The 115,343-nt window shown below is 60.1% G+C and carries 96 protein-coding genes and 1 pseudogene (1 of these 97 running past the window's edge); 50 read left to right on the top strand and 47 right to left on the bottom strand.

The genetic code is table 11. From position 1 onward, the window contains the following. The 4 genes in view from BMZ91_RS05050 to BMZ91_RS05035 are tightly spaced (at most 1 nt apart) and all read right to left on the bottom strand, a layout consistent with a single transcriptional unit that may run on beyond the window. Positions 1–1,157: the 5' portion of a hypothetical protein gene (locus tag BMZ91_RS05050; RefSeq protein ID WP_092835398.1), read on the bottom strand. The gene continues 898 nt to the left of window position 1, outside the view; the window shows 1,157 of its 2,055 coding nt (coding positions 1–1,157); its start codon is at positions 1,155–1,157; the stop codon falls past the left edge of the window. Then, complete coding sequence (locus BMZ91_RS05045) at positions 1,154–3,913, bottom strand: DUF4159 domain-containing protein (RefSeq protein WP_092835396.1); 2,760 nt, start codon at positions 3,911–3,913, stop codon at positions 1,154–1,156. The genes BMZ91_RS05050 and BMZ91_RS05045 overlap by 4 nt, the downstream gene beginning before the upstream one ends. Next, positions 3,910–4,791 carry a DUF58 domain-containing protein gene (locus BMZ91_RS05040; RefSeq protein WP_092835394.1) on the bottom strand — a complete coding sequence of 294 codons (882 nt, stop codon included), beginning with the start codon at positions 4,789–4,791 and terminating at the stop codon, positions 3,910–3,912. Before BMZ91_RS05040 ends, BMZ91_RS05045 begins: the two co-directional genes overlap by 4 nt. A 1-nt stretch (position 4,792) precedes the next feature. After that, positions 4,793–5,800: an AAA family ATPase gene (locus tag BMZ91_RS05035; protein WP_092835392.1), complete on the bottom strand. Its 1,008-nt coding sequence runs from the start codon at positions 5,798–5,800 to the stop codon at positions 4,793–4,795. 69 nt (positions 5,801–5,869) lie between these two features. On the opposite strand from BMZ91_RS05035, the gene BMZ91_RS05030 reads away from it, so the two are divergent. The 3 genes from BMZ91_RS05030 (at position 5,870) to BMZ91_RS05020 (ending at position 7,935) form a co-directional block, all read left to right on the top strand. Beyond that, on the top strand, positions 5,870–6,457 hold the full coding sequence (locus tag BMZ91_RS05030; protein ID WP_092835539.1) for a DUF1285 domain-containing protein: 588 nt from the start codon (positions 5,870–5,872) through the stop codon (positions 6,455–6,457). Between the two features lie 150 nt (positions 6,458–6,607). Next, positions 6,608–7,021, top strand: a complete 414-nt coding sequence (gene mscL / locus BMZ91_RS05025; protein WP_092835389.1) for a large conductance mechanosensitive channel protein MscL — start codon at positions 6,608–6,610, stop codon at positions 7,019–7,021. A gap of 107 nt (positions 7,022–7,128) precedes the next feature. Continuing rightward, positions 7,129–7,935 (top strand): mechanosensitive ion channel family protein, encoded by an 807-nt coding sequence (locus tag BMZ91_RS05020; RefSeq protein ID WP_092835387.1) that lies wholly within the window; start codon positions 7,129–7,131, stop codon positions 7,933–7,935. A gap of 24 nt (positions 7,936–7,959) precedes the next feature. Here the strand turns inward: BMZ91_RS05020 and rlmH are convergent, their stop codons facing one another. The 3 genes from rlmH to BMZ91_RS05005 form a co-directional block, all read right to left on the bottom strand. Further along, entirely contained in the window at positions 7,960–8,430 is a 471-nt protein-coding gene (rlmH, locus tag BMZ91_RS05015; protein ID WP_092835385.1) for a 23S rRNA (pseudouridine(1915)-N(3))-methyltransferase RlmH, read from the bottom strand. Continuing rightward, positions 8,431–8,808 (bottom strand): ribosome silencing factor, encoded by a 378-nt coding sequence (rsfS, locus tag BMZ91_RS05010; protein WP_092835537.1) that lies wholly within the window; start codon positions 8,806–8,808, stop codon positions 8,431–8,433. 183 nt (positions 8,809–8,991) lie between these two features. Continuing rightward, the gene (locus tag BMZ91_RS05005; RefSeq protein WP_092835383.1) at positions 8,992–10,317 is read right to left on the bottom strand and encodes a mechanosensitive ion channel family protein; all 1,326 of its coding nucleotides are present in this window, start codon (positions 10,315–10,317) and stop codon (positions 8,992–8,994) included. Between the two features lie 97 nt (positions 10,318–10,414). Between BMZ91_RS05005 and BMZ91_RS05000 the strand changes: the two genes are divergently transcribed. The 3 genes from BMZ91_RS05000 (at position 10,415) to BMZ91_RS04990 (ending at position 13,639) form a co-directional block, all read left to right on the top strand. Continuing rightward, entirely contained in the window at positions 10,415–11,344 is a 930-nt protein-coding gene (locus BMZ91_RS05000; protein WP_092835381.1) for a histone deacetylase family protein, read from the top strand. 25 nt (positions 11,345–11,369) lie between these two features. Continuing rightward, positions 11,370–12,542: an MFS transporter gene (locus BMZ91_RS04995; RefSeq protein WP_092835536.1), complete on the top strand. Its 1,173-nt coding sequence runs from the start codon at positions 11,370–11,372 to the stop codon at positions 12,540–12,542. Between the two features lie 74 nt (positions 12,543–12,616). Then, positions 12,617–13,639 carry an aspartate-semialdehyde dehydrogenase gene (locus tag BMZ91_RS04990; RefSeq protein ID WP_092835379.1) on the top strand — a complete coding sequence of 341 codons (1,023 nt, stop codon included), beginning with the start codon at positions 12,617–12,619 and terminating at the stop codon, positions 13,637–13,639. On the opposite strand, the gene BMZ91_RS04985 is transcribed toward BMZ91_RS04990, so the two are convergent. Continuing rightward, positions 13,636–14,118 (bottom strand): hypothetical protein, encoded by a 483-nt coding sequence (locus BMZ91_RS04985; RefSeq protein ID WP_245736210.1) that lies wholly within the window; start codon positions 14,116–14,118, stop codon positions 13,636–13,638. The two genes, BMZ91_RS04990 and BMZ91_RS04985, sit on opposite strands and share 4 nt — an antisense overlap. A gap of 134 nt (positions 14,119–14,252) precedes the next feature. Between BMZ91_RS04985 and BMZ91_RS04980 the strand changes: the two genes are divergently transcribed. Together BMZ91_RS04980 and BMZ91_RS04975 are read left to right on the top strand one after the other, a co-directional pair. After that, complete coding sequence (locus tag BMZ91_RS04980) at positions 14,253–15,890, top strand: DUF4139 domain-containing protein (RefSeq protein WP_092835377.1); 1,638 nt, start codon at positions 14,253–14,255, stop codon at positions 15,888–15,890. 86 nt (positions 15,891–15,976) lie between these two features. Beyond that, entirely contained in the window at positions 15,977–17,875 is a 1,899-nt protein-coding gene (locus BMZ91_RS04975) for a cadherin-like domain-containing protein (RefSeq protein WP_245736209.1), read from the top strand. 31 nt (positions 17,876–17,906) lie between these two features. Here the strand turns inward: BMZ91_RS04975 and BMZ91_RS04970 are convergent, their stop codons facing one another. Then, entirely contained in the window at positions 17,907–18,434 is a 528-nt protein-coding gene (locus tag BMZ91_RS04970; RefSeq protein WP_177193791.1) for an invasion associated locus B family protein, read from the bottom strand. Positions 18,435–18,623: 189 nt separating this feature from the next. Here BMZ91_RS04970 and BMZ91_RS04965 point away from each other — a divergent pair, with 189 nt between their 5' ends. Continuing rightward, entirely contained in the window at positions 18,624–19,619 is a 996-nt protein-coding gene (locus tag BMZ91_RS04965; protein WP_092835373.1) for an asparaginase, read from the top strand. Positions 19,620–19,691: 72 nt separating this feature from the next. Here BMZ91_RS04965 and serB read toward each other — a convergent pair whose 3' ends face one another. The 7 genes from serB to BMZ91_RS04930 all read right to left on the bottom strand — a co-directional run bounded on the left by serB (position 19,692) and on the right by BMZ91_RS04930 (position 39,316). Then, positions 19,692–20,576, bottom strand: coding sequence for a phosphoserine phosphatase SerB (gene serB, locus BMZ91_RS04960; RefSeq protein ID WP_092835371.1), 885 nt, complete (start codon positions 20,574–20,576; stop codon positions 19,692–19,694). Positions 20,577–20,815: 239 nt separating this feature from the next. Next, a complete protein-coding gene (locus tag BMZ91_RS04955) occupies positions 20,816–32,728 on the bottom strand; it encodes a hypothetical protein (protein ID WP_092835369.1) in 11,913 nt (3,970 codons plus the stop codon). 1 nt (position 32,729) lies between these two features. Next, positions 32,730–36,509 (bottom strand): hypothetical protein, encoded by a 3,780-nt coding sequence (locus tag BMZ91_RS04950; protein ID WP_092835367.1) that lies wholly within the window; start codon positions 36,507–36,509, stop codon positions 32,730–32,732. A 147-nt stretch (positions 36,510–36,656) separates the two neighbouring features. Then, complete coding sequence (locus BMZ91_RS04945) at positions 36,657–37,316, bottom strand: hypothetical protein (RefSeq protein ID WP_092835365.1); 660 nt, start codon at positions 37,314–37,316, stop codon at positions 36,657–36,659. Between the two features lie 450 nt (positions 37,317–37,766). Continuing rightward, a complete protein-coding gene (locus BMZ91_RS04940) occupies positions 37,767–38,483 on the bottom strand; it encodes a hypothetical protein (RefSeq protein WP_092835363.1) in 717 nt (238 codons plus the stop codon). Between the two features lie 86 nt (positions 38,484–38,569). Further along, positions 38,570–38,839, bottom strand: coding sequence for a hypothetical protein (locus BMZ91_RS04935; protein ID WP_092835361.1), 270 nt, complete (start codon positions 38,837–38,839; stop codon positions 38,570–38,572). 3 nt (positions 38,840–38,842) lie between these two features. Then, entirely contained in the window at positions 38,843–39,316 is a 474-nt protein-coding gene (locus BMZ91_RS04930) for a hypothetical protein (protein WP_143076301.1), read from the bottom strand. 490 nt (positions 39,317–39,806) lie between these two features. On the opposite strand from BMZ91_RS04930, the gene BMZ91_RS04925 reads away from it, so the two are divergent. The 5 genes from BMZ91_RS04925 (at position 39,807) to BMZ91_RS04905 (ending at position 47,140) form a co-directional block, all read left to right on the top strand. Then, positions 39,807–40,961, top strand: coding sequence for a phosphoserine transaminase (locus BMZ91_RS04925; RefSeq protein ID WP_092835357.1), 1,155 nt, complete (start codon positions 39,807–39,809; stop codon positions 40,959–40,961). Between the two features lie 88 nt (positions 40,962–41,049). Next, positions 41,050–42,648 (top strand): phosphoglycerate dehydrogenase, encoded by a 1,599-nt coding sequence (serA, locus tag BMZ91_RS04920; RefSeq protein WP_092835355.1) that lies wholly within the window; start codon positions 41,050–41,052, stop codon positions 42,646–42,648. A gap of 160 nt (positions 42,649–42,808) precedes the next feature. Next, a complete protein-coding gene (locus BMZ91_RS04915) occupies positions 42,809–43,534 on the top strand; it encodes a metallophosphoesterase family protein (protein ID WP_092835353.1) in 726 nt (241 codons plus the stop codon). Between the two features lie 118 nt (positions 43,535–43,652). Next, positions 43,653–44,828 carry an acetyl-CoA C-acyltransferase family protein gene (locus tag BMZ91_RS04910; RefSeq protein WP_092835351.1) on the top strand — a complete coding sequence of 392 codons (1,176 nt, stop codon included), beginning with the start codon at positions 43,653–43,655 and terminating at the stop codon, positions 44,826–44,828. A 110-nt stretch (positions 44,829–44,938) separates the two neighbouring features. Further along, positions 44,939–47,140 carry a response regulator gene (locus tag BMZ91_RS04905; protein WP_092835349.1) on the top strand — a complete coding sequence of 734 codons (2,202 nt, stop codon included), beginning with the start codon at positions 44,939–44,941 and terminating at the stop codon, positions 47,138–47,140. Here the strand turns inward: BMZ91_RS04905 and yaaA are convergent. The 3 genes from yaaA to BMZ91_RS04890 form a co-directional block, all read right to left on the bottom strand. Next, on the bottom strand, positions 47,125–47,889 hold the full coding sequence (gene yaaA / locus BMZ91_RS04900; protein WP_092835347.1) for a peroxide stress protein YaaA: 765 nt from the start codon (positions 47,887–47,889) through the stop codon (positions 47,125–47,127). The two genes, BMZ91_RS04905 and yaaA, sit on opposite strands and share 16 nt — an antisense overlap. A 33-nt stretch (positions 47,890–47,922) precedes the next feature. After that, positions 47,923–49,962 (bottom strand): DNA helicase RecQ, encoded by a 2,040-nt coding sequence (recQ, locus tag BMZ91_RS04895; protein ID WP_092835345.1) that lies wholly within the window; start codon positions 49,960–49,962, stop codon positions 47,923–47,925. A gap of 75 nt (positions 49,963–50,037) precedes the next feature. Further along, positions 50,038–50,325 (bottom strand): YggT family protein, encoded by a 288-nt coding sequence (locus tag BMZ91_RS04890; protein WP_092835343.1) that lies wholly within the window; start codon positions 50,323–50,325, stop codon positions 50,038–50,040. 129 nt (positions 50,326–50,454) lie between these two features. Between BMZ91_RS04890 and BMZ91_RS04885 the strand changes: the two genes are divergently transcribed. From BMZ91_RS04885 to BMZ91_RS04865, 5 genes are all read left to right on the top strand, one after another. Then, positions 50,455–51,015: an acyl-CoA thioesterase gene (locus tag BMZ91_RS04885; protein ID WP_092835341.1), complete on the top strand. Its 561-nt coding sequence runs from the start codon at positions 50,455–50,457 to the stop codon at positions 51,013–51,015. 54 nt (positions 51,016–51,069) lie between these two features. Further along, positions 51,070–52,449 (top strand): MFS transporter, encoded by a 1,380-nt coding sequence (locus BMZ91_RS04880; RefSeq protein WP_092835339.1) that lies wholly within the window; start codon positions 51,070–51,072, stop codon positions 52,447–52,449. Beyond that, positions 52,434–53,357 (top strand): penicillin-insensitive murein endopeptidase, encoded by a 924-nt coding sequence (gene mepA / locus BMZ91_RS04875; RefSeq protein WP_092835337.1) that lies wholly within the window; start codon positions 52,434–52,436, stop codon positions 53,355–53,357. Before BMZ91_RS04880 ends, mepA begins: the two co-directional genes overlap by 16 nt. 317 nt (positions 53,358–53,674) lie before the next feature. After that, a complete protein-coding gene (arfB, locus tag BMZ91_RS04870) occupies positions 53,675–54,097 on the top strand; it encodes an alternative ribosome rescue aminoacyl-tRNA hydrolase ArfB (protein ID WP_092835335.1) in 423 nt (140 codons plus the stop codon). Between the two features lie 111 nt (positions 54,098–54,208). Further along, a complete protein-coding gene (locus BMZ91_RS04865) occupies positions 54,209–56,236 on the top strand; it encodes an NADPH-dependent 2,4-dienoyl-CoA reductase (protein ID WP_092835333.1) in 2,028 nt (675 codons plus the stop codon). Positions 56,237–56,279: 43 nt separating this feature from the next. On the opposite strand, the gene BMZ91_RS04860 is transcribed toward BMZ91_RS04865, so the two are convergent. Further along, positions 56,280–56,723, bottom strand: a complete 444-nt coding sequence (locus tag BMZ91_RS04860; protein ID WP_092835331.1) for a DUF4399 domain-containing protein — start codon at positions 56,721–56,723, stop codon at positions 56,280–56,282. Positions 56,724–56,916: 193 nt separating this feature from the next. On the opposite strand from BMZ91_RS04860, the gene BMZ91_RS04855 reads away from it, so the two are divergent. From BMZ91_RS04855 to BMZ91_RS04835, 5 genes are all read left to right on the top strand, one after another. Beyond that, positions 56,917–57,822: a LysR family transcriptional regulator gene (locus tag BMZ91_RS04855; protein ID WP_092835329.1), complete on the top strand. Its 906-nt coding sequence runs from the start codon at positions 56,917–56,919 to the stop codon at positions 57,820–57,822. Between the two features lie 177 nt (positions 57,823–57,999). After that, positions 58,000–58,539: an NADPH-dependent FMN reductase gene (locus BMZ91_RS04850; protein ID WP_092835327.1), complete on the top strand. Its 540-nt coding sequence runs from the start codon at positions 58,000–58,002 to the stop codon at positions 58,537–58,539. Between the two features lie 140 nt (positions 58,540–58,679). Further along, complete coding sequence (locus BMZ91_RS04845) at positions 58,680–59,132, top strand: hypothetical protein (protein WP_092835325.1); 453 nt, start codon at positions 58,680–58,682, stop codon at positions 59,130–59,132. A gap of 11 nt (positions 59,133–59,143) precedes the next feature. Beyond that, positions 59,144–59,710, top strand: coding sequence for a hypothetical protein (locus tag BMZ91_RS04840; RefSeq protein WP_092835323.1), 567 nt, complete (start codon positions 59,144–59,146; stop codon positions 59,708–59,710). Continuing rightward, positions 59,707–60,321 carry an SCO family protein gene (locus BMZ91_RS04835; protein WP_092835321.1) on the top strand — a complete coding sequence of 205 codons (615 nt, stop codon included), beginning with the start codon at positions 59,707–59,709 and terminating at the stop codon, positions 60,319–60,321. The genes BMZ91_RS04840 and BMZ91_RS04835 overlap by 4 nt, the downstream gene beginning before the upstream one ends. Before the next feature lie 73 nt (positions 60,322–60,394). Here BMZ91_RS04835 and BMZ91_RS04830 read toward each other — a convergent pair whose 3' ends face one another. Then, on the bottom strand, positions 60,395–62,038 hold the full coding sequence (locus tag BMZ91_RS04830) for an ABC transporter substrate-binding protein (RefSeq protein ID WP_092835319.1): 1,644 nt from the start codon (positions 62,036–62,038) through the stop codon (positions 60,395–60,397). A 266-nt stretch (positions 62,039–62,304) separates the two neighbouring features. Between BMZ91_RS04830 and aroC the strand changes: the two genes are divergently transcribed. After that, entirely contained in the window at positions 62,305–63,408 is a 1,104-nt protein-coding gene (gene aroC / locus BMZ91_RS04825) for a chorismate synthase (RefSeq protein ID WP_092835317.1), read from the top strand. A gap of 53 nt (positions 63,409–63,461) precedes the next feature. Here aroC and BMZ91_RS04820 read toward each other — a convergent pair whose 3' ends face one another. From BMZ91_RS04820 to BMZ91_RS04810, 3 genes are all read right to left on the bottom strand, one after another. Continuing rightward, complete coding sequence (locus BMZ91_RS04820; RefSeq protein WP_092835315.1) at positions 63,462–64,331, bottom strand: DMT family transporter; 870 nt, start codon at positions 64,329–64,331, stop codon at positions 63,462–63,464. 75 nt (positions 64,332–64,406) lie between these two features. Continuing rightward, positions 64,407–64,694 (bottom strand): HU family DNA-binding protein, encoded by a 288-nt coding sequence (locus tag BMZ91_RS04815; protein WP_092835313.1) that lies wholly within the window; start codon positions 64,692–64,694, stop codon positions 64,407–64,409. Positions 64,695–64,825: 131 nt separating this feature from the next. Then, entirely contained in the window at positions 64,826–66,310 is a 1,485-nt protein-coding gene (locus tag BMZ91_RS04810) for an AMP nucleosidase (RefSeq protein ID WP_092835311.1), read from the bottom strand. 100 nt (positions 66,311–66,410) lie between these two features. Between BMZ91_RS04810 and BMZ91_RS04805 the strand changes: the two genes are divergently transcribed. Both BMZ91_RS04805 and BMZ91_RS04800 read left to right on the top strand, forming a co-directional pair. Continuing rightward, a complete protein-coding gene (locus BMZ91_RS04805) occupies positions 66,411–66,857 on the top strand; it encodes a VOC family protein (protein WP_092835532.1) in 447 nt (148 codons plus the stop codon). Beyond that, positions 66,854–67,609, top strand: a complete 756-nt coding sequence (locus BMZ91_RS04800) for a class II aldolase and adducin N-terminal domain-containing protein (RefSeq protein ID WP_092835309.1) — start codon at positions 66,854–66,856, stop codon at positions 67,607–67,609. The genes BMZ91_RS04805 and BMZ91_RS04800 overlap by 4 nt, the downstream gene beginning before the upstream one ends. 4 nt (positions 67,610–67,613) lie before the next feature. Here the strand turns inward: BMZ91_RS04800 and BMZ91_RS04795 are convergent, their stop codons facing one another. Further along, positions 67,614–68,090, bottom strand: a complete 477-nt coding sequence (locus BMZ91_RS04795; RefSeq protein WP_092835307.1) for a lytic transglycosylase domain-containing protein — start codon at positions 68,088–68,090, stop codon at positions 67,614–67,616. A gap of 131 nt (positions 68,091–68,221) precedes the next feature. Here BMZ91_RS04795 and BMZ91_RS04790 point away from each other — a divergent pair, with 131 nt between their 5' ends. The 8 genes and pseudogenes from BMZ91_RS04790 to BMZ91_RS04755 all read left to right on the top strand — a co-directional run bounded on the left by BMZ91_RS04790 (position 68,222) and on the right by BMZ91_RS04755 (position 76,344). Next, positions 68,222–69,076, top strand: a complete 855-nt coding sequence (locus BMZ91_RS04790) for an SDR family oxidoreductase (protein ID WP_092835305.1) — start codon at positions 68,222–68,224, stop codon at positions 69,074–69,076. Between the two features lie 142 nt (positions 69,077–69,218). After that, positions 69,219–69,356, top strand: a pseudogene (locus BMZ91_RS04785) (hypothetical protein); the annotation flags it as partial. Further along, the gene (locus BMZ91_RS04780) at positions 69,353–69,829 is read left to right on the top strand and encodes a DUF1810 domain-containing protein (protein WP_245736208.1); all 477 of its coding nucleotides are present in this window, start codon (positions 69,353–69,355) and stop codon (positions 69,827–69,829) included. The pseudogene BMZ91_RS04785 and the gene BMZ91_RS04780, both read left to right, overlap by 4 nt. Positions 69,830–69,929: 100 nt before the next feature. After that, a complete protein-coding gene (locus BMZ91_RS04775; RefSeq protein ID WP_092835301.1) occupies positions 69,930–70,787 on the top strand; it encodes an FAD binding domain-containing protein in 858 nt (285 codons plus the stop codon). Next, positions 70,784–73,477 (top strand): molybdopterin-dependent oxidoreductase, encoded by a 2,694-nt coding sequence (locus BMZ91_RS04770; protein ID WP_092835299.1) that lies wholly within the window; start codon positions 70,784–70,786, stop codon positions 73,475–73,477. The genes BMZ91_RS04775 and BMZ91_RS04770 overlap by 4 nt, the downstream gene beginning before the upstream one ends. Next, positions 73,474–74,928, top strand: coding sequence for a 6-hydroxynicotinate reductase (locus BMZ91_RS04765; RefSeq protein ID WP_092835297.1), 1,455 nt, complete (start codon positions 73,474–73,476; stop codon positions 74,926–74,928). Before BMZ91_RS04770 ends, BMZ91_RS04765 begins: the two co-directional genes overlap by 4 nt. After that, on the top strand, positions 74,925–75,770 hold the full coding sequence (locus BMZ91_RS04760) for a UPF0280 family protein (protein ID WP_092835295.1): 846 nt from the start codon (positions 74,925–74,927) through the stop codon (positions 75,768–75,770). The genes BMZ91_RS04765 and BMZ91_RS04760 overlap by 4 nt, the downstream gene beginning before the upstream one ends. Continuing rightward, entirely contained in the window at positions 75,763–76,344 is a 582-nt protein-coding gene (locus tag BMZ91_RS04755; protein WP_092835293.1) for an amino acid synthesis family protein, read from the top strand. The genes BMZ91_RS04760 and BMZ91_RS04755 overlap by 8 nt, the downstream gene beginning before the upstream one ends. Here BMZ91_RS04755 and BMZ91_RS04750 read toward each other — a convergent pair. The 3 genes from BMZ91_RS04750 to BMZ91_RS04740 all read right to left on the bottom strand — a co-directional run bounded on the left by BMZ91_RS04750 (position 76,341) and on the right by BMZ91_RS04740 (position 79,967). Continuing rightward, the gene (locus tag BMZ91_RS04750; RefSeq protein ID WP_092835291.1) at positions 76,341–78,125 is read right to left on the bottom strand and encodes an ABC transporter ATP-binding protein; all 1,785 of its coding nucleotides are present in this window, start codon (positions 78,123–78,125) and stop codon (positions 76,341–76,343) included. The two genes, BMZ91_RS04755 and BMZ91_RS04750, sit on opposite strands and share 4 nt — an antisense overlap. Before the next feature lie 98 nt (positions 78,126–78,223). Continuing rightward, a complete protein-coding gene (locus tag BMZ91_RS04745) occupies positions 78,224–79,039 on the bottom strand; it encodes a CE1 family esterase (protein WP_092835528.1) in 816 nt (271 codons plus the stop codon). Between the two features lie 115 nt (positions 79,040–79,154). Next, positions 79,155–79,967, bottom strand: a complete 813-nt coding sequence (locus tag BMZ91_RS04740; RefSeq protein WP_092835526.1) for a cyclase family protein — start codon at positions 79,965–79,967, stop codon at positions 79,155–79,157. Positions 79,968–80,086: 119 nt separating this feature from the next. Here BMZ91_RS04740 and BMZ91_RS04735 point away from each other — a divergent pair, with 119 nt between their 5' ends. Together BMZ91_RS04735 and BMZ91_RS04730 are read left to right on the top strand one after the other, a co-directional pair. Next, complete coding sequence (locus BMZ91_RS04735; protein WP_092835290.1) at positions 80,087–80,353, top strand: hypothetical protein; 267 nt, start codon at positions 80,087–80,089, stop codon at positions 80,351–80,353. 10 nt (positions 80,354–80,363) lie between these two features. After that, on the top strand, positions 80,364–80,945 hold the full coding sequence (locus BMZ91_RS04730) for a DUF1523 family protein (RefSeq protein ID WP_092835289.1): 582 nt from the start codon (positions 80,364–80,366) through the stop codon (positions 80,943–80,945). Between the two features lie 46 nt (positions 80,946–80,991). Here BMZ91_RS04730 and BMZ91_RS04725 read toward each other — a convergent pair whose 3' ends face one another. The 7 genes from BMZ91_RS04725 to BMZ91_RS04695 form a co-directional block, all read right to left on the bottom strand. Next, complete coding sequence (locus BMZ91_RS04725) at positions 80,992–81,864, bottom strand: dimethyl sulfoxide reductase anchor subunit family protein (protein WP_092835287.1); 873 nt, start codon at positions 81,862–81,864, stop codon at positions 80,992–80,994. Between the two features lies 1 nt (position 81,865). Next, positions 81,866–82,648: a 4Fe-4S dicluster domain-containing protein gene (locus BMZ91_RS04720; protein ID WP_092835285.1), complete on the bottom strand. Its 783-nt coding sequence runs from the start codon at positions 82,646–82,648 to the stop codon at positions 81,866–81,868. Between the two features lie 109 nt (positions 82,649–82,757). After that, a complete protein-coding gene (locus BMZ91_RS04715) occupies positions 82,758–85,583 on the bottom strand; it encodes a molybdopterin oxidoreductase family protein (RefSeq protein WP_092835283.1) in 2,826 nt (941 codons plus the stop codon). Positions 85,584–85,711: 128 nt separating this feature from the next. Next, a complete protein-coding gene (gene pta / locus BMZ91_RS04710; RefSeq protein ID WP_092835281.1) occupies positions 85,712–86,725 on the bottom strand; it encodes a phosphate acetyltransferase in 1,014 nt (337 codons plus the stop codon). A 21-nt stretch (positions 86,726–86,746) separates the two neighbouring features. Then, a complete protein-coding gene (gene xsc, locus BMZ91_RS04705; RefSeq protein ID WP_092835279.1) occupies positions 86,747–88,522 on the bottom strand; it encodes a sulfoacetaldehyde acetyltransferase in 1,776 nt (591 codons plus the stop codon). A gap of 208 nt (positions 88,523–88,730) precedes the next feature. Beyond that, a complete protein-coding gene (gene pdxR / locus BMZ91_RS04700; RefSeq protein WP_092835277.1) occupies positions 88,731–90,239 on the bottom strand; it encodes a MocR-like pyridoxine biosynthesis transcription factor PdxR in 1,509 nt (502 codons plus the stop codon). Between the two features lie 48 nt (positions 90,240–90,287). Continuing rightward, positions 90,288–90,971, bottom strand: coding sequence for an ArsR/SmtB family transcription factor (locus BMZ91_RS04695; protein ID WP_092835524.1), 684 nt, complete (start codon positions 90,969–90,971; stop codon positions 90,288–90,290). Positions 90,972–91,049: 78 nt separating this feature from the next. Here BMZ91_RS04695 and BMZ91_RS04690 point away from each other — a divergent pair, with 78 nt between their 5' ends. The 10 genes from BMZ91_RS04690 to ade all read left to right on the top strand — a co-directional run bounded on the left by BMZ91_RS04690 (position 91,050) and on the right by ade (position 100,293). Beyond that, a complete protein-coding gene (locus BMZ91_RS04690; RefSeq protein WP_092835275.1) occupies positions 91,050–91,373 on the top strand; it encodes an NIPSNAP family protein in 324 nt (107 codons plus the stop codon). Next, positions 91,370–91,717, top strand: coding sequence for an antibiotic biosynthesis monooxygenase family protein (locus BMZ91_RS04685; protein ID WP_092835273.1), 348 nt, complete (start codon positions 91,370–91,372; stop codon positions 91,715–91,717). The genes BMZ91_RS04690 and BMZ91_RS04685 overlap by 4 nt, the downstream gene beginning before the upstream one ends. A 113-nt stretch (positions 91,718–91,830) precedes the next feature. Then, positions 91,831–92,304, top strand: a complete 474-nt coding sequence (locus BMZ91_RS04680) for a hypothetical protein (RefSeq protein WP_245736207.1) — start codon at positions 91,831–91,833, stop codon at positions 92,302–92,304. Positions 92,305–92,404: 100 nt separating this feature from the next. After that, entirely contained in the window at positions 92,405–92,755 is a 351-nt protein-coding gene (locus tag BMZ91_RS04675) for a RidA family protein (protein ID WP_092835269.1), read from the top strand. Between the two features lie 154 nt (positions 92,756–92,909). Then, the gene (gene aroA, locus BMZ91_RS04670) at positions 92,910–94,256 is read left to right on the top strand and encodes a 3-phosphoshikimate 1-carboxyvinyltransferase (RefSeq protein ID WP_092835267.1); all 1,347 of its coding nucleotides are present in this window, start codon (positions 92,910–92,912) and stop codon (positions 94,254–94,256) included. Positions 94,257–94,592: 336 nt separating this feature from the next. Then, positions 94,593–95,258 carry a hypothetical protein gene (locus BMZ91_RS04665; protein WP_245736206.1) on the top strand — a complete coding sequence of 222 codons (666 nt, stop codon included), beginning with the start codon at positions 94,593–94,595 and terminating at the stop codon, positions 95,256–95,258. A gap of 119 nt (positions 95,259–95,377) precedes the next feature. Continuing rightward, positions 95,378–97,426, top strand: coding sequence for an ASKHA domain-containing protein (locus BMZ91_RS04660; RefSeq protein ID WP_092835522.1), 2,049 nt, complete (start codon positions 95,378–95,380; stop codon positions 97,424–97,426). Between the two features lie 149 nt (positions 97,427–97,575). Beyond that, positions 97,576–97,713 carry a hypothetical protein gene (locus BMZ91_RS21370; RefSeq protein WP_177193790.1) on the top strand — a complete coding sequence of 46 codons (138 nt, stop codon included), beginning with the start codon at positions 97,576–97,578 and terminating at the stop codon, positions 97,711–97,713. Between the two features lie 127 nt (positions 97,714–97,840). Further along, a complete protein-coding gene (locus BMZ91_RS04655; RefSeq protein WP_143076300.1) occupies positions 97,841–98,494 on the top strand; it encodes a hypothetical protein in 654 nt (217 codons plus the stop codon). A 104-nt stretch (positions 98,495–98,598) separates the two neighbouring features. Then, positions 98,599–100,293, top strand: a complete 1,695-nt coding sequence (gene ade / locus BMZ91_RS04650; protein WP_092835261.1) for an adenine deaminase — start codon at positions 98,599–98,601, stop codon at positions 100,291–100,293. On the opposite strand, the gene BMZ91_RS04645 is transcribed toward ade, so the two are convergent. After that, the gene (locus BMZ91_RS04645) at positions 100,290–100,526 is read right to left on the bottom strand and encodes an Lrp/AsnC ligand binding domain-containing protein (RefSeq protein ID WP_092835258.1); all 237 of its coding nucleotides are present in this window, start codon (positions 100,524–100,526) and stop codon (positions 100,290–100,292) included. The genes ade and BMZ91_RS04645 overlap by 4 nt on opposite strands. 88 nt (positions 100,527–100,614) lie before the next feature. Then, a complete protein-coding gene (locus BMZ91_RS04640; protein WP_092835520.1) occupies positions 100,615–101,040 on the bottom strand; it encodes a tellurite resistance TerB family protein in 426 nt (141 codons plus the stop codon). 120 nt (positions 101,041–101,160) lie between these two features. Between BMZ91_RS04640 and BMZ91_RS04635 the strand changes: the two genes are divergently transcribed. Further along, positions 101,161–102,735: a lysine--tRNA ligase gene (locus BMZ91_RS04635; RefSeq protein WP_092835256.1), complete on the top strand. Its 1,575-nt coding sequence runs from the start codon at positions 101,161–101,163 to the stop codon at positions 102,733–102,735. Positions 102,736–102,856: 121 nt separating this feature from the next. Beyond that, positions 102,857–103,261 (top strand): c-type cytochrome, encoded by a 405-nt coding sequence (locus tag BMZ91_RS04630; protein ID WP_092835254.1) that lies wholly within the window; start codon positions 102,857–102,859, stop codon positions 103,259–103,261. Between the two features lie 13 nt (positions 103,262–103,274). Here the strand turns inward: BMZ91_RS04630 and BMZ91_RS04625 are convergent, their stop codons facing one another. The 9 genes from BMZ91_RS04625 to BMZ91_RS04585 form a co-directional block, all read right to left on the bottom strand. Beyond that, a complete protein-coding gene (locus tag BMZ91_RS04625) occupies positions 103,275–104,126 on the bottom strand; it encodes an ABC transporter permease (RefSeq protein WP_092835252.1) in 852 nt (283 codons plus the stop codon). Positions 104,127–104,139: 13 nt separating this feature from the next. Then, complete coding sequence (locus BMZ91_RS04620; RefSeq protein WP_425441543.1) at positions 104,140–105,000, bottom strand: ABC transporter permease; 861 nt, start codon at positions 104,998–105,000, stop codon at positions 104,140–104,142. Next, positions 104,997–106,100, bottom strand: a complete 1,104-nt coding sequence (locus BMZ91_RS04615) for an ABC transporter ATP-binding protein (protein WP_092835248.1) — start codon at positions 106,098–106,100, stop codon at positions 104,997–104,999. The genes BMZ91_RS04620 and BMZ91_RS04615 overlap by 4 nt, the downstream gene beginning before the upstream one ends. Positions 106,101–106,175: 75 nt before the next feature. Continuing rightward, positions 106,176–107,255, bottom strand: a complete 1,080-nt coding sequence (locus BMZ91_RS04610; RefSeq protein WP_092835246.1) for an extracellular solute-binding protein — start codon at positions 107,253–107,255, stop codon at positions 106,176–106,178. 383 nt (positions 107,256–107,638) lie between these two features. Continuing rightward, positions 107,639–108,568: a hypothetical protein gene (locus BMZ91_RS04605; protein WP_143076299.1), complete on the bottom strand. Its 930-nt coding sequence runs from the start codon at positions 108,566–108,568 to the stop codon at positions 107,639–107,641. Then, positions 108,561–110,519 (bottom strand): DNA gyrase/topoisomerase IV subunit B, encoded by a 1,959-nt coding sequence (locus BMZ91_RS04600; RefSeq protein WP_092835242.1) that lies wholly within the window; start codon positions 110,517–110,519, stop codon positions 108,561–108,563. The genes BMZ91_RS04605 and BMZ91_RS04600 overlap by 8 nt, the downstream gene beginning before the upstream one ends. Positions 110,520–110,622: 103 nt before the next feature. Further along, positions 110,623–111,480, bottom strand: coding sequence for a hypothetical protein (locus BMZ91_RS04595; RefSeq protein ID WP_092835240.1), 858 nt, complete (start codon positions 111,478–111,480; stop codon positions 110,623–110,625). Between the two features lie 250 nt (positions 111,481–111,730). After that, positions 111,731–112,675 (bottom strand): glucokinase, encoded by a 945-nt coding sequence (locus tag BMZ91_RS04590; RefSeq protein WP_092835238.1) that lies wholly within the window; start codon positions 112,673–112,675, stop codon positions 111,731–111,733. Beyond that, positions 112,665–113,438 carry an aldolase/citrate lyase family protein gene (locus tag BMZ91_RS04585; RefSeq protein WP_092835236.1) on the bottom strand — a complete coding sequence of 258 codons (774 nt, stop codon included), beginning with the start codon at positions 113,436–113,438 and terminating at the stop codon, positions 112,665–112,667. Before BMZ91_RS04585 ends, BMZ91_RS04590 begins: the two co-directional genes overlap by 11 nt. 105 nt (positions 113,439–113,543) lie before the next feature. Between BMZ91_RS04585 and BMZ91_RS04580 the strand changes: the two genes are divergently transcribed. Beyond that, positions 113,544–114,431: a DMT family transporter gene (locus tag BMZ91_RS04580; RefSeq protein ID WP_092835234.1), complete on the top strand. Its 888-nt coding sequence runs from the start codon at positions 113,544–113,546 to the stop codon at positions 114,429–114,431. 10 nt (positions 114,432–114,441) lie between these two features. Here BMZ91_RS04580 and BMZ91_RS04575 read toward each other — a convergent pair whose 3' ends face one another. Beyond that, on the bottom strand, positions 114,442–115,251 hold the full coding sequence (locus BMZ91_RS04575) for a division plane positioning ATPase MipZ (RefSeq protein WP_092835232.1): 810 nt from the start codon (positions 115,249–115,251) through the stop codon (positions 114,442–114,444). Positions 115,252–115,343: the final 92 nt, after the last annotated feature.

Raw genomic sequence — 115,343 nt, 5'->3', positions numbered from 1 at the left:
GCGCCGGCAAAATCCGGCCCTGCCGCAAACAGCACCGCGCCGCCGTTTTCGACATACTGGCGGATATTGTCGAGATAGATCGACGGCAGGATACCGCGCCGCCGGTAGCGATCAAAGATGATCAAATCGAAATCATCGACCTTTTCCAAAAACAATTCGCGCGTCGGAAAGGCGATAAGCGACAGTTCCCGCACCGGCACGCCGTCCTGTTTTTCCGGTGGCCGCAGGATGGTGAAATGCACAAGATCAACCGAGCTGTCGGATTTTAGAAGGTTGCGCCATGTCCGCGTGCCGGGGTGCGGCTGACCCGACACCAAAAGCACGCTCAGGCGATCGCGCACGCCATTGATCTGGACCAGCGCGGTGTTGTTGCGATCCGTAAGTTCGCCCTCGGCGGCGGGCGTGGTGAATTGCAGAACGTTGCGCCCGCCATGCGGAAGGATCAGCGGCAAATCAATTGTCTGTCCCAGGGCCACCTCAAAGCGGCGCGGTTCATCCCCATCGACCGAGATATCAAGCGGCACACTTGTTACGCCCGGCGGACCGGCCCCTTCATCGGTGATGGTCAGGGTCATGCGCACCTCTTCGCCCAGGATGGCAAAGGCGGGGGCATTCTCGATCCGCAAACGGCGATCCCAATCGCCCGCGCGCCCGGTATGCAAAAGATGCATCGGCGCAGGCAGGGGTGGCGCGCGATCAGCATCGTGCAAACGCCCATCCGACAGCAGGATCACACCGGCAATCCGGCCCTGCGGCTCTTCGGCCATGGCCTGGGCCAGTTCGGTCATCATCTGGGTGCCGCCATTGTCGGGCGCATCGGGCACACGGATGCGGCGCACCTCGGTGTTGTCGCGCGCCTCAAGCCGCGCCTCCAGTGTATCGGCCGCCGAAGCGGTCATGGCGGCGCGATCCGCCAGCCCCTGACTGGCGCTCTCATCCTCGACGATCATCACGATATCCGACAGCGGCGCGCGGTCTTCCTGTTGATAAACCGGCCCCATCAGGGCCCCGAGAATGACCAGCCCGGCAAGCGCGCGAAACGCCCAGCCCGACAAGCCGCGCCAGATGGCAAGCGCAAGCCCGGCGGCCAGAAGGCCACCAAGTACCGCAATCAGCAGCACCGGCAAAAGTGGGTCAAAAATCAACGTCGCGGTCATTGGCTCAACCTATCAAGCAAGGCAGGCACATGCACCTGATCGGATTTGTAATTGCCGGTCAGCACATGCATCACAAGGTTGACACCAAAGCGATAGGCCAGCTCGCGCTGGCGTTCACCGGCATAGCCGCGCCCCACCGGAAAAAGCGGATCACCGCGTTCATTCACCGCCCAGGCCGAGGCCCAGTCGTTGCCGCCGATCACCACCGGCGTCACCCCGTCATTGAGGTTGCGAAACGGCATGCCCTCGACGCGTTCGGCGTCGGGGGGGGCCGCCTCAACCCAGACCGGACGGCCGCCGTGGCGGCCCGGAAAATCGGTCAACAGGTAAAAGGCGCGGGTCAGGACGTGATCGTCCGGCACCTGTTCCAGCGGCGGAATATCAAGCGGCGCGGCCAGACGTTGAAGCCGCGCCCCATTCGGCGAAGAGGCGCCGAACCCCGCCACATTGGCGTCGCGCGTGTCAAACAGGATAAGCCCGCCATTGCGCAGATATTCGTTCAGCTTCACATAGGCCTCGGCCGTGGGGGTCGGCTGATCCGGGGTAATCGGCCAATAAAGGATGGGATAAAACGCCAGGTCATCGGTTTCCAGATTAACGCTGATCGGGGCCGCAGGCTCGATCGAGGTGCGAAAATTAAGCACCCGGCCAAGCCCCGCAAGACCGGCGCGCGCCGCATCGTCAAGCGCGCGGTTGCCGGTGATGACATGCGCCAGCACCACCTCGGATGTGGCAAGGATCGCGCGATCGTCATCCTGAGCCTTTGCCCCGTGGGGCGCGCCGACAAGCCCAATGGTAAGCACAAGCCCCGCCGCCGCGCGCACCGGCCAGAGCCGCCCCGAGAGGGCAAGCGAGGCAGCGATATCGCCGATCAGCAGGATCAACGCCGTGGCCAGTAGCCATCCGCCCAACGGGAGCTCTGGCGCGCGCGCCAGTCCCTCGACCGGGATGCGCGCGGGCCATGCCATGGGGGTTAGCGTAGCTTCTGCCTCTACCACATTGCGGGCAATCCGCTGGTCCGGGCCGTCATAAAGACCGGGGGCAAGGTCAGGCCCAAGCGGCGCGGCAAGGATACGTTCGCCCGCCACACCCGGCAGCGTACCCGCATCGTTGAGCGCACCAAATCCGTCAAGCACCGCGACCGGCTGCCATGTGGTGCCCGCCAGCTCCGCCGCATCGGGCGGCGCCACGGCAGAAGAGACCGCAAGCCGCTCCAGCATCTGCACGAACAGCCCCGAGAGCGGCAGGCTTGACCATTCGGCATTGGCGGTGACGTGAAACAGCACGACCTGCCCGGCGCCGATCCGCTTGCGGGTGACCAGCGGGGTGCCATCGGTCAACTGTGCGATCACCCGTTCGGCCAGCACCGGGTCGGGCTGGGCCATGACCTGCGCGCTGACGCTGACATCGGCCGGGATCGAGAGGCCGTAAAACGGCGTAGCTTCGGCAAAGGGGGCGAGCGCCTTGGGTTCGCCCCAACTCATCGCGCCGCCGACCGTCCGCCCCCCGGCGCGCAGGCGCACCGGCATCAGCGGGGACTCTTCGTTGCGCGACACATCGCTTGCGGCAAGGCGTGGCCCGGCAAAGCGCAGCAAAAGCCCGCCTTCGGTGGTCCAGTCGAGAAGCGCGGCCTGTTCGGCACCCGAAAGCATTGCCACATCGGCCAGTATGATCACATCGGGATTGGCCGGCAAGATATCCATAAGCGCGCCATCCAGCAGGTCAGCGGTGGGGATCAGCGCCTGTTCAAGGTAGTGCAGCGGCGACAACAGCTCTAGCCCCTCGCGGTCATCGCGCCCGGCGATCATCGCCACCTCGCGCCGCTTGAGGCCATCATCGCCAAGCGTGACGGCCCCGGCATGGGTCTGTCCGGCGATCTCGAACCGGGTCAAGCGCGCGCGCAACTCGGGCGGCAGCGATAGCGCGCCCTGCGCCTCTGTCTCGCCGTCCTCGAACGTCATTGGCAGGCTGGCGAGAATGCGCGGCACGCCCGCGGGATCAAGGCCATGGGCGTTGACGATGATGTCGCGCGTCGGTCCCGGTTGCGCGCGCAGCGCTTGCAGATTGACCAGGCCATCGGCCAGCGTTGCCGGCTTGAGCGCCAGGATCGGTCGCGGGCTTTCGTGCGCGGTCACCGGGCCGCGCGCCTCCAGCGCGGTGAGAAGGTCCTCGCGGCCCGCGTGCATCAACCCGTCAGAAAACCAGCGGGTTTCGAACGCCGTCTCGCCCAGCAATCCGGCGGCTTCACTTAGCATCTCAGGCGTGATCGACCACGGCGCCGGGGCAAGGCCCGGCAGGCGGCTGCGCCAGCTTTCGGCGGCCTGAAACAGCGGTGCCTGCGGATCGCTCAGCTGCATCACGGCGGCAGGACGCCCGGCGCGCCCGGCCTCGGCCAGAAGGCTGTCGATCACGGCGATCTGTGCGGTCCAGTCGCGTGCGCTTGCCCAGCTATTATCAAGCAGGATCAAAAGTGGGTCGGTGGTGCGTGCCTCGCCCTCGTCGCGCGGATTAAGGACCGGCCCCGCCAGCCCGATAATCACCGCCGCCACCGCCAGCATCCGCAGCAGCAACAGCCACCAGGGTGTGCGGTCGGTGACGCTGTCTTCGTCCTTGAGGCCGAGCAAAAGCGCCACACCCGGAAACCGCCGCCGCACCGGGGCGGGCGGCACGGCGCGCAGGATAATCCAGAGGATCGGCAAGGCGGCGAGCGCCAACAGCAACCACGGCGCGGTGAAACCAAGCGGGCCAAGCATCATGCGCCCGCCCCCCCGTCAATCGCGCGGTAGAGCCATAACAGAGCCGATTGCGCGCTGTTGCCGGTATGGTGACAGCCATAGCGCCAGCCGGTGACAGAGCAAAGCGAGGCCAGTTCTGCCTTTCGCTCGGCGAGGCGTTCAAGATAGCGGTCACGCAGGTCACCCGCCTTGAGCGTCTCATGCGCCATGGTGCCACCGATGCTTTCGAATATCGTGCGCCCGGCATAGGGAAAGGCCTCTTCTGCCGGGTCGAGCACCTGATAGAGCACGCCGCGCACACCGCGATCCGCCGCCGCCGTCAGAGCGCCGCGCAGGCCGCTGAGGTCGCCCATGAAGTCGGAGATCAGGATCGCGCGGCCATGCGGCAAAAGTCCGGCCATATCGGGGCTGGCGTAATCCTCGTCGCTGTCTTGCATCAGCGCCTCGGTCAGCCGCGCGATCTGCACCTGCCCACGTCGCGGCGGCAGGGCGCCGCCGGTCAGGCCAACACGTTCGCCGCCGCGAATAAGCAGGATCGCGCCGGCAAGCGCCAAAAGCCGCGCGCGGTCGGCCTTGTCGGGCAGGCCCGTGTCGCTGGCAAAGCGCATCGAGGCCGCCGGATCGACCCAAAGCATCACGCTTTGGGCGATCTGCCATTCCCGCTGGCGCACGAATTGCGCATCCGAGCGCCCCGAACGACGCCAGTCGATCATCCGGCGGCTATCCCCCGGCTGCACCGGGCGGTATTGCCAGAAATCATCGCCCTGACCGGCCCGGCGGCGGCCATGCTCGCCCAGCAACACGGCGCCGGCAAGATGCTCGGCCTGCGCCAAAAGTGGCGGCAGGCGGGCGGCCTCGGCCTCGGCCCGGGGGCGCAGAGAGGGGGCGGCGGCGTTCATCCTAGGCGGCAACCTTGACCTGGGCCACGTCGGCGACGGTGCGTGCGATCAGCGTGCTCAGGTTATCGCCGCGCGCCCGCGCCGCAAAGTTGAGCGCCATGCGGTGACCAAGCACCGATTGCGCCATCGCGGCCACATCGCCCGCATCCGGCGCAAGCCGTCCCTGTAGCATCGCGCGCGCCCGCACCGTCAGCATGAGCGCCTGCGCGGCACGCGGCCCCGGACCCCAGGCGACGGTCTCGCGCACGACCTCGCTTGCGCTTGGATCATCCGGGCGACAGGCGCGCACCAGATCAAGGATCACCTCCATCACAGCCTCGCCGACAGGCATCCGGCGCAGCATCTGCTGGGCGGCAATCAGATCGGCGGGCGCAAAGACGGCATGGGCCTCTTCCTCGGCGGCGCCGGTGGTGGCAAGCAAAATCGCGCGCTCTGTGTCGCGGTCGGGATAGGGCACCTCGATCTGAACCAGAAAACGATCAAGCTGGGCCTCGGGGAGAGGATAGGTGCCCTCTTGCTCAATCGGGTTCTGCGTGGCGAGCACGTGAAACGGCGGTGCGAGCGGGCGATTGGCGCCCGCGACGGTCACTTGGCGTTCCTGCATTGCCTGCAACAGGGCCGATTGGGTGCGCGGGCTGGCGCGGTTGATTTCATCGGCCATCAGAAGCTGGCAGAAAATCGGCCCTTCGATGAATTTGAACGCCCGGCTTCCGTTACTGGCGGTTTCAAGCACTTCGCTGCCGAGGATATCGGCCGGCATGAGGTCAGGGGTAAACTGCACCCGGTTGGTATTTAGCCCCATCACCGTGCCAAGGGTTTCCACAAGCCGCGTCTTGCCAAGCCCCGGCAGACCGATCAGCAAACCATGCCCGCCGCATAAAAGCGCCGACAGGGCCAGATCGACCACCTGGTCCTGACCGATAAAGCGCCGCGTAATCGAGGCCCGTGCCTGGGCAAGTTTGCCTTCAAGCGCCTCAAGACCGGCAAGCAGGTCGGTGTCATCGGTCATGGCAAAACTCCTGTCTGGACTATATCCTATGGGTAGAGTGTATCGCGCTAGAGAGAAATGGCAAAAGCAATGAGCAAAGAATCCATCACGTCCCCGTCAGCCGAAGGCATTGCCGCCTCTGCAAGGGCCGCCGGGGCCAAGGGGCGCGGACTTCCGCCTGTGCATTTGTGGAACCCGCCCTTTTCCGGCGATCTCGATATGCGAATCGCCCGCGATGGCACATGGTTTTACCTTGGCACCCCGATCACGCGGCCCGCCTTGGTGCGGCTGTTTTCCACCATCCTGCGGCGTGATGGTGACGAGTATTTTCTTGTCACACCGGTGGAAAAGGTCGGCATTACGGTCGATGACGCGCCGTTTGTCGCGATTGATTTTGAGGTCTCCGGCTATGGCGAAACCCAGAAACTACGCTTTGAAACCAATGTTGGCGATCATGTCACCGCAGGCCCAGACCACCCCATTCGCGTGACCCGCGACCCGGAAACGGGCGAGCCGTCGCCCTATGTTCTTGTGCGCGCCAATCTTGAGGCGCTGATTGATCGCAAAAGCTTTTACCGGCTGGTCGATATCGGCGCGCATCACGATGGCTGGTTCGGTGTCTGGTCTGCAGAGAGATTCTTTGGCGTGATCCCATCGGATGAATTGCCGCGTGACTAAGCCCGTTTGGAAGGTGCGTGAGGGGGACATGAGGCCGGTTTTTCCCCAAGAAACAAGACGTTTTCAGGCAATATTCTGCGCGTTCTGTGATATCGACGTCGTGCGAGCGGGCAGAATGATCCGCACCAGACAGTGTGAAAAGGGACAAACATGATTCAAGAGTTCAAAGATTTCATTGCCAAGGGCAATGTTATGGATATGGCGGTCGGTATTATCATCGGCGCGGCCTTTACCGCGATTGTCGGCTCGCTTGTGGCCGATCTTATAAACCCGATCATCAGCCTGTTCATGGGCGGGGTCGATTTCTCGGGGCTTTACGTGCTTCTGGGCTCGGGCGAATATGCCTCTATTGCCGCCGCAGAAGAGGCCGGCGCCGCCGTCTTTGCCTATGGCCGCTTTATCATGGCCGTGATCAACTTTTTGGTTATCGCATGGGTGGTGTTCATGCTGGTCAAGGCCGTCAACCGCGCCAAGCCAGAGGTCGAGGAAGCGCCCGTTGCTGATCCCGGCCCGTCCGAACTGGACATCCTGATCGAAATCCGCGATTCTCTGAAGAAGAAGTAAGCCACGGTTTATGGCGAAAGGGTCCGCGATCCAGCGGGCCCTTTTTCACGCCCGGCGTATGGCCAACGGGCCGCGCAGGTGGCCAATACCAGAAAGGAAACGCAGAAATGCAAGACATCATCGAACAACTAAGCGGATACGGTCCGATGATCATCAGCGCGGCCAAGGCCCTCGCGGTTCTCATCATCGGCTGGATGGCGGCCGGAATCATAAGCGGCATGGTGCGCCGTCGCGTCAACGCCAGTCGGCGGATCGACAATACCATCGGCAATTTCGCCGCCTCGATCGTGAAATGGGCGATTCTGGCGATGGTGCTTGTCGCGGTTCTTGGCATTTTCGGCATTCAGGCCACCAGCCTTGTGGCGGTGATGGGCGCGGCCACTCTGGCCATCGGCCTGGCGTTGCAGGGCACGCTCTCTGATCTTGCGGCGGGCTTCATGCTTGTGCTGTTTCGGCCCTACAAGTTGGGCCAATACGTTGAAATCGGCGGCACCTCCGGCACGGTGGTCGATCTTAACCTGTTTTTCACCGAGCTTTCGACGCCTGATAACGTGCAGATCATCCTGCCCAACGGTCAGGCCTGGGGCGCGGTTATCCGTAACTTTTCGCATCACGCGACGCGGCGGTGCGATCTGAGTTTCGGGATTGACTACGGCGATGATGCCGATCAGGCCATGCGGATCATCCTTGATCTGGCAAATGCCGACTCCCGCGTTCACGCCGACCCCGAGCCCTGGGTTCGGGTGGTGAACCTTGGCGATAGCAGTGTCGATCTCGGGGTGCGGCTCTGGTGTGATGCCGCTGATTACTGGGCGCTGAAATTTGACATGACCAAGGAGGTGAAAGAGGCGTTTGACAAGAATGGCGTGTCGATCCCCTATCCTCATCAGGTCGAAATTCAAAAGGCCGGTTAGGCGGCGGTCACGATCCGGGCAGCTTCAGACTCTGTGATAGGGGCTGCCCGCCAAAATTGAGGCCGCGCGATAAAGCTGTTCGCATAGCATCGCCCGTGCCAGCATATGCGGCCAGACCATGCGCCCGAACGACAGTCTGAAATCGGCGCGCTTGCGCAAATCGGGGGCGATGCCATCGGCGCCGCCGATCACAAAGGCAACGTCGCCACGCCCGCCGTCGCGCCAATCGCCAAGCAGGGTGGCAAACTCGGGCGAGCTTTGCAATTTTCCGCGCTCGTCCAGCGCCACGATTACCGATGATTTGGGAATGATCCGTTCCAGAAGGGTGGCCTCGGCCGACATACCGCCGCCCTTTTTATCCTCGACCTCATGCATCTGCGCAGGGCCAAGTCCAAGGGCGCGGCCGGTGCGATCAAACCGGACCAGATAGTCGTCGATAAGCGCGCGTTCCGGGCCGGTCCGCAACCGGCCCACCGCGCAAATGTGAACTCGCATTCAGACCTGAGAATCTGCCGTCTGCCCCGGGGTTTGTCCGGTCGGCAGCCACATCTTTTCAAGCTGATAGAATTCGCGCACTTCGGGGCGGAATACATGAACGATCACATCACCTGTGTCGATCAGCACCCAATCGCCGGTTCCCTTGCCTTCCATCCGCGACAGAATGCCGAAGTCCTGCTTCAGGCGATCCGTCAGCTTTTCAGCAATCGCAGACACCTGACGGGAGGATCGCCCCGAGCAGACGATCATGTAATCGCCAATCGCCGTTTTGCCGCGCAGGTCGATCTGCACCACATCTTCGGCCTTGTCGTCGGAAAGTGAAGAAAGAATCGCCGCAAGCTGCGTTTCGCTGTCTGCGGTCATGGCAGGCCCCATTGCAAGCGCCCCCTGTTCAGCGGCCTCGGCCGCATAGGTCGTAAAAGACAGGACATAGTCCTCCTTTGCTGCACACCGCAAAGCCCCGGTGCCGGGCTGTGATCATAAGGTAGCAAGCCAAAGATGATTTTTCAATGAACAGCAACCCCTTGATTGCCGAGCGCGCAAGAAAGTGCTGCAAATTTACCCGTCGTGTGGCATATCCCCGCCATTATCGCCAAGCATTCGCACCTCGCGCTGCGGGAAGGGAATGGAAATGTCATTTGCCTGGAACGCATCCCAGAGCGCCAGATAGACATTGCCGCGAATATTGGTCAGCCCGCCGGTCGGGTCATGAATCCAGAATCGCAGGATGTAATCGACACTGCTATCGCCAAAGCCGACGATGTGACAGACTGGCGGCTTGCTGCTTAGAACGCGATCAACGCTAGTGGCGGCCTCGATTGCGATCTTGCGCACCTTGTGGGGATCATCGCCGTAAGCCGTGCCAAAATAGATATCGAGCCGCACGAAATCGTTGGAATGCGACCAGTTCACCACCTGCCCGGTGATCAGATCCTCGTTCGGGATCAGGTACTCGCGCCCGTCGCGCGTGGTGATCGAGACATAGCGCGCGCCAAGGCTGTTGATCCAGCCAAAGGTCTCGCCAAGGCTGATGACATCACCGGGTTTGATCGACTTGTCGAGAAGGATGATGATGCCCGACACAAGGTTCGACACCACCTTTTGCAGACCAAAGCCAAGGCCCACGCCGATAGCACCCGAGAGCACGGCAAGCCCGGTCAGATCCACCCCGACAGTGCGCAGCCCGATAAAGAACGCGGCGCCATACAGTAAAACCTGCATGAACTTGACGACCAGCACCTGCATCGAAGGCGAAATATCGTCGTTCTTGCGCACCTGTGCAGAGGTGACAGTGGATATGAAACGCGCCAGCGCGAACAGGATGCCGATCACGATCACCGCCTGCACCAAAAGCCAGAGCGATAGCCGTGTCTCGCCGATCTCGAAGGCGGCGCTCTCCAGAATGGCCTGTGCCTCGTCGGTAAGGTTCAGGATACTGAGCGTGACCCATGTCCAGCTGACGTAACGCACCATCGAGCGTAGAAAGGTGTTGCGGATCAGGCGCGTGACAATCGCGATCACCAGCCAGGCAACTGCAAGGTTGCCCGCTACCGCAAGCAGATAGGATCGGCTTGGCCAGGTGGCTTCGCGCATGATCCAGACCAATGGCCAGATCATGATAATGAAAAACATAAGCCTTAGGCGCCGATGCAGCATCACCAGAATGCGCATCCGCCATATTGGCCAGCCTTCTCGTTCACGCATCCAGTCGCGGGCGAGCGGGCCGAAAATCTTCGCCATGATATGCGCGACGAGGAAGACTGAGAGCACGATCCCCACCTGATAGGCGTTCCAGGGCCGCATGAGCCCGGTCAGGAAAAGCTGCGCCTGTGCCCAGAGGCCAAGCGCGATTTCCTGTATGATGGTGATGGTGTCGCCTTCCATTATCCACCAGAGTGGCACGCGCCACGCCGCCTCACAAGCCTGCACTGGACAAGCCCGGCTTTTCAGGCTCTTTTCAGGTCCGAAACGGAGACGCACGATGACAACAGCCCTGATCACCCATCCCGATTGCCTTGGCCATGAAACGCCCGAAGGCCACCCCGAAAAGGTGGCGCGGCTTGAATATGTGCTCGCCGCGCTTGAGGGAAAGGACCTGAGCCGCGTCACCGCCCCGATGGTGGCCGAAGACGATCTGTTGCGCGTTCACCCCCATAGCCATGTCGAGGCAATCCGCGCGGCGGCGCCGATCTCTGGCATGGTACAGCTGGATGGCGACACCTATATGTCGCCCGGCTCGCTTGCGGCGGCGCATCGCGCCGCGGGCGGGGCCGTGCGGGCGGTTGATCTTGTGATGTCGGGGGAGGCGCAGAATGCCTTTGTTGCCACCCGCCCGCCGGGCCATCACGCCGAGCGCGAAACCACCATGGGGTTCTGCCTGTTCGGCAACATCGCGGTTGCGGCAAAATTTGCGCTCGATCATCACGGGCTGGACCGTGTGGCGATTGTGGATTTCGACGTGCATCACGGCAATGGCACGCAGGACCTGCTTGAGGATGATGCGCGCGCGCTGTTCGTCTCGTCGCATCAGTTTCCGCTTTGGCCCGGCACCGGCACCGCAGATGAAACCGGCCCGCATGACACGATCCTGAACCTGCCGCTTGCGCCGGGCACCGGTGGCGAGGGCTTTCGCAAGATCTATGAGGACAAGGTCTTTCCTGCCGTCGCCGCCTTCAAGCCGCAGCTTTTGCTGATCTCGGCCGGGTTTGACGCGCATCGCGATGACCCGCTTGCCGATCTGCGCCTGACCGAGGATGACTTTGCCTGGGTCACGGGGCGGCTTTGTGATCTGGCCGGTGACCTTTGCGGCGGGCGGATCGTGTCCTGTCTTGAGGGTGGCTATAACCTAATGGCGCTTGCCCAAAGCGCGGCAGCGCATGTTGATGTCCTGATTGCACGCGGCGCGGGCTGATTTTTCTCTTTTTGGGATGACGCTCATGCGCGCCGGTCTTGCCCTGCTGTGTCTGGCCTATGTGCTAAGCCAGTTCTTTCGCGCCTTTCTCGCGGTCCTGAGCGGCGTTCTTGAGCGCGATATCGGCACCACGCCGGATGATCTGGCCTTTGCCTCGGGGCTTTGGTTTCTGGCCTTTGCGGTGATGCAGATACCTGTCGGCTGGTCGCTTGACCGGTTTGGGCCACGGCGGACGGCGTCGGTGCTTTTGCTGGTGGGCGGGGCAGGGGGCGCGGCGCTTTTTGCCATGGCCACAAGCCCCCTGCACATCAGTATCGCGATGCTTTTGATCGGGGTCGGATGTGCGCCGGTTCTGATGGCGTCCTATTACATTTTTGCGCGCCAGTTCCCGCCTGCGAAATTCGCCACCCTTGCGGCGCTGATGCTTGGGGTTGGGTCGGTCGGTAATCTGGTGGCCTCTTACCCGATGGCATGGGCCGCCGAAACGCTTGGCTGGCGCGCGGCACTGTTCGCATTGGCGGGCGTGTCGGGCGTTGTGGCGTTTGGTATTCTCGCCCTGGTGCGTGACCCTGAGGCGCTGACCGGTGATACGCGCGGCTCGGTTCTTGATCTGTTGAAGCTGCCGGTGCTTTGGGCGATTGTGCCATTGATGTTCGTGGCCTATGTGCCCTCTGCCGCCCTGCGCGGGCTTTGGGCGGGGCCATATCTGCGCGATGTCTTTGGTCTGGATACCGGACAGGTGGGGCAGGCCACCCTTGTCATGGGCGTCGCGATGATCGCCGGAACGCTATGCTACGGGCCGCTTGATCGCATGTTCAACACCCGCAAATGGGTGATCTTTGGCGGCAACCTGATCAATGCGCTTGTGCTTTTGGTAATGGTTTCGATGCCCGATCACAATCTGGCGCTGTCGATTGCCATGCTGGCGGTTGTGGGCTTTTTCGGCGCCTCTTTCCCGGTGATCATTGCCCATGGCCGGGCGTTTTTCCCAGCTCACCTTGCCGGGCGCGGTGTGACCCTTTTGAACCTTTTTGGCATTGGCGGCGTGGGCGTGGCGCAATTCGCCTCTGGTCCCTTGCACAGCGCCGCCTCGGCCAGTGGCGCGCTTGCGGGCTATACCGCGATTTTCCTGCTGTTCGCGGTCGCTCTGGGGGTGGGGCTGGTGATTTACCTCTTTAGCCGCGACAGTATGAACTGATCCCGCCCCCTTTCACCTTCTGTGCGGACGCGATATGACGCCCCGGCAACCCCCGAACCTGGAGATTGATCAAAATGGGTTACAAAATCGCCGTCGTCGGCGCCACAGGCAATGTGGGCCGCGAAATGCTGAATATTCTGGCCGAGCGCCATTTTCCTGTCGATGAGATCGTGGCCCTCGCAAGCCGTCGCTCTCTCGGCTCCGAAGTCAGCTTTGGCGACCGGACCCTGACGACCAAGGATCTGGACACGTTCGATTTCACCGGCTGGGATATCGCTCTGTTTGCTGTCGGTTCTGACGCGACCAAGATCTATGCGCCCAAAGCGGCCAAGGCGGGCTGTATCGTGATCGATAACTCGTCTCTCTATCGCTATGATCCCGACGTGCCGCTGGTGGTTCCCGAAGTGAACCCCGAGGCGGTTCTGGGCTATGCCAAGAAGAATATCATTGCCAACCCCAACTGTTCGACCGCGCAGATGGTTGTGGCGCTCAAGCCATTGCATGATCGCGCGCGCATCAAGCGCGTCGTGGTCTCGACCTATCAGTCGGTCTCGGGGGCGGGCAAAGAGGGAATTGACGAGCTTTGGGATCAGACCAAGTCTATCTACAACCCGACCGACGATAAACCCGCAAAGAAATTCACCAAGCAGATCGCGTTCAACGTGATCCCGCATATTGATGTCTTCCTTGAGGACGGCCAGACTAAAGAAGAATGGAAAATGGTCGCCGAAACGAAAAAAATTGTCGATCCCTCGATCAAGGTGACCGCCACCTGCGTGCGCGTGCCGGTCTTTGTCGGTCATGCCGAGGCGATCAACATCGAGTTCGAGGATCACCTTGATGAGGCCGAGGCCCGCGATATCCTACGCGAGGCACCCGGCATCATGGTGATCGACAAGCGCGAAGACGGTGGCTATGTCACCCCGGTCGAATGTGTCGGTGATTTCGCCACTTTCATCAGCCGTATCCGTCAGGATCCGACGATTGATAACGGCATCAACCTGTGGTGCGTCAGCGACAACCTGCGCAAGGGCGCGGCGTTGAACGCGGTGCAGATCGCCGAAACACTGGGGCAGCGGGTGCTGAAAAAAGGTTAATCGTCGTTTCCAGACCCCTCTATCACACTATCATCGGGCGCATCTTCGGAGGCGCCCGTTTGCGTTTTTTCGGCCGCACTTATCCTGTCGAACAGCCACCTGTGCCCATGACCGGGGAAGGGTGTGTGAAAGCGCCGCATCAGGCGGGAATAGCTAAAGCCAAGCTCGGACGCCTTGCAGATGCGCCGATCCGCAGGCCAGTCATGCAAGGCAAGCCCCCCTCCGGCGGCGCGCAATACATAGCCCTTGCTTCTCAGGCGCGCCTGCAGATCTTGCCAATCGCCCGCCTCGGCCAGATCGCCCGCGAGGCGCGCACGTAAGGGCGCGACGAGCCGCTCATCCGCCCTGACAGGCGGCCTCGCATTTTGCGCCCTTGCGATTTCGCGCGCCAATAGATCGCGGATCATTTGCCCTAGCGTGATATCACGCTCTGACGCGATCCGCGCCGCTGCGTGTAACATTTCGTCATGCATTTTCATCTCGACGCGTTCCATGGCTCTGATGAAAGCCCATCCGGGTAAACAAGGCGTAAATCCGCACAAATCGCCAGCCCGCGCTTGCACTTGCGTCGCGCCAGCGGGATGATCCTTTCATGTTTTCAGGAGTGATCCCCATGCGTGCGCTATATTTCGCCCTTCCGTTCATGCTTTTCGCCCCGGCGCTTCATGCCGAGGAAATCGCGCTTAACAGCCGGGTCAGCGCGGTGACCCTTTACCCGCAGGGCGCGACGGTGACCCGGCAGGTGCCGTTTTCCATCCCCGCAGGCCAGCATGATCTGATCCTTGCCGACCTGCCGCAAAACACGCCGCTTGCCGCGATCCGGGTTGCGGTCACCGGGGCGCAAATGGGCGGGGTGACAACCCGTAATGATTACGTGCCGCCGCGCGATGCCAGTGAACTGCCCGCCTTGATCGCCGCCCGCGCCGAGGTCGAGCGGCTGGAAGAGGCCCTGCGCAAGGCCCGCGCCGATGTCGAGGATATCGCGCTTGAGGCCGAGGCCGCTCGCGCCCGCATCGCTTTTCTTGCCGAAATCGGACAGGGCGACGGCGTTGCCGCGCTTGGGGTTGATGCGCTGCGCGAACTTTCAACGATGATCGGGTCCGAAACTCTCGCCGCGCGGCGTGCCGCCACCGATGCCACCCGCCGCGCCGAAACCGCCGAGCGTGGACTCAAGGATAGGATCGAGGCGCTGGAGGATGCGCAAAGGGCCCTCGCGGCGCTTGTTCCCGAAGACAAGGCGCGCGCGATGCTGGCCGTGGCGGTTGCCTCGGATCAACCGGCGACAGGCACACTGAGTGTGACCTACACCATCAACGATGCCGGATGGCAGCCGCTTTACGATCTGCATCTGGCGCGCGACACTGGTGAGCTTCGGCTGGAACGCGGCGCCTTTGTCCAGCAATACACCGGCGAAAACTGGCGCGATGTGGCGCTTACCCTATCGACGCTGCGCCCCTCGGCCCAGAGCGAACCCGGCCAGATCTGGCCCTGGATTCCGCGCATCGAAGACCCGGACGACATCCGCCCCAAATCGCGCCAGCTTGAACGCGCCGATGGCGCGCTGATGCAAATGGCCGAACCGGTGATGGAGGCCGCCGCCCCCGCGCGCATCGAGGCCGATGCACAGTTTGACGGGTTGTCAGTCACCTATACCTATCCCGAACCGATCTCGGTCAGCACCGGCGCGGACCGCGTGCGCCTGTCGCTCGGCACGCTTGCCACCACTGCCGACGTGGTGGCGCAGGCCGTGCCGATGGTCGATCAGACCGCCTTTGTCATGGCGCGGCTGACCAACGATACGGGCGAATTGATCCTGCCCACGTCAGAGGCGCGGTTCTATCTCGATGGCCGCTATGTCGGGCAGCGCTGGATTGATCTTGTCCCGGCCGGGGGCAAGGTCGATTGGTCCTTTGGCGCAATCGAGGGCCTGCGGCTGACGCGGCTTGTGCGTGATCGCAACGAGGGGGATCGTGGCATTATCTCCAAATCCAACGAAATGACCGAAACGGTCGAGATCAGTGTTGAAAACCTGACCGATGCCGCCTGGCCCCTGCGGGTTCTCGATCGTGTGCCGCAATCGGATCAGGAATACCTTGAGATCACATGGTCGGCCAAGCCCCAGCCGAGCGAGCGTGATGTCGAGGGCCAGCGCGGAATTCTGGCCTGGGAATTTGCCCTGCCGCCGGGTCAGACGCAGGACATCATTCTTACCCACGCGTTGAAATGGCCCGCCGGTCAGGTTTTGCGCTAAGCTATCCATGCGCGGCGACACCTTTCCCGTCGCCGCGCCTTGCCTGTTTCCAGACGCCATTATTTCCTCAATCACCGGATTTCCCGATGCCACACATGAAAACCCCCGGCGTCTATATCGTCGAGAAAAACGCTTTTCCCAATTCCGTGGTTGAGGTTGCCACTGCCGTACCTGCCTTTATCGGGCACACCCAAACGGCGATGAATGGCACCAAGCCCTTGCAGGATACCCCGTGGCGCATTTCTTCTATGGCAGAGTTTCACCGTTTTTTCGGTTTCGCCCCGATGCCGCTTTTTGACATCAAACCAACTGCGGCCCCGCCCGATCCTTCCCCGCTTGGCGATGCGGGAAAAAACAATGCCCCCGCCTTGCCCCGCATTCCTGTCACTTCCGCCCAAGAGCTTATCCAGACCACCCCCGCCTACTGTCTTTACACCGCCATGCGGCACTTTTTTCAGAACGGCGGCGGGCCTTGTTATGTCACCTCTGTCGGGGACTACGATGATCCCTTCGACGCGGCCAAAATGATCGCCGCCATCACCAGTCTTGAAAAAGAACCCGAGCCGACGTTGCTGGTAATCCCCGAAACCACCCGTCTGCCCCGCGCCGACGCGACAAAGGTTCAGCAGGCGATGCTCGCCCATTGCGGCGAGGAAATGCGCAACCGCTTTGCCATCCTCGATATCTCTTCCGGCTACCTTCCCCGGACCAGCCCCCTTGGCGATCCGGTCGCGATGTTTCGCAAAGATATCGGCGTCAACTGGCTGGATTACGGGGCGGCTTATTATCCCTGGCTCAACACGACCATCTGGCAGGACCGCGATTTCACTTTTGACAACATCAACGCCGATAGCCACGCCGAGTTGCGCAAGCTCTTGTCGGTGGCGGTCAGCAACGACGTGGCGATCACCGCAGAAATCAACAAAATCGGCGCGCCGGACCTCTCAGGCGATTTCACAATCAACGTCCCGCTCGGCGGGCATACAATCCTGACTCCTGCGGATATCTCCGCGACCGATGACACCAGCACCGCCGCCGACCTGCGCTTTGAAATCCTTGACACCGGTCAGATGCCCGGCGCTTTGGTCACCACCGGCACCGATACCGCCCTGAGCGGTTTTACCCAACAAGAGCTGAATGACGGCGCGGTCAGCTTTGCCCATGACAAAGACGCCGCCACGACCGGCCAGTTCGAGGTGATCGTCACCGACAAGAACGGACTTGCCACCCTTTCGCGTCGGGTTCTTGTTGTAGCCGGGGATCAGGCCGTGCCAACTCCGGATATGCAGGGCAAACTGGATAGCGACGCGCATGACTCCGGGGCGCGCCGACAGACACTTGACAAAACCCTTCGCGCCCTTTGCCCGGCATACGCTGATATTACCCGCGCTATCGCCACCGGCATGAACACCCTGCCGCCCGGCGCTGCCATGGCCGGGATCTATACCATGGTCGACACTTCGCGAGGTGTCTGGAAGGCGCCTGCCAATGTCTCGCTCAGCTCTGTCACCTCACCAACCGTCGCGATCAATCACGACCAACAGGAAAACCTCAACGTTTCTACCACCGGCAAATCCATCAATGCGATCCGTCCTTTTGTCGGCGAAGGCACGCTTGTCTGGGGCGCGCGCACGCTTGACGGTAACTCGCTTGACTGGCGCTATATCCCGGTGCGCCGCACCATGATCATGATCGAGGAAAGCATCAAACTGGCCGTCAAGGCCTATGCGTTTGAACCCAACAGCGCCAACACCTGGGTCACCATCCGTGCGATGATCGAAAACTTCCTGACCGGTATCTGGAAACAGGGTGGTCTGGCCGGGGCGGTGCCCGCCGATGCCTTCAGCGTTAATGTCGGTCTTGGTGACACCATGACGCCCGAGGATGTATTGGAAGGTATCTTGCGGATCACAGTTATGGCGGCACTCACCCGCCCTGCCGAATTTATCGTAATCACGGTTTCGCAGCAGATGCAGAAATCCTGACGGCCCAGTCCCGGGGCCGCCAGCGAGCCATCTACTTACAGCGTTTTTCGGCCTCTTCGACCGCCGCCGTATACCCCGACAGAGAGAACGAGTCCTTGGTGATCGTGCCGCGCGACGAGCGTGCGGTAAGCACGGCCTCTGCGCCGCGTTTCATCGCCGCCAGAATTTTCGCGTCATCGCCGGTGCTTGCTGGCCAAGCCCATTCGCCCTCGGTGAACAATTCGAACTGGGACCCGCCGATATTCATGTTGACGGTCGAGCCGCCGGCGAAAGGATACCCGCCGGTAAAGGTGATCTGGCCCTGAACGCCCGCGCCGGGGCGAAAGAACGTCATCAACAGAATGTCGCCACGGCGCACGGCAACAACGCGGCCATCCTTGGTGTTGACCGTTTCGGTCGGTGCCGACACCGCCCAGCATTCGCGCGGATCGTTGTCTTCAAACACGCTCCATGCGGTCTTGGCCGCCACCTGATTGGTGCTTGTTTCCTGCGCTGCCGCACCTGTTGCCACCATCGCGGCCAATGCCACGGCCACGCCGCGTGCAAATCGTGATACCATCTGTCCAGCCTCCAAGCTGTCCTAAGCCTCAATTTCAGAGGTCGCCACTTTCCCTTTACGGAAATCTTTTTATATGCGACCAGTCCCGTCTCGACATTGCAACATTAGCCTGAAACAGGCGAGAAGTGAAAGACGCAATTGGCGGATTTTCGCACACGCGCCCGTCAGCCATATTTACCGGAGGCCTTGATGACCCAGCCTGTTCCCATGACCGAAATCTGGCGCGGCCCGATGGCCGAAAGCGTGCATCTTGGTCATGCGGTGATTTGTGACGCGGGCGGTGCCATTGTCGAGGCCTGGGGCGACCCGACCACGACGATTTTGCCGCGAAGTTCGGCCAAGATGATCCAGGCCCTGCCGTTGGTCACAAGCGGCGCAGCCGAAGCCCTTGGTCTTACTGCCGAGCAACTGGCACTGGCCTGTGCCTCGCATAATGGTGCGGCGATTCACACCGAGCGCGTCAACCGCTGGCTTGCCGATCTTGGGCTGAGCGATGATGATTTGCGCTGCGGGCCGCAAGACCCGGATGACAAGGCGGCCCACAAGGCGCTGTTGTGTTCTGACACGTCGCCCTGTCAGGTGCATAACAATTGCTCGGGCAAACATGCAGGTTTCCTGACGCTGAACCGTCACCTGAAAGGCAGCGCCGAGTATATTGACCCCGACCATCCGGTGCAAAAGGCGGTGCTGGATGCGTTTGAAACGGTAACTGGCGAGACCTCGCCGTTTTACGGGATTGATGGGTGTTCGGCACCCAACCATGCCGCAAGCCTGCATGGGATGGCGGGCGCGATGGCGTGGTTTGCCGGGGCTCATGAGGGCGCGGATGCCAACCAGATCGCCGCCACCCAGCTATGGCAGGCGATGGTCGCGCATCCCGAGCTTGTGGCTGGTGAGGGGCGTGCCTGTACCGAGTTGATGCGCGCCTGCAAGGAGCCGGTTGCGCTCAAGACCGGGGCCGAGGCGTTTTTCATTGCCATCCTGCCGACCCGTAAGATGGGAATCGCTCTCAAGATCACGGACGGCACCACGCGGGGCGCGGAATGTACGATTGCGGCGCTTCTGGTCAGGTTGGGGGTGCTGGATGCGGATCACCCGGCCACCCGCAAATTCATGAATGCACCGATTCTCAACCGGCGCGGGATCGAGACCGGAATGATCAGACCCACGGCGACCCTGGTTTGATCCGCTGCTCATCCGCCCTGACAGGCGGCCTCGCTTTTGACCAACGGGGCGCCTGATCAGCGAGACAGGCTGTCAGGCCTGATGAGCGCCCGCGACGAATTCATCCTGCGCATAGCCCTGTAGATAGAGCAGCGCCGTCAGGTCGCCGTGGTTGATGCGGATATCGCATTTGGCGGCGACGCTTGGCTTGGCGTGCAGCGCCACGCCGGACCCGGCCCGCCCCAGCATGCCAAGATCATTGGCCCCGTCTCCGACCGCGATCACCTCCGCCTCGGCAAGGCCAAGCCGGGTGGTGATGTCTTTCAGGGCTGCAACCTTGGCCTCGCGCCCAAGGATCGGGCGGCCCACGTCGCCGGTCAGAACGTCGCCTTCGATCAAAAGCGTGTTGGCGCGGTTTTCGTCAAAGCCAAGCGTGGCGGCGACGGCCTCGGTAAAGGCGGTGAACCCGCCCGACACAAGCGCGCAATAGGCCCCGTTTGCCTTCATCGTCGCCAAGAGGGCGGCGCCACCGGGCATATAGGTAATCCGGCTTTCCAGCACCTTGGCGATTACGCCCGCGTCAAGCCCCCTGAGAAGCGCGACCCGTTCGAGCAAAGCACCCTCAAAGTCCAAGTCGCCATTCATCGCGCGCGCCGTGATCTCTTTGACATGCGCGCCGACGCCCGCGACCTCGGCCAGTTCATCAATGCATTCCTGACAGATCATCGTGCTGTCCATATCCGCCAGCAGCATCTTCTTGCGTCGTCCCGTCGCGGGTTGCACCACAAGATCGACACGCGCCTGTTGCAGATCGCCCCACACATCCCAGCGATTGTCCGGCATCTGGTTCAGCGCAAATTCCGCCGCCTCGTCGGGCGCAAGCCAGAGAGCGTCACCGCCCCCCCAGGCATTGCGCAGGGCGTGAACAAGGGCCGGGTCCAGCACGCCCCTTGGGGCAATCAATGTGGCAATGAACATTTAATGAGGTTTCCGATCGTAGCCGCGCAGGGTGGTATTTTATTACTCAGGCTGCGTTCTAGCGTCATTTCTGTACGCGCGAAAGGCCCTGATGCGCCGCAATGCGATCAGTGGGACACCCCTCAGCGAGGGGCGGCATTCATGACAAATTTCTCACTTACGTGCAATTGGTTGCGGTGTTTTCGGTCGTGCCCTCTTTCACAGGGTCCGCAAACGTCGGCCTTGGCAATTTCCCAAAATCATAGGCCTTCAATATCTTTCACCGAAAGATAAAGATCCGTCATTCGAAGCACCGGCATCGGCTTGGCGGTAAGATCCGACATGATCGTCATGTCCATTTCAATCTGACCACCATCCAGAATTGGCTTGTTCTCGTCATACCAAAGCTGCCAGGTGGCGGCCTGTTTGGCGACGATATCGGCGATGGTTTCCCCCCCGTCCACCGCGTTTGGCGGTTCGTCGTCTGTCGGCAGGGCGGCCTTGGTGGGCGGCATCAGGAACACCGGCAACCGCACCTTGTTCAACTGTCCATTGACCGAATAGGCATAGTACAGGCCCAGCTGAATCGTAACCTCCCTGGTGCCCGCATTCTTGAACAGCATTTCGTAGAAGACTGACAGTTGGCAGGCAACACTGCGCTTGACCGGGGTGTTCTTGTCGGTCGCCCCGGCCAGCGCGATATTCACCGGTTCATTGCGGAAAATCGTCGGATGCAGCGCGCTTTCAAAGCTGACATCAGGTGTCCGGTAGACAAAGCTGCCTACAATCGTGTGATCATCAATGATGCCCGCGTTTCGCGTCAAATAGACCGAGGTCAGCGCATCCTGACGTTCAAGGATCTCCATTTCCGGCAGGATAAAGCGTCTGGCGGCGATTTTGCTTCCGACCTTGGATTCAAGATACCTTTTCTTGCCGGTAACCGGGTCGGTATAGAGGTAAAGGAACTTGGCCGTTTTTGGATCACTGCCGGGCTGGCGCTGACAGGTATATCCTGCGATCTCAACCTCGGGTGTGCCGACGCGGGGGGGTAATGCCTCAGTCAGCGCAAGGGTGATCTCCAGGGCAATCACCGTGCCGCTTTTGTCGGGTTCTTCCACTTCAACCGGGGCCTCAGAGATAACAAAGCTGACCGGGGCCACATCAATCTCCGCGCTGGCGGTGATATCCTCGGCCGCTTTCATGGCAAATTCGATGGCTGCGGTTTCGGCGACCCATTTGACCAGCGATGTTGCCGATTCAAGCGCGTATTGAGCGTTTGTAAGCTGCTCGGCGTCCTTGGTGTCTACATCAATTGGCAACAGATAGGCGTTCAGATCGTTCAGGACTTTTGGATAAACATGCACAAATTCGGCAAGGTTCTCAAACAGATCACGTGGTGCCACGTCTGACGCCATAACCGGATCGTCATCCTTGATGTTGAACGCGATTGTGCCATGCACCTCGTCTTGCGGCGCGTGGTCCTGCATTGAATACTCAAACGCATAAGCCCAGCGTGTCACCGCCTCTACCGGATTGAAATCGCCCGGTTTCGGGCAGGTTGCAGGTGCGGATGCCCGTGCGCTCACACCTGTGGCGTCGATGATGCCGGCCTCTTGCGGTGGGCATTGCGGTACATAATCGTCAAGTCCGTCCTGAGTCAGCAGCGTTGGAACTTCGGGATAGGCGCGCAGGATAATCGGCACTTCAAACGTTCCCAGGCCGCGCGTCAGGGGCAGGGGATCAGGCGTTTCTTCGGTCCCGATGTCAACAAAACTGAGCCACGTCGACGGTCGATACCCTGTAATGCCGGGCAGCGCGCCGATCTCGTGCTCAATGTATCCGCCCTGATAAGCCAGATTAAGCGTAACCTTGGCCGCATTGGTGGTGGTCGTTGTCACCAATGAACTGAGGTAGGGACTCGGTTCTTCGTCAAGTTTTGGTCTGCCCGAGAATTTCAGGTCAAGTTTGGGTGACGAGACCGTCAAATTCGGCAGCGTCTGCACCGAGGTATCGTTCAGGATGTTACCATAGATCCGCGGCACCAGTTTTGCACCGTCTTGTGGCGTGATCGCGGCATGAACATCGGCCTCGAATTGCAGACCCGCCTTGACGGCATAGAATTGGCTGACCTGTGCAAGCATCGCCTGACGGAAGCTTTCGCGGATCGCGTCGTTCTGCTTCTGGCTTGGGTGTTCGTCGGTGTAAACCGCCAGCATCGCGCCCTTTAGGGCATCGGCCAGATCCTCTTTTGCATCCAGCAGGCTTTGCAACGCATCGGGCCATGATTGGCGCCCCTCAGGCAGCGGCACACCCTGGATATTGTTCGACAGAATGTTGGCCGGCGTCACGTATTTTGGCGTCAAGAGCGCATCAACATCGCTCAGCGTTGTCCGCATCCAGCGATCAAGGTCGATGGACACAAAAGACGAAACCTGCGCCGGTGTAGTTTTGGAAAGCGGCGCACCGGTGGTATAGGGGATGATCCGCGTCTGGGCCTTGGATTTCAGGATATTCGAGATCGGGCGCGGGGCAAATATCGTTGGCGCGCCTTTGTCGGTAATCTCATAGGAAATCGCCTTTTTCGAGTTGGCTGCGCCAAACGTAGCAACCCAAAGCGGCTTTGCGCCGCCGCTATAGACGTTGTTGTCAGACCCGCTTGCGATGCGCTGACATTGTGTGGGATCACCCGCAAAGGCATCGGTAAAGTCGCGCGCAAAACTCACCAGCGTGCGTTGTTCCCTGGTCGTCTCGGTTCCAAGCGGCCCGGTCCATGCGGCAATCGAACTGGCGTTTGCCGCAACACCCGGCGACGTGCGCAGCCCACCGGCCACGCGCATCGAATCGCGCGCAAATGTCAGACTGGTTTCGAGCTTGAATATCTGACCGTCGTTAAGAGTGCCATCCAGTGGGACAGTACGGTCGTAATCCGTCCAGTCAAATTCAACGACCGGCTTGGCGGTGTCGGACAACTCATTCAGATAACTCAGGATAAGTTCGGCCCATTGGTTCAGAGCATAGCTGTCGCCGGGGGCATCCGGCTTGATATCTGCAAGCGGCAACTCGGTTCTGGGTATCGGCCAGGCACCATCGGGGATCAGCGTTGTGGTCAGCGTCGTGCTGATGCCTGCCGGGTCGTTCTGCTGCTGCTGGACAACCGTGTAACTGCGGATCGCCTGATCAAGCGTCTTGCGCCCGGCGGCGGCCGTATCGGGGTCGCTGCTGCGTGCGGCGGTTGCGGCGTTCATGTAAGCACCGTCGTCAAAGCGCAGCTTCATCGTGAGCAGCGGCTTGACGGGTGTGCCGCCATCGCCCGCAATCTGGTAAGCTGCGGCAACACCGGGCCACTGGCCGATACCAAGCAGGCGATCAGTATATCCGGTAATTTGCGGTGCCTTGTTCTGGGGGGCGCTTGCGGGCGGTGTCGGATTGCGGAATTCACTCTGGATTCGATTGCCGAAAAGATCAAGCCAGGCCATATCGAACTGAAGCAACTCACCGACACCCAGATACGGGCTGGCGTTCGGGTCGCCCCCGGCGACGATCTGCGCATAGGGCACCGACAGGGAAAAATGCCAGTTGCCATCGGGCGAGCTGGAATTTGCCGCCTGTACCTTGTCGCCCCCGGCTTCGGGGTCAGGATCAACCGGGCCTGCGGGCAAACCCCAGTCGGATTCGTGGAAAAAGCTGTTGCCCGGATTATCGGCAAGGCGGTATCCCAGCAATCCAAAGGTCTGCCGCAAATAGGCCTCACCCCAGGCTTTGTCGGGTGTTGGCGTGTCAACAACAACCGGTTCAGGACGCACCAGTGAGATCCCGGCAACGCCTTGTTGGATATCGGGTGCAAGGCTGAGCGGGCCAACCCGAACATTCAGCGCGACAGCGGTGAACAGGCTGACATCAGCATTTGCAGCGGCCAATTCCGCGAGCGGAACGCCGAAGTATGTCGACAAGTCCGCAAGCGTGCCGCCCGCATCGGTGGCCCCTATGGTCACAGTAATGCGCGGCAGTTTGATCGACGTCAGCGGCGCAAGCGTTGTCGGCAGCCCGATGCCCGCCGGGTTCACCTGTTGGATTGCCGCGATATCGGTTCCAAAGTGCTGCGCGATCAGACCTAGGTCGCCACCGGGGTTTGCCTTGTCCGGCGTGACCGGCGGAACCTTGGGAACCTGATACATGCCCCCCTCGATGACAACCGGCGTTTGATCCGCCAGGGTCTGCGTGGTGTTCAGGTCGGCCAGAACGCCAACGCCCATGTAATAGCTGTCAGCATAGGATTTAAGCGTATCCACGCCCGGTTCAAACAGACGGCTTGATGGGGGCGTGACGGGCACGGCTTCTGCAACAAGGGCCGCGTCGCTCAGATCGAACGCCTCGTTTGTCACCGCAACATTCATAAAGTTGGCAAACAGCACCCCGGTCTCGGCGCGCAGCTGATAGACTACAAAGATTGCAAGTTCCGCCTCGCCCTGATCGTTAAAGGCATGGTCCGGCAGGCCCTTCAGATCGTCGTCGGCGATGCCCGTGGTGTAATTCAGATAGAACCCGCCCGAGCGGGTGATGCTTGCCTCCCACAATAGCCGCAAGAAGCGGTTGGGCGTGCCAATCAGATTGCCGAAACGATCAGTGCCCACGGCATCCGAGGCGCTAAGACTGCCTTCGGGATGGGTATCCGTCGACAGGTTGGTCTGGGTGATGCCCATTAACGCATCGGCCGGATTATCCGACTGCCAGCCCTTGGCTTCGCTGCCCGTGGCACTTGGCCGGTAAAACAGGTTGACCTGATCAAACCCACCGGTCTGATCGGTCAACTGATCAAGAATCCGCTCCAGCAATGTAACCTCGGCTTCGGGCGCACCGATGATTTCATAGCTGCGCCTGGTCGCACTGGCGGCGTCGCCGTCGATGCGTTTTACAGTGAACGAAATCAGTGACCCAAACCCGTAGTTATTCACAGGATCGTCCTGCGTGGTGCCGCGCGCCTCGTTGGTGCGTGCGATAACCGGCGCAAAGGTTGGCAACATGCCTTGGGAATTTGGCAGGTTGATCAGGGAATTGGGCAGTGACCAAAGCCGTGGACGTGGTGTGGCGGGCTGGGTTGTCTGCATCGGCAGGTCAATCGTTACCGCAGTCTGCCAGACGATTTCATTTGCCAGCGGGAAGCGCGCAGGCTTGGCCTCGGCCACCGGCAGCGGCGTGATGGGCGACGATCCCATGCTCAGGTAGGTCGCCGACGCTTCGCGCACTGCCTTGTATTGCAGATACCGGGAATTCTGGAACTCGCCATTCAAGGTGTAAGTGAGCGTCGTCGTGCTGTTGAATTTCAACCAACTGTCGGGCGAGGTCAGCGTCAGGGCATAGTACGGCCCCTCGGGGCTTGCCGCCGGATCAGGGATATTGGGCAGCGGCACGGTTTGGCCGGTAAGCGCGAACAGCCCCAGATCATCAGGATAGCTGTCGGCATCTTTCTTCAGCGGAACCTTGTCACCGGGCGTCAGGATATCGCCGCTCGCAAATCTGGTCTTTAGGCGCAGACCGTGCAGATAATAGCGCGATACCATGCCAGCGGCGTTTTGCAGGCCCAAAGTGCGGACCATCTCATCAATAAGATCGCCCAGATTGTACTGTGCAAGATGCGGCACATTCAGGCTTGGCTCGTGCTCGGTATCCAGAAACAGATCGACAATTGCGCCGTTTGCCGAGGTTTCCAAAGCACCGATTTCAAGGGCATACCTCTCTGCGACGCTTTCGAGCGTGTCAGAAGGCGCGATTTTGTGACCAAAGGCCGGAATATCAAGGATGGATTGATCCGCAAGCAGCTTGGGGTTGGCAAGAAGTGCCGGAACATCTGTCAAAAGGTCCTCGACGGTGGCGTATTTCAGCGCATCAGCGATGCTTTTCAGGCTATCGGCCCCCTGCGTGGTATAATCGTTGCCATTGCCACTAATCTTGATGCCGGATGCAATGATGCGAGCATCCAGCTTGTTGTGCTCGGCGAGATCCCCGGCCACAATGGCGCCGTCAAAAACCGGCAGTTTGGCAATGTCTTCAAAACTCTGCCCACCAGCGGCCTGCCAGCTCATACCCGCAATCGTTATCGGCAAAGTGGCAGCGGAATTCAGCGGTTGTTTCTTGTTGGCAGTCATCAGTTCGCCAAGCGTATAAAGTTTGGCGTCGCGGTCCTTGTCCTCAGGATCAATCTGCATCTGTCTGTTTACGTAATCGACGATGCCCTTGACGCTTAGCCCCGATACATCCTCAAGCGGCAGTTTGAAATTGCTCAGGCCATCACGCAGCGCCTGAACGGTGAGGCGGCCAATCATCGTAAAGTAGTCGCCATAGACAAACTCAGCGATTGACGGCCCCCCCGGAACCGGGGCCACGGCGGCATTTGCGGTCAGATTGGATTGTGCGTCGACCTGAACCTTGAGAGCGTCAAAGTATAGGCGCAACTGTTCGATATAGCCTGACGTACTCGAATTGACCTTGCCGAACTCATAATCGTACTCGGCGCCGCCCGCGAATGCCGGAACGTTCAAATGCACGCTGGGAACAGCCGGAAAGAACACGGCGGTCGCGGGTTCTGCATTGCTGTCTTGCTCAAGTCTAAAGTCGATTTCAGTCTGCAAACCCAAGAAGGTGTCGATAGCGCTGGCCGGGATTGGAATTGGCCGGGTTTCATCCGACAAGTAGTTGAAAATACTTGTAAGATAAGTGTCGTTGACAGGCAGATTGTTCAGCTCAGAAGGCGAAATATCCGCAGGTCGGCCCGCCGCGATGATCCATTGCAATGTGCGGATCGCAAGATCTTCGAACAAGGCATCCGCCGCGCTGTTGGCCGTCAGGGCGCGCGCCCTTGCATGTGCGGTGCGCGCTACAAGGTCGGGTGCCACAACCTCTGCGGCAGGTGCATCGTTCCCGCTGGCCATCGCGCCCAAAGCGCCCGAATCCGCCTGAATCGGTTTTTGTGCCTTCAGGAAGAAATTCACCGCATAGGCCGCAGGCTGGCTTGCCGGGTCGCCGTCTGCATCGCCAACAACGGTCAGAACCGGGGCAACATAGCCCGACAAATGCAGCGTTTCGCCCTTGGTCAGACGGGTCCAGTCTGGCGCGTAAACCTCGCCGGTTGCGCCCATTGCCATTGGCATATCGGGCGCTGACCCTGCGATTTTTTTCAGGCCACGCGCGTTCAGCCGGGCAGGGGCCGACAAGGCCATTACAGCGGCGCTTGCAGTCAGGCTCTCGTCTGCCCAAGGTGCCGGTCCTTTCATCGGATTGTCCAGGATGAAGCTGGCTTTGACAGTTGCCTTAAAGCCAAGATGGATGGTGATTTTGAACAGACCCAGGTTGATCTTGACGGCAAGGCTGACATCAACCAGCGCCTGAACAAGGATCGGGATCGGCTCGTAGGAGGCAAACGTCGCTTTGATCCAGATCGCAATACGAACGTTCAGATCGGCCGAGATGATGGCAAAGTTGATCGACCCATAAAGCCGCCCCTGCACACCAAGCGTCCCGGTCAACGAGAAGTAATAACCGTCCTGTAACTGGTTCGGGGCCCCCTCAACAGTGTCGGTTGTATAAGGCAGCCAGCGCGCGATGACGCCCTCGATAATCCCAAATACGGTCAGGCTGAAGCCCGCCTTGAGAATCCCCATTTCAATCGACTTGCCAAGCCCGATTTGTGCGCCGAAACCAAACACGATGACCGGATTGAACCAACCCTTGTGCGTTATCGGCACCTTGTCGGTGGTGGCACTGGAGAGCTTGCCAAAATAGAATCCGGCCGACCCCATAAGCGGCAACGGACCAGCCTGAATTTCAATCGAGAAGGAGCGCGAAAAGTCTTCCTGCCAGGGAAAGCCGATATCAACCTGAAAATCGCCGTTGGTGTAAACTTCAATCGCAAAGGTCGGCAGCGTGATAGAGGCAACACCGATCTGGATTTTGCGCATGATGTCCGGCAGAACAATCTGGGCCGAGTATTTCCCGACATTCTTGGAAACCTGCTGGTACATGATCTGGAAATCCAGACCGGCAAAAATCTTGGCCATCGGCCCATCAAGGCTGATCCGCAGGGCATAGAGGGATGGATCATTGAAAACGATTGCGAGCGAGATGAAGTAGGTTTCGGGATCGTCGTCACCGGCCTTTGTCGGCAGCTTGGCTTCGGCGCCTTTTTCTTTGCCCTTCTCAACCTTCAGAACCCCAAAATCAAAGGCGATGAACCAAGAGCTGTCAGGCGCGAAAATGGGCTGGTTAACGCCATCGCCAATAGGCACATCCGGTGGCTGCGGAATGACAAGATTTTCGAGCGACTCAATGACTTCGGCAACGTTCTTTTTCGAGGTAAGCCCATCAACCGTAACATGCTGGCCCAGGGCAAGCAGGCGCAGGTCAAAGTACTTGTTGCCGCCGCCCGGTGGTGCCGGGGCCGCGCCCGGTTCACTGGCGTCCCAGGGTCCAAGGCTTGAGGTGTCACCATTGGCCTCTGCGCCGACGTTCCACGGGAAACTGCCGCTCAGGGTAATGTGAACGCCGTTGTCCTTCGGGTCGGCCTGACCCGAGGCATAGTTCACATCAATGCTGTCGATGGTACAGATGCCCAGGTTGATCGGGCCGATATTGACCTTGAAGACAACCTTGCCGGTGGTGAAATTGTAATCAAGCTCCAGGTTCGACAGGCTGATGTCGTTCAGCACAGACCACGGCGCTTCCAGACCGAATTTTGACCCGGTAATCCACGACACCATGGTTTCAATCAGGTTGCCAAGCGTGGTGTTCTCGGTGAACTTGAACTTGCCTGTCCATTCTTTCTTGGTTTCGTCGTAAACGGCCTCTGCTGACAGATGAAAGTCGGGCAGAACCGCGCCCCATGTGGGTTTCTTTTCCGATGCGAACTTGATCCAGGGATTGATCCGCATCCCAAGCCAGGTCATTTCAACCGCAATCGCCGAGAAGTAACCCTTGTCGTCGCCCACAACCGCCGGTGCCGTCTGCGCTGCCGAAGCCCTAAGCATTTCAGGGGTCGCCGCCGCGCGCGGTGGCAGATGCGCCAGGTCTGCTGCTCCGCCGTTCTCAACCGCTTTTTTGGTTCCGTTGTATCCCGCCTCAACCGACGCCTTGTCGATCGTAAGGTCGAGGAAATCAATCTTCCAGTTGGTAAACTCGCCCTTGAACACCCAGGAATTCGTCAGGGTTGTGATCTTCAAGGACAACAGGTCGATATTGTAATCTGCCTGTGCGCCCGCGTCGAACCCTAGCTCTTCGGACAATAGCGCGCCCAGCTTGATCACGGTGGTGGTGTGCCCGTCAAAGGTCCAGCCTTTGTCGCTGCCAAGGTATTGCGCCGTCACGCTGACGCCGACTTTGGCACTGTCGGGCAGGATGATGGTCGTGCCGGTGAACTTACCGGTAATCTCGGTCTTTTTCGACGCAGCGGATGCGGGGGCCGCATTGGCCACAACTATTCCGGTTCCGCCGTTCTTGCTTGTTGCCGGGTCGATATCGGTCGATGTGGCATCAACGGACAGGCCTAGACCGGTCACAGTGAACGCGGTTGTCCCGTCGATTTCAATGGGCCAGTCGGTGGTGGCATCCATCGCAAAGGCATACGTGCTGGTCGCCTGATCGACCGAAAAATTCATGCCGGTGATTGCAACGGTCGAAATGAACCCCGGAAGCGCCTCCTGAAAGGATTGGCCCAGATACGTGCCCACAATGTCCGCGACCTTCAGCGGTTCGGTCCCGTCAACCAGCCCGCCGTTCACCCGCAACTTGGGAAGGTGGGCCTGTATCGTCGCCTCGGATGTCTCAATCAGGAATTTGCCATCAATATCAACAGTCGTCTCGCGCACCTTTAGATCGCCGGGCGATGTAACGGTTGTCAGAATATTCAAGCTGGTGACATCAACCGCGGGGACAAGCGTCCAACTGAAATCTTCCGGTGTGCCCAACAGGAATGAGATGAAGCCGATAGAGTTGTCAGTGTAATTATAGTCCATCGCCAGCGATTTGGCGACAATCCGGGTGGTTTGTAGCTGAGCGGGCAGGATCGCGGCGATGTTGATGCCGCCAATCCATTGAAACAGCGTGTCGATGCCGGGGTAGGGGTCTTCGAATTCGGCGCGAAAGTTGAAGGTGTCCGGCTCGGACGGCAAAACAATACCGACGTCCAGGACGGCCCCGGCTGAAATCGTGGCACCCATCCGCCCCTGCACCGGCAGATCGCCATAAGGGTCGATCGAAAACCCAAGGTGCGGTTGCCCCATGCCCAGCCACGCGGCCCCCGGCAGGTTCCACGATACATTGTCGAAATTAGCGTCAAAGACAAGCGCAAGCGTGGCCTCGCCTTGCGGGTTGGAATTTTGGGTAAAGACAAACTCGACCCGGGTTTCGCCTGCGCCAAAAAGCGTTTCAAATACCGCTGTGGTGCCGGTCACAGTAACCTTGTCGGTCTCTTGTTTCGGCTCATTGGCCTGAATGGTGAACTGTTTGCCAACCACCGCACTCAGCACATCAGTGATAAAACCGGGCGCAATGGCGGTCAGCAGATTGATCTCGCCCTTGTTCTGCTTCCATTGCTGTTCAAGGTTTGCATAAAGCGGCGTCAGCAGGTCTTTTGGCTCCGGCTCAGCGTCCATCGCCCGCAGCATCTTCGGCATGCTAACGCCAACCCTGTTCACGACAATATCAAGCGCGCGCAACAGCTTGTCGTTAACCTCGTCATGGAAATGGGTGCCAAGCTTGGTGAAATAGCTTTCAAGATCGCGCTGCGGCCTGTCTTGTGGCTGTTGCCAATACGCGTTGAACAAGGGCGGCAGGACGACAGGCGGATATTGCAGGACCGAACGCTCGCGCGCGACGGCTGTGTCATTCCAGGAGGCCGGGTATGACGAGACGATACCATCATAGGCGATGGCCGAAGCCTTAAAGGCCTCTTTCCCACGTGCCGGATACCCGAAACTTGTGGCTGCGTCGTATCTGCTCATTTTCAGATAGGGCTTGCCCAGGTTCAACATCAACTCAAGCGAAGATTGACCCTCCAGCACCGGCGGCATGGTCGCAGTGGCGTACAGCAGGTCAAACACCATCGTTGGAAGTGGGCCAACATAGACAATCAGGATATCATAACTGTTTCTGGACGCGGCAATCGCTGCGGTGATCATTTTTTCCGTGGCGGGGCTGTCCGGGCTGCCGATCAGCTTGAAACGCTGCTCCACACGGCTGTCGCGTCGCCAGGTGTCAAAGTCGGTGCCGCGCTTGGGGCCCTTCGCACCGGAAATCAGGTCTGCAAGGGACTGCCATTGATCTGCCGAAACCTTCTGAATATTGGTCAGAACAGAGGGGCGCTTTGCGATGCCATCAGGGCGGCCATACATAGCTGAAAGCATGCCCGCCGCGATGTTGTACAGGTTTTTCGCGGGCATGCCGAGTGTCGCTATGCCGTAAACCGGAAGCTGATTGATCGCCCCTGCGTTTGTATTATCGACGATGACCCGCGCAACAGCGATGGCCTCGTCGATGGCCGGGTCGCCAGCATAGGCATTGTGATAGGCCGTCCAATCAGTGATTGCCGGAACCGGGCGATAAAACGCCCGATCGCCGATCCGCGAGGATGCCGCCACTTTGTCAAAAAGATAGGTTTTGGTGGCACCGCTTTTCCTAGTCTGGAACAGGTTGCGCCCCTTGATCCAGCCATAGGGCTGAAGCTGCACGTAATTCAGGACGTTCAGTTCAGGAAATTTTGTGTCACCGCCATGATAGGTGTCGTCATACCCGCCGGTGATTGCGAATTCCCCTTGCGTTGCCAGGGTTCCGATAAGACGAACGGCTTTGACGGTCACACCGTTAAGTTTGAACTCGGTGTTGCTTGATCCGGGGAAGTTCGGGATCAGCAATTTAAGCTTGGCATCAAGCGCCGCAAAGTTGCCGTCGCTGGCATAGACAACAAGCTCAAGCCCGTCTTCAACCCCCAGGGCAATCAACCGGTTAAGGATTGCGACACTCGATGCCTGGTGGCCAAAGTTGTTGCTATTGGCAACGAAAATCCGGATGCCGGGCAATCCAAGCAGGTAATTCCGAACTTTCTTTAAACGCAGGACCAACGCTTGGTCGCCCTTGGTTGTGGCGACGTTTGAGAGCATGGCGATGAGATCGTTGAAGCCGTTGGCCATTTCAAGACACCCCCTCTTTGTCTTTTGCGGCCTTGGCTTTCGCTTTGTTGTAAACAGCGAACCAGCCTAGATCGGCAGCCTTGGTGACATCCGGGTTCCCGAACAAAAGGAACGCCGTGTTGCCGCTTGGCGGAACTTTCAAAAGCCCCAGGAATTTCAGAGCGATCTGATTGAGAACCAGCATGAACCCTCCGGGATCGGTCTTGGGGTCAGCACCGGGTTCTTTGAATAGAAGCTGGATAAGCCCGATCGACAGCTTCAGGACAGTTTGCAGGCTAAACAACGACCCGCCGCTGCCTGCCCCCGGAAGTTCGATCCCGACAAAGGCATTAAAGGTCGACCCACCCGAGCCTTCACCACTGTTATCTGACCACGCCAGCATCATTGTGGAATCAAGGTTCACCTTGCCCGCAAGCGCGCCCGGCGAGCCAAGATAGACCTTGAGTTTAAGGCCGTGCCATTTTCCGCTGCCGACGCCTCTAAGCTGGTACTGCGTGATCGCCGGAAGGTATCCAACACTGGCTGGATCGGTCTTGTCGTCCCCCGCCTCCGTGCTGTTATCGCCGGACATCATCTCAACCAGTTCCAGATGAAACCCCGTGTAAAGGCTGCCCTCACGCGGTGTGCTGCTTGCAAGGTTAAAGGCAATTTCGCCCTCAATCAGCTCTAGAATGGGGTCCGGCGGATCGGCCTCGTTCACAACGTCCACGTCTGTTGTGACCCTCAGCCCAAGGTTTGAGAACGCTAGCCCCTGCCGCAACGCCGTTTCATCGCCCGGTTTCGCCCCGAACGAGAAGATATCGAAGGCCGGAAGCTCATCGCCGGTATTGGGGTCGGTCATCGCCGGGATAACCGCGAAGTTCATAAAGCCAGACATGCCGATCCACGACACGATCTTGCCGCTCTTGCTTCCGTCATCGCGGGTCGACATTTGCGCCGCGTCAATCTCAACCGAGTTGAGAATATTGTTCTTTAGCAGAAAAAGGTTCGGCCATTTCGAGCCGAGCGAATAAACCACCGCATCGCCATTACGCTGCAATCCGCCTTCCAATAGAACAGCATTATTGGGATTGGGTTGATCGCCTCCCGGCTTTATGTCGATCATCGCCTCGACATCGCTGCCATATAGCTTGTTCAACACCATCTGTGCCAAGCTTTCGAACTTTTTGATGGCCGAGTTTTCAAACAAGGCGGATAGCTTGAGCAAAGTGAAACTTTCATCCGCATCAGGGTCGCGGGGGGCAATCGTGTGGGGTTCTTCGGCATCGTCGTAAAGCGGGTCGATGTAATAGACCAAACCAAAGGTTGAGCTGGTTTCCTTCTGCTGAACCTTGTCGCGGTCAATCTGCCCGATCTCAATGCCGATATGATGCGCATAGAAATCTTTGGGGTCTTTCACACCCGCAAGGATACCCGCAAGATCGGACGGCAGCTTGGCAATCTCGGCCTTCAGGATCAACACACCGGTCCAGTTTGGGTCGGTGACGATCTGGGCAAATTTGGCAAAATAGGGGCTCTCGCGCTTAAGCCACGCCTCATGGCAATACTCCACCAACCATCCCGACAGCGGCGTAAGCTGCCCGGTATCGCCAGGAACGGTCGTTGCAAAGATATCGCGCTTGGTCCATTTGTCGGGGCTCATTGCAAGGCTGGCGTCGGTCGGGTTGTGTTTGTCATCAAGCGCCAAAATCGCGCCGTGAACGCCCTTTACGATGATGATGTTGCGATAATCGCCGTATTCATTGTCGGTTCCGGTTTCGACGGCAAAATCCCACTGACCGATGGGAATACCGTTATAAAACTGGGCCGGGCTTCGGATATCGGCCGTGGACGGTGGCATAAACACACCCTGACCCTTTAGCGCCCCAAGGTGCGCGGCATTGGCAATCACCAGAAACTGATCCGTGGTTTGAAACGCCGCCTGCAATGTATCATCAAGCTGGGTAAACCCCATTTGCGCCTGAATGACGTTATCCTTGTCCTGCACCTGTGCCAGCATAAGCTGCGCCCAATCGCCGCTTTGCCTATCGAAATTGGTAATAAACCCGGCTGGCGTGGTGGTTGCCTTGATGTCTTCGGCAGCACTGGCCATCGCCATTCCGCTTTGCGGGGCAAGGGTGGCGATCGGGCTTGCGGCTTTCTTGGTCTCGCCGGCATCAATCGCGGTCTTGCGCGACGGGCCGATGATCTGTCGTGTTAGCGTTTCAAATTCTTCCGAGGTTATGTCCTGAATGCCGTCCGACCCCTTGAACCCCGCAAGCGGCAGCATGGGAAAGCTCTTGCTGCCATCCGCAGGCAGCACAAGACCGGGATCGGTAGGGCCAAAAATACCGGCGGGCCGGGTTTGCGTGTCTTCGTATTTGCCAAACAGTTCGGCCCCTTTGGGCGCTGCGCTGTAAACTGCGGCGGTGTCCATCCTGGTGGGGGCGGGCACAAAGGTAACCCAGGATGTCTGATAGGTGCCATCAAGCAGCTTGGCCTTGGCATCAATCGGCGGTCCGACGGGCGATGCCGCTTGCAGCGGAAAATTGGGAGCATTTGCAGGCCGGTCGCGAAAGAACCGCATCGCAAAACCGTCCTGGCTTCCGTCGATCTGCGGTAAGACGCTGACGGTCTCGGTGCCCGAAAGCCCGCAAAGTATCTTGACCGGCACGCCGGGCCTGGCGCCGTCCACTTCAATCGTGAAGTCACCTTCCGGGCTAAAGCAAAACCCGGGTTGCAGCGGTGTTTGCATGTACCCCAGATTGACAACCAGGCGGGCGGGCTCTGTGCCACCGGCAACCGGGATCAGCCGGATGTCTTTGCCATAAGCCGTCCGGTAGTAACTGGGGAGTGTGGTTTTGCTGTCGGGCGAATTCGATGTGTTTGCCCCGGTAAAGAAAAATGCAGTTTCGGCGGCGGCTTCTATCTTGTTGTTCGGGTTGCCAAAATTGGCGTGTAATGTGTAGAGGAACGTGTTGCGTGATCCCGCAAGGTCAGCAAGTGGCAGATAAGCCGTCAGGTTTTTGACCGGGGTCTCGCCCTTGACCTTGTGGCCGTACATCGGGTTTGGCACGATCATCTGAAAGCCCAGGCCCAGATCCTGGCGAAGGTCATTCGCCGATATCCGCGCCTGCGCCGTCATTGCCCCCAGACCGACACCGGAAAACTGAAGCGACGCATCGGCCCCACTGATATGAATGGTGGTTTGGTAGGTGCCGGAATCAACCAGCGCATTGTACCCCGCGCCCTGATCCGGGCTAAACAGGATGACATCGCCGTCGGGTTTCTCGGGGGTGTTTGGAACGGTCAATATGCAACTGCTGGTGCGTAGGGCAAAACCGGTTTGCTGTGCCAGGGGGATCAGATCAATTTGGCTCGACCTGCCCGAAGACAACACGCCGCCATCCGGTTCCAGGCCGATATAGGTGCTGTCGGCCGCATCAAATGACGCCACATCGCCTGACGTCACAAACAAGATCATGCCGGTCGCCATCGCGGATGTGTTGACCATCATGTCTTGCAGTGTCGCGATCCAGCCCTCGGCGTCACCCGCGATGGCACCTGTGTCGACCGCAAAATAGACAAGGCAGGTGGCCCACCCTTTGAGAAGCATATCGGGTGCCATGGCAACCGCACCGCTTAACGATACAGGGCCATTTGGAAGGTCAGATTTGTCAGAGGGTTGCGTTGCATACGACCCGTCATAGGCCAGAAGCGCATAGGCCCATGTGCTGCCCGAAGCAGAGGCTGTATCGGACAGATATAACTGACCGTCTTGAATTCGGTTGAACTGAACCACGGCAATACCCCCTTCGCTCGCGCACGGCATTCCGTGGCGGCTTATCTGGTTTCGAGGCGGGTAGCGGGCGCACGAACAAATGACCGCGCGCTTGACTTAACGTCGACCTGCGGCCCGGAAAACGGTCCGGGCCACAGATGCGTAAACTCAGGTGGTAAACGTCAGCTCGGATGCCAGCGCCGACTTGCCTTCAGGGGCTTTTTGCATGAAATACCCAATCGAATAAGTCGAGTTGATCTGAAGATTGACGTTCATGATTGTCGCCTGACCATGGGTATTCGGATACTGGATCGACGCGGCACTCATTTCGCCACCCTTATAGCTGGCCTGCGGAGCCTGCCAGATTGCAATGTAGTTGTGGTTGGCGACAGGGTTATACTGCTGAAGCGTATCGTAGCTAACCTCGACATAGCCCGGACCATAAGAGCCCATGGCCATTTTCAACTGCTGACCTTGGCCGGGCTGTTCATTTGCGGGATAAAAAATCGACGAACAAATTGCAGCGGGATCATTTGCGACAGCGTAACCAATCACATAGCCGACGCCGACCTGGTAGTTGAATTTGACAAACTGCGTGAAGGTATATTGGTCCTGTCCGACCGGAACGCGCGCAATCGGGTCACGGTCCCACGGAATGTTGGGCGAATCCGATTCCCAGACGAAAAACTGGTTGGCATACTCAAGTGGTTTGTTGTTGGGGAACGTGGTATACTGGATGTTTACGCCTTCCCCCTGCTTCGTGCCGCGATTGGCGAGAATGACCGTACCGCTGGATGCAGAGCTAACTCCGATAGGTTCTTCAGACATATCTTTCTCCCATAAAAAAATTTGACCGAGCCATTCCTGCCGTCGCTCACGTCTTATGGTGAGGCATCAGAAAACGGCACTTTAAGACAAACAAAACCAGACTAAAAAGCGGGCTTAAACCCATCTAACAGGATGCCTCAGGGGGCATGAAATTCAACTAAAAGTATTTTTACCCCGTGAGGCACTCTGTTTATAGTTTCATTTGATTGACGTAGGGTCAAGCAAAATTACCGTGCAGTAGAAACCTATTGCCTAAAGTTTGATAGTTTGCGCCGCGGGCCAATCGCTACCACAGGTTGCGTCATTGGCGCATGACCCGTTCCTTTCATTCATGCATCCGACCGGGCCCTGCACCCACCATTTGTATCCTAAATTCAAGGGTTTTAGCATCACCTGGCGATCTGCTCCGGCACGTTCAGAACGGCGTTTTGCGGGGCGCCTGCGCGCCGATCAACTCGCCTCAGGAAGGGAAAAATACAATGCACCCCCGGCGGCGGGGGCCGTGGCATCTTTTGGGTTCATAAAGTACAGAATCGAGTAAACGTCGCCGTCCCGCAGATCCAGACCCTCTATCGTGACCGTCCCGGCAGATTGCTCGGTGGTGACTTCTGCAAACCCCAAGGCCGGGGGTAGAATCGAAACATTTGCCAGATCCCGCCAGATGCCGACCCAATTGCCGTAGGTCTTGGGATTATAGCCCGACAACAGCGAAAAATCGACTTCAACCGAAGTGCGCGTGGTTTTTTCAAGCCTCAGGCGCACTTTAACCGGCAGCACGGATGACGCTTCTATCGAGTTGTAGACAACAGTAAGCGCGCAGATCGTCGTTGTTGAATCATTCACCTGATAGGTTAACCCATAATCGAAGAAACTCAGGTGGTCGTATTCAAGTATCGTCGTGAACGGCAGGCTCTGGCTTTTGATCGGATAGGTCTGCGCCGGTTCGGTGCCCGGAATCGGCGATGAATTGGGCCAAAGGGCGACGCTATGATTTTGAACCTGTGGATTCGCACCAAATATCCCCCTGAGATCAACCCTGATTGTGCCATTGGCCTGCCCCAGAACCTTGATCTGATAGTAATCAAGATTGTTGCGCGGCGGCTCCTCGATCACCGGATGCAATTCTTCTTCTGCCGGGTCTTCCGTCATATTCTCAGTATCATCCATTCAGGGGCCACAACCGGAATATAGCACCACCCATAGCGACATCACGGCGCGGATTATCTCTCGTCCCCCGATTGGGGCCCTTTGCGCTAGATTTCCGGTGCATCGTCGTCGTGTACTTCTATCTTGATGGGATGCGCTTCGCGCCGAAGTTCTTCAACCAGCGGGTCGTCGTCAAAAGCGGCCTCGGGGCCATCCATCTGGTCTGCCTCAGAAGTGCGTTGCCCGGGGCGGGGGCTGCGATACGCTGAGATTGTGTCACTGGCATCGGGGTGAAGCCCGATACCGTGAATGCCGGCCTGCCCCAGAAACCGCCGACTGACCCGTTGCTTTGCATCAAGGATTGTGTCGCTACCCATCCCCTATGCACTCCCCAAAACCAGCGCGATTTCCAATTCGCTCAGCACCGATCCGATGTCATTGGCAACACCGTAAACGCCGCTTTGCGGTCCTGCAAAATAAAGGCCAACCGCGTGCGCCGTGTCCTTGCCGACAACCAGAGATCCACTGTCGCCGCTGATGGCAAAATTGTCGAACGGGGCGATGATATCCGTGGGATGGCCGTTGATGTCTTTTGGGAACAGGTTTTGTTTTGGACTTATCGACGCCGCAAGTTTCTGGGTCACGTGAATGCGTATCGCCAGAGTGTCGGTCTCTTTGCCGTCAACGATCTTGTACCCGATGCTCACCGCATGGGCATTTGCGCCCGAGTTCGCAATCGCCGCTTTGACAGTGTTCGCGGTGGCAAATCCGCTTGGCCCATGCAGCAGTCCTGCCCGCAAAATGTGATCGCCAAAATCCCGTTTGACACTCTTCATTTCAGCGAAGTCTACCATGGTAACCTCCTGTCAAAATGGCTTTGGAAGTAATCCGTCGCAGCTATGCGTCTACGCAGAGTGTCCGCGCGGACGCCAATTTTGTAAAGGGGCACGTAACTTGCGGGTTGCAAACACGGGCTTTACCCGCGTCAGCCTCGCCGGTGCAGGTGGGGTTCACGCAAGTGACTGAATGCGACCGCGCCGAGACTGGCGCGGGCCGTACCAAGCGTGGTCTTGGCGGCGAAAGGTGTTCAAAGACATAGTCTTGGGTGTGCCCGCCGACGCTCCGATATTCTCGTTTGCTTGATTCAGCCCCGGAACAAAGACTGATCGTGTTGTGCCTGTTTTGTGCCACTCTAACGGGTTCGTTCCTGCATCATTTGCCCAATGCTGCATGAACCGGCGTGGCAAGTGACTTTAGATATTGCTGTTTTTCTTGGGCTGGCGTATCCCGGCAAGTGGGACACCCTTCCCCAACGAAGGGCGCTTATCTGAAAGGGTAGCATTCATGGCTATTGAACACCCGGCAACGCGGCCGGCTAATCCGCGTTTCTCTTCTGGCCCCTGTGCCAAAATCCCCACATTTACGCTTGATAAGCTGGCAGACGCGCCTCTGGGCCGCAGCCACCGTGCCGCCGTCGGCAAGGCCAAGCTGAAAGCCGCAATCGAGCGCACGCGCGATATCCTCGGCATCCCCGAGGAGTACCGCATTGGCATTGTGCCCGCCTCGGATACCGGCGCGGTTGAAATGGCGATGTGGAACCTTCTCGGCGAACGCCCGGTTGAAATGCTCGCCTGGGAAAGCTTTGGCGCCGGTTGGGTCACCGATGTGGTGAAACAGCTCAAGCTCGACGCCGAGGTCAAAACCGCCGACTATGGTCAGATCGTCGATCTGACAGGCGTGAATACCGACAATGATGTCGTCTTTACCTGGAACGGCACCACCTCTGGCGTGCGGGTGCCGAATGGTGATTGGATCAAACCCGACCGCCAGGGCCTGACGATCTGCGATGCCACCTCGGCCGCCTTTGCGCAGGACCTTCCCTGGGACAAGCTCGATGTGACCACCTTTAGCTGGCAGAAAGTGCTGGGGGGCGAGGCCGCCCATGGCATGATCGTGCTGTCGCCCCGCGCGGTGGACCGTCTCGAATCCTATACCCCCGCGTGGCCCCTGCCCAAGATTTTCCGCCTGACCAAGGGTGGCAAACTGATCGAAGGCGTGTTCGTCGGCGAAACCATCAATACCCCGTCAATGCTGGCGGTCGAGGATTACCTCGTCGCCCTTGACTGGGCCGCCTCGGTCGGGGGCCTCAAGGGCCTGATCGCCCGTGCGAATGCCAATACCAAGGCCGTGGCCGATTTTGTCGAAATGCACGACTGGGTTGATTTTCTCAGCTCTGATCCGGCCACCCTGTCAAACACTTCTGTCTGCCTGACCTTCGATGATCCCCGCATCACCGACGGGGCGACATTCGCCAAGGCGGTCGCCAAACGGCTTGAGGTCGAAAATGTCGCCTATGACATCGGCGCCTATCGTGACGCGCCTGCCGGGCTTCGGATTTGGTGTGGCGGCACGGTGGAAACATCCGATGTTGCCGCGCTGATGCCCTGGATCGAATGGGCGTTTCAGGCCGAAATCGCGGCGCTTGCCGTCGACGCATAAACGCGGCTTTCACCCACCCTTGCGGCGTGCCCCGTAGGGTGGGTGAAACCCACGCATCCCAACACATTTATTCAAAGGACGCTTGAACATGGCTCCCAAAATACTCGTCTCCGACAAACTGTCCGAAACCGCCGTCCAGATCTTTCGCGATCGCGGCATTGACGTCGATTTTCAGCCCGACCTTGGCAAGGACAAGGACAAGCTGGCCGAGGTGATCGGTCAATATGACGGTCTCGCCATCCGCTCTGCCACCAAGGTCACCGAGAAAATTCTTGCCAATGCCACCAACCTCAAGGTGATCGCGCGCGCCGGGATCGGCACCGACAATATCGACAAAGAGGCCGCGTCGAAGAAGGGCGTGATCGTGATGAACACGCCGTTTGGCAACATGATCACCACCGCCGAACATGCCATCGCGATGATGTTCGCCGTCGCCCGCCAGATCCCCGAGGCAAGCGCCTCGACCCATGCCGGAAAATGGGAGAAATCCAAATTCATGGGGGTTGAGCTGACCGGCAAGACCCTTGGTGTGATCGGTGCTGGCAATATCGGCGGCATCGTCTGTGATCGCGCCCGAGGTCTCAAGATGAAGGTCGTGGCCTATGATCCCTTCCTGAGTCAGGAAAAGGCCAATCAGATGGGTGTCGAAAAACTTGAAGATCTCGACGAGCTGCTCAAGCGCGCCGATTTCATCACGCTGCATGTGCCGCTCACCGATCAGACCCGCAATATCCTGAGCCGCGAGAACCTTGAGAAAACCAAAAAAGGCGTGCGGATCATTAACTGTGCCCGTGGCGGCCTTGTGGATGAAGAGGCACTGGCCGACCTGTTGAAATCCGGCCATGTCGCGGGGGCCGGCTTTGACGTCTTTGCCAAGGAGCCCGCCACCGAGAACCCGCTGTTTGGCCTGCCCAATGTTGTCTGTACCCCCCACCTTGGGGCCGCCACCACCGAAGCCCAGGAAAACGTGGCGTTGCAAGTGGCCGAGCAGATGTCGGATTATCTGCTGACCGGCGCTGTGACCAACGCGCTCAACATGCCCTCTGTCACCGCGGAAGAGGCCAAGGTCATGGGGCCCTGGATCAAGCTGGCCGAGCATCTCGGCAATTTCATTGGCCAGATGACCGACGAGCCGATCAAGGCGATCAATATCCTTTATGACGGTGTCGTGTCTGACATGAACCTTGGCGCGCTCAACTCTGCCGCTGTTGCCGGAATCATGAAATCGGTCAACCCCGAGGTCAACATGGTCTCGGCGCCGGTTGTCGCCAAAGAGCGCGGCATCAAGATCAGCACCACCAAACAGGATAAATCCGGCGCATTCGAGGGCTATGTCAAGGTGACCGTGGTGACCGACAAGCGCGAGCGCTCGATCGGTGGGACGGTCTTCAGTGATGGCAAACCACGCTTCATTCAGATCAAGGGCATCAATATCGACGCCGAAATCGGTCGTCACATGCTCTACACCACCAATGAGGACGTGCCGGGCATCATTGGCGTTCTGGGCCAAACCATGGGCGAAAACGGCGTCAACATTGCCAACTTTACCCTTGGCCGTGCCGATGCGGGTGGCGAGGCGATCGCGCTTTTGTATGTGGATGCAGACGTGCCCGAGGCGGCGATCAATGCGCTGGGTGCAACCGGCAAGTTCCAGCAAATACGCCAGTTGCACTTCGACGTCAGCTAAGACCAGACCTGCGCCGCCTTTCGGGGCGGCGCCGGTTTCTCTGTTCTGTGACGTTCATCTTTCCAGAAATACTCCGGGGGGATCGCCGCCATGCGGCGATGGGGGCAGCGCCCCCCAAAACCCGCTGGACATTTCAAGCGAGACAAGGCTTTTGTGCCCCATGACACATCCGATTTACACCATCCCCGACATTCACGGGCAGGATGCCCTGCTTGAAGCCGCCCTGGCGCTGATCGAGGCCGAGGGCGGCCCCGACGCCGAAATCGTCTTTCTTGGCGATCTTGTGGATCGCGGCCCCGATAGCCGCGCGGTGATCGACCGGGTGATGGAAGGCCAGGCTAGGGGCCGCAACTGGACCGTGCTGCGGGGCAATCACGATCAGATGTTTGTCGATTTTCTGGATAGTGGCGACATCCACCCCGAACGTCTGCGCGCTGATCTAAGCTGGCTGAATCCGCGCCTTGGTGGTGATACAACGCTTGCCTCTTATGGAGTGACCTCAACCGAAGACGCCCCCAATCTTGACGCGGCCCGCGCCGCCGTGCCCAAGGCCCACCGTGACTGGCTGGCGAATCTGCCGCTGACCCATCAGATTGGCGAGCTCTTGTTTGTCCATGCCGGCATCCGCCCCGGCGTACCGCTTGAGAAACAGGATCCGGATGATCTTATGTGGATCAGGGATGGTTTTCTTGATTATGAGGGCGCCTATCCCTGGCTTGTGGTGCATGGTCACACTGCCCTTGATATGCCAGAGCATTTCGGCAACCGGATTGACCTTGATGGCGGCGCCGGGCGCGGGCGCGGTCTCTGGCCCGCTGTCTTTGAGGGTCGCGACTGCTGGCTCTTGTCCGACACCGGGCGCATCCCGCTTGTTCCGGCCGGATAAGTCTGCCTCGCCGGTCGTGACCGGCTGAATGCCACCATGCGAGCAGGCGACACGATAGCATTGCCTATTCCGCCGATTCCCCGCTAAAGTTGTCCCGACTTGAAACCGAGGGACAGACATGACTGATATCGTAATTCTTGACGGCGCACGCACCGCAATCGGCACATTTGGCGGCGCCCTTGCGGGCACGCCGCCCACAACGCTCGGCGCGATTGTCGCCAAAGAGGCGCTTGCGCGCTCGGGTGTCGAGGGCGGACAGATCGGGCATGTGGTCTTTGGTCACGTGATCAATACCGAACCGCGCGATATGTACGTTAGCCGGGTTGCCGCCATTGATGCCGGCATTCCCGACAGCGCCCCGGCGATGAACGTCAACCGCCTCTGTGGCTCGGGCGCCCAGGCGATTGTATCTGCGGTGCAGTCTCTGATGCTGAACGATGCGGATTTTGCCCTTGCCGGCGGGGTCGAGAACATGTCGCGCTCGCCCTTTATCGTCCCTGATCAACGCTGGGGCGCCAAGATGGGCGATGTCACGACCCGCGATATGATGCTGGGTGCTCTGAACTGTCCGTTTGGCACCGGCCATATGGGCGTCACGGCCGAGAATGTCGCCGCCGAGCATGACATCAGCCGCGCCGATCAGGATGCCTTTGCCCTTGAAAGCCAACGCCGCGCCGGGGTTGCGATTTCCGAGGGGCATTTCAAATCCCAGATCGTTCCGGTTGAAGTGCGCGTCAAGCGCGACATGGTGCCTTTTGATACCGATGAGCACCCCAAGGCGACCACCGCCGAGGCGCTTGGCGGGCTGCGCACCGTGTTCCAGAAAGACGGCACCGTGACGGCCGGTAATGCCAGCGGCATCAATGATGGTGCGGCGGCTATGGTCCTGGCCCGCGCCAGTGCGGCCGAAGCCGCTGGCCTCAAGCCGCGCGCACGCATTCTGGGCTATGCCCATGCCGGTGTGCGCCCCGAGGTGATGGGCATCGGCCCGGTGCCCGCGGTGCAAAAGCTGCTTGAGAAAACCGGCCTTGGCGTTGGCGATTTCGACCTGATTGAATCAAACGAGGCCTTCGCGGCGCAGGCGCTTGCGGTCAACAAGGGGCTTGGGTTTGATCCGGCGCTTGTGAACCCCAATGGCGGCGCGATCGCGCTTGGCCATCCGGTTGGCGCCACAGGTGCGATCCTTGTCATCAAGGCGCTCTACGAACTTGAGCGCACCGGCGGCAAACGCGCCATCATCACCATGTGCATCGGGGGTGGTCAGGGTATCGCCATTGCAATCGAGCGCCTCTGATCGCACGGCCCGCGCGCATTAAATTGCGGAAATTGGCAGGGCTTTAAGCAGTTCTTCACGACGATGCCGGATGGTGACGATGGTACATCCCGGCATGGCGGAGGACAGGCATGAGCCTTGCCAATAAGCTGGCAGAGGAACGGCGCGCCAGATTGGCGGCCGAACGGCTGCTGGAACAGAAACAGGCGGAATTGCAATCTGCCAACCGAAAGCTGGGCAAGCACGCGCGCGCCCTGAGCCACGAGATTGTCGAAACCCGTGCCCAAGTTCAGACGGTTCGTGACGAAAATCAGCGCGTCAAATCAGATCTTCACGTTGCCAATCAAAAGGTTGAAATTGCCGAACGCCGCCTGTGGCATTCGATTGAAACGATTCAGGACGGGTTTGCCTTTTTCGACAATGACAGCCGCATGATCGCCGCCAATCAGGCCTATCTCGCGGTGTTTGAAGGGCTGGAGGCGGTCGAGCCGGGCGTGAGTTATATCGAGATCTTGCAGTTCATCACCGAAGAGGGGATCGTGAATATTGGCGATATGACCCCGGTGGCATGGCGTGAAAAGATGCTTGATCGCTGGCAATCCTCCTCGCCGGAACCCGAGGTGATCCGCCTCTGGTCTGGCGCATATATCAAGCTTATCGACCAGCGCGGACATGGCGGCGACGTGGTGAGCCTTGCGCTCAATATCACCGATACGATTCGCTATGAAAAAGAGCTGCAAGACGCGCGCCGCAAGGCCGAGGCCGCAAATCGGGCCAAATCGTCCTTCCTTGCCAACATGAGCCATGAAATCCGCACCCCGATGAACGGCGTCGTGGGCATGGCCGAATTGTTGGGCGATACCGATCTTACCGACGAACAGCGCCTTTATGCCAGCACGATCAAACATTCCGGCGAGGCGCTTTTGGTGATCATCAACGACGTGCTGGATTACTCGAAGATCGAGGCGGAAAAGCTTGTTCTGCACAAAGAGCCCTTTGACCTTGAGCGTTGCATTCACGAGTTGATCACCCTGCTTCAGGCCAATGCCCGCGACAAGGGGCTCGACCTTCTGGTCGATTACGACATGTTCCTGCCGACGCGATTTGTCGGTGATCCGGGGCGCATCCGCCAGATCATGACCAACCTTCTTGGCAATGCGGTCAAGTTTACCGAGGCCGGGCATGTTTTGGTGCGGGTCACCGGCATACCGCCGGGCGAAGGTGAAAATGCCAGTATTCATATCACGATAGAGGATACCGGCATCGGCATTCCCGCCGAGAAAATCGACCATATCTTTGGCGAATTCAATCAGGTCGATGATGAAAGCAACCGCAAGTTCGAGGGCACCGGGCTTGGCCTTGCCATCTCGCAAAAGCTGATCCGGATGATGGATGGCAAGATCTGGGTCGAATCCGAGCATGGCAAAGGCTCGACCTTTGGCTTTTCGGTGTCGCTGCCTGTCGCCGAGGCAGAGCAGGAGGAGTGTCTGAAACTGCCCAAGGGCCTTGATCGCGCGATAATTGTCGAACCACAAGAGGTGACCCGTTCAATCCTCGAACGCCAACTTGCGGTTCTGGGAATCGAGTCGGCCTGCTGTCAAAGTGGCGCCGAGGCCCTCGCGCAAATCGGCCCAGGCATTGATTTGGTCATCACCGATCACAACATGCCCCGAATGGACGGTATCGAGCTTGCCGAGGCCCTTCGCGAGGCGGGGCATACCATGCCGATTGTCCTGCTCAGTCACAACACCGGCTATGCCCAACAAGATCCTGGTCGCGTGCATCTTCAGGCGGTTCTGCAAAAACCGGTGCCCCGGCGCGAGCTGTTTCAGGCGCTTGCCGTACTGGCGACAGGCAAGATGCCAGAGGCGCAATTGCCCGATGCGCCAGAGATTGACGATGCCCCCGGTCGTGTGATGCGGGTACTGGCCGCCGAGGACAACAAGACTAACCGTCTTGTGTTCTCCAAGATGATCAAAAATCTGGATATCGACCTCAAGTTTGCCGAGAACGGCCATGAGGCCCTGGCGTTCTTTCAATCTTTCAGGCCCGATATCGTGTTCATGGACATCTCGATGCCCGGTATGGACGGCAAGGAAGCGACCCACCACATCCGCCAGATCGAGGCCGCAACCGGCGGCCATGTGCCGATCGTGGCGATGACCGCCCACGCGATGGAGGGGGATGAAAACGGGATTCTGGCGGCCGGGCTTGACCACTACATGACCAAACCCCTGCGCAAGGATACGATCGTCGGCCATGTCATCGACGCCTGCCCGCCCGATGTGCGCGCGCCAGAGGGCGAGGATGAAGACCTTCAGGCGTCAGGGTAATCGCGCAGAAACACCCAGGTGTCGCCCTTGGACAGATCGGCGTTATAGCGATATCCGCCGCTGTCAAAATCCTTGAGCGCGTCCGGGGCGCAAAGGCGGTGCTGAATCATATAGCGGGCCATCGCGCCGCGCGCGCGTTTGGCGTAAAAGCTGACAATCTTGGGCGTTCCGGCCTTTTCTTCCATAAAGACCGGCGTGATCACCCTCAGGTTTAGCGCGCCCGCATCGACCGCGCCGAAATATTCCTGACTGGCGCAATTCACCAGAACATCGCTGTTAATGGCCTTTGCCTGTGCGTTCAGCGCCTTGGAAATCCGATCCCCCCAATAGTCATAAAGCGACTTGCCGTGATCGGTCTTCAGGCGGCTGCCCATTTCAAGTCGATAGGGTTGAATCGCATCCAGCGGGCGCAACACCCCGTAAAGGCCCGATAAAATCCGCAGGTGATCCTGCGCCCATGCCATTTCATCGGCGTCAAGCGATCCGGCCTCAAGCCCCTGATAGGTGTCCCCGGCAAAGGCCAGGGCGGCGGGTTTTTCATCCATCTGACCGAAATCTTCAAAGCGGTCGGCGTTAAGACGGGCCAAATTCTCGCTGATCTTCATAAGCTTTTGCAGATCGCCCACACTTAGCCCGCGCGCCACCTCGGCAAGCTCATTGGCCTCTGCCTGAAAGGTCGGGCGCGTGGGGGTGATCCCGTCCACCGGGCCCATATCCATTTTCTTGGCGGGCGAGACAACAACCAGCATGCGCAAATTCCCTTGTTAAGCGTTCTGAGTGATCTAGTGCGCGGCGCGCAGAACGTCCAGAAAGGCGGCGCCAAAACGTTCGCTGCGTTTGTCGCCAAGCAAGCGTTCCATTTCCTGGGCGGTGCCGGGGCGCGTGCTTGCCACCCGCGCCAATAGCGTGGTCGAGCAACTGAGCGGCTTGTCGATCCCGTCTTCGCCGCGCGCAAGATCGGTTTGCGCCTGAACAAGGCGGTCATAAACCTCACCCGAATCGCGCCCGGCCAGCTTGCGCCGCGTCGGGTGCATCGCCTCGGCGGCGCCATTGATCACCGCAAGAAAGGCATCGCCGTAGCGTTCAAGCTTTTTCGCGCCAACGCCACCGATCCGCGCCATCTGATCCAGGGTGGCAGGCCGGGTTTCGGCCATCTCGATCAGGGTGCGGTCGGTGAACACCACATAGGCGGGCACCTTGGCGGCCTCGGCAAGGGCGCGGCGTTTCGCCTTGAGCGCCGACAAAAGCGGCGCATCCTCGTCCGACACAAGCGCGCGCACCGCCGGACGGGTTGATTTACTTACCAGAGTGTCGCGCCGCAGGGTGATCGTTTGTTCGTTCCGCAGGATCGGGCGGGCCGCTTCGGTCATGCAAAGCGCGCCGTGGCGTTCCACATCGGGGCGAATAAGGTCGTGGCCCATCATCTGGCGAAACACGCCTTGCCAGCCGCGCTTGTCGATGTCGCGCCCAACGCCAAAGGTCGGCAGGGCGTCATGGCCGCGTGCGCGCAGCTTGTCGGTGGCATTGCCCATCAGGATATCAATCAGATGCCCCGCGCCGAACCGTTCTTCGGTGCGCAGGATCGCCGAGAGCGCCTTGCGCACCGCCTCGGTGCCGTCAAAGGTGTCGGCGGGCGTGTCGCAAAGATCACAATTGCCACAGGTAAACTCGGTCTCGCCGAAATACCGCAGAAGCGTCGCGCGGCGACATTCCAACGCCTCGGCCAGCCCCAAAAGCGCGTTCAGCCGCCCGTGATCGGCCATCCGCCGTTCAGGCGGGGCAAGGCCTTCGTCAATCTGGCTGCGGCGCAGGCGGATATCATCGGGGCCAAAAAGCGTGAGGGTTTCGGCCGGCGCGCCATCGCGCCCCGAGCGGCCGATTTCTTGATAATAGGCCTCGATGGATTTCGGAAGGTCGGCATGCGCGACCCATCGGATATCGGGCTTGTCCACGCCCATGCCAAAGGCCACGGTGGCCACCACGATCAACCCGTCCTCAGTGTTGAAACGCCCCTCGACATGGCGCCGGTCCCCGGCCTCCATTCCGCCGTGATAGGCGCAGGCATTATGCCCCGCCTCGCCAAGCGCGCGCGCCAGCGTTTCGGTCTTGGCGCGGGTGCCGCAATAGACGATGCCCGACTGGCCCTTGCGGGCCGCGGCAAAGTCAAGGATCTGGCGGCGGGGGTTGTCCTTGGCGGCAAAGGCAAGGTGGATGTTGGGGCGATCAAAGCCGTGCAAAAAGGTCTGCGGCGGCTGGCCATCGAACAGTTTTTGCACGATCTCTTCGCGGGTCTCGGCATCGGCGGTGGCGGTAAAGGCGGCAATCGGCACGTCAAGCGCCTGACGCAGGGCGCCGATACGAAGGTAATCGGGCCGGAAATCATGCCCCCATTGCGACACGCAATGCGCCTCGTCCACGGCGATCAGGCTCACACCAATACGGCGCAACATGCCCATGGCAGAGCCTGCGGCCAATCGTTCCGGCGCGATATAAAGCAGCTTGAGCCGTCCCTCATCCAGCGCCTGCCAGACTTCGGCGGTTTCTTCATCGGTGTTGCCAGAGGTCAGCGCGCCCGCCTCGACCCCGGCTTCGCGCAGCGCGCGCACCTGATCGCGCATCAGGGCAATCAGTGGCGAGATGACCACCGTCACCCCATCGCGCATCAGCGCAGGCAATTGAAAACACAGGGATTTACCGCCGCCCGTTGGCATGATGGCCAGAACGTTCTGGCCAGCGGCCACGGCATTCACGATCTCTTCCTGCCCGGGGCGGAACGCATCATAGCCGAAAATATCGCGCAAAAGCGTGGCAGCGCCGGGCATGGGATATCCTGTAAGGTTTGTTGTTCTGCTCTTACAGGAATCTTTTCACACTACGATTCGGGGGACAACCCTTGATCAGTAGAACGCCGCCGCGTTGTTGATCAGGATGATGCGAAGCGCATAGACCGCAACCAGTACCACCAAAGGCGCAAGATCAATTCCCGACATCGGCGGCAGAATCTGGCGCACGCGGCTATAGATCGGTTCAAGCAGGCGGTTAAGCCCGTACCAAACCTGGGCCACGAACTGTTGGCGCAGGTTGAGCACCTGAAAATTGATCAGCCAGCTCATGATCACATGGGCGATGATGAAGAACCAGATGATATCAAGCACAAGCATCAGGATCTGGAAAAGCGATTGCATGGAGAGTGTCCTTTGAACGAAGCGCTTATCACCTAAGCGTCATGCAGCCAAAGCGCAAGACTGACGCGCCGTTGTGGTTGACGCGCTTGCCCGCAGGCCCGACAAGGCCGCAAACGAAAGAGAGCGCCCATGTATCCCGTCCTGCGCCTGTTCTGGCAACTTTTCATCACCCGCAACGCGCCGCGCCTGCCCTTGACGGGCACGCATGTGTCGCATCATTTCTGCATGCCCTGGGATATTGATCTTTGGCGTGAATTGAACAATGGGCGCACCCTGACGATTTATGATCTGGGGCGCATTCCGTTGGCAGGCCGCGTCGGGTTGATCGAGGTGCTGCGGCGTAACCGCTGGGGTCTTGCGATTGCCGGGGCAAGTGTGCGCTATCGCCGCCGTATCCGGATGTTCGAGAAGATCGAAATGCGCTCGCGGGCGGTGTTCTGGGATGCGCGGTTCTTGTATATCGAACAGTCGATGTGGAAGGCGGATGGCGACTGCGCCAATCACATCATCTATCGCGCCGCCATCACCGGCCGCGACGGGATCGTGGCACCCGATCACGTCATGACGAAGATGGCGCAGCCCGAAACCTCGCCAATGGCCCCCGATTGGGTCGCCGCCTGGATCAAGGCCGACGCCCTGCGCCCCTGGCCGCCGATGCAGGACACTCAGGAATCAGGCGCTCAGGAATAGCTTGCGCGCAGGCCGCGTCGCCTGTCATATCCTGTCAAGGGCAAGAGGATAGGCATGGCAGAGATTTCACCGCGCAAACGGATCTGGGGCTGGTTTTTCTTTGATTGGGCAAGCCAGCCGTATCATACCCTCTTGGTCACCTTCATTTTCGGGCCGTTCTTTGCCTCGATCGCGTCGGATCATTTCATCGCGTCCGGCCTGTCCGAGGGTCTGGCGGATGCGCGGGCGCAAACCTTGTGGTCCTATTGCCTGACGGTGACCGGGTTGCTGATCGGGCTTGGCGCGCCGATCATGGGGGCCTTTGCCGATACCACCGGCAAACGGTTGCCGTGGATCATTGCGTTTTCGGCGATGTATGTGCTGGGTGCGACCGCGCTTTGGTGGACCAACCCGGATGGGTCAAACCTGTGGTGGGGGCTTATGGCCTTTGGCTTTGGCTTTGTCGGCGCGGAATACGCGCTTATTTTCATCAACTCGCAGCTGCCTTCGCTCGGCACCGCCGAAGAGGTCGGCGATTTGTCCGGCTCGGGGTTTGCCTTTGGCTATCTTGGCGGGGTTCTGTCTTTGATGATCATGCTGTTGCTGTTTGTCGAACAACCCTCGGGCACGACCCTGATCGGGTTGGCCCCGGCCTTTGGCCTTGATCCCGAAATGCGCGAAGGCACGCGGTTTGTCGGGCCGTTCACCGCGCTGTGGTTCGCGATCTTCATGGTGCCCTATTTCCTGTGGGTGCGTGACGTTGGCCCGCCGCGTCAGGGGCGCGGCGTGGGCGCGGCTCTTGGCGCGTTAACCAAAACGATCAAGGGCCTGCGTCACCGCGTCAGTCTTAGCACCTATCTCGGCTCGTCGATGTTTTACCGCGATGCCCTCAATGGGCTCTATGGCTTTGGCGGCACCTATGCGATTCTGGTGCTGAACTGGTCGATCGTCTCGGTGGGCATCTTTGGCATCATCGGCGCGATTTCGGCGGCCTTGTTTAGCTGGATCGGCGGCAAGGCGGACAAGGCCTTTGGCCCCAAACCTGTGATCATCTTTGCGATCTGGGCGCTGATCGCGGTGTGCGTGACGATTGTTGCCATGGATCGGACCCAGATTTTTGGCATTCCGCTCGGGCAGGGATCAAAGCTTCCGGATATGATTTTCTTCTGCTGCGGCGTGTTGATCGGCGGCTTTGGGGGCATGCTTCAATCCGCCAGCCGTTCGATGATGGTGCGCCATACCGATCCGGCGGCGCCGACCGAGAACTTTGGCCTTTACGGGCTGTCAGGGCGCGCCACGGCCTTCATGGCGCCCGCCCTGATCGGTCTTGTCACCACCCTTAGCGGCAGTGCGCGCATCGGGGTCTCGCCGGTCATTTTTCTTTTCCTGATTGGCCTAGTCCTGCTACGCTGGGTCAAATCCGAAGGGGACAGAGAAACATGGGCGGCTATCTGAAACTAAGCGTTCTTGTCATGGCTTTGGCGGGCTGCGTGCAATCCGCGCCAGAGCCGAAAACGCAAACCGGCACTCTTTCCAGCCAGAGCATTCCCGCGTCGATGCGCGGGGTAGAGGCCAAACAGCTCTTTGGCGCGCATGGGCGTGGATCGGCACAATCGCCCGCACCGCTTGGTGGTTATGCCAAGGGCTGTATCGCGGGGGCGACGACCCTGCCGGAGACCGGCCCGACGTGGCAGGCGATGCGCCTGAGCCGGAACCGCAACTGGGGTCACCCGGAAACAATTGACTTTATCAAGAAACTGTCACGCAAGGCCGCCGCGCAACCCGGCTGGAACGGGCTTTATGTCGGCGATATAAGCCAGCCGCGCGGCGGGCCGATGCTTTCGGGCCACCGCAGCCATCAGATGGGGCTTGATGCGGATATCTGGCTCAAACCGGCGGATAACCTCAACCTAAGCCGCACGCAGCGCGAAAACATCTCGTCGATCTCGATGCGCCGGTCCAATGGCGCCTATACCAACAGCAGTTGGACCCGCGCCCATCACGAGATCGTCAAAGCCGCCGCGCAAGACCCGCGCACGGCACGGATATTCATCTTTCCCGGCGCCAAGGTGCAGATGTGCAAGGATGAGAAAGGCGACCGGGCATGGCTGCGCAAGGTGCGGCCGTGGTACGGGCATCACTATCATTTCCATGTGCGCCTGAATTGTCCGGACAATACATCGGGCTGTCAGCCACAGGCGGCGCCGCCCCCTGGCGATGGATGTGCCGAGGCGCAAACCTGGGTGCGCAACATCCTCAACCCGCCGCCGCCTGACCCGAATGCGCCCAAGCCCAAGCCGCGCCGCGAACTGACGATGCAGGACCTGCCGCGCCAATGTGTGGCGGTGTTGCAAGCTCAATAACGCAGCATCCTGCGGATAAACCTTGGCCGACCACATCATTTTGTTTTGACAAATAGAAAATTTGTGGCAGGCTGGGGAAGAGTTCAACAAGCGAAAGGAGGTGGTCCAGTGTCTACAGAGGTATTGGAGCGAGGTGTCGGAACAGTTCAGGGGAGCATCGTCTAGGGCAGCCCCGAGGCGTAAAAGCCAACTGAATTGGTGCGCCTAACCGGCCCACCTCCGCTAACTTCTAGAGGGCCGTTCCGGGATCGGGGCGGCCCTTTCGATTGGCTTTGGGCCGCGCGCGGTTTAAAGCTAGCCTGAAACCGGAAGGGCGCATGCTGAAAATCAATGATCAGATCACGATTGCCGACTGGGAGCTGACCGAACAGTTCATGCGCGCCTCGGGCCCCGGTGGGCAGAACGTGAACAAGGTTAGCAGCGCGGTCGAGCTTCGCTTTGAAGCCGAGCGTTCGCCAAGCCTGCCTGATCCTGTCAAGGCGCGGTTGCGGCGGCTGGCCGGGCGGCGCTGGTCGAAAGAGGGCGCCTTGATCATTCAATGCGACGAAACCCGAAGTCAGGCGCGCAACCGTGAAATTGCCCGCGACCGGCTTGCCGCCCTGATCCTTGAGGCGACCCAAAAGCCCAAGCGCCGGGTGCCGACACGCCCCACGCTTGGGTCGAAAAAGCGCCGCCTCAAGGCCAAGAAGGTGCGCGGCGAGGTCAAGGCGATGCGCGGTCGCGTCGAGGGCGAAGAATAACGCAGCGTCCGGGGTGACAAGCGCGGGCCAAGGCGGCATCCTGCGCCGGACTTCGACGTGTCGCGCGCTCTGGCAATCACGTTTCGGATCGCGCTTTGAGGGAGGCCCGCCATGACCAACTATCCACATCTTCTTGCCCCGCTGGATCTGGGCCATGTCACGCTCAGGAACCGGGTCTTGATGGGCTCGATGCACACCGGCCTTGAGGAAACCAAGGATTGGAACCGGGTTGCCGAATTTTATGCCGCCCGCGCGCGCGGCGGTGTTGGCCTGATGGTGACCGGCGGCATGGCGCCCAACCGTGAAGGCGGGGTGTTTCCCGGCGCGGCGGGCCTGTTCACAGACGCCGATATCGCCAATCACCGGATCGTCACCGACCGGGTGCACGAGGCCGACGGGCGGATCGCGATGCAGATCCTGCATGCCGGGCGCTATGCCTATGGCCCCGAATGCGTCAGCGCCTCGCCGATCAAGTCGCCGATTTCACCGTTTGTGCCGAAGGAATTGGATGAGGCCGGCATCGAGAAACAGATCGCCGATATCGTCACCGCCGCCACCCGTGCCCGCGAGGCCGGGTATGACGGGGTCGAGATTATGGGATCGGAAGGGTATTTCCTGAATCAGTTTCTGGTGACCCATACCAACAAGCGCACCGACCGCTGGGGCGGGTCTTATGAAAACCGTATGCGTCTTCCGATCGATGTGGTACGGCGTGCGCGCGCGGCGGTGGGGGACGATTTCATCATCATCTATCGGCTCAGCATGATTGATCTTATCCCCGACGGCAGCACCCACGCCGAGGTGGTGCAATTGGCCCAAGAGATCGAGCGCGCCGGGGCCACGATCATCAACACCGGCATCGGCTGGCACGAGGCGCGCATCCCGACGATTGCCACAAGCGTGCCGCGCGCGGGCTTTGCCTGGGTCACGCAGAAACTCATGGGCAAGGTGGGCATTCCGGTGATCACCTCGAACCGGATCAACACGCCCGAGGTGGGCGAGGACATCCTCGCGCAGGGGGCCGCCGATATGGTCAGCATGGCTCGTCCGTTTCTGGCCGATCCCGATTTCGTTGCCAAGGCGGCGGCGGGGCGGGCCAAGACCATCGCGCCCTGTATTGCGTGCAATCAGGCCTGTCTGGATCACACCTTCAGCGGCAAGATAAGTTCCTGTCTGGTCAATCCGCAGGCCTGTTTTGAAACCGAACTTTTGATCGAACCGACGCGTGAGGTCAAAACCATCGCCGTTGTCGGCGCCGGACCTGCAGGGCTTTCGGCGGCGATCACGGCGGCGCAACGCGGCCATACCGTAACGCTGTTTGATCGCGCCGACAGGATCGGCGGTCAGCTCAACATGGCGCGGGTCATTCCCGGCAAGGAAGAATTTCACGGTCTGGTCGAATGGTTTGAAACCATGGTCGCCGAGGCGGGTGTGACGGTAAATCTGGGTCATCCGGTGGGCGCCGGCGATCTTGCCGGGTTTGACGAGGTTATCATCGCCACCGGGGTCATACCGCGCGATCCCGGCATTCCGGGTGAGGACGGGCCGAATGTGCTGTCTTATATCGACGTGTTGCGCAACAAGGCGCCGGTGGGGCGCCGGGTGGCGGTGATCGGCGCGGGCGGCATCGGTTTTGACGTGGCCGAATTCCTTGTCCACGAGGGCCATAGCCCGACCGAGGATCTGTCGCTTTGGCGCACCGAATGGGGCGTTGGCGACCCTTCGGACACACGCGGCGGGCTGGCCGCGCAAGGCCCGCAACCCACGCCCCCGGCGCGCGAGGTCACATTGCTTCAGCGCAAGGCAGAGCGGCCCGGCAAGCGGCTTGGCAAAACCACCGGCTGGATTCATCGCGCCGCGTTGCGAATGAAAGATGTCAAAATGCTGGGCGGGGTCAATTATGAACGGATCGACGACAGCGGCCTGCACATAAGCACTGGCGAGGCGCGCGAAAACCCGACGGTGATCGAGGCGGATACGATTGTTCTATGCGCCGGCCAGCTTAGCGAACGCAGCCTTGCCGACGCGCTGGAGTCGGCGGGCGTTGCCGTGCATGTCATCGGTGGCGCGGATGTCGCCGCCGAACTTGACGCCAAGCGCGCGATTGATCAGGGCACAAGGCTGGCGGCGGCGCTTTAACGGCGACCTGGCCCGTTTTTGCATGCGGGCCGCACCTGTGGCGTTACTTCACCGTGATGGTGATCACATCCGAGACCACGGGCGGGTCATGTGGCACGTGGTTCATGTCGCCCATCACAAGTTGCAGGGTATGCTGCCCCGGTGCCAGATCAAGCGAAACCTCGGTCTGTCCGCCACCGAAATGCTTGTGGTGATCATCCGCCGGAATGCCATAGGCCAGCTCTTCGGCGCCATCGGGGCCTTCACCAAGGGGCGGGCGATCGATCAGCAAGTGATGATGGCCGGTCTTTTCCTTTTCGGTGCCTGCCGGGGCGACGCCCATGCCCGCAAGGCCAAAGTTGACCTTGACCGGATTGCTGACGGTGTCGCCATCGGCAAGATTAATGAAATAGACTGCGGCACCTTCGGGTGCCGGGGTGTCGCCGGCGAACGCGGGAAGGCTTAGCGCGATAAGCGCTGCGGTTGTTAGGCTTAGGATGCGTTTCATGTTTAATCCTCCTGTTGTCACCCTATCACAGGTAAGGTGCCCGGCGGAGTATTCTACCGTCTTCACGCATTGTTTCCGCGTTTCCAGGCAATGAACGATCCTGACAAAACCCAGATATTGTCTGGCATACGCCCCAGTTGTGCCCGATTTCGTGGTCAGAAAAGAGCCTGAGACGCAATTTAGAGGTACAAGTATGGATCGCCTTACGGAAATGGAGGCCTTTGCCACAGTGGTGGATCAGGGCGGGTTTACAGATGCGGCCCGCAAGATGGGTATCTCTAAATCGGCTGTGTCCAAGCATGTGTCCTCGCTTGAGGCCCGGCTTGGCGCGCGGCTTTTGAACCGCACAACCCGCCGCGTAAGCCCAACCGAGATCGGCCTTGCCTATTACGACCGGGCGCTTCGGGTACTGAATGATGCAGGCGAGGCCGACGCATTGGTCAGTTCGATGCAATCGGACCCCTCGGGCCTGTTGCGAATTTCCGTGGCAACCGATTTCGGGGTCAATCACCTAAGCCCGGTTTTGGGCAGTTTCCTTGATGAATTTCCCGATATTACCGTCAATATGGTCCTCAACAACCGCTATGTAGAGCTTATTTCAGAAGGCTTTGATATGGCGATCCGGATTGGCGAACTGGAAGACAGCACGCTTCGGGCGCGCAAGCTTACCGAGACCACAAAGCGGATGATCGCAAGCCCGGCCTATCTTGAGAAATACGGGCAGCCACAGAAGATTGACGATCTCAACGAACACAAGCTGTTGCATTATTCAAGCCAGGCCGGTGGTGCGGTCTGGAAATTGACCGCGCCCTCGGGCGAAAAGCGTCAGGTGCGCACCGCCGGGGGGCTTTCGGTCAATGACGGGCAATCGCTTTTGAACGCGGCGATTTCCGGGCTTGGCATCGCCTATCTTCCCAGCTTTCTCTACGCCAAGGCGATGGCCGACGGGCTGGTTCTGGACGCGATGCCGGATCTGCCCGTCGAAACTCAGGGCATTTACGCGGTCTATCCGCCGGGCCGCTTTACGCAGCCCAAGGTCCGCGCCTTCATTGATTTCCTGGTCCACTCCTTCGCCGAAAAAGGCCCCAACGAGTGGTAAGATTTTCCTCTCCGTCATTCATGGCTAACTTTGCCCCGGACGCCCCGCGCGTTTCGGGGCATTTTCATGCCTCGAATGCGCATGCACAGCCGCTGTGCGAAGGATCGTAGTTGCCTTGGCCCCCTTATCGCTTCAGTTATGCGTCAAGCAAAATCATTAGGCGAAAAGGAATACCCAATGACCAACCTCAAACTCGTGACAATTTCAGGATCGCTGCGCAAGGGCTCTTACAACCGGATGCTTCTTGCCGAGGCGGTAGAGGCGTTTGGCCCGGCTGATGTGACCGAGGCCGATATTGATCTGCCGCTCTATAACGGTGACGTCGAGGCGGCCAGCGGCGTGCCAGCGGCGGTTCAGACCCTTGCCCAACAGATCAAGGATGCCGATGCGGTTGTGATTTCCGCGCCCGAATACAACAAGGGGATCAGCGGCGTTCTCAAGAACGCGCTCGATTGGATCAGCCGGGTTGAGGGCGCCGCATTCAAGGATAAGCCGACCGTCGTTCTATCGGCCGCTGCCGGGCGCACCGGGGGCGAGACCGCGCAATTCATGACGCTGTCGTGCCTCACGCAATTACAGGCGCGGCTGATGCCGGGCACCTCGATTCTGATCGCCGCGGCGATGAATGCCTTTGACGACACTGGCAAGCTCAAGGACGAGATGTCGCGCAAATTGCTGGCCACACGGATGCAGGCCCTGCGCGCCGAGGTGGCCTAGGTTCAGCGCCCCAGGGCGCGCAGCGTTACAAGATCGCGAGGGGTTTGCGGACTTTGTCCATTCAGAAAGTGATTGGTCAGAGTCCCAAACACATGGGATACTCCCTTGACCGAGCTTTGGGTCAAGGGAGGGAAATAGCCATGCGAACAATCGTTTTGTCGGCGCTTTTGATGATCTCCGGGGGCTTGACCGCTCAGGCGGCAGAGGGCGAGCGCATTCAGGTCAAGGGCGAGGTAATTGACACATGGTGCTATTATTCCGGCGTGATGGGCGGCCCGGATGCCGTGGTCGGAAGTGCCCACCACACCTGTGCACTCTGGTGCTCGGCGGGGGGTATTCCGGTTGGCCTATTGGCCGAGGATGGCACGGTTTACATGGTGCTCAAGATCGAGGGCGATTCACATTCGGCCGGTGGCGATACTCAGCTTAAACTTGCCAGCCACGAGATCACCGCCGATGGCATGCTCTATCATCGCGACGGGTTGAACTATCTGGTGGTGGAAAAGGTGGTGACCGATCACGGCATTACCAATCTCAACCATGAGGATTACGGCCCGATCCCCGGCTTTGCCATCCCCGATCCGACCAAGTGAGGAGCACGCAGATGAACCGTTTCATGATGATCCTTGCCGCGCTTGCATCGCCCGCCATGGCGCAGGATTTTTCACAAGGGTCCGAGGCAAAACCCTGGAACCTTTACGCCGAAGGTCCGGCCAGGTTTGAGGCGAAAGTCGTCGATATCCTTTGCGAGATGACCGGCGATTGTGCGGCTGACTGCGGCGGCGGGGCCCGCCAACTCGGCCTGCTGCGCAAGGCCGACGATGTGCTGGTCTTTCCCAACAAGAACGCCCAGGCCGCCTTTACCGGCGCGGTGGTGGAGCTGGCGCCGTTCTGTGGTAAGCAGGTCGAGGTGGATGGGTTGTTGATTGAAGATCCGGATCTTGGGGCGAAGAACATCTATCTGGTTCAGAAAATTCGCACCGTTGGCGACACTGAATGGACCGCCGCCAATCGCTGGACCAAGGAATGGGCCAGGGCCAACCCCGAGGCCAAAGGCAAAGGCCCATGGTTTCGCCGTGATCCGCGCGTCAATGCAGAGATCGCCGCGCATGGCTATACCGGGATCGGGGCAGAGGCCGAAAAGCCCTTCATCAAAGAGTGGTTCGAATGACCCTGCTGCGCCTTCTATGCGCCGCCGCGATCTGTGGCGCTGCGACGGGCGTGTTGGCGCATGGCGCCGAAACCCATGATGCCCCCGCCGTTTCAGAGCAAACGACGGCGGTTACGCCGCTGCCCTGGAATATCGGCGGGGCGTTTGCCCTTTTGGATCACACCGGCACCGCGCGCACCGAGGCAGAGCCGGATGGCAAGATGCAATTGGTGTTCTTCGGATATGCCAATTGTCCGGGCATTTGTAGCGCCGCCCTACCGATGATGGCCGAGGTGACCGACATCCTTGAGCGGCGCGATATCACGATCAGCCCGGTTTTGATCACGATTGACCCAAAGCTTGATACGCTGGCCACGATGGGCCCGGCGCTGGCGAAAATTTCAGAAGATTTCACCGGCCTGACCGGAACGCCAGAGGCGCTTGGCGTGGCCTATAAGGCGTTTCAAATCAGCTTTACCAAGATCATGGATGACCCCAAGCACGGCCCGATTTATGCCCATGGCAGCCATATCTATCTAATGAATGCGGCCGGCAGGGTTTTGACCCTTCTGCCGCCGGTTCTGTCACCGGATCAGGCCGCCGGGATCATTGCGACCTACGCGGGCCGGTAGAGCACCGCGCGGCGGGCCATGAAAAAGGCGGCGCCAAAGCGCCGCCTTTCATATCTATCACATCGGGCGACGATCAGGCGTCAAGCCAGACCTTTTCCAGATGCATCTCGCGGAACTGATGCACTTCGCTGTTCTTGACGGCCTCGGTGTGATGCTTGGCCTGATCGCGCCAGAAGGGCTGAATGATCGCGCCGCTGTCTTGCAGCATTTTCTGAAGCTTGGCGGAATAGGCGCGCCGTTTATCCGCATCGAAAATACCGACCGCCTCGTCCAGAAGGGCATCGAATTCTGGGTTCGAGTGCCCCGATTCATTCCATGCTTCGCCCGATTTATAGGCCAGCGACAAAACCTGAACCCCAAGCGGGCGCGGCCCCCAATTGGTGGTTGAAAACGGGTACTTGGTCCAGTCGTTCCAGAAGGAAGAGCCCGGAATGACCGTGCGCTTGACGTTGAACCCGGCCTCGCGAAGCTGTGCGCCAATCGCATCCGACGTCACCGTGCGCCAGTCGCCATCAATCGAGATAAGCTCGATCTCGGTGTCGCCATGCCCGGCGGCGCGGGCCATTTCGATGGCTTTCGCCGGGTCGGCCTTGATCAGCGGCAGTTCGGCATATTCCGGGTGGAACGGCGCGACATGGTGGTTTTCCGCGGCCGCGCCAAGGCCGTTGATGCCAAGTTGCAGGGCAATCTCGTTATCCACCGCAAGCTGGACCGCATTGCGCAGCTCTTTGCTGTCAAACGGGGCCGAGTCGGCGCGCATCCGGGCCACGATGGTGTTGGCGGTCGGTTTGGACTTTTTGACGAGACCAAGCGCATCATAGGTTTCGACGAAATCGGCGGTGGATTCGTCGTTCATATCCACTTCACCGCCGTCAAAGGCCGCCACGATCGCCGCGTTATCGGTGCCAAAGTCGATAAAGCGCACACCGTCAAGATACACATCGCCCCCCCACCACGTGCCGTTTTCGCGCCGCTTCACCTCGGCCGAGTTGCCGATTTCCAGCGAGACAAGCTCGAACGGGCCGGTGCCAATCGGGGTCGCGGCAAGATCACTGTCATCGCCAAAGCTGCGGTGTACGATAAGCGCCGGATAATCCGACATGCCCGCAATCAGCGTGATATCGGGGCGCGGCAGGTTCAGGCGAACCGTATAATCGTCAACCCGTTCAATCGCGCCGTCAATCGCCTTGCTGGTTTCGTCGTCAATCAACGTCGCCATCCGCGAGGCCATCGAATTGCCCTCGACCGCCTTGTCGCACCAGCGGTTCAGGTTGTGGATCACGTCATCGGCGTCAAAGGTGTCACCGTTGTTCCAGGTCACACCCTTGCGCACATGCAGCGTGTAGGTCTTGGAATCGTCGCTCACGTCCCAGCCTTCAAGCAGCATCGGCTTGAAACTGTAATCGACGTCCCAGCGTACCAGTGGCTCGCAGACCTGACGGGCGATATTGCCCGGTTCGGTCCAAGAATACTTGCGTGGATCGGTGATTTCCAGAACCCGCGAGGCGACACGCAACACGCCCCCCTTTTTGCCTTCTTCGGCATGCGCGGCGGTCGGGACGGCTAGCCCCAAAAGACCATAGGCGGCGGCAGATGTCGCGCCAAAAGTCGAGGCCAGAGCGATGAACTCGCGGCGGCTCATCTTGCCGGCACGGGTGTCTTTGGCCATCTTCCTAACGATCGGGCGCAGGGTGACCTGTGGGGGGGTATGTGTCATGACTTCCTCCGAGTGGGTTTTTTTTGGTGCCGGTGTGGCTGTCGCTTTTTGACGATTCCAGGTGCAAGTTTAGCATGTCGTTCGACCGGCGCATTAGTTTTTGACCGGCCCGGCACCCCTGATTTTACGGCAAGGTCGGGCGCGGCCCTTTACAAAGACTATCCGGAATCCCCCGTCCCGATAGCCTGTTTGCGACAAATGCCCGCCAAAATAGCTTGAGGCGAGCCCTGCGCAGGGCTAGATGGGCATCTATAAGGAGCACGCCCATGAGCCTGAATACATTCGGTCACCTGTTTCGTTTCACCACCTGGGGCGAGAGCCATGGGCCTGCCCTTGGCGCAACGGTGGATGGTTGCCCTCCGGGAATTGCGCTGGATGAGGCGATGTTACAGCACTGGCTCGACAAGCGGCGCCCCGGCCAGAACAAGAATACCACACAGCGCAATGAGCCCGACGCGGTGCGCATTCTGTCGGGCATCTATGAGGGTCAGAGCACCGGCACGCCGATCCAGCTGATGATCGAGAACACCGATCAGCGGTCAAAGGATTACGGCGATATCGCCCAGACCTTCCGCCCCGGCCACGCCGATATCACCTATCACCAGAAATACGGCCTGCGCGATCCGCGTGGCGGCGGGCGTAGCTCGGCGCGTGAAACCGCCGCCCGCGTCGCCGCCGGTGGCGTGGCACGCGCCGCCCTTGCGGCGCTTGTGCCCGGGGTTGAGATCAAGGGCTATATGGTCGCCATGGGCGAGATGGAAATCGACCGCACCCGCTTTGACTGGGATGCGATTGAGGGCAATGATTTCTGGATTCCCGATGCCGCAGCCGCCCCCGAATGGGAGGCTTACCTGCAAAAGCTGCGCAAGGATCACAACTCGGTTGGTGCCGTGGTCGAGGTGGTCGCGCGCGGCGTTCCCGCCGGGCTAGGTGCGCCGGTTTATGGCAAGCTTGATACCGATCTGGCCGCCGCGATGATGTCGATCAATGCCGTCAAGGGCGTCGAGATCGGCGAAGGCATGGCCGCCGCGCGCCTGACCGGAACCGACAATGCCGATGAGATTTTCATGGGTGAGGCCGGGCCGGAATACGGATCAAATCACGCCGGTGGTATCCTTGGCGGCATCTCTACGGGGCAAGAGGTGGTTGTGCGCTTCGCGGTCAAGCCAACCTCGTCGATCCTGAGTCCGCGCCGCTCGATCCGGATTGACGGCACCCCGATCGAGGTGGTGACCAAAGGGCGGCATGATCCTTGCGTCGGCATCCGCGCCGTTCCCGTGGCCGAGGCGATGATGGCTTGCGTGATCCTCGATCACCTGCTCTTGCACCGTGGTCAGGTCGGCGACGGCCCACGCGGTCAGATTGGTTAGGATCGTTTTCTTTTAAAGAAAACGATCCGGAATTTTTTGAAAATTCCGGGTGCCTAGATCCGGCCTTGGCGCGAAAGCTGCACCGCCAGAATGCCGCCCATGATCACCAGCACGCCGATCAGATCGCCAAGCCGCAGCGCCTCGCCCAGCAGCATGGCGGCGATGGCCACGCCGAAAAACGGGTTGAGAAAGTGGAACGTCGCCGCCCGCGTTGCACCGATCCGCTCGACCAGCAGGAACCACACAAGCGTGGCGGCAAGGCCGGGAATAAGCGTGGTATAGGCAAAGGCGGCGACAAGCTGCCAACTCCAGTCGATCAGGAGCGGCTCGGTCGCAAGGCCAACCGTGCCCACAAGAACCGAGCCGACAATCATCTGAAGCCCGACCACCATCAGGAAATTGCCGCCCGAGGCCGCGCCGCGCACCGACAGGGTGGCAAAGGCAAGCGCAAAGACCGCAATCACACAGAGGCCGACACCGTAAAGGTCCATCCCCCCCTGAAGCCGCGCACCCATGATGATCACCACCCCGCCAAGCCCGGCAAAAAGCCCGAAGATCCCGACCTTGCCAAGCCGCTCACCCAAAAACGCCCAGCTGATCACGCCAACCAATAGCGGCACGGTCGAGGCGATGATCGCGGCCAGCGATGCCTCGATGGTTTGCATGGCCACAAAGTTAAGCCCAAGATAAAGCGCATTCTGACAGACGCCGAAAATGATTGTCGCGCGCCATTGTCCCCGCGTCAGGCGCCAGGTCTGGCCAAGGATCAGGGCAATAGTGATCCCGATTACGCCGGAAATCAGAAACCGCAGGCCAAGTGCGCTCAGCGGTGGCGCGGCGGCCACGATGATGCGCGCCGAGGTAAACGCACTTGACCACATAAGAGCAAAGGCAAGCCCCATGACGATCGCACGAATATCCATCGGTTTACTCCGTAAATGAAAAGGGCCGCCCCAAGGCGACCCTTTTACGAAACTTCTACCAAGTGCAAGCTGGCTTTAGCCGTTCACGCTATCTTTCAGCGCTTTGGCGATGGTCATTTTCACCACCTTGTCGGCCTCTTTTTTCATTTGCTCGCCAGTGGCGGGGTTACGCACCATACGTTCGGGACGCTCGCGGCAATAGATCTTGCCAACGCCCGGAAGGGTTACGGCACCGCCTGCGGATACTTCTTTGGTAATGATCGCGATCACCGCATCAAGAGCGTTGCTGGCGGATTTCTTGTCACTTCCCATTTCATCGGCCAGAGCAGCGACGAGTTGGGTTTTGGTCATGGGTTTTGCCATTTTATGGTCTCCTTCAACTGCCCTACCTATGGGCCTCATGCGCGTGATTTAACGCTATGATGTGATCAAACACAATGACTGGTGGGCAAAAGCAAGGCTTTTTAGCGTATTTTGTGCCAATTTACGCTAGGTCAAAGGAAGGCTGTTTCCTCAAAGCTGCGTAATTTGCGGCTATGGATGCGTTCGAGGGGCATTTTGCGCAGGGATTCCATGGCGCGAATCCCGATCATCAGGTGGCGCGAGACCTGTGACTGATAGAATGCGCTGGCCATACCGGGCAGTTTCAGCTCGCCCTGTAGGGGTTTGTCGCTGACGCAAAGCAGGGTGCCATAGGGCACACGAAAGCGAAACCCGTTGGCGGCGATGGTGGCGCTTTCCATGTCCAGCGCGATGGCACGCGATTGAGACAGGCGCTGTACCGGGCCGGATTGGTCGCGCAATTCCCAATTGCGATTGTCGACGCTTGCCACCGTACCCGTGCGCATCACGCGTTTGAGGTCGAACCCCTCAAGCTCGGTCTCTTGCGCGACGGCGGTTTCAAGGGCGATCTGGATTTCAGCCAGCGCCGGGATCGGCACCCAGGCCGGCAGGTCGGGGTCAAGCACCCGGTCTTCGCGCAGATAAGCATGCGCCAGAACGAAATCGCCAAGCGATTGCGAGTTCCGCAGGCCCGCACAATGACCGACCATCACCCAGGCATGCGGGCGCAGCACCGCCACATGATCGGTGGCGGTCTTGGCATTGGATGGCCCCACCCCGATATTGACCAGGGTGATCCCCGACCCGTCGGCGCGCTTGAGGTGATAGGTCGGCATCTGCGGCAGCCGCTCAGGGCTTGGCAACACCCCGTCGGGTGTGGTGATTTCGGCATTGCCGGTGCTGACAAAGGCGCAATACCCGCTCGCGGGATCGGCCAGCATCTTGCGCCCGTAGGTCTCGAATTCCGAAACATAGAACTGATAATTGGTGAACAGCACGTAATTCTGAAAATGCTCGGGGTCGGTGGCAGTATAATGCGCCAGCCGCGCCAGCGAATAATCCACCCGCTGCGCCGTGAAGGGCGCAAGCGGGGCGGCGCCACCCGGCGGGGTTTCATGGGTGCCGTTGACGATGTGATCGTTCGTGGTCGATAGATCGGGCACGTCGAACATGTCGCGCAGGGTGAATTCGGCGGCGCCTTCCTGCGGCACGGTGATGCTTGCATCATTGGCGACGGCAAAATGCACCGGCATCGGTGTGTCCGACACCGCGATACATACCGGAACGCCATGGTTCTCGATCAACAGCGCGATTTGCTGTTCGAGATAGTTGCGAAACAGGTCGGGCCGGGTGATCGTCGTGGCATAGGTGCCGGGCTTGGAGACATGGCCAAAGCTGAGGCGGCTGTCGATCTTGGTGAATGTCGCGGTCGTAAGCCCGATCTCGGGATAAAATGCGCGAATGCGCCCCGTTGGAATATCGCCGCCAAGCGCCTTGGCAAATTCATGACAGAGAAACTTGGTCGCCGTCTGATAGAGCACGACAAGGCGATCCACCGCCGCCTTCGCGTCGCTGAACTCCTCGGGGCCGGGCAGGTCGGGCGAGGTGACGCCGGTGGTCTGATGGTTTAGCGTCACGGAGTGTCCTTGGTATGGTCAACTTTCATGTCACACGTTGACACGGCTCGCTGGCCTTATCAAGCTGAGCTCTGGCAGAATGGCAAAGGCGGGGCCTGACATGGATCTGGAAACGGTCAGCGCAGATGAATTCGGGGCGGCCCTCACCGGCATCGGCCTGAACATTCTGGTGCGCGATGTTCCCGCGCAGGTGGCTTTCCTTGAGGATATCTTTCAGATGGAAGGGCATCGCGTCAGCGCGGATTTCGCGATCATGACCTACCATGGCCACATCATGCAGCTGCACGGCGATCACACCTATTCGCAAAACCCGCTTTTGGGTCACTTGCCCGAGACCCCGCCACGCGGAGCAGGGGCCGAATTTCGCCTTTACCACACCGATCCTGACGCGGCGACCGAACGGGCAAAGGCACGTGGGGCCTATGTACTGCAAGAGCCTGCTGATAAACCCCATGGTCTGCGCGAATGCTTTATTCTGTGTGACAATGGCTATGCATGGGTGGCGTCGCTGCCGCTGCCGCAATTTCGAAATGGAGAACCCTCATGAGCGTCACCGACATCCGCCCCAACATGGACCACTGGCAAGAGCGCGTCGATCTGGCCGCCGCCTTTCGCTGGACCGCGCGGCTTAACCTGCACGAGGCGGTTGCCAATCATTTCAGCCTGTCGATCAACGAGGTTGGCACGCGGTTTCTGATGAACCCCAACCAGATGCATTTCGCCCGGATCAAGGCCAGCGATCTTATTGTCGTCGATGCCAATGATCCCGAAACGCTGACCGGCCCGAATGCGCCCGATCCGACCGCCTGGGGCCTGCATGGCGGGTTGCATCGCCATTGCGCCCACGCGCGCTGTGCCATGCATGTGCATTCGATCCATGCCACGGTGCTTGCCAGCCTTGCCGATAGCCGCCTGCCGCCGATTGATCAGAACTGTGCCACCTTCTTCAACCGCTACGTGATTGACGATGGCTATGGTGGCCTCGCGTTCGAGGATGAGGGCGAGCGCTGTGCCGGTCTTTTGACCGACCCGAGGAAAAAGGTCATGATCATGGGCAATCATGGCGTGATGATCATCGGCGATAGCGTGGCCGACACCTTTAACCGCCTGTATTATTTCGAACGCGCCGCCGAGACCTATATCCGCGCGCTCCAGACCGGGCAAAAGCTTCGGGTGCTGCCGGATGACATTGCCGAGAAAACCGCGCAGGAGCTTGAGGAATATCCCGGTCAGGCCGAGCGCCACCTTGATGAACTCAAGGCGATCCTCGACACTGAAGGATCGGATTACGCCGCCTGATCCGCTAGCCCGCGCGCAGACCGGTTTGCACCAAAAGACCCTTGCGCTTGGCCTCGTAATAATAGCCACGCGCATACCACATGATTGCATCGTCCGGATCGCCATCGGCCACGATATAGGCGCCGCGCAGATATTTCACGCCGTATTTCAGGTTGGTTTCCGCATCCAGAAGATCGTTTGGCGCGCCACGAAAACCCATGGTGCGCGCGGTTTGTGGCAGGATCTGCAAAAGCCCGTAATAGGGCCCGTTGCGTGCGCCGGGCCGGTGGGTGCTTTCACGGATCGCTAGACGATGCACAAGCGACCGCGGCACCTCGTAGAGATCGGCGTATTTGTTGATCAACCGGCGCAGCTCCGGGGTCTCATTGGGATAAAGCGGCGGCTCGGACGCAACGGGGCCTGCCCCCTTTTGGCCGGAACAGCCGGTAACGGCAAAAGAGGCAAAAAGCGCAAGCGCCAGACGGCGGGAACAACGATGCATGGGGTCTCCGATGTAGGATCACAACCGCACCAGTCTGACACCGTTTTGGCAGAGGGCGCCAGAGGCTGAAAATGTCACCGGCAAAACCCTGCCACCTTGCCAAGCCCATTGTCTCGCGCCATGTAAGCAGGATGAACAAAACACTTCTTTCCTTTGGTCACGGCTATTCGGCGCGCGCGCTTGCGGCGCGGCTTGTGCCGCAGGGCTGGACGATCTACGGCACCACCCGCAAAGAGGCCAGGTTTGCCGCCCTTGAGGGCGAGGGCATCACACCGGTCCTGTGGCCGGATGGCGACCTGAGCACGGCCTTTGAATCGGCAAGTCACCTGTTGATCTCGGCGGGGCCGGACGCGGGTGGCGATCCGATACTGACCCGTTTTCGCGACCGGATCGTGGATATGGCGCCGCGACTTGAATGGGCCGGGTATCTCTCGACCACCGGCGTTTACGGCGATCATCAGGGCGGATGGGTGGATGAGGCAACGCCGCTTACGCCCTCTACCCGGCGCGGGCAAATGCGTGTGGACGCCGAGGGTGACTGGCGCTCCGTGCCCGGTTTGCCGCTCCATATCTTTCGTCTTGCGGGTATCTACGGCCCCGGTCGCGGCCCGTTTGAAAAGGTGCGACAGGGCACCGCGCGGCGGATCATCAAACCGGGGCAGGTATTCAGCCGGATTCACGTCGAGGATATCGCACAGGTGCTTGAGGCCTCGATCAAGCGCCCCGATCCCGGCGCGATTTACAACCTGTGTGACGACGACCCGGCGCCGCCGCAGGATGTGATTGGCCACGCCGCAAAGCTTCTGGGCCTTCCGCTTCCACCCGAGGTGGATTTCGAGACGGCAGAGATGAGCCCGATGGCGCGCAGCTTTTACGCGGAATCCAAACGCGTCAGCAATGATCGGATCAAGGACGAGCTTGGCGTCAAGCTGATCTATCCCGACTATCGCAGGGGTCTTGAGGCGCTGCTTCGTGCGGGTGGATAGCGGGTCATGGGGCGCTGCCCCTCTTGGCCGTTGGCCAATTCACCCCGGAGTATTCATGGAAAGATGAAAGGCGCAGATGGGCTTTCACTTTTCCGAAAATACTCGCGCCGCAGGCATCCCGGGCGAGCGGCAGACTCAAGGGCCGATTTTGAATGTGCTGCTGAATTGTGCAAGCGGGGCAAAATGGGTTAGCCTGCATCACGATGGTGGCGTCGGCTATGACGTCGCACTTGAGTGTATGCGTGACCCCTGTTTGACACTGCCAGGACGATTGAAATGACGATTGATAAAACAAACGAAGAGACCGCCATGGATGTCGAACGATTTGTTGACGCCCAGAATCAGATCTGGCCGCAGCCGGTGAACGAAATACGCGGCGGCAAAAAGCGCAGCCATTGGACGTGGTTTGTCCTGCCGCAGATCCGCGGGTTGGGCCGATCGAGGTTTGCGATTCATTACAGCATCAGGGATCTGGAGGAGGCCAGGGCCTATCTCGCCCACCCGGTGCTTGGCCCGCGTCTTGTCGAAATCAACGAGGCGATGATGGGGCTTGAGGGTATCAGTGCCGAGCGGGCTTTGGGCGGCATTGACGCGCTCAAGCTGCAATCCTGTGCGACGCTGTTTGAGGCGGCAGGTGGCGATGATGTCTTTGCGCGGGTGCTGGCCAAATATTTCCTCAATCAACGCTGCCCGCAAACGCTTGGCTACCTCAAAGAGCCGGCTGTGATCGAAGACCCGCCCGCGACCGCATAGCTCGGGGCGAAATCGGCAACTGTCGTGTTGACAGGGGCGCCGACGCTGCCGCACCATTCGGGCGGGGCCACGCATCGGCCCATCTGATGTCGGAGAGCGCATGGACCCCTATCACCGCCCCACGACCCTGCAAGAGGCGCTTGGCCTGTTGGCCGGTCCGGGGCTGGCGATCGCGGCGGGCTGTACCGATCTTTTCCCGGCAACAGGCGCGCGCGGTCTCACTGGTCCGGTGCTTGATATCACCGCGATTGCCGCGCTGCGCGGGATTGGGGAGGAGGGCGATCATATCCGGCTTGGCGCGACCACCACATGGGCCGATATCCTGCACGCCGATCTGCCGCCCGGTTTTGATATGCTCAAGCAGGCCGCGCGCGAGGTCGGGTCGGTGCAAATTCAGACCGCTGGAACCTTGGCGGGGAATATCTGTAACGCCTCGCCGGCCGCCGACGGGGTGCCCTGTCTTCTGGCGCTTGGGGCCGAGGTCGAGATCGCCGCGCTTGGCGCCACGCGCCGGGTGCCGCTTGGTGATTTCATCACCGGGGTACGCCAGACCTCCTTGCGCCCCGGCGAAATGGTCACGGCGGTCCTGATCCCCAGGGCACAGACCGGCGGGCAGTCGCGGTTTCTCAAGCTCGGCGCGCGGGCCTATCTGGTGATTTCCATCGCAATGGTGGCCGCGCGCCTTGAGATTGAGACCGGTCATATCCGCAGTGCGGCATTGGCGGTTGGTGCCTGTAGCGCGGTGGCACAAAGATTGCCCCGCCAGGAGGCTGCGCTGATCGGGGCGCGCGCCGATGCCACGCTGATTGAACGGGTTGAGGCGGCGCTTATCACCCCCGACCTGAGCCCGATTGACGATATTCGTGCCGATGCGATCTATCGCGCCGATGCGGCGGTCGAGCTTATTCGCCGGGCGGTGAGCGATCTGGTGTCGCGCGAAGGCAGGGCGGCGGCATGACCCTGACGTTTGAGAGCCTGACCCTGACGGTCAATGGCGCATCGGTGGCCCTGCCGGTTGCGCCGGGTCGGCGCCTGTCGGAGGTGCTGCGCGAGGATATGGGATTGCGCGGCACCAAGGTTGGCTGTGATGCGGGCGATTGCGGGGCCTGCACGGTGTTGATTGATGGCGCGCCGGTCTGTGCTTGCCTCACGCCGGTCGCGCAGGCGGCAGGGCGCGAGGTAACCACTATCGAGGGGCTTGATATGGCCGCGCTGCAACAGGCGTTTTTGCGCCATGGCGCGGCGCAATGCGGGATTTGCACGCCGGGCATGCTGATCGCGGCCAAGGCGCTTTTGGCGCGGGTGGCCGCCCCGACGCGCGAAGAGGTGGAAGAGGCGCTTGGCGGGGTTTTGTGCCGCTGCACCGGTTACGCCAAGATCATCGAGGCCATTCTTGACGTCGCAGACCCCGGCGGGCCACCGCCCGCGCCCGCCGCCGGCCACGCGGTTGGCGCGCGGATCGAGCGGCTGGATGGCGGGGCCAAGGTGGCTGGCACCGAGGTCTATGGCGCCGATCATGTGCCGAGCGGGGCCTTGCTGGTGCGTGCGGTGCGTGCGCCGGATGCACCGATGGGGTTTGAGCTTGGCGATATCGCGGCTTGGTGCGCCGCGCAGGCAGGCGAGGTTCAGGTTTTTACCGCCGTCGATGTGCCCGGGGAAAACCGCTTTGGGGTGTTGCCCGCCTTCGCCGATCAGCCGGTTCTGGCTGAAACCCATGTGCGCATGCGCGGCGAGGCGGTGGCGCTTGTGGCGGGTGTGCCTTCGGTGATCGAGGGGCTTGATCTGGCGGGCTTTCCGGTCACATGGCACGACCGCACCGATACGCTTGTGCATGCGGCGCGCGCCGATAACCTTTTGGTCACGGGCCGGGTCGCGCGTGGCGATCTCGAGGCGGGGTTTGACGCCGCCAGCCATCTGGCCGAGGGCGAGGTGAGCACGCCCTATATCGAACACGCCTATATCGAGCCCGAGGCCGGGGTTGCCTGGCTTGAAGCTGGGCAGCTTGTCATTCAGGCCTGTACCCAGGCGCCGATCATGGATCGCGACGATACCGCCCGCGTTCTTGGCCTGCCGCCCGAAGGGGTGCGGATCATCCCGGCGGCGGCGGGCGGCGGGTTTGGCGCGAAACTTGACATGACGGTGCAGCCGCTGATCGGCCTCGTGACGCTCAAGACCGGGCGCGCCGCGCGGATGGTATTTAGCCGTGCGGAATCGATGGCGACCTCGACCAAGCGACATCCCTCGAAGATGCAGGCGCGGATCGGCGCCGATGCACAGGGTCGCATCACAGCGATGGAGTTCACCGGTGAGTTCAACACCGGCGCCTATGCAAGCTGGGGCCCGACGGTGGCCGGACGCGTGCCGGTGCATGCCTCTGGCCCTTACCTCGTGCCCGCCTATCTTGCCGTCGCCAATGCGCGCCATTCCTTTAGCCCCATTTCAGGCGCGTTTCGCGGCTTTGGCGTGCCGCAGGCGACGATCCTGCAAGAGGGGCTTTATGACGATCTGGCCGAGAAAACCGGCATCGACCGGCTTGCCTTTCGCCGCCTCAATGCCTTGCAGGACGGACAGGCCACGGTCTGTGGTCAGGTGTTGCAGGGTGTTGGCATAACCGCCTGTCTTGACGCCCTGCAAGAGCCGTGGCAGGCCGCGCTGCGTCGCGCTGAAGAGGCCAACGCCAAGGGCGGCGCGATGCGTCATGGCGTCGGGGTTGCGTCCTGTTGGTATGGTTGTGGCAATACCGGGCTTGCCAACCCTTCGACCATCCGCCTTGGCCTGACGCCCGAGGGGCGGGTGTCGCTGCATCAGGGGGCGACCGATATCGGGCAGGGCGCCAATACCGTGATCCCGCAGATTTGCGCCGATGCCTTGGGCCTGCCGCTGGCGGCGTTCGATCTTATCGGCCCCGATACCGCCCTGACGCCGGATTGTGGCAAGACATCCGCCTCGCGCCAGACCTGTGTGACCGGCAAGGCGGCCTGGCTTGCGGGGCGTGCGTTGCGCGCGCAAATCCTGAGCCTGAGCAATATGGGCGCCGAGGCGCGGCTTGCCCTCACCGGGCAAATGCTTGTGGTCAGCGATGGCGCGGGCGAGCGGTGGATTGATCTTTCTGCCCTTGCGCCGGGTCCGCAAGGTTATGCGCTTATGGCCGAGGAAACCTATGATCCGCCTACCACACCCTTGGACAAGGACGGACAGGGCGCGCCCTATGCGGTCTATGGCTATGGCGCACAGATCGCCGAGGTGGCGGTCGATAGCGTGCTTGGCACCGTCAAGGTAACCCGGATCACTGCCGCGCATGATCTTGGCCGGGTGATCAACCCGCTTTTGGCCGAAGGGCAGGTCGAAGGCGGCGTGGCGCAGGGTCTCGGGATGGCCCTGATGGAGGAATACATTCCGGGGCGCACCGAGAACCTGCATGATTACCTGATCCCGACCAGTGGCGACATGCCCCGAATCGACACGATCTTTGTCGAGGTGCCCGACCCCGAGGGGCCGATGGGCGCCAAGGGATTGGGCGAGCATGTGTTGATCCCGACCGCGCCCGCGATCCTGAACGCGATCCGCCATGCCACCGGCGCGCGGATCACCGACCTTCCGGCGTTGCCGCACCGGGTTTTGGCGGCCATCCGAAAGGCAAGGGGATGACCGAGCGGGGCGCGCGCGACGAAAAGATCCGCTGCGATGCCTGCCCTGTGATGTGCTATATCGCCCCCGGCAAGGTTGGTGCCTGTGATCGCTATGCCAATGAGGGCGGCAGGATCATCCGTTGTGATCCCATTACCATACTTGACCGTAGGGTTGAGGTCGGCGGCGAAGTACGCCCGTTCCTCAATGCCGATTGGGATGGCGATCTGGGCGGTGATGACCTGTTCCTGAGCGGCGTTGGCGCGGGCACCACTTATCCCGATTACAAACCCGCGCCCTTTATCGTGAGCCGCGAAGTGGCGGGCGCCGATTTTGTCACCGTGGTGACCGAGGCGATCTATTCCTATTGTGGCGTCAAGGTGAAGATCGACACCGACCGCCACCTTGGCGCCGAGGCCGCGACCGTGCGCGCGGATGGCGAGGCGATCGGCCATGTCACCACCGGCGAATATGGCAGTCAGATGCTCTCGCTTGGTGGTGTCGAGCATCTTACGGGTGGTAGTAAATCCGAGGGCCGCGTGACCTGTGACGCCCTGCTCCGGCTGTGCAATCGCGAGGCGGTGGAATTGGACATCGACGGCGGCGCCAGCGTGATCGTGCGGGCCGGTCAGCCGCCGATTGTCGATGGTCAGCGCGAGGATCGCATGCGTGTCGGCTGTGGCTCGGCCACCATCGGGATGTTCGCCAGCCAATGGCAGGGGCTTGTCGACGAGGTGGTCGTTGTCGATGACCATATCACCGGCGTGGTGAGCGAGCATCAGGCCGGCAAGGTTCTTGGCTGGCCCGATACCGGCATTCGCATCAAGGGCCGTCGCTCGACTCCGGGGCGGTATTTTCAGGTCGCCGGGCCGGGGCGCGGCTGGGGCGGAACCGATATCGAGGACCCGCTCAGCATCCTCAACCCATGGTGGGAAAAGAAGGGCGCGCGTGCGGGGCTTCGCCTGTTGATGGTTTCGACCACGGGCGAGCATCACGGGTTCTACGTGCTCGACGACGATCTTGTGCCGCAACCCGCGCCGCTGCCCGAGGCGCTACGCGCGTCGGTCGATCTTATTGCCGAGAACTGCGAACCGGCGCTCTGTACGGTGATGTTTCAGGCCGGGGCCGGGGGCTCGCTGCGCTCTGGTGTCACGCGCAACCCGGTGCGCCTTACCCGTTCGGTTCAGGCGCGCAGAACCCACGTCACCTGTGGCGGGGCGGCGGCCTATATCTGGCCGGGGGGCGGCATCACCCTGATGGTTGATGTGCTGGCGATGCCCGAGGGCAGCTTTGGCTATGTGCCGACCCCGGCGCTTGTCGCGCCGCTTGAATTCACCCTGCCGCGCGCGGAATTCCGCGCGCTTGGCGGGCATGACGGGGCGGTGCGCTCGATCTCGGATATTCTGGAATCGGGCGGCGAATATGGCGCTGACTTCCGTGGCCTTGGTCGCGCGCCGGAGCACGGCGAATGACCGGAGAACAGATCACCCGGATCGCGGGCGGGCGGCTTCACTTGCACCACGGCCCGATTGACATGATCGTCGGCGCCGAGGGGCCGGGACAAGAGGCGGGATTTGCCCGCGCGGCGGATCGGTTTGCGGGGCTGTTGCAGGAACTGGTGAATGAGTTGCCGCGCCTGCGCCGCGCCACGGGGCCGATGCCCAAAGGGCCGGTGGCACGGCGCATGGTGCATGCGGTGACCCCCTTTGCGCCGCAGTTCATTACGCCCATGGCCGCCGTTGCCGGGGCCGGTGCCGAAGAGATTCTGGCGGCGCTGTGTGACGGTCCGGGCATCGACAAGGCCTATGTCAACAACGGTGGCGATATCGCCTTTCACCTCACGCGAGGTCAGGTGATGCAGGGCATAGTTGCCGCCGATCCGGTGGCGCGGCTGGCGATTGGTCATGACACGTCGGTGCGCGGGGTTGCCACCTCGGGGCGCGCCGGTCGAAGCCTGTCGCGCGGCATTGCCGAGAGTGTGACCGTGCTGGCCAAAACCGCCGCCGCCGCCGATGCGGCCGCCACGATGATCGCCAATGCGGTTGATTTGCCGGATCATCCTGCGGTAACGCGCCTGCCCGCAAGTGACGTGTCCCCCGAGAGCGACCTTGGCGCACGCCTTGTCACGCGGTCAGTGGGGCACCTGACGCGCGCCGAGGTCGAGCGCGCGCTTGGTGCGGGCGTAGAATATGCCGAGACCTGTCTTGCGGCCGGGCTGATTGCCGGGGCGGTTTTGATGCTTGCGGGGCACTGTCGGATCTTGGGCGATCTGCCCCTGAAAACCCTGATCACAAAGGAGGCACTGCATGCCTGATTTCACCCTGCGCAAAACCGCGATTTTCATCGAGGACATTCACCACGACGGCGGCCCCGCGCCCGAAAGCTCGCGCCGTCGCGGGGCGATTGCGGCGTTGGTCAAAAACCCCTTTGCCGACGGTTACACCGAAGATCTGCAATCGGCGATGGAGGATCTCAAGCCGCTTGGCCTGATGATGGCCGACCGCCTGATCGAGGCGATGGGCGGAATGACCGGCATCGACGGTTATGGCAAGGCCGCCATGGCGGGCGAGCGGGGTGAGCTTGAACACACCGCGCTTTGGCATGTGCCAGGGGGCTATGCGATGCGTGCGCGCCTTGGCGAGGCCAAGGCGATTGTGCCCTCGTCGATGAAGCAGGGCGGTCCGGGCACGCGCATCGACGTGCCGCTTGGCCATATCAACGCCGCCTATGTGCGCAGCCATTTTGACGGGATGGAGGTGGGCCTTGCCGATGGCCCTCGCGCCGACGAGCTTTTGTTCATCCTCGCGATGGCGCGGGGTGGGCGCATACACGAGCGTATGGGCGGGCTTGGCGTGGCCGAGGTCAAAGGCGAGGACGGGTTGCGTTAATTGCTTGCCTGGCTCTGCTTTTGCGCCATATAAAGCCGTGCGTAATGACCGTTCTTTTTCAACAGATCGCCGTGCTTGCCCTGTTCGACAAGCGCGCCGGCCTCTAGCACATGGATGCTATCGGCGTCGGTAATTGACGCAAGGCGATGCGCCACGACAATCGTTGTGCGCCCCTGGGTCAGACGCGTCAGGGCCGATTTGATCCGCGCCTCGGTGGCCTGATCAAGGGCGTTGGTTGCCTCGTCCAGCAAAAGGATCGGCGCATCGACCAGAAACGCGCGGGCGATAGCGATGCGTTGCTTTTGCCCGCCCGACAACTGCGCCCCCTTGGGGCCAACCGGGGCGTCGCCGCGCGCCCGGATCAGATCGGCGATCTCGGCATTCTCGGCCGCGCGCCAAATGTCGTCATCCGTCGCCTCGGGCTTTACATAGCGGATATTTTCCCAGATCGAGTTGTTGAAGATGACGATATCCTGCGCCACCACGGAAAACGCCCCGCGCAACGCGCGAAGCTGCACCTTGTCGATGGCCGTGCCGCCGATGGTGATCTGGCCGCCCTGAACATCGTAAAGCCGAGACAGAAGCGACAGGATCGTGGTTTTGCCCGACCCGGTCGCGCCGACGATGGCCGAGACCTGCCCGCCTTTGAACACCATCGACAGCCCGTCAAACAGCGGCTGGTCCGGGCTATAGGAAAACCGCACCTGATCGAGCGCGATATCGCCGCCGGTGTCGAACGTGGCGAGGGCCCCCGGCGCAGCGGTGATTGTCGGCCTCTCATGAAACAGGCCGCGCACCCGGTCGAGCAACACGACATGCGCCTGAAGGGAACCAAGGTATTGCGCCAAAAGACGCGCGGGATCGAACACAAGTACCATGCCAAGCAGAAAGGTGATGATGCCCGCACCATCCACATCAAAGGCAGGGCTAAGCACCATATACCCGCCGCCGCCAATCACCAGCACATAGACAAAGGCCGAGCTAAGGTCGATTGAGGGCATCACGAGGGCCTGGGTAAGCTGAACCCGTGCTGCCAGATCGCGAATCCTGCCAGTTGCTTTTTCAAGCCGCGCGGCCTCGACCTGTTCCTGACTGGATATCTTGACCGTGCGCATCCCGCTCACGGTTTCCTCGATCCCGTTCATGTAATCGCCAAGCGCATGCTCGGCCTCGCCCTGCACCTGCTTGACGCGGGCCGACACGAAGTTCATCACCCGGATGATGAACGGCAGCACCAGAATGGCGGCGGTGAACAGCAGCGGGTTCTTGTAGATCAGATAGGCCGACACGATCACCACAGTGACCGCATCGCGCAGGGCGTTGGCGGTGGAAAGGCCGATGAATTGCCCAAGCTGTTGGGTTTGCGTCACAAGCCGCTGTATGATTTCGCCGGATTTGGTGCGCTCGAAATAGGCGAGGTCGAGATCCATCATGTGGCCAATCAGATCACGGCGCATTTCAAAGATCGCGCTGTTGCTGACCCAGACGGTAAGGCGTGGCACAAGGTAACCCATGGCCCCGCGCACAGCGAAAAGAAAGAACACCACAACACAGACCATCGCCAGCTCACGCGCCGTGCCATTGTCGAAAATCACCCTTAGGCCGTCTTCGGTGATCGACAGAAATTGCTGATAAACCACACCCTGCACAAGGATCATGACAAGCACCAGCAAGAGCCAGGGCGACCGCTTTTTCAGGTAGCTGGCCCAAAGCCAACGCAGGTTGTCGCGGTCAGCGGCCGAATAAAGCGGCAGTTTGATCTTGGCGGGCGTTTTGGTCATGTGATCGGACCCGTAAGGCCAGGGATGTCAGACCTGCTCATAGAGGGTTCTGCGCGCAAGGTCATCCCATTGCTGCGAAAATCACAGGTGGGGCCGGATTACGGGTAAGATGGCGGCAGGTCGAGCAACTCATCCAGCTGTCGCGCGATCCAGCCGCGCGGGATGAAATGGCCGCGTTCATGCACGTCAAGCGTCACCTGCCCGCCGGTGCAATCGCTCCATTGCGTGCGCTTGAACCTGTCATGCCGGGTGATATCCCATGTGCCAAGGTCACGCGGCTTGCCGTCGCAATCAAGCCTGTCACGCCAGAGTTTGACCGGATAGGTCGTGTCGCCCCCCGGTCCAAAGGGAAAATCCATCACCGTATCCGAAGTGCCATGCACATGGCGCACCTCGGCGGGGGCGGTGGGGCAGGTCTCTGACTGGCGCAGGGTGCCCGAGATCGCCAGAAGCGCGGCCACGTCATCGCCGTTTTCACAGACATAACGCCAGGCCATGGCCGAGCCATAGGAATAGCCCGAAACGTAAATCCGGCTGTGGTCAATGGGATAGCGCCTGGCGGCGTCCTTGATCACGGCGGCGGCAAAATCGACGTCATCCGTGGCAGAGGTCCAGAAATCCCAGGTCTTACCGGCCCCGTTGGGCGCCAGAAGCAGGACACCACGGCGCCGGGTCGCGCCGGAAATGCGGCCGTGTTTGACGATCAGGGTGCCCTGTCGCATCCAGCCGTGAAAATGAAGCAGCACCGGAAGCGGCGTGATGCCATCCCAATCGTCCGGCTCTTTCACATGATAGGAGCGATCCCCAAGCGGACAGGGAATTTCAGCGTGACAGCGCGCGCTGTCGACGGCGGGTTCTGCTGCCGGGGCAAGGCCGGGAAAGATAAGGGCGAAAAGGACAAGCAGATACCGCATAAAGGCTCCGTTCAGGGCGACATTCACGCCCTTACCGTAAGTCTTGCGGTTGAAATGTCACGTCACAAGCCTGTCAGGCAGGGCCGGAATGGTCCGGCCCTGTCGTTTGACGGTCTCAGATCATTGCGAAGATACGCGCAGGCCCGCCGGTGCCGCCGCGATGCTTGGGCGCGCCCACGACAATCGTCGCCCCCGAGGCGGGTAGCCTGTCAAGATTGGCGAGACATTCGATCCCGAACCGGCCGGTGGGCAGCCAAGCGTAATGGGTCGCAAAATCGGCCGAAATCCCGTGATCAAGCGAGAGGGTATCGCTGGCAATCGAGCCGGCCCCGGTTTCAAGCAGCATCTGCGCCGCCTCGACATGAAAGCCGGGATAATGCTGTTTCTCGCCGTCAAAGCCGCGAAAGGCATCCGTGGCGGTCTTGGTGCCCCAGCCGGAATAAAGTGCGACACAGGCATTGTCGGGGATGTCGCCATTGGCGGCGATCCATGCCTTGAGATCATCCGGCGTAAGCTGTGCATCGGGGTTGTCAGAGGCCTTGGCGGTGATATCAATCACGCAAAGCGGCGCCACAAGATGATCAAGCGCGATTTCGTCGACCGAAGCGCCGTCAGCAGAGAAATGCAGCGGCGCATCGACATGGGTGCCGGTATGCTCGTTTACCGTGAGTGTCATCAGGTTCAGCCCGTGTTCGGCAAAATTGAAGTTCTGTTCCGTCGAGATGCCGGGCTTTCCGAAATAGGTCGGGAAATCCGCGTCATAGGTATGGGTCAGGTCCTCGACCTTGCCGTGACCGGCGGCCATGGCCGGAGGCGCGGCAAGCGGGCCAAGCGCGGTGGCGGCCCCTGCGGCGGCACTTGCGGTGAAAAAGGCGCGGCGCGACAGCATTCTGTCTTTGACCGCGTTGATGATACATGCGTCACACATGGTATTCTCCTTTTTGGGGCGTTGCGGGGTGCACCCTAGCATGATTCTGCGCTAGAACCGCCGGGTATAAATGCGACTTTGGTCGCGCGGCGCGGTTTTTGACCGGGGGAAACACACAGATGTTGGCATTGCTGCGACTGGTCGTCTTTGGTTTTATCATCCTGACAGTCATTTATGTCAGCATTTCCCTGTACTCGCGGTCGGTGCGGCGGGGCAAACTTCTAACGGAATGGCAAAACACGGGTAGGCCCGGCGACAAGGATGCCTATATAGAGGCTGGAATGGCGCAATATCAGCACTCGCTCAGGCGGCGTTTGATCTGGCTGGTCTATATTGTGCCGATCACGGTGATCGCGGCGATCATCTATTTTACGAATTTTATGTAAGGGGGCCGCAATGGGCTATGTGAAATGGACGATACGAGGGCTGTTCTGGCTGCTGGTGATTGCGTTTCTGCACTATACCTTGCCACAGCACGATGTGGCGCGGATCACCGACACCTATGAAAAGCGGGTCGATCCGGGCAGCAATTCGATGTTCTGGTCCAATGCCGACACCGGCGAGGCCACCGATGCAACCGTGCGCGATGTGTTTTTCATTCAGGCCTTTCGCACCAATGACAAGCCGATGATCTATCGCAACGAAGACACAGGCTGGGGCTGGCCGCCCTATTTCAAGTTCGACACCAGCAACCTTCAGGCCGAAGCATCTGATCTTATTTCCAAAAAGAACGATGCCAAGCCGCAATGGGTGGTGGTGCGCCACTATGGCTGGCGCAATGAATTCCTGTCGATCTATCCCAACGCGGTCAGTGTCTGGGCGGTCGATGGCCCCGATGTACGGATTATTCCCTGGGTCAAGATCGTGCTTCTGACGCTACTGGCGGCGCTTTATTGGGCAATCCGGGTGCGCTGGATGCGGTTTCGCAAGCGGCGGATCGAACCGAAAGTCGATGAATGGACGGATGGCTGGGCGTGATCGGCCCGCTCATCCGCCCTGACAGGCGGCCTCGCGTTCGGGTCGCCTAGCGCTTGCCGTAATAGAGGCCGACCACATGCTCGGCCTCGGCAAAGAACAGCCAGCGTGACGCAGCGATGCCCGCGACATGACTGATCACGGCGAAAAGCGCCATGGCATGTGTGAATGGCACCAACAGCATCAGCACCGGCAGGATAAACCCAAGCCCAAGCGCAATGGCCCGCAGTTTCAGGGCGTGCTTGCGCCCGACCTGATGCACCAGTTCCCGCAGGAGGTAATTGGTGCCGGTATGGGGCGCCTCGAAGGCGCGCACGCTGCCGATGCCGCCTAGGCCCGTCGCGCTTGCCATATCGGTGCCGCTGGCGGCAAAGGCGCCGTCACCGCGCACCCACCAGAGCACCTGTATCACCCCCGCCACCGGCAAAAGAATCAGCGCCGCACTGGCCTGACCCGCCAGAAGCGCGCCACCGGCCAGAGAAATCGACACCAAAAGCGCAGGCGTCAGCGGGGTTTTCCAGCGAGGGACGGTCGACAGCTGGGCGTAGATCATCGAGGTGGTGAACACGGTGCCAAGCGACAAAAGCGCGCCAAGCCAACCGAGAACTGGAATTCGCATATCCAGAAACACCAGGGCGGCGGCATATAGACCCATCACCAGCAAAGCGGCCACGGCACAGATTCCCTCGCGGCTAAGCCAGCTTGAGCGCCATTGGCTAAAGGCCTTGATCGCGCGTTGGGGACGGCCAAGGTGAAAGGTCGAGGCCATAAGCCCGCCGACGGCGAGGCCGTAGGCGATGACAAAAAAGGCGAAAGCCACCCAGCCGGTGACGGCAGGCAGGCCAAGCCCGAGCCAGATCAAAAGGCCAAAGCCAAGCCCGGAAAGTGTTGTGAAGACGATGACGGAAGGGGCGGGATGCATCTCAGATTCTCTCCAGAGCTTTGTCGAGCCAGCCAAGGAAACCCTTGGGTTCGTCCATGACCGGGGCAAGGAACGGGGCAAGAATGTCGATTTCCCCAACCGGTTTGGGCTGATCAAGCTGATCCTTGGGGCGGGGTGGCAGGTATTGGTTGACCGGCCTCGTGCCCTGTTCGGGCATCAGATCCATGCCGCCACGCTCGGCAGTGAGTTTGCTGACATTGCTGTCGGGATCGGCAAAATCGCCGAAATGGCGCGCCCCGGCCGGGCAGGTGCGCACGCAGGCGGGAACGCGGTCAACCTCGGGGAGGTTGTCGTTATAAATGCGGTCGACGCAAAGCGTGCATTTCTTCATTACGCCCTCGGCGGCGTCGAGTTCGCGCGCGCCGTAAGGGCAGGCCCAGGCACACAAGCCACAGCCGATACAGTCGGTTTCGTTGACAAGGACGATGCCATCCTCGACCCGCTTGTAGCTTGCCCCGGTGGGGCAGACGGTGACGCAGGGGGCGTCTTCGCAATGCAGGCAGGATTTCGGGAAATGCACCAGCTGCGCCGCCGGGTGTGGCATGCTTGAGGTCGCCAGCGGCTGAACCTCATAGCTGTGCACCCGGTTCAGGAACGTGCCCGAAGGATCGGCGCCGTAGGGGTCTTGATCGCTCAGGGGCGCGCCGTAATTCTCGGTGTTCCAGCCCTTGCACGACACCACGCAGGCATGGCAGCCAACGCAGGTATCAAGGTCGATCACAAGACCCAGTTTGCGGGTGGTTTGTTTGGGAAGGGTTGTCATTGGACCACCTCGGGATTGCGCGATGTGAGCGGGGTTTGGGGGCGCTGCCCCCGTCGCGCAGGGCGCGACTCCCCCGGGATATTTAGGGCCAGAAGAAAAGCGGATTGTGTCATTTGCCCACCTTCCATTCCAGGTGATCGGGGCCTTGGGGCACCGGGGATTTGAGCGGTTTCATCGCCGGTTGGCTCTCGGCGGGGGCATCGGTTTTCTCGACCTTCACGCGCAGGTCGAACCAGGCGGCCTGACCTGTCACGGGGTCGGAGTTGGACCAGCGCAAGCCATCGCCCTTGGGCGGCAGAAGTTCATGGATCAGGTGGTTGAGCAGGAAACCTTTGGTCGCCTCTGGGGCGTCCTCGGACAGGGCCCAGGCGCCTTTGCGTTTGCCGATCGCGTTCCATGTCCAGATCGTATTCTCATTGAGCGCCGCCATATGCGCCACCGGCACGGTGATCGTGCCATGAGCCGAGGTGACGCGCGCCCAATCGCCATCGGCAAATTCGTTTTTCTCCCAGAGTTTGGTGGGCAAATAGAGCGGATTATGGCCGTGGATCTGGCGCAGCCAGGCGTTCTGGCTTCCCCAGGAGTGATACATCGCCATCGGGCGCTGGGTCAGCGCGTGTACCGGGAATTCGGCGGTGTCGATATGGTCATCCTCAAGGGACGGATACCAGATTGGCAGAGGGTCGAGCGTTGCCTTGATCTGCGCGCGCAGATGATCGGGCGGCTGACGGTCGCCATGACCTTCGGCCGCGAGTTGAAACTTGCGCAGGGGTTCGACGTAAAGGTCGAAAACATAGGGCTGGGGCGCGTCATAGATGCCCATGCCGACGGCCCAATCCTGATAGGCGGTGTTCCAGGGTTTGTAGTAATTCGCGCCCTCGGGGATGTGGTTGACGAAAAAGCCGCCGTTTTCGATGTAGCGGTCAAGTTGCTCCGGGTTGGGCGCGCCACGCCCCACCTCATCCCCCGTCGCGCCCCGGAAACCGGCGAGCGGGCCGATGCCGGGGCGGCGTTCGTGGTTGGTGATGTAATCGGCATAATCGGCGTATTTCTGGCCACCATCGGCGTTGGTGAAGGCCGGCAGGCCAAGCCGCGCGCCAAGATCGCAGAGCACCGATTGAAAGCCGCGCACATCGCGGTCGGGTTCGATCACCGGCCAGCGGATCGCGTCGGCGGCGGCGTCGGCCTCGCAGATCGGGCGATCGAGCAGCGAGATACAGTCATGACGCTCAAGATAGGTGGTGTCGGGCAGGATCAGGTCGGCATAGGCGACCATTTCCGAACTGTAGGCATCCGAATAGATGATGCGCGGGATCACATACTCACCAGTCTCGTCGGTATCGGTCAGCATCTTGATCACGCCGCCGGTATTCATCGACGAGTTCCAGGACATGTTGGCCATATACATGAACAGCGTGTCGATCTTGTAGGGATCACCGGCATGGGCGTTGGAAATCACCATATGCATCAATCCGTGGCTGGACATCGGGTTTTCCCAGGTAAAGGCCTTGTCTATGCGCACCGCCGTGCCGTCATCCTGCAGCGCAAGATCCTCGGGGCCCTGCACAAAGCCAAGATGCGGCCCGTTGAGAGGCATGCCGGGATTGACCCCGCTGTGCGGCTTGGGATGGGCGCTGACCGGTTTGGGGTAGGGCGGTTTGAAGCGAAAGCCGCCGGGGACCTCGATCGTGCCCAGAAGGATTTGCAGCACATGCAGCGCGCGGCAGGTCTGAAACCCGTTTGAATGGGCCGAAATGCCGCGCATGGCGTGAAAGCTGACCGGGCGACCGGTCATGGTCTTGTGGGTTTCGCCGCGGAAATCGGTCCATTCATGATCCAGGGTGATCGCCTCGTCAAAGGCGACGCGGGCGATCTCGGCTGCGATGCGGTGAATCTTTTCGGGCGTGATGCCACAGCGTTCGGCGACCGCCTCGGGGGCGTATTGCGGATCAAGATAGCGTTCGGCCATGTGATGCATGACCGGGCGATGGGTAACACCCGCCGCGCGATGCGTGGCGTGAAGGTCTGGGCGAATGCCGGGCGTGTCGAACGCCGCCAGCTTGCCGGTATTGCGATCAATCACCAGCGGTTTGCCATCATCATCGCGCAGGAACAGGCCGAATTCGGGTGAGGTTTCATCGCCGTTCAGCAAAACCGGCGCGTTGGTATAGCGCGACAGGTAATCAAGGTCGATCTTGCCTGCACTCATCAACACATGCACCAGCGACAGGATAAAAAGACCATCTGTGCCCGGCGTGATCCCGACCCAATCATCGGCCACCGCGTTATAACCCGAGCGGATCGGGTTGACGCCGATCACGCGTGCACCGCGTGCCTTGATCTTGCCGATGCCCATCTTGATCGGGTTGCTGTCGTGATCCTCGGCCACGCCGAAAATCATGAAAAGCTTGGTGTGATCCCAGTCGGGTTGGCCAAACTCCCAGAATGCGCCGCCCATGGTGTAGATGCCCGCAGCGGCCATATTGACCGAGCAAAACCCGCCATGCGCGGCATAGTTCGGAGTGCCAAAGCTTTGCGCCCAGAGGCTTGTAAAGCTCTGGCTTTGATCGCGGCCTGTGAAAAACGCAAGCTTTTCGGGGTGTTTTTCGCGGATCGGCGCAAGCCAGCCGGTCGCGATCTCAAGCGCCTCATCCCAGCTTATTTCCTCATACTCACCAGAGCCGCGCGGCCCAACCCGTTTGAGAGGCGTGCGCAGGCGCGAGGGGGCGTTGACCTGCATGATCCCGGCCGACCCCTTGGCGCAGAGCACACCCTTGTTCACGGGGTGGTCGCGGTTGCCCTCGATATAGGCCACTTTGCCGGCCTTGAGATGCACGTTGATGCCGCAGCGACAGGCGCACATGTAACAGGTGGTCTTGCGCACCTCGTCTGACACTTTGGGGGAGGTCTCAATTTTCGGCTGGTGATGGCTCATTACGAAATTCCTGTTCTTGCGGCCTTCACGCTAGGGCAGTTTCCGCGCCGTCGCGACCGTTTTCTCATTTGTTTGGCTTTTCCGAACATATGTCCCGGAAAAGCCGAAATTTACCGCATGATCGTCCGTCAGTCTTGCCTCGCCAAAGCCTGAAGCACGGTAACGGCGATCATTTGGGTCACGTCATTGGCAACACAGCCACGCGACAGGTCATTGGCGGGTTTGGCCAGCCCCTGAAGGATTGGGCCGATGGCGGTATAGCCCCCCAGCCGCTGGGTTATCTTATAGGCGATATTTCCCGCATCGAGGTTGGGGAAGATCATGACATTGGCCTGACCGGCGACGTTTGATCCGGGCGCTTTGCTGGCCGCAATGGCGGGCACAAAGGCGGTGTCGAACTGCAATTCGCCGTCTGCATCAAGATCGGGGTGATCGGCGTTCAGGCGCTCCAGCGCCTTGGTGACCTTGGTGACCAACGGGTGCCGCGCGCTGCCTTTTGAGGAAAACGACAGCAGGGCGATCTTGGGCTCTTGCCGCAAGAGCGCACGACAGGAGGCGGCAGAGGCGGCGGCGATTCCGGCCATCTCATCCGAGGTCGGATCAATCACCAGCCCACAATCGGAATAGAGCATCGCGCGGGCATCGCCCCCGGCGTTTGGTGGCGGATACATCAGGAAAAAGCTCGAGACCATGGCGGCGTCGGGGGCCTTGCCGATCACCTGAAGGTCGGTGCGCACCACGTCGGATGTGGTGGCAACAGCGCCGCCGACGGTGCCGTCGGCATGGCCTTCGCGTACCAGCATGGCGGCATAGATAAGCGGGGTTTCAACCGCCTTGCGTGCCGCCTTCTCATCAACGCCCTTGTGTCGGCGCAGCGCATGATAGGCTGTGGCCAGATCGGCGGTGAGCGGCGAGGTGCTGGGATCGTGAATGGATATCCCGTCGCCAGCGGTTGCGCCCTGGGCCTTTAATTCGGCGGCGACGGCACCGGCCGGGCCGACAAGGATCAGATTGGCGATCCCGGCGTCTCGGGTGGCAAGCGCCCCCGCGACAACACGGGGATCACTGCCTTCGCTCAGGGAAACGATAGGGCGGGTGGCCGGTGCCTCTGACAGCAACAGATCAAGAGGTGCTTTTGTCATGTGCTCCGGCCCGGCCCCCTATCAGACTTGCTGAGGGCGCATGTCGGCGGGATCAATCCCGGCAACCGCAACCGGGTTTTTCATCGCGTCACGGCGGAATGGCTCGCCCAACTCCTGATTGATCATCGCCTCGATCAGGGTGGTGACGCCATTTTCCATCTGATCCTTGATCGCCTGATTAAGCGCCTCGGTCAGCTCGTCCATGGTGCGCGCGATCACGCCCTTGAGGCCACAAGCCTTGGCGATCCCGGCATAAGACACCTGGGTATCAAGCTCTGTGCCGACAAAGTTGTCGTCAAACCACAGGGTCGAGTTGCGCTTTTCGGCGCCCCACTGATAGTTGCGGAACACGACCTGTGTCACGGCGGGCCATTCGCCACGGCCGATCGCCGTAAGCTCGTTGACCGCGATGCCAAAGGCACCGTCACCGGCAAAGCCGACAACCGGCACATCGGGTTGGCCGATCTTGGCGCCAACGATGGCCGGAAGACCATAGCCGCAGGGACCAAACAGGCCCGGCGCAAGGTATTTTCGGCCCTCATCAAAGCTTGGATAGGCGTTGCCGATGGCACAGTTGTTGCCGATGTCAGAGCTGATGATCGCTTCGCGCGGCAGGGCCGCCTGAATGGCGCGCCACGCCATGCGCGGGCTCATCCAGTCGGGCTTGTCGGTGCGGGCACGTTCGTTCCAGTTTGTGCCGGGATCGTCGTCCTCATGGTCCATGCTGGACAGTTGCTGTGCCCATGTGGATTTGGTTTTTGAAATAAGCGCCTTGCGGTCGGCGCGCCCTGCGTCACCGGCGGTGTCCGACAGCTTTGCAAGGATCGAGGTCGCGACCTTCTTGGCGTCGCCGATGATGCCGACTGTGACCTTTTTGGTCAGACCGATACGGTCGGGGTTGATATCGACCTGGATGATTTTCGCGTCCTTGGGCCAGTAATCAATGCCATAGCCCGGAAGGGTCGAAAACGGGTTCAGGCGGGTGCCGAGGCACAAAACCACGTCAGCCTTGGAAATAAGCTCCATCCCGGCCTTGGACCCGTTATAGCCAAGCGGTCCGGCAAAAAGCGGATGCGAACCGGGGAAAGCATCGTTGTGCTGATAGCCAACGCAAACCGGCGCATCGAGGCGTTCTGCCAACTCGCGCGAGGCGTCGATCCCACCGGCCAGAACCACGCCGGCCCCATTGAGGATAACCGGGAACTTGGCGTTGCTCAGCAACTCGGCTGCTTGGGCAAGGGCCATCTCACCACCGGCGGGGCGCTCGAATTCGACAATCGCCGGAAGCTCGATATCAATCACCTGCGTCCAGAAGTCGCGCGGGACGTTGATCTGGGCCGGGCCGCTTGCGCGCTTGGCCTGCATGATCACGCGGTTCAGGGTCTCGGCGATGCGGGTCGGGTCGCGGACCTCTTCCTGATAGGCGACGCAATCGGCGAACAGGTTCATCTGTTCCATTTCCTGAAAGCCACCCTGACCGATGGTCTTGTTGGCGGCCTGCGGGGTCACCAGCAACAGCGGTGTGTGGTTCCAATAGGCGGTTTTCACAGCGGTCACGAAGTTGGTGATGCCGGGGCCGTTCTGGGCGATCATCATCGACATCTTGCCGGTGACGCGGGTGTAGCCATCCGACATCATGCCGGCGCTGCCTTCATGGGCGCAATCCCAGAAGGTGATGCCCGCTTTCGGGAAAATATCGGAAATCGGCATCATGGCGGAACCGATAATGCCAAAGGCATGTTCGATCCCGTGCATTTGCAGGGTTTTTACAAAGGCTTCTTCGGTGGTCATTTTCATCGGCTACATCCTTGTGTCGCGGTGCCGATTGGCACCTGAAGCGGAAATCTGGGCTGAAACTAGCCCTCGGAGGCCCCCGCTTCTAGGGCCAGAAAGGGGTCGAGAGTATGTCCAGACGTCTTGTAAAATGAGAATATATATCTCAATAACGAATAGCAAGAAGGGTTTAGAGAGGCTCAGCCCGTCGATGTCTCAACAAACAAGCCATTTATTTTACCGTATTTTCTTGTTGTTTCGCCCGGTTCGCGCCCGTGCTACGGGCATGTTCCAATTCTCGCGCCAAACGCTGAATGCCCGGCGCAATGCGCTCTGTGGGCACCGATGAATAGGCCAGACGATAGTAATTGCGCGGTCGATTGGTGCCATAAAAGAACGGATGGCCAGGCTCGATCAAAACCCCGGCCTCGCGCAGGCGCGGCTCGACCTCGGTGATATCCACATCCTCGGGCGCGCGCATCCAGATTGACGATCCGCCGAACACCCCGCGCCCGGCCACGCCAAGCCCATGATCGGCAAGCGCGGTTTCCATCGCATGGCGGCGTTTGGTAAACACCTGACCCATGCGTCGCACAAGGCTGTCGTAATGCCCGAGCGACAGGAAATAGGCCGCCGTGCGCTGAATGTGACCGGGCGGGTGGCGCAGAACGCTGGCGCGCAGGGCGCGGCATTCGCGGATAAAGGATTTGGACCCGACCAGATACCCAAGCCGCAAGCCGGGAAAGATCGACTTGGAAAAGCTGCCGACGTAGATCACCCGCCCTTCGGAATCGAGCGATTTTAGCGCCGGCAATGGCGCGCGCAGGAACGAGATTTCAAATTCGTAATCATCTTCGACAATCAGCGCATCCATCTCGGCGGCCTTGGCCAAAAGCGCCTTGCGCCGTGCAAGCGGCATGGTGGCATTGGTCGGGGCCTGATGGCTTGGGGTGGTGAAAATCACATCCGCCTGATCCGGCAGTGAGTCCGGCGGGAGACCATCGCGATCCACGTCAACCGGTGCCAGATGACAGCGCGATTGCACCAGAATATCGCGCAACGCGTGATAGCACGGGTTCTCGATCACGGCGGTGCGGCGCTGTGTCAAAAGCACCTGCGCGGTAAGCCAAAGCGCATTCTGCGCCCCCATGGTCACAAGGATTTCATCCGATTGCGCCAGGATCCCGCGCCGTGGCAGAGTGTGGCGGGCAATGAATTCGATCAGCTTGGGGTCGTCCTGATCATAGTAATCCGAGGTCAGCGATTGAAAATCCTTCTGCCCCAGGGCCTGAAGCGCGCAATGGCGCCAATTGGCATGATCAAACAACGCCGGATCGGTCTGGCCATAGATGAAGGGATAGGGATAGCTGGCCCAGTTCAGGGGCTTCTCCGGGGTATCGCCGCCGGTAAAGCGACGGCCAAGCGCGCGCGACCAGTCAATCGTATCCTGTCGTGGCCCCGGCGCGCCAAAGGCGGGCGGCTCCGGCGCGTTCTGGGATACGAAATAGCCCGAGCGATCCCGCGCCTCAAGGTAATCATTGGCCTGCAATTCGGTCAGCGCCAGCGTTACGGTGATTCGGCTAACCCCGAGGTGCCCGGCCAGCTTGCGCGACGACGGAAGCTTTTCACCCTTGCGAAAGCGACCCGACAGAATGCCCTGCGCGATCATTTGCTGGATCTGCGCCTGAAGGGTGCCCTGTGCATCGGGAGCAAGGAAAAAGGTTTCGACCGGTATCGCCATAATGTCAGTTTAGATTGGCCTTATCCGTTGCGCAATCTGGTATGGTTGTCAGGGCGCGGGAAAAGCGGCCTCAAATGCGGCCTGTCCGCGCGGCGTAAACCGTATGATCCGGCTGTCGGGCACGCGGCTGGCCCAGCCGGTAGTCTCGAAATGGGCCAGCAATCCGCGCCCAAGCCGCCCCGCCAGATGCGAGCGCCGCTCTGACCAGTCAAGGCAATCGCGGCACAGCGGTGCGCGCGGCGAGGGCAGGGTGTCAAGATCAAGGCCAAGGTCCGTGACAAACGTGCGCCCCTGCGCTCCAAGCGTCAGGGCGTCGCCGCTATGGTCAAGAAATCCGCGTGCGATCATGCTGTCATACATCCGCGTGCCCATGTCGCCTGCAAGGTGGTTATAACAAATCCGCGCATGGCGCATTTCAGGGTCACGCGGGCCGGGGCGGGTGCGCAATTGCCCGCTGCCTGCCGCCAGACCCATCATCGCCTCTAGAACATGCGCCACATCATCGGAGGCAAGTGTAATGTATTTATGCCGCCCTTCGCGCCGCACCCGGATCAGAGCGCCCTGTTCCAGCTTGGCCAAGTGCGAAGATGCGGTTTGCAGGGTCACGCCCGCCTCACCTGCAAGCTCTGACGCGGTCAGGGCCTTGCCGCTCATCAGGGCGGTCAGGATATTGGCGCGCGCCGGATCACCGATCAGCGCGCCAAGGCGGGATATGTCAGGGCCGTCTTTCATGCTTCGACCGTAATCGAAGCATTTGCGCCGCGCAATATGCCAAAACAGCAAGGGCACCCAGCCAAAAGGAGACCCGCCATGCTGACCTGTGTGATCCGTTACCAGATCGACCCAACCAAGAAAGACCAGTTCGCCCGATATGCCCGTAATTGGGGGCAGGCCATTCCACGCTGTGGCGCCGATCTTATCGGCTATTTCGCCCCGCATGAGGGCAGCAGCACCCTGGCCTACGGCATCTACAACATCCCCTCGCTCGCCGCGTATGAGGCCTATCGCCAACGCTTGGCCGCCGATCCGCTAGGGCGTGAAAACTATGCCTTTGCCCAACAGGAAAAGTTTCTGTTGCGCGAAGACCGCACCTTCCTCAGGCTGGTCAGCGCCCCAACAGGAGACACGCAATGATCGCAGTGATATTCGAAGTCATCCCCGGCGAAGGCCAGACAGAACCCTATCTTGAGATGGCCGCGAAAATGCGCCCTCTGGCCGAAAGCATTCCGGGATTCATCAGCGTTGAGCGGTTTCAAAGCCTGACCAATCCCGGCAAGCTTTTGTCGCTGTCGTTCTGGCAAGATGAGGCCGCCGTGATCCAATGGCGCCAGCTTGAGGCCCATCGTGGCGCGCAAAAAGCCGGGCGCGAGGTGATGTTTGACGACTATCGCCTGCGGGTCGTGAGCGTGATCCGTGACTATGGCAAATTCGAGCGCGTTGAAGCCCCCGAGGATAGCCGCGCCGCGCATGGTGCCTGAGGGGCGGGGCATGACCGGGTGAAACACCCTCTCGCCAAGCTGTGATTTGCTTGTAATGCGCTACCTCGGTAGGGCTTGGGACATCATATTGCAGATATTGGAAAGTTATCACCTTGGAACCCAAAGCCGTTTTATCTCCGCAAGACAAACTCGATGCCCTTGCCCTGCTTGTCCTGCGACTTGGGCTAGCGTGGTTCATTTTCCTCTGGGCGGCGCATAAGATCATCACGCCAAAGCAATACCAGAACCTTGCGCGCCATTACGACGGTGTCGATGTCAGCCTGACGCAGATTTATCTGGGGGGCGGAGTACAGATCGCGCTATGCCTCCTGGTGGCGCTCGGCGTGCTGCGTTACTTTTCCTACAGCAGCTTGCTGATCATGCATCTCTTTACAGTGATGCGCCGCTGGGAGGGGTTTCTTGATCCATTTGCAATCAATGACCGGGGCTTTCCAATCAACCGCAATCAGGTGATTGACCTCGCGGTGCTTGGTGCCTTCATCGCTCTGGTGCTGCTGATCCGGCGGGATCACTTCAGCGTCGGCGGCTGGTTGGCGCGCCACGACCGCCCGCGCTGGTGGAACTGAAAGCTCGCGCAATTGCGCTGTGACTCGTCGTTTTCCTGTGGCGCGGGGCGCATGCCCTGCCTAGAAAGGGCGAAACACACCAACCGAAAGGACCGCCCCAATGAGCGATATTACCCGCCACCACACCGGCGCGCGCATGAGCCAGATCGTCACCCACAATGGCACGGTTTATCTCGCCGGACAGGTCGGCAATGCCGCCGACAACGTGGTCGAGCAGACCAAAACCTGCCTGGAAAAGGTCGATGCCCTTCTGGCCGAAGCCGGAAGCGACAAGACCCGCATCTTGCAGGCGGTTATCTGGCTGGCCGATATGGCCGATTTTGCCGATATGAACGCGGTCTGGGATGCCTGGGTCGCCCCCGGTCATGCGCCCGCCCGCGCCTGCGGCGAGGCCAAACTGGCCACCCCCGATTACAAAGTGGAATTCATCATCACCGCCGCACAAGGCTAAGCCGACGCGCGGAGCATGACTTTCATCTTTCACTAAATACTCCCGCCGGAGGCGTCCCTTCGGCGGGCCAAGATCGCGGCGCTTGCGAGTCATGGACGCAGCGCCGTGATTGCGCTATCAGGCGGTTGACCCAACGTTTCCAAGAGGCACACCCATGTCCGGCCACGCCACCCCCATTCGCATGACATCGCATAAATCCGGACCGCTGAGCGGTCAGGCGGATGTGCCCGGCGACAAATCCATCTCGCACCGCTCGCTTATTCTTGGCGCGTTGGCGGTTGGTGAAACCGTGATCACCGGCCTTCTGGAAGGCGAGGATGTGCTTGATACCGCGCGCGCCATGCGCGCCTTCGGTGCCGAGGTGACCCGTGACGAGGTCGGCACATGGCATGTGCATGGCGTCGGCGTCGGCGGATTTTGCGAGCCTGAGACTGTGATTGATTGCGGCAACTCGGGCACCGGCGTGCGCCTGATCATAGGCGCGGTGGCGACCTGTCCGATCACCGCCACCTTTACCGGCGATGCCAGCCTCAACAAACGCCCGATGGCGCGGGTGACCGACCCGCTGACGCTGTTTGGCGCAAGGGCGGTGGGGCGATCGGGGGGGCGACTTCCGATGACGATTGTCGGCGCGGCTGATCCGGTGCCGGTACGCTATACTGTGCCGGTGCCCTCGGCCCAGGTCAAATCGGCCGTGCTTTTCGCCGGGCTCAACGCGCCGGGCCAGACCGTGGTGATCGAGCAGGAGGCCACCCGAGATCACACCGAGCGGATGCTGGCCGGGTTCGGGGCCGAGATCGTCACGCAAGAGACGGACGAGGGCCGCGTTATCACCCTGACCGGCCAGCCCGAATTGAACCCCCAGACCATTGTCGTGCCGCGCGATCCAAGTTCGGCGGCGTTTCCGGTCTGTGCGGCGATCATAACGCCCGGCTCGGATGTGCTTGTGCCCAATATCGGTCTTAACCCGACGCGCGCGGGCCTGTTTACCACGCTGCGCGAGATGGGCGCGGACCTCAGCTATGAAAACCCGCGCGAAGAGGGAGGCGAGCCCGTGGCCGACCTGCGCGCGCGGTTCTCGCCAGACCTCAAGGGCATTGAGGTGCCGCCCGCACGGGCAGCCTCGATGATTGACGAATACCCGGTCCTGTCGGTGGTGGCCGCCTTTGCCCAAGGCAAGACCGTGATGCGCGGCGTCAAGGAATTGCGCGTCAAGGAAAGCGACCGGATCGAGGCGATGGCCGCAGGGTTGCGCGCCGGTGGTGTCGAGGTTGAGGATGGCCCCGATTGGTGGATCGTCACCGGTCTTGGCCACGGCAATGTGCCCGGCGGTCAAACCTGCGCCAGCCATCTTGACCACCGGATCGCCATGTCCTTCATGGTGATGGGCATGGCCACGCAAGACCCGGTCAGCGTTGATGACGCAAGCCCGATCGCCACATCGTTCCCGATCTTCGAGGGGCTGATGGCCGATCTTGGGGCGGATATCCGGCGCGATTGAACGGGGCGAGGTCAGGCCGCCTTCGGCGAGAGTATTTGTGCCAAGAAGAAGATGAGGGCTCGCACGAAAGCGATCTCTTAGGATGACCGCGCGGGCCGATATCTTGCCTAGGAATTATCGTCGCGGTGTGATGGAAAAGCCGTGCTATGGCCAGGATGCGCTGCATGCGCGCGGTGGTGATTGATCGTGCCACGCGCGCGCCCAGTCTTGATGGGGACCGGCAGGCCGTTCGCGATTGGTTGAAAAGACCGTGATCACCCGGTGATTCACTTGGTCAAGCCGATGCAATACGCCTAGACTCACTTTATGGATGAACGCCCCCCTCCCCGGAAAATCATGCCCGCCCCCCCCCCGGTCAAACTGGGTATCGTGCGGACCCTTGCGCGCTTGGCCGTTGTTGTTGTCATCATAATTGTTTTGCACAACTTTTTCATCCGCGCAGAGGCATGGATTTCGGCTAGCCAATATAGCTGGGCGATGCCGGGCCTGACGCTTGCGGTATTGTTCCTTTATGCGCTGATGATTGCCATTCCCTTTGTGCCGGGGGTCGAGATCGGTCTGTCGGTTCTGGCGCTGAGCGGGCCGGATGTGGCGCCGATGGTCTGGATTGCCACCACTCTTGGTCTGTCGCTGGCCTATATGGCGGGGTGCAAGGTGCCCTATCGCTGGCTGCACCGGGTGTTTCTCGACCTGCGCCTGACCGGGGCCTGTCGGTTGCTCAAGCGGTTCGAGGATCTACCGCCCAAGGGACGGGTGGTGTTCCTGCAATCGCAATTGCCCACGAGGTTTGGGCCCCATCTGTTGCGGTTTCGCTATCTGGCGCTGGCGATCCTGATCAATATTCCGGGCAATTCGGTGATTGGCGGCGGTGGCGGAATCGCGCTTTTGGCGGGGGTGTCGGGGCTTTTTCGAGTGCCGGCCACCGTTCTGACGATCGCGCTTGCGACGGCGCCGGTGCCGCTGGCGATCTGGCTTTTCGGCTGGGAAATTCCCTGGAACTAGGCGCAAGGGACATGCGATGCCGCCAAGGGGATATTTTCTGACGGTTGCGGGCTGTTCGCGGCGTGCGAATAGCCTATGTTCAAGCCGCAAGACGCAGGCCAATGAACAGGATTCTCACCATGTCGAATGATCCCCTTGTCGTTTTCACCCCTTCGGGCAAGCGCGGGCGGTTCCCAAAGGGAACGCCGGTTCTGACGGCGGCGCGGCAGTTGGGCGTTGACCTTGATTCGGTCTGTGGCGGGCGCGGAATTTGTTCCAAATGCCAGATCACGCCGGGTTATGGCGAGTTTTCCAAACATGGCGTGAGCGTGCATGAGGACGCCCTGTCAGAATGGAACGGCGTCGAGCAGCGCTATCAAGACAAGCGTGGCCTCAAGGCCGGTCGTCGGCTTGGCTGTCAGGCGCAGATCATGGGCGATGTGGTGATCGACGTGCCGCCCGAAAGCCAGGTTCACAAACAGGTGGTGCGCAAGGCCGCCTCGGCCCGCGTGATCGAGATGGATCCGGCGACCAGGCTTTACTTCGTCGAGGTCGACGAGGCCGATATGCACGAGCCGACCGGCGATCTGGAACGTCTGGCGCGCGCCCTGCGCGAGCAATGGGATATCCCTGCCATCCGCGCCGACCTTAGCCTGTTGTCCAAGCTTCAGCCGGTGCTGCGCAAGGGCAAATATCAGGTGACCGTCGCGCTGCACAAATCCCACAATGACACAGTGGCGCGGGTGCTTGAGATTTGGCCGGGCCTGCATGAGAGCGGGTTGTTTGGCTTGGCGATTGATCTTGGCTCGACCACGGTTGCGGCGCATCTGACCAATCTTGAAACCGGCGAAGTGGTGGCAAGCTCTGGCATCATGAATCCGCAGATCCGCTTTGGCGAAGACCTTATGAGCCGGGTCAGCTATTCGATGATGAACCCCGGTGGCGACAAGGAAATGACCGCCTCGGTGCGCGACGCGCTTAACACTTTGGCCGAGGAAATCGCCAAGGAGGCCGGGATTGATGCCGCGCTGATCGTGGAAACGGTGTTTGTCTGTAATCCGGTCATGCATCACCTTTTGTTGGGGATTGATCCGGTTGAACTGGGGCAGGCGCCATTTGCCTTGGCGACCTCGGGTAGCCTGTCGCTGAATGCCAGAGAGCTTGACCTGAGCGTGATCAATCCGCGCGCGCGGGTCTATATTCTGCCCTGTATCGCGGGCCATGTGGGGGCCGATGCCGCCGCCGTCGCGCTGAGTGAAGAGCCGGGAAAATCCAAGGATCTCGTGCTTGTTGTGGATGTCGGCACCAATGCCGAGATCCTGCTTGGCGACACGACCCGCGTGCTGGCCTGTTCTTCGCCCACCGGCCCGGCCTTTGAGGGCGCGCAGATTTCCAGCGGTCAGCGGGCCGCCCCCGGCGCGATTGACGCGATCAGGATTGATCCGATCACCAAAGAGCCGCGTTTTCGCGTGATCGGAAGTGATCTTTGGTCCGATGAAGACGGGTTTGAGGCCGCCACCGAGGGCAGCGGGATCACTGGCATCTGTGGCTCTGGCATCATCGAGGCGGTGGCCGAGTTGCGTATGGCCGGATTGCTGGATGACAGCGGTCTTATCGGCTCGGCAGAGGCGACGGGTACGGACCGCATGATCGCCGAGGGGCGCACGCATGGCTATCTTATTTATGATGCCACCGATCAGGGCGGGCCGCGCATCACCGTGACCCAAGGCGATATCCGTGCCATTCAGCTTGCGAAATCGGCGCTTTATGCCGGGGCGCGCCTATTGATGGACGAGCGCGGCGTCGACAAGGTGGATCGCGTGGTGCTTGCCGGGGCATTTGGCGCCCATATCAGCAGCAAGCACGCGATGGTTCTTGGCATGATCCCCGATGTGCCGCTTGAGAAAGTCACAAGTGCGGGCAATGCGGCGGGCACCGGTGCGCGGATCGCGCTCTGCAATGTTGCCGCGCGCGTCGAGATTGAGCGGGTGGTCGGTGAAATCACCAAGGTCGAAACCGCGATTGCGCCGAAGTTTCAGGAACATTTCGTGGCCGCCAACGCGATCCCGCACAAGACCGACCCGTTCCCGGAACTGGCCAAGATCGTTGTCTTGCCGAGTCCCAACTTTAACACCCGTGGTGATGACGGGGCTGGTGATGGCGGGCGGCGCAGGCGGCGGCGCTCGTAGGGGCGCGGGACTTTCACCGCGTTTTCAGAATAGGCTCTTCACGTCCGCGTGATCCGGTTAAGAGCCGGGTCGCAATATATGCTGTTTTAGAGGGTAAAAAGTGAAGAAACCGATTATTTTGAGTATCTGTGCCGTTCTTCTTCATGGATATGAAGGGGGCCGCAGGCGATGAGGCGCGCGCCTATCAACGCCGCAATGAGGGCCTAGTGACGCGTTATAACAGCAAGGGCTGCAAACCCGAAATCCGCATTCAGGAGAAAAAGCAGGCGGTTGCGAAAGCCGACTAAGCGGCGCGCAGCCCAGGCAGGATTGGCCATTTTCTGCCATTTTTGGGGTCACAAAAAACAACTCTTGGTAGAAGTCGCTGTCCGAGTAATACTTAAGGTATTTTTTGGATAAATCTGGAGTCATACCATGAATAATTTCTGCGAAAAGGAAGCCTTCTTTACTCAAAACACCTCACCGAAAACGTTTAAGCGCGTCAGAATGCTGGTTTGTACAGGGATTTTTGCCTTGATATTGCCAGCCTCTCTTATGGCTTGTCCCGCCAAGCCACCGACGGATTTCACCGATTTCATCGAGAGCGAGATCCCGACGGGCCCTGTCGGCGACAGCGCCGAGGTCGATATTCAAATCAACGGTTTGGTTGCGAACGGGAGTGCGGCAGGTGACAGTTGCGGCGCGGCTATTTTGCTGCCCGAGGGCATGACAGCCATTGCCGTGCGGGCCATCAATGAAGAGACTGGCAAACCGGCCGGATTTGAAGAGTTCCGTCTTGATGCGCGCGCCAGCCGCAATTTCTGTGGCGGTAAGGTGAAGGGGTGTGTTGCCTTCGTTGCCAAGGTTGGCAAATCCGGGCTGAAAGAAGGGACGCCTATCAGGTTGGTGGTGGAAACCCTGGCTGAAAACCTACGGCGGCCAGGTGATACGGCACAGCTGGCCGGGCGGGTTGCCAGGGATGCTGTGGTCATGCTGGGCGGTGCAGATGCCAAGCACCAGCCTTATCACCATCTTAGCGTTTTCCGGCTGCCGGGCTTGCGGGTAACGCTTTCTGACAGCCGTAAGTAGGGCTGTCGGGCTTACCTGGTGCAAAAGACCAGCACGCTTGGGGTTGCTGAGCGACGATCAAAGGCCGAGGATGCTTTTATGCAGAGCAACCGGAGGCTGTGGTTATGGCGAAGCTTGAAACGCGGATCGCGCAGGGCCGGGGTGATGCCCCGGCCGATCTGGTGCTGCGCGGTGGCGCGGTATTTGACCTGATCACCGGGGCGATGATCCCCGGCGATGTGGCGATTTGTGGCGATACGATTGTTGGCATAGGTGCCGATTATGAGGGGCGCGAGGTGCTTGATGTGACCGGTCTCACGCTCGTGCCCGGCTTTATCGACACACATCTGCACATCGAAAGCTCGCTTGTGACGCCGTTTGAATTCGACCGCTGTGTGACCCCGCATGGGGTGACGACGGCGATCTGTGATCCGCATGAAATTGCCAATGTCATCGGGCTTGACGGCATACGTTACTTTCAAGAGGCCAGCACCCGCACGGTGATGGATATCCGGGTGCAATTGTCGTCCTGCGTGCCCTCGACCGACATGGAAACCGCCGGTGCCGAGATTGACGCCGCGGCCCTCGCCGAGGTGATGGGGCACCCCTCGGGCATCGGGTTGGCCGAGTTCATGAACTATCCCGGCGTCATTCACCGTGACCCTGCTGCGATGGCCAAGCTGGCGCTGTTTGAGGGCGGGCATATCGACGGGCATTGCCCGCAATTGTCGGGGCGCGATCTGAATGCCTATTGCGCCGCGGGTATCCGCACAGAGCATGAGGCAACCACCGCCGAGGAGGCGCGCGAGAAGCTTCAAAAAGGCATGCGTGTGCTGATCCGTGAGGGATCGGTGAGCAAGGATTTGATCGCGCTTCAGCCGGTTTTAACCGATATTACAGCGCCTTACATGTGCCTGTGTACCGATGACCGCAACCCGCTCGATATCGCCGAAGAGGGCCATCTTGATCACATGATCCGGACCCTGATTGCGCGCGGTACGCCGGTTTTGGCGGCCTATCGCGCCGCGTCTTTGTCCGGCGCCGAGGCGTTCGGCCTCAAGGATCGCGGCCTGATCGCACCCGGCAAGCGCGCCGATATCGTCGCGGTTGGATCGCTTGAGGCCTGCGATGTGCAACGGGTGCTTTGTGCAGGGAAACCTGCCGATCCGGTCGCATTTGAGGCGCGCGGCACGCTTGCCCCGGTGGCGCGCGGGTCGGTCAAGGCCCCGAAGGTGAGCGCCCAGGATTTTCGCAGCGCGGGCAACCGCGAGAACACCCATGTGATCGGCATTGTCGAAGGCAAGATCATCACCGAACACCTGATTGAGGACATCGCCATCGAGGATGGCGACAAGCGCCCCGATGTGGCGCGCGATCTGGCGCGGATCGCGGTGATCGAGCGTCATGGCAAGAACGGCAATATCGCCACTGGCTTTGTGCGCGGGTTCGGCATCACTGCGGGCGCGATTGCCTCGACCGTCTGTCACGATCACCACAATATCGCCTGTGTCGGCGTCGATTACGGCGATATGGCGCGCGCGGCCAATCGCCTTGGCGAGATCGAAGGCGGCTTTGTCGTGGTGCGGGATGGCGAGGTTCTGGCCGAACTGGCGCTGCCGGTGGCGGGGCTGATGAGCCTTGAGAGCTTTGAGGTGGTGCGCGACCGCCTGATTGATCTGCGCGCGGCGGCCAAATCGCTTGGGGTCGGGTTGCAGGAACCGTTCTTGCAGCTGGCGTTTCTGGCGCTGCCGGTGATCCCGGCGCTCAAGATCACCGATCGCGGGCTGGTCGATGTGACCCGGTTCGAAATTCTCAGCTAGAACGCCTTGAAGGTCAGCGTTGTCTCGGTCCGCTCGATATTGTCGATATCAAGCAGGTTCTCGTTGATATAGTGGCCGACATCGGCGTTGTCCGGGATGTAGAGTTTCAGCAAAAGATCAAACGGGCCACTGATCGAGTAAAGCTCGGAATGGATTTCGCGCAGGGCGATTTCCTCGGCGACGCGATAGGACGTGCCGGGCTTGCAGCGGATATTCACGAAAACACAGCGCATCTGAAAACCTCTTTTTGTGGCTGGGCATAGTTAATCACCGAACAGCCAGAAATGGAAACCGGGAAATGTCCCTGATCCTCTATCCGGATCATAACGTCATGTGGCGGGCCCGCGCGCCGCGCTCGATCGCGGCGGCATGAAGACGGTCGATGTCTAGTTCATAGCGCAGCTCTTCCAAAAGCCGCAACTCGCGTTCATTGAGTTTGCCATCTGCCGCGCCTACGTCACAAGCGAGGGCATAGGCGGTCTCGTTCAGGCGTTCGGGAAGGTTGGCGCGGATGAGACCAAACAGCGCATCAAGCCCTTCTTCAACGGTAAACAGGTCAAAAACCGTCTGCGACATCACGCCAAGCCGGTCCATATCGTAATCTGCAAAGATCGGCAGATGGTTGACAGCGCTTTCGATTTTCACCAGCTCGGCGGTTCGCATGTCTTCATCCGAGGCCGAAACGGCAATCATGATGGCCACAAGGCAATCCTGCGGGGTGAGGGAATGTTCGATCTGCTCGGTCATGGTTCGGCCTTTCAGGCTTGCGCTGTTGCGGTGCAGAATATTGACTGTTGCCCGCCCCGGCAATAGGTAGCGGCCAAGCCTTGCCGGTCTTTCGGCAAAGCGAATCCTGGAGAATGCCCGATGTCTGATCTGCGTGACGCTGCTATGAATTCGAAAGCCTGGCCTTTTGAAGAGGCGCGCCGCGTGCTCAAACGCTATGAAAAGGCGCCGCCGGAAAAGGGATATGTGCTGTTTGAAACCGGTTATGGCCCGTCGGGCCTGCCGCATATCGGCACCTTTGGCGAGGTGGCGCGCACCACGATGATCAAGCGCGCCTTTGAGGTCATAAGCGATATCCCGACGCGGCTGATCTGTTTTTCCGACGATCTTGACGGCATGCGCAAGGTGCCGGGCAATGTGCCCGACCCCGAGGCACTTGCCGAGCATCTGCAAAAACCGCTGACAAGCGTACCCGATCCGTTTGGAACCCATGATAGCTTTGGCGCGCATAACAACGCCATGTTGCGCCGGTTTCTTGATACCTTTGGATTTGAATATGAGTTCATTTCGGCCACCGAATTTTACGGCTCTGGCCGCTTTGACGAGGTTCTGCTGCGCGCCGCCCGCGAGTATGACAAGGTCATGGCAATCATGCTCAAGTCCTTGCGCGAAGAGCGCCAGCAGACCTATTCGATCTTTCTGCCTATCCATCCCGAAACCGGCCGCGTGCTTTATGTGCCGATGAAAGAGGTGAATGCCGCCGAGGGCACCATCACCTTTGACGATGAGGATGGCCGCGAATGGACCCTGCCGCTTACCGGCGGCAATGTGAAACTTCAATGGAAGCCGGATTTCGGCGCACGTTGGGCCGCGCTTGGGGTCGATTTCGAGATGTACGGCAAGGATCATTCCGCCAATACCCCGATCTATGACGGAATTTGCCGGGTTCTGGGCGGGCGCGCCCCCGAGCATTTTACTTACGAGCTGTTTTTGGACGAAAATGGCCAGAAAATCTCGAAAAGTTCGGGCAATGGCGTGTCGATCGATGAATGGCTGACCTATGCCGCCACCGAGAGCCTGTCGTATTTCATGTACCAGAAACCGAAAACCGCCAAGCGGATGCATTTCGATGTGATCCCCAAGGCGGTTGACGAATATCACCAGCAGTTGCGCGCCTATGCCGGGCAGGATGCAACCGCGCGACTGAACAATCCGGTCTGGCATATCCACGGCGGCAACGTGCCCGAAAGCCATATGGTGGTGTCTTTCTCGATGCTGCTCAATCTGGCCTCGGTCGCCTCGGCGCGGGACAAAGAGGCGCTCTGGGGCTTTATCCGCCGCTATGCGCCCGACGCCAGCCCCGAGACCCACCCCGACATGGATGCCGCGGCGGGCTATGCGTTGAAGTATTACGAGGATTTCGTCGCACCGGCCAAAACATATCGCGCGCCGAATGACCTTGAGCGCGAGGCGTTGACTGATCTACGTGATCAGCTTGCGGGTTATGACGGCCCGGTTGAGGATGAGGCTCTTCAGAGCATCGTTTACGGCGTCGGTCGTGACCGGTTTGATCCGCTGCGCGACTGGTTCAAGACGCTCTACGAGGTGCTTTTGGGCGCAAGTCAGGGACCGCGCTTTGGCGGGTTCATCGCGCTTTACGGGGTCAAGGAAACCGTGGCGCTGATCGACCGGGGGCTGGCGGGCGATCTGTCCTGAGCGGGGGCGCCTTTGATTGCACCGATTCCGTCGCGCGGTTAGACTGCGCGTAACGCCTGTTCGCTTGCGTCAGATCAAAGCGATGCAATGACAGGGCGGCTATCAATAAGGCAGGGAGAGCATGATGAAATACCTGATCGGATTTGGACTGATTGCGGCGGTTGCCGCCTGTGTGCAAAGCGCCACGATGCCCGACGCCAGCGAAGGTGGCGCGATTTTTGCCGAGAATTGCGCGCAATGTCATGGCGTCGGCGGCAAAGGTGATGGGCTCTGGGGCAAGGGGATGAAGCCCGCGCCTGCCGATCTGACCCAACTGTCGCCGGGTGGAGAATTTCCGCGCGCGCATGTTCTCTCGGTCATTGATGGCTATGACCGCACCGGCCTTCCGGGGCAGGAAATGCCGGAATTCGGCCTGTTGCTTCAGGGCGAAACCGTCCCTGTGGATGTTGGAGACGGGGTGATGACCCCAACCCCGCGCCCCTTGGCGGCATTGATGGCCTATCTGCAAAGCATTCAGCAGGGCTAGGGGCGCGCAAGCCTCAGGCTTTGCGCTGAAAGGCGATCATCACCAGGGCAAGACAGGACGACCCCAGCATCAACAACAGCGACACGGCGTTGAGAAGCGGGGTCGACCCCTCTTTAAGCCTGTCAAACATCGCGATGGTCAAAGGCGCGTCAGAGCCGACAAGCATCAAGGTGGTGTTGAAGTTCTCAAAGCTCATCAGGAACGCCACCACAAAGGCCCCAATCATCGCCGGCATGAGGTAGGGCAGGGTGATCGTGCGGATCGCCGTCAGCCGGCCCGCGCCAAGGTTCAGCGCGGCCTCTTCTAGCGTGCGGTCAAACTTTTGCAACCGCGCCGAAATCACCAGCGTGGCGATGGTTGTGATAAAGGAAAACTGCCCCAGAACCACCAACACAAGACCGGGGCGCAGGGCGGTGATATCCCACTTGGTCGCATCCCATGCGGCATTGGCCACCGTGCTGGAAAACACCAGAATCGAGATGCCAAGAACGATGCCGGGAATGACCAGCGGCAAGAGCATCAGCACATATAAAAACCCGCGCCCGCGAAACTGATATCGGTTGAAGAGAAACGCATTGGTCGTGCCCACCGCCAACGATAGCGCCGAGACGCACAAGCCCACAAAGGCTGAGGTGCCGATCGCGCGCAGGATCGGGCGTTCATGAAAGACGCCGATCTGCGGGCGCGCATCGCCGAAGAACCAGTTCCAGGTAAAGCCCTCCCAGGGCAGCGAGGGAAACTGGCTATCGTTGAAGGCAAAGACCGCGACCACCGCGAGGGGCAGGCCGAGATAGACGAAAAACAGCACGATATACCCGGTATAGATGACCCGGTAGGCGCGCGGTTGCGGCATCGAAGGTATCATCGCACCGGCCCCCTCAACCCATTGTCTTTTCTAACGTCTGACCGGTCAGGCGCAGCATGCCCCAGACGATGACAGACGACAGGATCAACAGCATGAACCCAAAGGCGGCGCCCAATTCCCAGTTAAAGCGCACGATGAATTGCGAATAGATCAGTTCGGTGAACCACAGGCTGTCCTTACCGCCAAGCATGGTCGGCGTGAGGTAATTGCCGAGGCTGAGCATGAAGACCACGATCGACCCCGACACGATGCCTGGCGTGGCATGCGGGATGATAATCTCGCGCAGCACGCTAAAGCCATTACCGCCAAGGTCATAACCCGCCTCGATCACCGCGTCGTCAAGGCTTTCAAGGGTGGTGACAAGCGGCACCACCATGAACAGCATCGAGGTATAGACAAGCCCGACCATCATCGCCGCATCATTGTAAAGCATCTCGACCGGGCCAGAGGCAAGGCCGAGATATTGCAGCAAGGTGGAAATCAGCCCGGTTTCACGCAGCAGGATCATCCAGCCGAAGGTGCGCACCAGTTCCGACACCCAGAACGGCACCAAACAGAGCAGAAACAACGAGGATTGCACCCGGCCCCTGGCGATCTTGGCAATGTAGAACGACACCGGAAAGGCGATCAAAAGGGTGATCACCGTGGCCAGCACCGACATCACCGCCGTGCGCATGAAGGTGCGCAGGTAAAGCGGCTCGCCAAAGAAGGTCAGGTAATTGGCCGGGCTGGTGGCATATTGCCCGACGCCCACCCGTTCGCGCAGCGACAGCAACAACATGTCGATATGCGGGATGATGATCAGCAATGTCAGCCACAGCAAAAGCGGCGTCAGCAGCAGGATAAAACCAAGGCGGGCTCCGGCCTGCATCACATGGCCCCCGTCAGGCCAAAGCAATTGCTGTGCTCACCGGACCAGCCGATATGCACCGCGTCACCGCGCCCAACATCGGAAAACTCGCCCGACTGTGGCAATGTCACCTCGATCTCGGGGCCACCTTCCGCCGATTGCACAAGGATACGGCTGGCCGCGCCATTGAACAAAAGGCTGGTCACCTGACCGTTCAGCCGGTTGTCGAAATGCGCCAGATCGGCGTCGGACCGCGCGAGGCGGATCGCCTCGGGGCGCACGAAAATCTCTGCGCGATCCCCGGGTGCAAGGCTCCGGTCATGGGCGTTGGCGCGCATCAAAAGCCCGCCATCGGTGCGCAGCGCAAGCGTGCCACCGGCAACCGTTTCAACCTTGCCGGACCAGCGATTGCTGTCACCGACAAACCCCGCGACAAAGGCGGTGTCGGGGCGATAGTAAAGCTCTTGCGCGGTGCCGATCTGTTCGAACCGCCCGGCATTCATCACCGCGATCTGATCGGACATCACAAGCGCCTCTGACTGATCATGGGTGATATAGACGAATGTCGTGTCAAACGCCGCCTGAAGCGCCTTGAGCTCGATCTTCATATGCTCGCGCAGCTTGAGATCAAGCGCACCAAGCGGTTCATCCAGCAACAACACATCAGGTTCAAGCACCATGCAGCGGGCAATCGCCACGCGCTGTTTCTGCCCCCCCGACAGCTCGTCAACCTTGCGGTTGGCAATATCGGGAAGGCCGATGCGATCAAGCACCTCGCCCACCTTGCGGGTGATCTCGGGTTTGAGCAGTCCCTTGCGGCGCAGGCCATAGCCGATGTTGTCGGCAATATTCATCATCGGGAAAAGCGCAAGGTGCTGGAACACCATATTCACCGGCCGCTTGTTGGGGGGCACATCAAGCACCGATTTGCCCTTGATCCGGATATCGCCGCTGGTCGGCGGCAAGAACCCGGCAATCATCCGCATGATCGTGGTCTTGCCACAGCCCGACGGCCCGAGAATGGAAAAGAACGACCCCGGCGGTACGGAAAATGACACGTCATCAACGGCAAGGCTTTGGTCGAACCGCTTGGTCAGGGCGCTGCATTCCAGATCGGGGGTCATGGGCATTCCGGGAAATAAATCAAAAAGAAACGGCACCCGCGCGAAAACGGGTGCCGCAAAGGGAGGGGTTGCGCGTTACTTGGCGGCCTGTACCCGGTCAAGCACGCCACCTTCGATCACTTCAAGACCGGCGGGGACGGGCGGATACCATTTGATGTTATCCACGGCTGCGGGCGAAAAGCTTGCCTGATAGCGGGCTTTCAACTCGTCCGAGGCAAATTCATCCGCGCCTTTCGAGGCGGTGAAATTACCAGCCACGGCGGTGATTTGCGCGGCGACCTCGGGCTGCATCACATAGTTGATCCAGTCATAGGCGGCCTGATCGGCGCCGCCCTTGGCGGGCAGAACGAAGGTGTCGATCCAGCCAAGCGCACCCGAGGCAGGGGCGACAAAGGTGATGTCGGGATTGTCGGCATTCAGCTTCCAGCCGCCGGTATCCCAAGCCATCGAGGCCACCACTTCGCCAGAGCGCAGAAGGTTCATCAGCTCGTCACCGCCGCCCCAATAGGTTTTCACATTGGGCTTGCAGTCCTTGAGCTTGGCCTCGACCTTTTCCATCACGGCGGTATAGGCGGCCTCGTCGCCGTAGGCGGCAAAGGGATCAAGACCCATCGCAAAGGCAAACCCGATCAGCGTTGGGCGCTTGAGCCGATAAGAGACCTTGCCTGCCACATCGGCGCTGCAAAGGTCGGTATAATCCTTGACCCCGGGCGCCTTGGCGGTGTCGACCACAAGGCCGCTGGTGCCCCAGACATGCGGCACGCCGTAAACCGCGCCATCGACGGTGGTGTTGCCCTTGGTGGCGGCAAGCATCGAGGGAATGAACTGGCTCTCGTCGATTTTCGACAGGTCCATCGGCTTGTAGATGCCGAACTCGGCCTGCGGGCCGGCAATGCGGTCCTGGCTGGGCTGGGCAAGATCAAAGCCGCCACCACCGGTGGCGCGCAGCTTGGCGATCATTTCCTCGTTGTTGGACAGGGTCACCTCGACGGTATGGCCGGTTTCGGCCTCGAAGGCGGCGACCACGTCTTCGGGCGCATAGCCGCCCCATGTCAACAGGCGCAGCGTGTCGGCGCTGGCGGTTTGGGCAAGCCCCGCGATGGTCAAGGCCACCACGGATGTTGCCAGTTTAAGACGGTTTGAGAGCAGTGTCATGATATTCCCTTTTGGACAGATTGATTCTGGTTCTCTTGTTTCGCCGCAGCTTGCGGTTTTTTTCCCGATTGGTCAAATTCAATGTTCGACCGACGCGCGACAATGTTCGTTTATGTGCGAAAGTGCCGGGTCACGCGCATGGATTACGCGCGTTTGATGTGAGTTTTGTGACAAAAGGTATCCGCCAAGGTCGGCGCAAGACACAGCGCGCACCAAAGGGCCGCGGTCTGGCGACGCAACACCAATGGATGCCCCTTTATCCCCGCAAAATTCGCGCGCCCTCTAGACCGAGCGCAACTCCTCAAAATCGCCAGGCCGGGGGGCGGCCCGGCGATCCGCGCGGCACCTCCGGTGCTATTCGCGCGGGGATATATCAAATATCCTTACATTCGATTATCGACTAAGAATTTTTGTCTGAAGCCTCTCACAAAATCAGCCTTTGGTTGTAGTTTCAGTTCTTCCAAAAGATGATAAACTGTGCCTGTAAACATGTCGGTAAGTAGTTCTGTCACGTCTAGATAAATCTCATATAACAATGTCTTCTTGAGGTTCGGATCACAACGAATTCGGCTGGCGAAGCTTGATGAGAACGTATCCGCGTGAAGGAAGCTGGATGACAAAGCGTACCAGTCACGAACTCTGCTTCTCATTCGCTGATTACTTTCATTCCAAATAGGCAAGTTGTATTGGTCTAGGAGTTTTTGAAACTTAAACACTTCGTCCGCCCTTTTGGCGCTTTTCTTCGAAGGCCTTTCATTGAGAAATTCACTGCGAGAACTGTACTCAGCATGAAAACAGTGCCCTGCCTCGTCCAGTGGATTTGAGAGCATCATCCCGAGCCGCTTGGGGAGGTTGTCTTCAGCGTCAGTCTCGCCAACCCAGCGACGGTTACGGGAGTTATGATCCCGAATGTCATTTTCATATTGGTATAAAATATTTTTGCGTTCAGCTTCATTCGTTAATATTATCGACCCCGCCCGAACAGTGCTTTCGAGTGAAAATCGAAAGCAGGACATCCCAACAAAAATGTCTCCAGAAGCAATTGAATTCGAAATATAATTAAATGAGGTAGATGCGCTCACTAGCAAGGAAATCGCATAAGCCAACTCGCGTGACGCATTCCTTATTGCCGACAAGCTCAGCATGTCAGATGCGGCGAAAGCGATAATTCCGTCCCAGTCTCTTATGGTTTGTATACGTTCCTTCGATTGAAGCAACGCTCGCACGTTTTCATCGCGCGTGTCGAAGAAAACAGAAGGAATGCTATTGGACGAGAGCCAAACGAGACTTGGAGAACGTGAGCGCTCAAACATCCAGCTCCACCACAAACCGTGCATTCTCCTGAATATACTGAAACCGCAATTCCGGTTTCTTCCCCATCAGGCGTTCGACAAGATCGCCGGTTTCGCCCGGTTCGTCCTCGTCTATCGTCACCCGGATAAGCTTGCGTGACTTCGGGTCCATCGTTGTTTCCTTGAGGTCTTTCGCGTCCATTTCGCCCAGGCCTTTGAACCGGCTGACGTCGATCTTGCCCTTGCCGCCAAGGCCCTTTTCAAGCCATTCGTCGCGCTCTGCCTCGTCAAGGCAATAGACGCGGCGCGCGCCCTGGGTGAGCCGGAACAGCGGCGGGCAGGCAAGGTAGAGGTGGCCCGCGTCGATCATCGGGCGCATCTGGCTAAAGAAAAACGTCATCAGAAGCGCCGCGATATGGGCGCCGTCAACATCGGCGTCGGTCATGATGATGATCTTGTCATAACGCAGGTCATCAAGGTTGAATTTGCTCCCCAGCCCGACACCAAGCGCCTGTGTCAGATCGGAAATCTCGGCATTGGTGCCAAGCTTGGAACTGGCCGCGCCAAGCACGTTTAGGATCTTGCCCCTGAGCGGCAAAAGCGCCTGATTGACCCGGTTGCGCCCCATCTTGGCAGAGCCGCCCGCGCTATCGCCCTCGACGATGAACAATTCGGTGCCGTCGCGGGTATTTGACGAGCAATCCACCAGCTTGCCCGGCAGGCGCAGCTTTTTGGTGGCGGTCTTGCGTTGGGTTTCTTTTTCCTGACGTCGGCGCAGACGTTCTTCGGCGCGCAGCACGAGGAAATCAAGGATCGCGCCCGCCGATTTGGTATCGGCCGCAAGCCAGTTGTCAAAGTGATCGCGCACTGCGCCTTCGACCATGCGGGCGGCGTCGGTGGTGGCAAGACGGTCCTTGGTCTGGCCGACAAATTCCGGCTCGCGGATGAAACACGACACCAGCGCACAGCCCCCGGCGGCAAGGTCGTCGCGGTTGATCTGCGCCGCCTTGCGGTTGCCGACCAGCTCGCCGTAAGCCTTGATGCCCTTGATGATCGCCGCCCAGAACCCGGCCTCGTGGGTGCCGCCCTCGGGGGTGGGGACGGTGTTGCAATAGGACTGGATAAACCCGTCGCGCGAAGGCGTCCAGTTGATCGCCCATTCGACCTTGCCGGGGACGTTGTACTTGTCCTTGAAATCGACCGTGCCGGCAAAGGGACGCTCGGCATAGGTGGTGGCACCGTTCAGGGTTTCGCCAAGATAATCGGCAAGCCCGCCGGGAAACTTGAAGGTCGCCTCTTGCGGCGTCTCGCCATCGGCAATCGCCGATTTCCAGCGGATTTCGACGCCGGAAAACAGATAGGCCTTGGACCGCGACATCTTGAAAAGCCGGGCGGGCTTGAGCTTGAGAGAGCCAAAGATTTCCGGATCCGGGTGAAACGTCACAGAGGTGCCGCGCCGGTTTGGGGCCGCACCGACCTTGGCCAGCGGAGCCTGCGGGATGCCGCGCGAAAACTCCATCATGTAAAGTTCGCGGTTGCGCGCCACCTCGACCCGAAGATGATCCGAAAGCGCGTTGACCACGGAAGAGCCCACCCCATGCAGACCGCCCGAGGTTTCATAGCTGTCGCCGGAAAACTTGCCGCCTGCATTCAGCGTGCAAAAGATGATCTCAAGCGCGGTTTTGCTGGGGTCTTTGGGGTGCGGATCAATCGGAATGCCGCGACCATTGTCGCGCACGGTGACATGGCCGTTTTCATGCAGCTCGACCTCGATCCAGGTGGCATGACCGGCGACCGCCTCATCCATCGAGTTGTCGATGATTTCGGCTACCATATGATGCAGCGCGCGATCGTCCTTACCGCCGATATACATGCCGGGGCGCAGGCGCACATGCTCCATATCCTCAAGCACCTGAATCGAGGAGGCATCGTAGTCAGAGGGGCCGGGCTGTCCGGAAAGGAGATCGTTCATACCGCTGCTCATTTTTGTTTGTTGGGGGGTATTATGGCAGAGGCGTAGGGGTGGGGGGAAGAGTACATGCAGCGCTTTAGGTAAACAAACCCGGAAAATGATCTTAGGTAGCCTTGGCTTGAGGATAAGGTTCGTTAAAAGATTTCATCTCCTGAAATCGAGTTTCGAGATTCTCTACGGCTTCCGAAATACACTCCACATAGTGATTTGCGTATCGCTTTTCTTGCTCGCCCGCGCCATCCACACCTTGCTCTACTAGCTTGCGACAATTTTTTAGGCCTTCAACAATAATTATAAGTCGTCTTTGTGCCTCCTCCACATCTCCAGATAAGTAAACCTGCCTAATGGAATCTAGAAACAATCCCATATGGTTAAAAGGATAAACTGCGGAAACCGAGTTTCTATGCAGTGTCAATTTGGCAAGCGTTTCTCGTGCTTGCACGTCTGAGATTGTATTTTGGTATTCAACCACTTCCCGGCTGAGTTCAACAAAGGGCGGCCGCTTGTCTTGCTCATTTTTGCTGGAAAATGTTACGGAACGCTCCCCATCTAGTGCTTTGTGATAGCCTGAGCCAAAAATGTGCCTACCATTGTGATAAACACTACCTCTAGTCAAACACCCACGCACAAGTATCCCTTTTTGCATCAATCTAAACACGATTTGGAAAATTGCGTGAACCAAATTAACCAGCCCGGCTTCGGAAACCTCACATGAAATAATGGCGCAATCTGATATTTGTGTAACATTGAAATCCAAATCTGAACTGAGTTTGTTCGCGCCCGGACAAGTTGAAGGACCATATTCATTGAGGCTTTCCTGAAAGGCTGTAAGTTCTAATTCACGGGTCAACTCGAAGATATTTTCCAGTGAAAAACCGTCGCCAATCTCAGCCAAAGCTATCTTTTCCTTGAACCCAAGTAGGTCGACAAAGGCAATAAATTTATCTTGAAACTCGGGCATTTTGCGTGACCTCATGGGCTGATATGAGTAGATATTTCTCGTTTTGAGGTTCAAGTTGTTCTATTCATTCATGCGTAGCCAAGTTTTGCATACATCGGGAGTTCTGCATGATCGCAACGGGTTTCCATCAGACTTATCGAACGCTTTTTACAGCTCGCGCAGCTCGGTTATAATCTCGATCTAGTTGGTGTGCAGGCGTTCCATCGAGTGGCTCCTGAAGTGTCTAAACTAATATTTATCCAACCGCACATTATTTAAACATTTGCCGCAGATAACGCGCGCAGCCAAGCAGGGCGGCGGTGTCGTCGGTGATAAGGCCGAGGGGGATTTCGCGCATGATCTGACTGTAGGGGCCTTTGGCGGCAAAGCTGTCCTCAAAGCCCAGGGCCAGAAGGCAGGGGGCCACCGCGCGGGCGGTGCCGCCGATCAGGTAAACCCCGCCCATCGGCAGGTGGTTGAGCGCAAGATCGCCAAGCACGATGCCCAAAAGCCGCACAAATGTGGCAAGGGTGGCGGTGGCCCCTGGGTCACCGCCAAGATGCGCCGCGATGATCTGGCCCGGGTCAAGCGTTTCCCCATTTAGATGGGCATGCATGCGGCCAAGGCCGGGGCCCGACAAGAGCGCCTCTAGCGGTCTGTGCGCCTGCTCGCCCGAAAGCGCGCTGATCATGGCGCCAATGGCGCCGTCGCTGTGCGGCAGGCTGCTATGGCCGGCCTCGGCGGGGGGGATGAACAGGCCTTGGGGCGTGCGATGCACCACGGCGATATTGCTGCCCGTGCCAAGCCCCATGACCATGCGCGCGCTGTCGCGTGGCGGCCTGGCCCGCGCAATCAAAGGCGTCACGCTTGTGGGCGGCAGATCGTCGAGGGCATAGCCCTGCGCCGCCAGATCGTTGATCAGGTGGATGTCCCCGACGCCGGTAACCTTCGCCAGTTCGGCGCTGTCGATGACCCAGTCCAGATTGGTAAGCTGCGCCGTCCCGCCGCGCACGTGCCCCGCGACACCGGCGCAAAGCGCGGTGGGGGCGGCGGCCCGGTGATGGCCAAGGTAGTGATCCAGAACCTCGCCCAGCCCCGCGAAATCGGCATTGCGAAAGCTCTGCGTGCTGCCGGGATCGAGACGACCGTCGCGGGCAAGGCCGACCCGCGTCGAGGTGCCGCCAACATCGGCCAAAAGCCAGAGTTCAACCCTCATCGCGCCATTTTGCCATGGTCGCGCGGGCGGTTTGCGCCAGCATCACCACGTCAATCCCGACCGCCAGAAACTGTGCGCCCCAATCGGCGTATGTCTGCGCCGTACCATGATCGAGCGCAAGGATGCCGGCGGCCTTGTCCGAGGCCGCAATCCGGGCAAGCGCGTCCTTGATCGTGCGCGCGACCGGGGCGGCGCTGCTGTCGCCCATATGGCCCATGTCGGCGGCAAGGTCGGACGGGCCGATAAAGACGCCATCAACGCCCTCGACCTTCAAGATCTCATCCAGCGCGGCGATGCCATCCATGGTTTCGACCTGTACCACAAGGCACATTTGCGCGTTGGCGGTGGCGATATAATCGGGGATCGTGGAAAAATTCGACGCCCGCGCAAGCGCGGCACCAGAGCCGCGGATTCCATGCGGCGGATAGCGCATCGCGCGCACCAGGGCGCAGGCCTGATCGGCGCTTTCGACCATCGGGATCAGCAGGGTCTGCGCGCCCGCATCAAGCACCTGTTTGATCGCCCAATCCTCGCCCATCGGCAGGCGAACGACCGGATGGCTGTGCTTGCTTGAAAGCACGGCAAGCTGTGCGGTGATGCTGCGCAGATCGTTTGGCGCATGCTCGCCGTCAATCACCAGCCAGTCAAACCTGGCGCTGGCCAGCACCTCGGTCGCGTAAGCATCGGCAAATCCGGCCCAACAGCCATATTGCATGTCACCTTTTGCAAGGGCGGCTTTGAAGGCATTGATTGGTGCGGGCATGGGGGCTCCTTTTTCGCGATGGGTCGAACATAGACCGCACAACCCTGTCTTGGCGAGGGGGCGGCGGGGTTTACTTTGGCAAAAATTGTCGCCACTCATTGGCCCATGAATGAGCATCTCAAAGGTCTTTTGATTACCGCGCTTGGCGTTCTTTTCGTCGTGCCGGATTCGCTTTTTGTGCGGTTGATCGAGGCGGATGCGCCGACGATCTCTTTCTGGCGCGGGGTGACGGCGGGCACCGTGATCCTGCTTGGTGTTCTGGCGCTTGAGGGCACGCGCGGCTTTGCCAAGGTGGCGCGCACCGGCAAGCCGGGGTTGATCTATACGGTGCTGATCGCGGCCACGGCGCCGGGGTTCGTGCTTGCGGTGACCTGGACCAGCGTGGCCAACGTGGTGTTCATTCTTGCCTCTATGCCGGTCTTTGCCGCGGTCTTTAGCCGGATTTTCCTCGGCGAGCCGATCAGTCGGCGGATGATATTTACCATGATGGGGGTGTTTGCCGGCCTCGGCATCATTGCCTGGGGCTCGGGCGAGACCAAGGGCGCAAGCTGGCAGGGGGATCTGGTCGCGCTTGGTGTCTCTGCCAGCTTTGCCGCCGCAATGACCGCCGCGCGACAGTTGCGCGCGACCTCAATGATCCCGGCCATTCCGTTGGCCTTTCTGGGGGCGTCGCTTGTGATGTGGCCGATCGCGACGCCGGGGCCCGTGTTTGCAAGCCAATGGCCCCTGATCCTGGCGCATGGCGCGTTTATCAGCGTCTCGACCTGTCTTTTGACCCTCGGCCCGCGTTACATCAGCTCGGCCGAAGTGGCGCTTCTTATCTTGCTGGAATCCGTTCTCGCGCCGCTCTTGGTCTGGTGGGTGGTGGGCGAAGATCCGGGCCCTTGGGCGATCATCGGCGGCGTGGTGGTGATCGGTGTGCTGTTCGTGTCGAACCTGATCCTGCTGCGCAGCCGCAAACGCGCGAGAACCCCGGTTCAGCCGCGCATCTGAGCGGGAGCCATCAGAAGTTGACCTCAACCCCCGGCAGGTTCAGCGCCTTGATCAGGTCGCGCAATTCCTGACGCGCGGCAATGTTCGAGATATTAAGCCCCTTGACCCCGATATCCTTGAGGTCAAGCAAGGTAAGACCGCGCGGAAACAGCTCGCGGAAGATGACCCGCTCGTTGAACCCCGGCGCCACGCGAAAGCCGATGCGCTTGGCCAGATTGTCAATCGCCTCGCCCATCTTTTTCTTGTTCACCATCTGTTGCGCGCCCATGCGGTTGCGCACCACGATCCAGTCGATCGCCTTGAGTCCGGCCTGCGCGCGCAATTGCCGGGCATTCCAGACCATTTCGGAATAGACCGACGGGCCGAGGATTTTCTTGCCGTCGCTGTCGATATGGGCCAGCAGGTCAAAGTCGATAAAGCTGTCGTTGAGCGGCGTGATCAGGGTATCGGCAAGGCTATGGGCCACCTGGCTTAGGCGGGTATGCGAGCCAGGGCAGTCGATGATGATGAAATCGCTGTCGGTTTCAAGCTCGGCCACGGCGGCGGAAAGGCGGCGGTCATAGACGTTTTCGCCGGGCTTGAGCTGATCCGGGGCCACCTCGGGCAGATCGTGATAGCGCGGGCTTGGCAGATCGAGACCGGATTTCTCGATAAACTTGGCGCGGTTCTCGGCATAGCGGCCAAAAGTCTTCTGGCGCAGGTCGAGATCAAGCGCGCTGACCTTATGGCCCCTGCGTGCAAGGGCCGATGCCACATGCATCGACACGGTTGATTTGCCCGCGCCGCCCTTTTCGTTTCCGACGACGATAATATGCGCCATATGCCGCTTCCCCTGATGTCGGGGGATGCTGCCCAAAAGGCGCCCCCCGGTATTTTCGCCAGACAGTATCTGTTGGTCCTGCAATAGGGAAG

The organism is Roseovarius lutimaris, assembly GCF_900115165.1.
GTDB classification, from domain to species: domain Bacteria; phylum Pseudomonadota; class Alphaproteobacteria; order Rhodobacterales; family Rhodobacteraceae; genus Roseovarius; species Roseovarius lutimaris.
This window is presented reverse-complemented; position numbering and strand designations above follow the sequence as displayed.

Coding starts and splice junctions, on each gene's coding strand:
- BMZ91_RS05045 (WP_092835396.1), bottom strand. CDS start 3,913: ATGATGCTTGGCCCGCTTGGTTTCACCGCGCCGTGGTTGCTGTTGGCG.
- BMZ91_RS05040 (WP_092835394.1), bottom strand. CDS start 4,791: ATGAACGCCGCCGCCCCCTCTCTGCGCCCCCGGGCCGAGGCCGAGGCC.
- BMZ91_RS05035 (WP_092835392.1), bottom strand. CDS start 5,800: ATGACCGATGACACCGACCTGCTTGCCGGTCTTGAGGCGCTTGAAGGC.
- BMZ91_RS05030 (WP_092835539.1), top strand. CDS start 5,870: ATGAGCAAAGAATCCATCACGTCCCCGTCAGCCGAAGGCATTGCCGCC.
- mscL (WP_092835389.1), top strand. CDS start 6,608: ATGATTCAAGAGTTCAAAGATTTCATTGCCAAGGGCAATGTTATGGAT.
- BMZ91_RS05020 (WP_092835387.1), top strand. CDS start 7,129: ATGCAAGACATCATCGAACAACTAAGCGGATACGGTCCGATGATCATC.
- rlmH (WP_092835385.1), bottom strand. CDS start 8,430: ATGCGAGTTCACATTTGCGCGGTGGGCCGGTTGCGGACCGGCCCGGAA.
- rsfS (WP_092835537.1), bottom strand. CDS start 8,808: ATGGGGCCTGCCATGACCGCAGACAGCGAAACGCAGCTTGCGGCGATT.
- BMZ91_RS05005 (WP_092835383.1), bottom strand. CDS start 10,317: ATGGAAGGCGACACCATCACCATCATACAGGAAATCGCGCTTGGCCTC.
- BMZ91_RS05000 (WP_092835381.1), top strand. CDS start 10,415: ATGACAACAGCCCTGATCACCCATCCCGATTGCCTTGGCCATGAAACG.
- BMZ91_RS04995 (WP_092835536.1), top strand. CDS start 11,370: ATGCGCGCCGGTCTTGCCCTGCTGTGTCTGGCCTATGTGCTAAGCCAG.
- BMZ91_RS04990 (WP_092835379.1), top strand. CDS start 12,617: ATGGGTTACAAAATCGCCGTCGTCGGCGCCACAGGCAATGTGGGCCGC.
- BMZ91_RS04985 (WP_245736210.1), bottom strand. CDS start 14,118: ATGAAAATGCATGACGAAATGTTACACGCAGCGGCGCGGATCGCGTCA.
- BMZ91_RS04980 (WP_092835377.1), top strand. CDS start 14,253: ATGCGTGCGCTATATTTCGCCCTTCCGTTCATGCTTTTCGCCCCGGCG.
- BMZ91_RS04975 (WP_245736209.1), top strand. CDS start 15,977: ATGCCACACATGAAAACCCCCGGCGTCTATATCGTCGAGAAAAACGCT.
- BMZ91_RS04970 (WP_177193791.1), bottom strand. CDS start 18,434: ATGGTATCACGATTTGCACGCGGCGTGGCCGTGGCATTGGCCGCGATG.
- BMZ91_RS04965 (WP_092835373.1), top strand. CDS start 18,624: ATGACCCAGCCTGTTCCCATGACCGAAATCTGGCGCGGCCCGATGGCC.
- serB (WP_092835371.1), bottom strand. CDS start 20,576: ATGTTCATTGCCACATTGATTGCCCCAAGGGGCGTGCTGGACCCGGCC.
- BMZ91_RS04955 (WP_092835369.1), bottom strand. CDS start 32,728: ATGGCCAACGGCTTCAACGATCTCATCGCCATGCTCTCAAACGTCGCC.
- BMZ91_RS04945 (WP_092835365.1), bottom strand. CDS start 37,316: ATGTCTGAAGAACCTATCGGAGTTAGCTCTGCATCCAGCGGTACGGTC.
- BMZ91_RS04940 (WP_092835363.1), bottom strand. CDS start 38,483: ATGGATGATACTGAGAATATGACGGAAGACCCGGCAGAAGAAGAATTG.
- BMZ91_RS04935 (WP_092835361.1), bottom strand. CDS start 38,839: ATGGGTAGCGACACAATCCTTGATGCAAAGCAACGGGTCAGTCGGCGG.
- BMZ91_RS04930 (WP_143076301.1), bottom strand. CDS start 39,316: ATGGTAGACTTCGCTGAAATGAAGAGTGTCAAACGGGATTTTGGCGAT.
- BMZ91_RS04925 (WP_092835357.1), top strand. CDS start 39,807: ATGGCTATTGAACACCCGGCAACGCGGCCGGCTAATCCGCGTTTCTCT.
- serA (WP_092835355.1), top strand. CDS start 41,050: ATGGCTCCCAAAATACTCGTCTCCGACAAACTGTCCGAAACCGCCGTC.
- BMZ91_RS04915 (WP_092835353.1), top strand. CDS start 42,809: ATGACACATCCGATTTACACCATCCCCGACATTCACGGGCAGGATGCC.
- BMZ91_RS04910 (WP_092835351.1), top strand. CDS start 43,653: ATGACTGATATCGTAATTCTTGACGGCGCACGCACCGCAATCGGCACA.
- BMZ91_RS04905 (WP_092835349.1), top strand. CDS start 44,939: ATGAGCCTTGCCAATAAGCTGGCAGAGGAACGGCGCGCCAGATTGGCG.
- yaaA (WP_092835347.1), bottom strand. CDS start 47,889: ATGCTGGTTGTTGTCTCGCCCGCCAAGAAAATGGATATGGGCCCGGTG.
- recQ (WP_092835345.1), bottom strand. CDS start 49,962: ATGCCCGGCGCTGCCACGCTTTTGCGCGATATTTTCGGCTATGATGCG.
- BMZ91_RS04890 (WP_092835343.1), bottom strand. CDS start 50,325: ATGCAATCGCTTTTCCAGATCCTGATGCTTGTGCTTGATATCATCTGG.
- BMZ91_RS04885 (WP_092835341.1), top strand. CDS start 50,455: ATGTATCCCGTCCTGCGCCTGTTCTGGCAACTTTTCATCACCCGCAAC.
- BMZ91_RS04880 (WP_092835339.1), top strand. CDS start 51,070: ATGGCAGAGATTTCACCGCGCAAACGGATCTGGGGCTGGTTTTTCTTT.
- mepA (WP_092835337.1), top strand. CDS start 52,434: ATGGGCGGCTATCTGAAACTAAGCGTTCTTGTCATGGCTTTGGCGGGC.
- arfB (WP_092835335.1), top strand. CDS start 53,675: ATGCTGAAAATCAATGATCAGATCACGATTGCCGACTGGGAGCTGACC.
- BMZ91_RS04865 (WP_092835333.1), top strand. CDS start 54,209: ATGACCAACTATCCACATCTTCTTGCCCCGCTGGATCTGGGCCATGTC.
- BMZ91_RS04860 (WP_092835331.1), bottom strand. CDS start 56,723: ATGAAACGCATCCTAAGCCTAACAACCGCAGCGCTTATCGCGCTAAGC.
- BMZ91_RS04855 (WP_092835329.1), top strand. CDS start 56,917: ATGGATCGCCTTACGGAAATGGAGGCCTTTGCCACAGTGGTGGATCAG.
- BMZ91_RS04850 (WP_092835327.1), top strand. CDS start 58,000: ATGACCAACCTCAAACTCGTGACAATTTCAGGATCGCTGCGCAAGGGC.
- BMZ91_RS04845 (WP_092835325.1), top strand. CDS start 58,680: ATGCGAACAATCGTTTTGTCGGCGCTTTTGATGATCTCCGGGGGCTTG.
- BMZ91_RS04840 (WP_092835323.1), top strand. CDS start 59,144: ATGAACCGTTTCATGATGATCCTTGCCGCGCTTGCATCGCCCGCCATG.
- BMZ91_RS04835 (WP_092835321.1), top strand. CDS start 59,707: ATGACCCTGCTGCGCCTTCTATGCGCCGCCGCGATCTGTGGCGCTGCG.
- BMZ91_RS04830 (WP_092835319.1), bottom strand. CDS start 62,038: ATGACACATACCCCCCCACAGGTCACCCTGCGCCCGATCGTTAGGAAG.
- aroC (WP_092835317.1), top strand. CDS start 62,305: ATGAGCCTGAATACATTCGGTCACCTGTTTCGTTTCACCACCTGGGGC.
- BMZ91_RS04820 (WP_092835315.1), bottom strand. CDS start 64,331: ATGGATATTCGTGCGATCGTCATGGGGCTTGCCTTTGCTCTTATGTGG.
- BMZ91_RS04815 (WP_092835313.1), bottom strand. CDS start 64,694: ATGGCAAAACCCATGACCAAAACCCAACTCGTCGCTGCTCTGGCCGAT.
- BMZ91_RS04805 (WP_092835532.1), top strand. CDS start 66,411: ATGGATCTGGAAACGGTCAGCGCAGATGAATTCGGGGCGGCCCTCACC.
- BMZ91_RS04800 (WP_092835309.1), top strand. CDS start 66,854: ATGAGCGTCACCGACATCCGCCCCAACATGGACCACTGGCAAGAGCGC.
- BMZ91_RS04795 (WP_092835307.1), bottom strand. CDS start 68,090: ATGCATCGTTGTTCCCGCCGTCTGGCGCTTGCGCTTTTTGCCTCTTTT.
- BMZ91_RS04790 (WP_092835305.1), top strand. CDS start 68,222: ATGAACAAAACACTTCTTTCCTTTGGTCACGGCTATTCGGCGCGCGCG.
- BMZ91_RS04780 (WP_245736208.1), top strand. CDS start 69,353: ATGACGATTGATAAAACAAACGAAGAGACCGCCATGGATGTCGAACGA.
- BMZ91_RS04775 (WP_092835301.1), top strand. CDS start 69,930: ATGGACCCCTATCACCGCCCCACGACCCTGCAAGAGGCGCTTGGCCTG.
- BMZ91_RS04770 (WP_092835299.1), top strand. CDS start 70,784: ATGACCCTGACGTTTGAGAGCCTGACCCTGACGGTCAATGGCGCATCG.
- BMZ91_RS04765 (WP_092835297.1), top strand. CDS start 73,474: ATGACCGAGCGGGGCGCGCGCGACGAAAAGATCCGCTGCGATGCCTGC.
- BMZ91_RS04760 (WP_092835295.1), top strand. CDS start 74,925: ATGACCGGAGAACAGATCACCCGGATCGCGGGCGGGCGGCTTCACTTG.
- BMZ91_RS04755 (WP_092835293.1), top strand. CDS start 75,763: ATGCCTGATTTCACCCTGCGCAAAACCGCGATTTTCATCGAGGACATT.
- BMZ91_RS04750 (WP_092835291.1), bottom strand. CDS start 78,125: ATGACCAAAACGCCCGCCAAGATCAAACTGCCGCTTTATTCGGCCGCT.
- BMZ91_RS04745 (WP_092835528.1), bottom strand. CDS start 79,039: ATGCGGTATCTGCTTGTCCTTTTCGCCCTTATCTTTCCCGGCCTTGCC.
- BMZ91_RS04740 (WP_092835526.1), bottom strand. CDS start 79,967: ATGTGTGACGCATGTATCATCAACGCGGTCAAAGACAGAATGCTGTCG.
- BMZ91_RS04735 (WP_092835290.1), top strand. CDS start 80,087: ATGTTGGCATTGCTGCGACTGGTCGTCTTTGGTTTTATCATCCTGACA.
- BMZ91_RS04730 (WP_092835289.1), top strand. CDS start 80,364: ATGGGCTATGTGAAATGGACGATACGAGGGCTGTTCTGGCTGCTGGTG.
- BMZ91_RS04725 (WP_092835287.1), bottom strand. CDS start 81,864: ATGCATCCCGCCCCTTCCGTCATCGTCTTCACAACACTTTCCGGGCTT.
- BMZ91_RS04720 (WP_092835285.1), bottom strand. CDS start 82,648: ATGACAACCCTTCCCAAACAAACCACCCGCAAACTGGGTCTTGTGATC.
- BMZ91_RS04715 (WP_092835283.1), bottom strand. CDS start 85,583: ATGAGCCATCACCAGCCGAAAATTGAGACCTCCCCCAAAGTGTCAGAC.
- pta (WP_092835281.1), bottom strand. CDS start 86,725: ATGACAAAAGCACCTCTTGATCTGTTGCTGTCAGAGGCACCGGCCACC.
- xsc (WP_092835279.1), bottom strand. CDS start 88,522: ATGAAAATGACCACCGAAGAAGCCTTTGTAAAAACCCTGCAAATGCAC.
- pdxR (WP_092835277.1), bottom strand. CDS start 90,239: ATGGCGATACCGGTCGAAACCTTTTTCCTTGCTCCCGATGCACAGGGC.
- BMZ91_RS04695 (WP_092835524.1), bottom strand. CDS start 90,971: ATGAAAGACGGCCCTGACATATCCCGCCTTGGCGCGCTGATCGGTGAT.
- BMZ91_RS04690 (WP_092835275.1), top strand. CDS start 91,050: ATGCTGACCTGTGTGATCCGTTACCAGATCGACCCAACCAAGAAAGAC.
- BMZ91_RS04685 (WP_092835273.1), top strand. CDS start 91,370: ATGATCGCAGTGATATTCGAAGTCATCCCCGGCGAAGGCCAGACAGAA.
- BMZ91_RS04675 (WP_092835269.1), top strand. CDS start 92,405: ATGAGCGATATTACCCGCCACCACACCGGCGCGCGCATGAGCCAGATC.
- aroA (WP_092835267.1), top strand. CDS start 92,910: ATGTCCGGCCACGCCACCCCCATTCGCATGACATCGCATAAATCCGGA.
- BMZ91_RS04665 (WP_245736206.1), top strand. CDS start 94,593: ATGCCCGCCCCCCCCCCGGTCAAACTGGGTATCGTGCGGACCCTTGCG.
- BMZ91_RS04660 (WP_092835522.1), top strand. CDS start 95,378: ATGTCGAATGATCCCCTTGTCGTTTTCACCCCTTCGGGCAAGCGCGGG.
- BMZ91_RS21370 (WP_177193790.1), top strand. CDS start 97,576: ATGAAGGGGGCCGCAGGCGATGAGGCGCGCGCCTATCAACGCCGCAAT.
- BMZ91_RS04655 (WP_143076300.1), top strand. CDS start 97,841: ATGAATAATTTCTGCGAAAAGGAAGCCTTCTTTACTCAAAACACCTCA.
- ade (WP_092835261.1), top strand. CDS start 98,599: ATGGCGAAGCTTGAAACGCGGATCGCGCAGGGCCGGGGTGATGCCCCG.
- BMZ91_RS04645 (WP_092835258.1), bottom strand. CDS start 100,526: ATGCGCTGTGTTTTCGTGAATATCCGCTGCAAGCCCGGCACGTCCTAT.
- BMZ91_RS04640 (WP_092835520.1), bottom strand. CDS start 101,040: ATGACCGAGCAGATCGAACATTCCCTCACCCCGCAGGATTGCCTTGTG.
- BMZ91_RS04635 (WP_092835256.1), top strand. CDS start 101,161: ATGTCTGATCTGCGTGACGCTGCTATGAATTCGAAAGCCTGGCCTTTT.
- BMZ91_RS04630 (WP_092835254.1), top strand. CDS start 102,857: ATGATGAAATACCTGATCGGATTTGGACTGATTGCGGCGGTTGCCGCC.
- BMZ91_RS04625 (WP_092835252.1), bottom strand. CDS start 104,126: ATGATACCTTCGATGCCGCAACCGCGCGCCTACCGGGTCATCTATACC.
- BMZ91_RS04615 (WP_092835248.1), bottom strand. CDS start 106,100: ATGACCCCCGATCTGGAATGCAGCGCCCTGACCAAGCGGTTCGACCAA.
- BMZ91_RS04610 (WP_092835246.1), bottom strand. CDS start 107,255: ATGACACTGCTCTCAAACCGTCTTAAACTGGCAACATCCGTGGTGGCC.
- BMZ91_RS04605 (WP_143076299.1), bottom strand. CDS start 108,568: ATGTTTGAGCGCTCACGTTCTCCAAGTCTCGTTTGGCTCTCGTCCAAT.
- BMZ91_RS04600 (WP_092835242.1), bottom strand. CDS start 110,519: ATGAACGATCTCCTTTCCGGACAGCCCGGCCCCTCTGACTACGATGCC.
- BMZ91_RS04595 (WP_092835240.1), bottom strand. CDS start 111,480: ATGCCCGAGTTTCAAGATAAATTTATTGCCTTTGTCGACCTACTTGGG.
- BMZ91_RS04590 (WP_092835238.1), bottom strand. CDS start 112,675: ATGAGGGTTGAACTCTGGCTTTTGGCCGATGTTGGCGGCACCTCGACG.
- BMZ91_RS04585 (WP_092835236.1), bottom strand. CDS start 113,438: ATGCCCGCACCAATCAATGCCTTCAAAGCCGCCCTTGCAAAAGGTGAC.
- BMZ91_RS04580 (WP_092835234.1), top strand. CDS start 113,544: ATGAATGAGCATCTCAAAGGTCTTTTGATTACCGCGCTTGGCGTTCTT.
- BMZ91_RS04575 (WP_092835232.1), bottom strand. CDS start 115,251: ATGGCGCATATTATCGTCGTCGGAAACGAAAAGGGCGGCGCGGGCAAA.